Here is a 115343-nt window from a genome sequence, read left to right on the forward strand (position 1 = left end):
GACGCGCTTGAACGCGACTGCCTACCGCGCCAGCAACGCTCGGCGCGCCGTGTCCTGCTGCCAACCCGTGCGTTCGACACACCGATCGCCGGAGCACCCGCCGATACCATCCCAGGGAAATGACGGCCCGCGGCCGCGCAATGGCGCTCGACTGCTACCCGCCGGCGCATGCCATCGGCACCGCGTCACGGCGTGCAGCAAGCCAGGCAACGGCACCCAGCGTGACCGATTTCACCCCCTGCCTGGCCGAAAAAGTCCCCAGCACGGCGCGCGCATCCGCCTACAGTCGAGCACGTCATCCCGGTTCGGACATCGCCACACCATGCAGACGCCTTCGCCGTCCCAGACGTTCCCGCTCGACCGCAGCGATGCGGTCTGCATCATCGGTGCTGGCCCGGGTGGGCTCAGTGCGGCACGTGCGCTCAAGGCGCAGGGGCTGGACTACGACCAGTTCGAACGCCACGGCGACCTGGGCGGGATTTGGGACGTCAGCAACCCCGGCTCGCCGATCTACGACTCCACCCATTTCATTTCCTCGCGCGATCTGTCGGCCTTCATCGGCCATCCCATGCCGCGCCAGTACCCCGACTACCCGTCGCATCGGCAGATCCTGGCCTACCTGCGCAGCTTTGCCGAGACGTTCGGTCTGCGCGAGAAGATCCAGTTCGACACCGCCGTCCTGCGCATCGACAAACAGGCGGACGGGCGCTGGCAGGTGACGTTGGCCGATGGCTCGCAGCGCCTCTACGCCGCGGTGATCTGCGCGTCGGGCGTCAACTGGGACCCCAGCATGCCGCAATTGCCGGGCCACTTCGATGGCGAGATCCGCCACTCGGTGAGTTTCCGGCATGGCGACGAATTTCGTGGCAAGCGCGTGCTGGTGCTGGGGGCCGGCAACTCCGGCGCGGACATCGCCTGCGAGGCGGCCATGCATGCGCAACGCGCCTTTCTGAGCGTGCGCCGCGGATATCACTTCATCCCCAAGCACCTGATGGGGATTCCGGTCGACCAGATCGCCGAAACCGGTCCGCACCTGCCCCTGTGGCTGGCACGCCCGATCTTTTCGGCCCTGCTGCGGCTGGTCAACGGAGACCTGGCCCGGCTGGGGTTGCCCAAGCCGGACCATCGCCTGTTCGAAAGTCACCCGCTGCTCAACGCCCAGCTGCTGCACCATCTCCAGCACGGCAACATCGCCGTCAAACCCGATATCGACCGACTGGACGGCAGGCACGTGGTGTTCAAGGACGGCAGCCGCGAGCAGATCGACCTGCTGCTGTGCGCCACCGGCTACCGCTGGAGCTGCCCGTATGCCAGCGAGTATTTCCTCTGGAACGGCGGACGCCCGCAGATGTACCTGTCGATGTTCAACCGCACGCATCGCAATCTGTTCGGGATCGGCTACCTGGAAACCAATTCCAGCGCGTACAAGCTGTTCGACACCCAGGCCCACATGATCGCGTCCTACCTGACCGCGCAGCGCCGCGATCCTGCCAGCGCACGCCGCTTCGATGCATTGATCGAAAACGATACACCGGACCTGTCCGGCGGCATCCGTTTCGTGGCATCGCAGCGCCACGCCGTCTACATCGAGGCGCATGCATTCAAACGCTATCTGCATCAGCTGCGCAGGCGATTGGGCTGGGGCGAACTGGGCGAACACATGTACGACGCGCTCAAGCTCGACGCCGGTGGCGATCCACGCATGCGCACTACCGCCACCGCACGGCTAGCCGACAGCGAGGTTGCCCATGGCTAAGCCGCAGGATCTGCGCGGCTGGAATGCGGTGATCACCGGCGGCGCCGGCGGGCTGGGACGCGCGACCGCCGCGCGCCTGATCCAGCGCGGCGTGCGCTGCCTGCTGGTGGATATCGATGCCGATGCACTGGCACGTGCGGTGCAGGCGCTGGGGCCGTTGGCGTGCGCGCAGGTGGCCGACCTGACCGATCCGGCCGCGCGCGACCGTCTCGCCGAGCGGCTCGACACGGATTGGGGCCAGTTGCAGCTGTTGGTCAACAATGCCGGCATCGTCGGCACCACGCCGTTCGAGCAGCGCACGCCGGCGTCGATCCGCGGCGAACTGGAGTTGAACCTGATGGCGCCGTTGTTGCTCACGCACCGGTTGCTGCCGCTGCTGCAGCGCAGTGGCGACGGGCGCGTGGTGAACATCGTCTCGCTGGGCGGCATGTTCCCGTTGCCGGAATCGACGGTCTACTCGGCCAGCAAGTTCGGGCTGCGCGGTGCCATGCTCTGCCTGGGACTGGACGGCGCACGCCTGGGTATTCGCGTCTCCATCGTCAACCCGTCGGCCACCGACACCCCGATGCTGATGCGCGAGGCCCTCAACGGCGGCAACAAGTTGCAGTTCATGGATCGGCCGCAACAACCGGACGAAGTCGCATTGCAGGTGTTGCGGTGCCTGGACGCACCGTGCCTGGAGCGCTTCGTGCGCCCCAGCGAATCGTGGACGGTGCGGCTGGCCATGCTGCTGCCCAACCTGCTGACGCGCGCCCTGCCGCTGTTCGCACGCAGCGCCGAGCGTGGGCATCGCAACTATCTTGCGTCGCTGCAGCAGCGCGGCCTGATTCGCCCACGCCAGGACGGATGGGAAGTGGTGCCGCCCGCTCACCGCGAAGACCCGCACACCCTCGCCGCAACGCGAGCAACCACGCAGCGGACCTGAGCCGCTGCCTGGCGCCCGCACGCGCAGCGCATGCGGCGGCAGCGCTGTTGGAGGGCAAACCGGTGCGCCGCTACGGCCAAGTACCGTGTCTGGTCGAACGCTCAGCGCGGATCGCGCGCCTGTCCGGGCGAACGACCGGACCACCGTTGAAAGGCGCGCCGAAACGCCCGTGCATCGGCGTATCCCACCGCTTGCGCCACCTCGGCCACGGTCATCTGCGAATTGCGCAGCAGATCCTGCGCACGTTCGTAGCGGGCGGCATCGCGCAGTGCCCGGTAGCCGACCTGTTGCGCGCCGAGCCGACGCCGTAACGTGCGCTCGCTGCAATTGGCCTGGCGCGCCAGCTCCGGTTGCCGCGGCGCACGCTCGGCATCGCTGCGCAGCCGCAGTGCGATCGATTCGACCAACTCGTTGCGCGACGACGGCCGCTGAATCAGGGTCTCCAATTGTTGCCGCAACAGTCCGCAGGTGGTGCGGTCGTAGCCCGGCAACCGCGCGGCCAGCCACTTTGCCTCCAGCGTCATCCGGTTGCGACCAGCGCCAAACCGCACCGGGCAGCGAAAAAAACGCGTGTAGATCTCCAGCGGGGCCGATCGCGCGAAGGCCAGTTCCACCGCGCGCGGTCGGATGTCCGGCCCCAGCATGCAGCGACTGACATTGAGGGCACCGGCAAAGGCTTCCTCGATGAGGTAAGGCTCGATCTCCAGGTCGAATACATGCGGCACCAGTTCGATGCAGGCTTCGGGGCCTTGCTGTGCGAACAGGTGCTGCATCATCGCCCCGGCTTCGTGCTGATGCCCCAGGCCATAGGCGATCGCTTCGCCGAAGGTTTCGCAGGTGAGCATGGCCAGCCCGGTCAGGCCCCAGGACACCGGCCGTTGCCGCATGCCGGCCGCCAGGCCCATCGCCGGCTCGTCCAGCAGACGGCGTGCGCGCAGGATCAGCGCACGCACCTGCTGGTAGGACAGCAGCAGGTCGCGGTCGTGCAGGTCGCGGTCGGTGAACCCCAACCCCTTGCACAGCCGCTCCGGCGCGTGTCCGCGATCTTCGACCAGGCCCAGCAGCGAGCGCACGGTGTTGGGAACGATGTTGGCCGTGCGGCGGTTATCGGCCGGCGCAGGACGCGCGTTGCCGACCTCGGAGATGGGCTGGCTGCGGGTGACGGCCGCGCGCGCACGCGGCATGCTCAGCAGTGCTCCGCGGAGCGTTCGCGTTCGCCGCGGTGCCAGCGTGCCGTGCAGCCAATAACGCCACCATGCAGCGCGTGCCATGTAGCGGTACAAGCCGGCCGGAGCCGAACGTCTTGCATGCGTTGCGTCCTCGCGACAATGCGGCCTCAACCGCTCGGCCGCACTTTAGCGCAAGCGATGGCGTGCAGGTCCAGCCAACAGCTGCCGGCGCGTCAAGCCATCAATCCCGCAACAGACGCTTGCGCGTGCTGTCGCGCACATCCACGTCGAAGGTGACCTGCAAGGTCATCGCCTCGGCATGCCCAGCGCCCGCATCGAAACTGAACTGAAGCCCGTCACGGCGCGGTAGCTGGCGTGCGTGTTCCTCCAGCGCGTCGCGCGGGATCGCCAGTTGCCAATGATCGGTGGCGCAATTACATGCGGCGTGACCGCCGGTGAGGCTCACGCTGTGTCTCACCAACCGCGCGCCCTGCCCGCTCGGCAACCGGCTGAGATTGTCGACGCTACGCCCGGCCAGCAGGCTGGCCAGCTCGTCCTCGTCGATACGAAAGCGCAGATGTTGGCCTTCAATCTGGATTTTCATGGATCAGCCGGCTCCATTGCTCGGGCGTATTGCAATTGACGAACTCAGCGCGTTCGCTGGCAGTGACAGTCACGCGATGGCACTGCAGTGAATGCTGCAAGGCGCGCAGCGAGCGTGACGATGCAGCGCCCGCCATCAGCACCGTCAACGCCTCGCGCACGCTGGCATCCAGGCGCAGGCACATCGGCAGCATCTGGTCCTCGAAGGCCACACAGCGATGCTGCGACGGCGCAAGCAGCTTGCCCAGCAACGCGGCCGACAACAGCGGCATATCCACCGGCACCACCACCAGCGTGGTCGCGTCGGCCGCGTTCGCGATCACACTTGCCAGCCCGCCGAGCGGGCCCAGATCGGGATGGACGTCGGCAATGCCGGCATATTCGGGCCGGTTGCCGCTGACCACCACGTGCTGCGCACCGGCCTGGCGCAGCAGCGCCTGCATCTGTTCCAGCAACGGACGTCCATGCCAGGGCAGCAAGGCCTTGTCCTGCCCCATGCGCGACGAACGTCCACCGGCCAGCACCACGCCCGTCCACGGCTGCTGCAGCGTCATGCGACAGCCCCGGGATGGGCGGCACCCACCGGCATGTTCATGGCGCGATGGCCGGCGCGGCCGGGTACAGGTGGCCCAGGCCGAAGACCTGGGCATGCGTGCTCGCTGCGGCGCCTTCGTCCTGTGGCTCCAGCACCGCCCAGACGTTGGCCTGCAGCAACGGGGCCACACGAAAGGATTCCTGCTGCGGCAGGATCTGCACCGACAACGCGCCGGCCGCACTGCACAGCAGGCGTGCCCGCAGATGCTGCCGCCAGATCGGCCTGGCCTGCATCGGTGCCTCTAATGCGACGCGCACGCCATGCTCAACCGGCATGCCCAACAAACCGCGCAATGCCGGCTCGACGAAAAAGCGCAGACCGGCCGCGCTGGCCATCGGGTTGCCGGGCAAACCCATATACAGCGCGCCATCGCTAAAGCGCGCAAGCAGCACCGGTTTGCCCGGTCGCACTGCGACCTTATGAAACAGCACTTCGGCAGCGTGGCGTGCCAATGCCTCCGGGATGAAATCGTACCGACCACGCGAAACGGCGCCGGTGCTCAGGATGAGATCGGCACCGGCATGGCGGGCCTGTGCCAGTGACGCATCGAACGCAGCATCGTCGTCGCCTACCTGCCCACGCCACACGACATCGGCGCCGGCGGCACGCAACTGAGCCAGCAGATAACTGCTGGTGCCATCGCGGATCTGGCCCGGCTGCAGGGGTTGTGCAGGGTCGCCGATCAACTCGCGTCCAGTGGCGATCAAGGCCACGCGCGGCCGCCGCACCACCTGCACATGCGCGCAGCCCAGGCCGGCGAGCAGCATCAGATGCGCACCGCGCAGCATGGTGCCGGCGTCGATCACGCGATCGTGCAAGCGCACGTCTTCGCCGCGACGACGGATGTGCTGGCCCGTACGCACCGGCTGACACAGGCGGATGCGGCTGGGGCGCTCGCCGTCGTGCGCGAGGATCTGCACTTGCTCGATCGGCACTACCGCATCGGCACCCGGCGGCACGCCGGCGCCGGTCATGATTTCCCAGGCCGCACCGATCGCAGCCGCACCGGCGTCCTGCCCTGCCGCAACGGTACCGCTCACCACGTACTCGCGGTCTGCCAACGCACCCATCCCCGCGGTCGCCAATGCAAACCCATCCATTGCGCTGTTGTCGAAGGGCGGCAACTCGGCCTGGCTCGACAAGGCGTCGGCAAGCACGCGACCTTCGGCATCGGCGCTTGCCACCCACTCGCTGGCAAGGGGTGCGACGTGCGCGTGGACCAGCGCGAGTGCTTCGGCATAGCTGATCATGTGCAGGACAGTGCCGACCAATGGATGACCCGGCTAGGATACCGGCCCCTGGCGCAGCAGGTACAGGCGTGGCCGTGCGGGGCCGTCGTGTGTCCATCCGCCACATGATGGGCATCACCGTAGACACCACGCTTGAAGCTGCTCGAACGGTATGCAGACAGTGTGCGCTGCAAGGTTGCAGGCCTTCCTTGATCAACTGCACGCATGCAATTCGTCGACGTCGTGGGCTGGCTCGCCAGCATCATCCTGATCGCCACCTTGATCCGGCAGATCTACAAACAATGGCGCTCCGACGCCGCGCAGGGCGTCTCGCGCTGGTTGTTCCTCGGCCAGATCAGTGCTTCGGTGTTGTTCATCCTCTACAGCTATCTGGTTGGCAACGCGGTGTTTATCGTCAGCAATGTGCTGATCCTGCTGACGGCCCTGACCGGCTATGCATTGCAGCGGGTCAAGCGCCGCAGGCTGGAACGCGCAGCGTAGACAGGCTGCGTGGACTCCTGCCGGCCGGTCGAGCTTAGTCAGCCGTTCTTTTCGCCGACTTGTGTGGTCTTGCCGATGCGGCTGTGGCCCTCTTCGCAGCGATCTTCTTGGCCGCTTTTTTCGCGATGACACTGGGCGTCTTCTTGGCGGCCGCCTTGGGCACGGCCGCCTTTTTCGCTACGCCCGGCTTGCGCACCTTCGCAGCCGGCATGGCATCCGCCGCTGCTTCGGCGGGCGCATCCGGTACGCGCACGCTGATCCAGGTGGGTGCATGGTCGCTGGCCTTTTCCAACGCACGTACCCACTTGTCGACGCCGGCATCTTGCAGGCCGGGCGCCAGCGTGCGATTGAGCAGCAGATGATCGATGCGCAACCCACGGTCGCGCGCAAAGTGCTGACGGAAGTAATCCCAGAACGTATAGATCGGCGTGTGGCCATGGATGGCCAGCAGGCTGTCGGTCCAGCCCTGTGCCAGCAGGGTCTGGTAGGCCTCGCGGCTCTCCGGCTGCAGCAGGGCATCCTTGCGCCAGCCCTTGGGGTCGTAGATATCCGCATCGGTGGGCACCACATTGAAGTCGCCGATCAGCGCCACCGGATGCGGCAGGTCCACCAGCGTTTTCGCATGCCGGATCAAGCGTTCGAACCATGCAAGCTTGTAGTCGAACTTCGGCCCGGGCTGCGGATTGCCGTTGGGCAAATACAGGCAGGCCACCACCACGCCATGGATTGCCGCCTCCAGATAGCGGCTTTGCATGTCGCGTGGATCCCAGGGCAACCCGCGACGAATCTCCACTGGCTCGGTCCCCCGCGCGAGCAGCGCCACGCCATTCCAGGACTTTTCGCCCTGCCAGATCACACCGTACCCGGCATCGCGGATTGCCTGCTCCGGAAACGCAGCTTGCGTCGATTTCAATTCCTGCAGGCCCACGATGTCCGGTTGCTCGCGCTGCAGCCATTCCAGCAAGTGCGGCAGACGGCTGGCAATACCGTTGACGTTGAACGTCGCGATCTTACGTAAGGTACCTGACATGGGTGCAAGTGGCCGCTTCCGTGGTGCAACAGCATGACCGCCGCTTGATTAAGCCGATGCTCAAGCGAGGTGAAGCTGCACTGCGTGCCCCGGCCCATGCTCACGCGTGGCACACCACCGGCGCTCTTAGCTTGAAGCACATTCATTGATGGGAATTGCCATGCGACATTCCGCACTGTTGATCGGCCTTGCGCTCTGCGCCAGTTGCTCGCGCAGCCCACCGTCGGTCACCCCGCCCGGCGCACCGGAAACGCCCAAAACCAATGTGCTGGAAGCCGGCGCGAAAGTGCTGCAGCCCAGCGGCCCGGTCGGCAAGCTGGACATCTATCTGGTCGGCTTCCATCCGATGAAGGATGCGCCAGATGAGCAAATGGAGGCGCATCACTATTGCCAGCAGGTCAATGAAGATCTTGCCCAATGCGCGCTCTACGACGGCAACACCGACCGTGCCAACCTCACCGGTATCGAGTACATCATCTCGGAGACGTTATTTGCGCAGTTGCCGGCACACGAGCGCAACTTCTGGCATCCGCATAACGGTGAAATTCTTTCCGGCCAGCTCTCTGCTCCCAACCTGCCGCAGGTCGCAGAGAAGGAACTGATGCGCAGCAAGATCAACAGCTACGGCAAGACTTGGCACACCTGGCATTCGCGCAAGGGCACCGCGCCCGGCGACACCTTGCCGCTGGGCGAGCCGATGCTGGCGTGGTCGTTCAATCGCGATGGTGAGTTGCAGCAACCGTTGATTGCGCAACGCGATCAGGCCGTTTCGGTGTCCACCGCAGAGCGCCGCGCCAACCGTCAAGAGCTTGTGCCGCTGGCAAAGCCGCAAGAAGGCGTGGATGCATTACGTGCCCATTTTCCCAACGCCCAACCCATACCCGGGGTGACCTACGCAAGGGGCAAGCATCCCTGAGCCCACAAGACACCTTGCTGCACCAACGTGCAGCAGGGTCAGGCGTGGCGCGCGTACTTGGCAATGCGTTAGAGCCTGGAAAAACGCGCGATGCAGCTAGCGGTACGCGCGTACCCTGCCCTGTTGCACACGCCAGATGCCAAGCGATTCCCGGCAGCGCCTGCAGCGCAACTCAGTGCGACCAAGGTTCTCCGACGCTAGGGCACAAACCCCGCACGCACGCACCCATCGTGTTTGTGCTTGAACATGTCGTAGCCCCGCACGGCGTCTTCCAGCGGCATCTTGTGGGTCAGCAAAAATCCGGATTTCAAACGTCCCGCCTGCGCCAAGTCCAACAACCTGGGCACGTATCGCTGCCCATGTTGCTGCGCGGTTCGCACCGTCAGACCTTTGTTCATCACGGCACCCAGCGGAAACTTGTCCATCACTCCGTACACGCCCAAGACCGACAGGATGCCGCCCTTGCGGCAGGCGAGGATGGCTTCGCGCAACGCCTGGCCGCGATCGGTGTGCAGGTGCAAAGCCTGCTTGACCCGATCGTAGGTATGGCCGATGCCGGTGCCATGCGCCTCCATTCCGACCGCATCGATACAGGCATCCGGGCCACGCCCACCAGTCATTTCGCGCAGGACATCCACCACGCTGTCGACCGCCGAATAATCGATCACCTCCACACCTAACACATCGCGCGCCATTGCCAGACGCTCCGGCAAGCGGTCGATGCCGATCACGCGTTCTGCGCCCAAAATACGTGCACTTTGCTGGGCCATCAGCCCCACGCCACCGCATCCCCACACCGCCACCGTGTCGCCGGGCTGGATATTGCAAAAGTCTGCACCCATGAAACCAGTGGGCCCCGCGTCCGAGAGAAACAGCGCATCTTCGTCGGAGACCCCATCGGGCACCTCGAAACACCCCACATCCGCATGCGGCACGCGGATGTAGGTTGCGTGCGAACCTGCGTAACCGCCAAAGGCGTGCGTATAGCCGTAAATCCCGGCGGTCGCATGCCCAAGCAAGGGTTCCTGCATTTCCCAGTTGGGGTTGGTGTTGTCGCACAGCGAAAATTCCTTGCGCTCGCAATGCCAGCAACCGCCACAGGAAATAAACGACGGCACCACCACGCGCTGACCCACGCGCACATTCTTCACTGCGTTGCCCACCTCCACCACCGTACCCATGAACTCGTGGCCGATGACATCGCCCTCGCGCATGGTTGGCAGGTAGCCATCGATGAAATGCAGATCAGAGCCGCAGGTGGTGGTGAGCCCGACCTTCAGGATCACATCGCGGGGATTGACCAGCACCGGATCGGGCACGGTTTCCACGCGCAAATCGTTGATGCCATTCCAGCACAGTGCTCGCACAGAAAAGCCCTCCTCAAGAATGCGCGTGCGTCGACGCGCGCGCCGCTGGGGTATGCAACAAGGTCGGCACCTCGCCGGCCTCCAGCCATGCGCGCAATCGCCGTAGTCCCTTGCCGACCAGCACGTACGGCGCGGGATTCACCAGCTTGGTAAACACCTGCGCCAGCAGGCCTTCGACCGCATAGTGCAGGCTTAGCGTCGCTTCGCTGGCTTCGCGCCCACGTGCAGGGCGCACCTGCAATACGATGGTGAGCTGCAGCCCATGTTCGCCCTCGGCCTCGTAACGCACCGACTCGCCCAGCCGCGCATCTGCGCGGCGCAAGGTCACCTCCACATCCTGACGCAGCGGCGCGTGCAGCTTCCATCGGGACGCATGGCCGTCGCCGGAGACCAGCTCGGCAGCACCTTCCAACACGCGTTGCTGCACATTCGCATCGCACCAGGCATCCAGTATCTGATGAGGTTCGGCACGGATGGTCATGCTGCGTACGATGTGCGTACCGTCATCGTCGGTACGTACCGGATCGGTCGGTAATGCAGCCATGGCTCAGCGGGCTCCGGCGTTCTTGTCGTCGGCCTGCAATGCCTTGGCGCTGCTCAGATGATCGGCGACGTGATGGCGCGTGGTCTGCAGGTGTTCGAGCACCGGCGATGTCTTTGCCTGCGGGATCAGCTTGCTGTCGAGCGCCGTTAATGCGTCGGTGTGGTCTTTCACCATCGCAGTGATATAGGCCGTTTCGAATGCATGACCGTCCAGCTTCTGCAGCTTGGCCAACTCCGCCTTGCCCTTCGTCATCTGCAGCTTTGCACCCGCGGCGGACGTGTCCGGTTGCCATTTGGCGATCTTCTGGTTGTTGTCGGTGTGTTCCTTGATCATGCGCGTGGCGTAGTCGCGTGCGCCGCCTTGCACCTGCTTCTGCAATGCCAGATTTGCCGCGTTGATTTCGCTGGTGTTGATGGCACTCAGCATACCGAGCGCCTCGCGCTCGTCCTCGCTGGGTGTCGCTGCACCCGCGGTTTGCTGCCCGGCGGGCATTGCAGACTGTGTCCGGTTCTGTGCTTGCGCAGATATGCTGGCGCCAACGCACAGGGCCAGGACAAGGATGATCGGGCGACGTGTGTTCATGGAAGTCTCCAGCTGGATGATGTAGCTCGATGCTGGGCTTGGCTGCGTGACTCGATCGTCGCGCTAGCGTCGAGAACTGGCGAAGGCTGCGTGCTGCAGCGCAACGCATCGTCACACTGTGTGAAGGTCACGCAGTCGGGGTTTTCCTCCAACTTTGAATTCGCTGACGACCATGCCGCTGCGCGGCAGCGCGGGATACCGCATCATCGGCTATCGAAAACCCTGTTTGGGAACGTAATCGCTCGCCGCCAGCGCCTGGCGCTGCAATCATCAAGGCAATGGTCGGCTTCCCCCGAGACATCGAGGATCGGCTCTACGTGCATTTTGTGCTGCAATCGTCCCACTGGCAGTGCTGTGGCGATGCACGCGCACCGCGAGCCGCTTTGTCCCGCAGCAAGGGCGTAATCACGGGCAAGCTGTCGCTGCAGCGCTTGTCGCTGCAACGTCGATTCACGGCATAGGGTCGAGCCTACCGCATCCCGTCAGCGTCCCGTGTCATGCGCCAGGATCCGCCGGCCCCAGCTGATTGGCGGCCAATATCTCGTCGATACGTTTGACGATCTGCGCTGCCTGCTCCTGCGATTGCGCCGCACCGGTGATCTTCTCGGAACGGGCCCGGAACACATCCCAAAAATCGTCCGGGTGCTGACTGCGCATCTCCGGCAACGCTTCGGCAAGCTGCTTCAATTGTGCATCGATGTCAGGTGTCATCACGGTCTCCTCTGCTGTGCTCACGCTACCGCTGCGCCGGTGAGCCCGATGCCAACGTGGTGCGCAGACCGCGTTATCCCCATCAACGTTATCCGCATCACAAACGGAAGCGAAAACCCAGGGTGTAAGTCCGCTCGGGCGATGCGATCTCGCGCGGGAAATCGCCATGCCGCTGACCGAAATAATTATTGGTCGTGGTGCCGAGCAGATTGGTGGCCTCGGCAAACAAGGTCACATGCCTGTTGAGCTCGTAATTGAAGGCGGCATCCAGCCATTGCTCCCGCCCCTGATTGATTTGCTCGGGCTGATCGCCTGAGCTGTTGAAGCTCACCGCATAGTCGCCACGCCAGTTGTAGGCGACCCGCGCCGAGAACCGCGCGTATTCGTACATCAGGATCGCGTTATAGGAATTTTTGGAGACGTTGGTCAACGGCTGGCTGATCCCTTCCGGCGATTCGGCCTTCGCCGAGATATAGGTGTAGTTGAGCTGGCTGCCGAAGCCGGACCACCCACCCGGCAGAAAGTCGTAGAACTGCGTGTATCCCACCTCCACGCCCTTCAAGCTGCCCTCGCCGGTATTGCGCGGCCGGCTGATCGAATAGACGATGCCACCGATGGATTCATCGGCTGCGTAATTCTGGATATAGCCATCGATCTTGCGATGAAAGCCGGCAACCGACAGCAATGAGCCGGGACGGAAATACCATTCCAGCGACACATCGGCATTGCGCGATTCCACCGGACGCAGCTGCGGGTTGCCGCCATTGCCGCGCGCCGGCAACGATTCGGTGGACTGATACAAGGCCAGCTGCGGATTGAGATCGGCAAATTCCGGGCGCGTGATTGTGGTACTGCCTGCCAGCCGCAGCATCAGGTTGTCATGCAAGGTGAGGTTGGCGCTGTAGTTGGGTAACACCTTGTCGATACGCCGATCGATGCTGACCGGGCTCAGCACGCCATCCACCGACTGGCTGCCCTGCAGTTGCGAATCCAATCGCGTCGCGCGCGCCCCCACACGCCCATCGACAGGAATGGACCCAAGCGAGAACCCGTAATTCACCTGCGCATAGATCGCATAGCTGTCTTCGCGATCGTCGAAGAACAAGGCAGGGTTTTCATCGGGCCGGCCCGGCGGCTGCCCCATCACGGTACGCAACCGGGTGCTTTGCTGCAGCAGGACGTCCTGGTTGGCCGATGCCCAGCGATCGCTGGTGAATGCACGCGCCCCGTCGAGCATGTTGCCGGGCGTTACCGATGCCAGGCCGGACACCTCGCTCAAGTAGATCGGTGCGCCGGTCAGATTGTTGCGCGCGCCGGTATCGCCGGAGTGATTGGTCGCCGTCCGCCGGCTTGCGCGCGCACCCACGTCCACCGATCGCAACGGCCCCAGCTCCAGGTCGAAGGTGGCATCGGCCCGCCATGCCCACTCTTCGCCTCTCTGCGTGTTCCAGCTGTCGTAGTACTGACTCAGTTCCCAATTTCCTGGCGCTGTGACGTCATAAGCGCTGCCATCGGCCTGGGTGATCCAGACATCTGCAGCGCCGCCTGACGAACGCATGTTCAATCGCGGCGCCTGCGTGGTCATGTCCAGGGTGAACGAGCGGTTCCTGGCAGTGCTATGGGTATAGGCGAGCTCGCTGCTCGCACGCATGCGCTCGCCGGCCCAACGCCCGCCCAGCGCAGCTTGGTAGGTATCGGATGCGTTCTTGTGCGCTTGCGTGCTGGAGAGCGTGCGCACCTCGCGCGCCACCAGGCCAGCCAGCACATCACTGCCCGGCCGCAGGCTGACCGCTTCGGTGTTCTCTGGCGTGGCCAGCCCCGGGAATGGCAACCAGTAATTCACTTGGGGCCGGTTGTCGTACCCGATGTACAGCGTGTCGAAATACACCTCGCTGTTCTCGCTTGGCGCCCATTGAAACGAAAAATTCGCCGATTTGCGCTTGCGATCGCCGCGCGCCATCAATCCGCCTGCGCTGTAAGGCACGTAGATCTGCTGGGCCGGATCGAGCGGGTTCGCCTTCCGGTCGTAAGTGCCGTACAACGTGTTGGATTCCTGATACGGGCGGCGTTGATAGGACACGCTTCCCATCCAGCCCATGCGGCCCAACCCGGTGTCGCGGCGCTGGCTGAGGGTGAGGCTGCCATTGGGAACGGTCTTGCCTGATTGGTCGCCCCGCAAGGCGCTGATGCTGCCGGCAATGGTGCTGTCCTGATCGAAATCGAATGGCCGCCGCAGATGCACATCGACCACCCCGGCGATGCCACCTTCCTGAAATTGCGCGCCAGTGGTCTTATACACATCCACGCTGCGCAGCAATTCGGCCGGAACATCGGCCAACTCCATGTCGCGACCCACCGTTGTGAAGACGTTTCGCCCATCCAGGGTGGTGATGACGTTCGGCAAGCCGCGCACCAGCACCTGCCCCACTTCGCCACCGGCGCGCGCCACCTGCACGCCGGTCACGCGTTGCAGGGCCGCAGCCACGCTGTTGTCGGGCAGCTTTCCGATGTCTTCGGCGACAATGGAATCGCTGATTTCCGCGTTCGATTGCTTGATCGCGATGGCGCTTTCCACGCTGCTGCGCACCCCTTTGACCTGCACCGCTTCCAACGTGGATGTGGCCGGCGCCGCGGGATCGGGGTTGGGCGCGGCCTGTTGCGCCGCCGCGTTGCAACTCAGGACCAAACCGATGCACACACCCAGCGGCCGATACGTGATGGCACGCCGCGCGACAGACGCATGCTGCGACGGAACAAGCATGATGGCCTCCTGGGGCAGCAGTGCGATGACGCGCGGCTGGGCGCGCCTGCGCAAGTCAGGCAAACCGGGCCGCACGAGCCGCGAGGTGTTGAACAAGGCCGAATTACAGCGGTGCCGCTCGCAGTGCAGCGTGATCGCGTCCGCCGTCGCGCCGCGATCATGACGCGCCTTTCATCAACGGCGAGGTGCGTGCGTGTCATGGGCAAGACTGCACATCGCAGCTGCTGCGTTTGCGCGACAATGGCAACATGAGCAGCCACGACATCTCTCCCGCCGACGCCCGTGCCCGCGCCCTGCAAGGCGCCCTGCTGGTCGACATCCGGCAACTGCATGAGCGTGCCGGCGGCCAGGCCGAAGGCGCGTTGGCGATCGCACAGAACTCCCTGGAAACCGAGCCTGCAGCCCATCTGCCGGAGCAAACCCGCGCAATCGTGTTGATCTGCCAGAGCGGCAAACGCTCGGCGCACACGGCCGCCATCTTGCGCGCGCACGGCTATGCGCACGTGGCGTCGGTGGTCGGTGGCACCAGCGCATGGGCCAGCGCCGGCCTGCCGTTGGTACGCCCGACGTTGCCGGCGGACGAGCAGGACTTTCTTGAGCGTTATTCACGCCATCTGCGTCTGTCCCAGGTCGGCCTGGAAGGTCAGCGGCGCCTGGCGCGCGCGCGGGTGTTGCTGATCGGCGCAGGCGGACTAGGCTCGCCGGCCGCGTTCTACCTCGCCGCAGCCGGTGTGGGGCATCTGCGCATTGCCGACGACGACGTGGTGGACCGCAGCAACCTGCAACGCCAGATTCTGCACACCGAAGACAGCGTCGGCACTGCAAAGGTCGACTCCGCCGCACAGCGCATTGCCGCGCTCAACCCGCGCGTGGACATCGAGGCGGTGCAAACCCGCGTGACGGCCGACAATGTCGAAGCGCTGCTGCAGGATGTGGATGTGGTGGTGGATGGCGCAGATAATTTTCCTGCGCGGTATTTGCTCAACGATGCGTGCGTCAAATTCGGTAAACCACTGGTTTACGGCGCCGTGCAGCAGTTCGAAGGACAGGTCAGCGTGTTCGATGCCGGCCGCCACCGCGGTCATGCGCCCTGCTACCGCTGCCTGTTTCCCGAACCACCGCCACCGGAATTTGCGCCCAGTTGTGCCGAGGCTGGTGTGCTCGGCGTACTGCCCGGAGTGATCGGACTCTTGCAAGCCACCGAAGCGATCAAGTTGCTGCTCGGCATTGGTGACGGCCTCACTGGCCGCCTGCTCAGTTTCGATGCATTGGCGATGCGCTTTCGCGACATCCGCTTGCCGCCGGACCCGCACTGCCCGGTGTGCGCGCCTGGCGCGGCATTTCGCGGCTATGCGGATTACGCGGCGTTCTGCGGTAGTGCGGTTGGTTGAGCGAGCCCACAGCGGCGTGTGGTGTCGGTCGCTGACTGATTGGCTTGCCACCGATGCAATGCGAGGTATATCGGTACGTCAAGCATTCGGCGACGTTTGCGTGGATGGCTGTCTTGCGCCCCGCACTCACCACTTTCTCACCGGGAGAGCGGCTATCGAGCGACTGGCTCCCAATGTCGAGGCGTTCGCTTTCAGGCCACGCCCAAGACGCTTGAGCAGTTTGACGATCGCCCTACGTGTTGAAACGCCGCGGCGCGCACTTCGCCATGCGCTGCCCATGACGTAAACACTCCAACAGGGCGCGCATCATTCTGCCGGGCACCAACGATCGAGCAAACGCTCACAACGCGTAAGGAATCACCCGCACGATCTCGCCAGCCTCAAAGCGCCGCGCCTGCTCGGGCAGCACGATCAATGCATTGCTGTCGGCCGCGCCACGCAGTAGATGCGAGGCATCGCCGCGGTGCGGCAGCGCGGTCAGCCGCCCATCTTCGCCGCATTCCAATCGCCCACGCAGGAATTCCAGCCGTTCGTGGCGCTTGTCCCATGGGCTTGCCAACGCCGCATGCCAGACCAGGCGCGGCTCGCTGCGTCCCTGCAATCCATCCAGCAACGGCACGCCGTAGGCGATCAGCGTTGCCAGCACAGAGACCGGGTTGCCCGGCAGGCCCAAGACCAGGCAGCGGCCAATCTGCCCCAACACCGCCGGCATGCCCGGGCGCATCCGCACACGCCAGAAATGGATGCGCCCCAATTCGCCGATCAGACGCGGCAGATAATCTTTTTCGCCCGCAGAAACGCCGCCGCAGGTGATGACCACATCGAACGCTGCGGCCGCATCTTCCAGCATGGTGCGAATGCGTTGCGGGTCGTCCGGCAAGGTCGGCCACGCGGTCGGCGCATAGCCCACTGCACGCAGCTGCGCCATCAGCATGTCGCGGTTGCTGTTGTAGATCTGACCCGGGCCGAGCGGCATGCCCGGCTCGATCAGCTCATCGCCGGTGGCCAGCACCGCAATGGTCGGGCGCGGCGCGACCGCAAGCCGCGACACGCCCAGCGCAGCGGCCAGGCCGATACGTGCAGGCGTCAACACCTGCCCGGCCTGGATCACCAGGTCGCCGGCACGCACGTCGCTGCCGGCCAGGCGTACGGCTGCGCCCGATGCAGGCGCGGTCTGAAACCGCACCATGCCATCGCGTTCGTCGGCATCTTCCTTGGGAATCACGGTATCGGCGCCATCGGGCAGTGGCGCGCCCGTGGTGATACGCAGGCATTGCCCGGCGCCCAGTGTGCCGGCCCAGCGCTCGCCGGCAAACTGTTCGCCAACCAGCTGCAGCGACGCATCGCCGCCAGCGACATCGGCGTGCCGCAGCGCAAAGCCATCCATCGCGCTATTGGCAAACGGCGGCAGCGCCAGCGGTGCGATCAGGTCGCCAGCAGAGATCCGCCCATCGGCACGCGAGGTGGCGATGTTTTCATCGGGCGAACGGTTGGTGGCAGCGACACTGCGCAGAATCTGCAGCGCCTGCGCGTACGGAATGCGGGAAGGATAATCGGTCATGCCGCGCAGGATACCAGCGCATCGCCAACGCGAAGGGTGGCCGCGCCACGCGTCGGCCAAAGGAGATGGGCTTTAACGACACGCCGCGCTGCGAGCGACTTCGATTGCACCGGCACGCGCCGCCACCCGCGCCAAAGAACGAAAAGCTGCACGCGGCAGCAACTGCCTCACGTGTCGATCGAGCGATCAGGAGGATGCGCGGAACATTTAGAACCCTGCCTGCAAGCGGCGAACGCGCAGCCTGACCGATCTGCGCGCCTGCCGAACCGCCTGAACATCACACCTCAGGCAGCCTGGGGCCCTTACTTCCCTTTGACATGCCGCATCAGGCGCCGCTTGCGGGCCACCTGGCGATCGGAGAGCGGATTCTTCTTGCCCTCGTACGGGTTGGCGCCCTCGCGAAAGATGAAACGCACCGGCGTACCAACCAGCTTGAAACGCTTGCGGAAGAAGTTTTCCAGATAGCGCTTGTACGACTCCGGCAACACCTTCAGGCGCGTGCCATGCACGATGAAGGTCGGCGGATTCGCGCCGCCCGGGTGCACATAGCGCAGCTTGGAGACATGCCCGCGAATGCTCGGCGGCGGGTTGGTCTCGTAAGCGATTTCCAGTGCCTGGTTCACTTCGCTGGTGCTGAATTCGTGCGTCGCCGATGCGTGCGCACGATGGATGGCCTGGAACAGCTCGCGCATGCCCGAGCCGTGCAATGCAGAGATCCGCACCGCCTCTGCCCAATTGACGAAGCCCAGCTTGCGCGACAGCAGGTCTTCGGCCTGCGCACGCTGGTAATCGCTTTGCCCGTCCCACTTGTTGATCGCCACCACCAGCGCCCGGCCGGCATCCAGGATCGCGCCGAGAATCGTCGCATCCTGGTCGGTCACGCCTTCGGTAGCGTCCAGCATCAGCACCGCCACCTGGCATTGCTCGATCGCCTGCAGCGTCTTGAACGCGCTGAACTTCTCGACCGCCTCTTCCACCTTGCCGCGCCGGCGCAGGCCGGCGGTATCGATCAGGCGGTACTGACGGCCATCGCGCTCCAGGTCCACCGCGATCGAATCGCGCGTGGTGCCCGGCACTTCCGAGGCGATCATGCGTTCTTCGCCCAGCAGGCGATTGACCAGGGTCGATTTGCCGACATTCGGCCGGCCCACGAAGGCGATCCGCACGCGTGCCGGGTCGTTGTCCAGCAGCTCGCCGGCACCTTCCTCGGGCAGCCGCGCACCCACCTCGTCAAGCAATTCGTCGATGCCCTGCCGATGCGCCGCAGACAACGCCACCACGTCGGAGAAGCCGTAGCGCGCGAATTCCGAGCGCACGGTTTCTTCGTCGGTGCCGTCGATCTTGTTGATCACCAGCACGGTCGGCCGCGCCAATTTGCGCAACCAGGCCAGAATCTCGTCATCGAGCGAGGACGCGCCTTCGCGGCCATCGACCACGAACAGCACCAGATCGGCTTCGCCGGCGGCGGCCCGTGCCTGGCGGGCCGTGGCTCCAGCAAGACCTTCCTCGTCGCCGGCGATACCACCGGTATCGACGACGATGAAGGGCTGCTGCTCGTCGAGACGGCAGACCCCGTAGTTACGGTCGCGGGTGACGCCAGGCTGGTCGTGGACCAGCGCGTCACGGGTGCGCGTCAGCGCATTGAAGATGGTGGACTTGCCGACATTGGGCCGTCCAACCAGGGCGACCAGGGGCAGCATCGCAAGGTCCTTATTGTGCCAACCGGAAGGCGGTGAGATCGCCGTCGGTGTTTTGTACCAGCAAGATGCCGTCGACCACCTGCGGCTGCGCCAGCAGCGTATCGCGTCCGGCACGTGCGCGCGCAGCCAGTGCGCCGTCGCTGAGTTTCAGCCAGTGCAGATAGCCCTTGTAGTCGCCAACCACGGCGTAATCGCCCTGGATGGCCACACCGGTCAGCGAACGGCGTGCCAACGCAGCCTGCGACCACATCGCCGCACCGCTGCTCTTGTCCAGCCCCCACACCGATCCAGCATTGTCGGACACCACCACGACGGCCGACGACACACCAACGCCACCGGCGCCGCCGTGATCGCGCGTCCACAGCGGACGGCCGCTCGGGCCTTCCAGCGCGAGGGTTTCGTTCTTGAAGCTGGTCGCGTACAGCGTGGTGCCATCCAGCACCGGCGCACCATCCACATCGGACATACGCTCCAGCTCGGTACGGCCTTCCGGCACGCCGATGGCCTGCTCCCACAACGGGCGACCGTCCTGCAGCGCCAGCGCACTCAAGGTGCCGCTGTCGTTACCGACGAACACCACGCCCGGGCCGGTCACGATCGGCGCATTGCCGCGGACGGACAAGGTCGGGCCTTCTTCGGCATGGAACCAGCGACGCTCGCCGGTTGCCGCATCAAACGCAGTCACGCGACCGTCGTTGCTACGCACCAGCACCAGATTCTGTGCAATGGCCGGCGCAGCAATCACTTCGTTCGGCACCTTGGCCCGCCATTTTTCAGTGCCGTCGGCCTGGTTCAAGGCGATCACATCGCCGGACAGGCTACCGATCACCACCAGGCCCTCGCCCACACCGGGACCACCCGACAGGCGCTGCTTGAACTTGCGGTCGTTACGCTCTTCTTTCTTGGGCTTGTATTCCCACACGCGCTTGCCGGTCTGCAGGTCGAGTGCCTCCACGCCACCGGTGATCGCCGCTGCATACACCTTGCCATCGGCCACGGCCGGGCGCTGACGGACACCGATATGCCCTTCACCCTTGCCCACACCGGCAGACCAGATCTTCTCGACCTTGACCGACGGCTCGAACTTCACCAGCTCGGCAGGTTCCTGCGCCTTCTTGGCAGCAGCGTCCTTCCCGGCGAACCAGCCCTTCACGGTGCTGCAGCCAGCCAGCGACAGACCCATCACGGCAATCAACGCAACGCGCTTATACATATCAACCTGCTTCATCAAATCTGCTCCGCCGGATCGGGCACCTTGCCGCCCACATCCATCAGCTTGGTTTCCAGCAACCGGCGCTGCGGCGAAGCCACATCCACCGTGGTCAGGGCGCGGGTGTACAGCGCACGCGCCTCATCCGGCTTGCCCTGCGCGACCAATGCATCGGCGCGAATCTCCAGGCTGGCGTGGTCCTGCGCGTCGGCCAGCAGCTTGATCGCTTCGTCGGGCTTGCCGCTTTCGGTCAGTACGCGCGCCAGGCGCTGCTGCACGATCTGCTTGAGCTCGCCTTCGGCGGGCACGTCGCGCAAGGTCTTGATCGCTTCGGCATTCTTGCCGGCATCGACCTGGGCCTTGGCCAGCCGCAGCGCCGCCAGCTCGGCATAAATACCGCCCTTGCCGTCGTCCAGTGCCACGATGTCCTTGGCGGCCTTGTCCAGGTCCTTGGCCTGAATCGACTTCACCACCGCCTCGTAGCGGCCATTGGCCTCGACCAATGCGGTATTGGTGCGCGTCTGCCACCACTGCCAGCCCAGGATCAGTGCCAGACCAAGCAGGACACCGCCCACCAGACCTGCGCCATTCTTTCTCAACCAGGAACGAACGCGTTCGCCTTGTTCGTGTTCGTCCAGCAGATCGTCGATCGCCATGCGTACTCTCGCTCCGTCATCCCGGAGGCACGGAACATCAAAAGGGATAAATGAAAAACCGCAGTCCGCTTCACTCGGAAGCAGGTACCACGGAGCCGTCGGAGGATACCGCAAAACGGGCCACGTTAGCGCGCTGGAACGGTTTCACGTCGACGATACTGCCGCCTTGCTGAACCTGTACCGCCGAGGCATTACCGAGCACGATGCGTCCCACCCGACCGGGCGAATACGTGCGTTGTTCACCGGCACGTATCAGGGCTTTTTCCACCGCACTGCCATCCGGTGCCAGAATCTGCACCCAGCTGTCGCCGCTGAAACTCAGCGACAAACTGCCGCCGGCAGCAGCTGCCGCCGCAGGCGCCTTGGCGTCGGCGGTCGCACGCGGCACCGGGGTCATCGACGCGATATACGGCGCCGGCTGCTCGCGCGGCGCGGCGGCCGGCTGCGTTGCCGGAGTACCTGGCGCAGCGGACTTTGCAGCCTCCGGCATGCTGTCCAAGGACACCGTGCTAGGCGCCTTGCCATCCAGATGCGAGCGCGTTGCGTACCAGACCGGCACCGCAAACACGCCGGTGATGACCACGTACATGGCCTTGCGCGCGGTGCTTTCGAGAATGCGCCGCGCACGCGGCGTATGCGTGTGACTGACCAGCTTGACCGGCTCGATCGGCGCAATGGTGGCCTGCTGCAACAGCGGCTCCAGATCGACCTGCAACAAGCGCGCATAGCTGCGCAGCTGCCCGCGTACGAACACCGGCGCGCCCAGCCGCTGCCAGTCCTCCTGCTCCAACGCGTGCACCACATGGGCCGGCATGCGCAGCTTGCCGGCCACCTCGTCCACGCTCAGACCTGCTGCCTCGCGCGCTTCGCGCAAATGCTGTCCGCAGCCCTTTTCCTGCTCGAAAAGGTTCGGATTGGAATCACTGATCACAATGCATTGGCCCCGGGAGTAGCGGTCGCTGCGTCAGGGAATTCCTTGACCAACCGCTGTTGGTAACGGCCGGCAGCTACCTTGTCGCCTAGCCCTTGCTCAATCTGAATGGCGAGTTGTAACACGGAAGCAGTTGCCGGTGCAGCCGCAAGGCGGCGTTCGATAAAAGCGCGAGCTTCGAAAAAGCTCTTTTGGGCCGCCTCAAGGCGCGCCTTCGATTCGAGTGCGTACGCGTTCGCGGGCTCCAATTCTAGCGCTTTGCGCAGATCACGCTCTGCGCGCTCTGCTTGACCCGCCTGTAACGCGCATCCGCCCGCATTGGCGAGCGCAGAAGCAGGTGCATACCCCTGATCTTGCACGGCGCGATCAAACCAGGCTAATGATTCGGCCGCCTGACCATTGGCACACAGCCACGCGCCATAATTGTTTAGAACGTCGCCGCGCTGGGGGGCAAGTTCAGTGGTACGGCGATAGGTTTCACCGGCCGCCGGATTGCCCTGCCCCTGCTGAATGACACCCAGGAACATCAGCGCATCCACCGAATTCGGGGTCTTCTTCAAGACTTCACGCACCTGTCGCTCCGCACCGGCGTAGTCGCCGCTCTGCAGGCGATTGTTCGCCAATCCCAATCGCTGTTCCAGCGCAATACGATTTTGGGTCGCTGCGCTATCGCGAAAGTCGTAACTCGGAGCGACCTGCTCCACGCTCTTGATCTTGCCAGGCTTGGCATTGCGACCACCGCAGCCAACCGCGCTCAGCGCGATCGCCACGGCCGCCATTAACGCGAGTTCACGCTGCCGCATCTCGATCGGCCTGCCCTTCCAATGTGCGGCGGAACTCCGCCTGGCGACGGGTACGGTCCATGACCTGCCCCTTGAGCTGCCCGCATGCGGCATCGATGTCGTCGCCACGGGTGCGGCGAACCATCGTCAGCACCTGCGCATCGAGCAGGATCTTCTGGAACGCGCGAATCTCGGTCTCGCCCGAGCGCTCATAGCGCGTTCCAGGAAATGGATTGAACGGAATCAGATTGACCTTGCCGGCGTCCTTGGACTGCACCGCGTTGTCGAACTGCCGCATCAACCTGGCCAACTGGCGCGCATGCTCCGGCTGGTCGTTGATGCCTTTCATCAAGGTGTATTCGAAGGTCACCGAATCGCGCTTCTTGCTGCCGCGCAGGTAGCGCGCGCACGACTCCATCAGCTCGGCAATCGGGTATTTCTTGTTCAACGGCACCAGGCTCTCGCGCAGCGTGTCGTTCGCGGCATGCAGCGAGACCGCCAGCGACACGTCGCTTTCGGTGGAGAGCCGGTCGATCATCGGCACCAGGCCGGAGGTCGACAGCGTGACCCGCTTGCTGGCCAGGCCGTAGCCAAGATCGTCGCGCATCACACTCATCGCGCGCACGACGTTATCGAAATTCATCAGCGGCTCGCCCATGCCCATCATCACCACATTGGTGAGACGGCGCTGCTGGTGCGGCACATTGCCCAGATGGCGCGCCGCCACCCACACCTGGCTGATGATTTCGGCGGTGGTGAGGTTGCGGTTGAAGCCCTGGGTGGCGGTCGAACAAAAGGTGCAGTTCAAGCCGCAACCGACCTGGGAGGACACGCACAGCGTGCCGCGGCCCTTGTCGGGGATATACACGGTTTCGATGGCGTTCTTGCCGTCGGCGCCCATGGCCAACAGCCATTTGTGGGTGCCGTCGGCCGAAGGCTTGTCGAACACCACGTTCGGGACGAGGACCTCGGCATGCTGGTGCAACTTCGCACGCAGCGCCTTGCCGAGGTCCGTCATCTGGTCGAAATCGGTGACGTAGCGATGGTGGATCCACTTCATCACCTGATGGGCACGGTAACGCGCCTCGCCGAGCGTGTCGGCGAAGAAGCGTTCCAGACCCTCGCGATCGAGGTCGAGCAGGTTCTGCTTGCGCGGCTCCGGGGGACGGACGGAGCCGTCCTGCAGCACGGAAGGGATCACGACCTCATTCACGATTCGACTCACTCGGCCTCAGCGCGAGACCACTTCGGTGGCAGCAAAGAAATACGCGACTTCGTTGGCAGCGTTCTCGACCGAATCCGAGCCGTGAGCGGCATTGGCATCGATCGAATCGGCGAAGTCGGCGCGGATGGTGCCCGGCGCAGCGTCCTTGGGATTGGTCGCGCCCAGCAGGTCACGATGTGCGGCAACGGCGTTCTCGCCTTCCAGCGCCTGGATCATCACCGGGCCGGAGATCATGAACTCGACCAGCGCGTTGAAGAACGGACGCTCGCGGTGAACGGCGTAAAAGCCTTCGGCTTCACGGCGCGACAGCTGCTTGTACTTGGCGGCCACGACCTTCAGGCCAGCCTTTTCGAAGCGGCTGTAGATTTCGCCGATGACGTTCTTGGCAACGGCGTCGGGCTTGATGATGGACAGGGTGCGCTCCAGCGCCATGGGAAGTTCTCCGTTGGGCGGGCCACTGAAGGCCCGAGGTTATCATGAAAAAAACCCGCGACAAAACGCGGGCTTAGGCTTCTTTGCGATGGTCAATTCTATCTCGTCAACGCTACGTTTGCACACCGCCCCCCCTGAATCGTGCTGCGTTGCGACATGACCTGCCCGCAGGCGAGCCCGTAGACTCAAACAATCGTTTGATTGAGTCCTGTCTTCACGCATGCCCAAGCCCGCCCACTTCTCCACCAAGGACCGCATTCTCGGTGCGGCCGAGGAGCTGTTCGCCCAGCACGGGTTCGCCGGCACGTCGCTGCGCCAGCTCACCACGCAGGCCGACGTCAATATCGCCGCGGTCAACTATCACTTCGGCTCCAAGGAAAACCTGGTCAACGAGGTGTTCCGCCGGCGCATGGACGAGATGACCGCCGCGCGCCTGCAGCAGCTGGAAACGGCGAAGAAGTCCCAGCCCGGCGAGCTCACGGCCGTGCTCGCTGCCTTCGTCGAGCCGGCGTTGGCCATGGCGCAGGACCGCCAGAACGGCGGCGCGTTCGTACGCGTGATTGCGCGCGCTTACGCGGAAAAGAACGACAACCTGCGCAAGTTCCTGTCCGACCACTACGGACATGTGCTGCGCGAATTCGGCAAGGCCATCGCCGGCTGCGTGCCGGGCCTGAGCAAGGAAGAGCTGTATTGGCGGCTGGACTTCCTGGCCGGCGCACTGACCTATGCCATGGCCGATTTCGGGCTCATCAAGCGGCCTGTGGGCGTCAGCGAGGCCGACCATCGTGCGCGCGCGGCGCGCGAACTCATCCGTTTCGCGGAACCCGGGTTCCGCGCTCATTCCACACCGTAAACGTTCCACAAGAGGCCTATCGCTATGTCCAACCCGTTGCTAGTCCGTCGTGCCGCCGTGCTCGGTGCCGGCGTCATGGGTGCGCAGATCGCCGCGCACCTCACCAATGCCGGTGTCGACACCGTGTTGTTCGACCTGCCCGCCAAGGAAGGCCCGGCAGACGGCATCGTACTCAAGGCGATCGCCAATCTCGGCAAGCTGAGCCCCGCCCCGCTCGCCAGCAAGGCGCTGGCCGAGGCGATCACGCCGGCCAATTACGAGAGCGGCCTGGAACAACTGCGCGACTGCGATCTGATCATCGAAGCGATCGCCGAGCGCATGGACTGGAAGCAGGACCTGTACAAGAAGATCGCCCCGTTCGTGGCCGATCATGCCGTGCTGGCCTCCAACACCTCCGGCCTGGGCATCAACAAGCTCTCCGACGTGCTGCCCGAACAGTTGCGTCACCGCTTTTGCGGCGTGCATTTCTTCAATCCGCCGCGCTACATGCACCTGGCCGAGCTGATCCCGGCCAAGGGCACCGACAAGGCGGTACTGGAAGGCCTGGAAGCCTTCCTGGTGACCACGCTCGGCAAGGGCGTGGTGTATGCGAAGGACACCCCGAACTTCATCGGCAACCGCATCGGCGTGTTCTCGATCCTGTCCACCATCCACCACACGCAGGAATTCGGCCTGGGCTTCGACGAAGTCGATGCGCTGACCGGCCCGCTGGTGGGTCGCCCGAAGTCGGCCACCTATCGCACCTCCGATGTGGTCGGCCTGGACACCATGGCGCACGTCATCAAGACCATGGGCGACACCCTGCCCGACGACCCGTGGCATCAGTATTTCAAGTCGCCGAAGTGGCTGGACGCATTGATCGGCAAGGGCGCGCTGGGCCAGAAGGTCGGTGCCGGCATCTTCCGCAAGGTCGGCAAGGACATCGTGGTGGTCGACCTGGAGAAGCAGGACTATCGCCCGGCCGATCGTAGCGCCGCGCCAGAGGTGGTCGAGATCCTCAAGATCAAGAACCCGGCCGAAAAGTTCGCCAAGCTGCGCGAAAGCCAGCACCCGCAGGCGCAGTTCCTGTGGGCCAGCTTCCGCGACCTGTTCCACTACAGCGCCTACCACCTGGCCGATATCGCCGAGACCGCACGCGACGTGGATCTGGCGATCCGCTGGGGCTACGGCTGGTCGCTGGGTCCGTTCGAGACCTGGCAGGCCGCTGGCTGGAAGCAGGTGGCGCAGTGGATTGCCGAAGACATCTCCAACGGCAAGAGCATGAGCAGCGCGCCACTACCGAACTGGGTGTTCGACGGTCGCGATGGCGTGCATGGCGCCGAAGGCTCGTACAGCCCGGCGCGCGACGCCAAGCTGCCACGCTCGTCGCTGCCGGTGTACAAGCGCCAGCGCTTCCCCGATCCGTTGCTGGGCGAGCAGTTCTCGCCGGGCGAAACCGTGTTCGAAAATGACGGCGTGCGCATGTGGCACGACGGCGACGACATCGCCGTGGTCAGCTTCAAGACCAAGATGAACACCGTTTCCGACCACGTGCTCAATGGCCTGCAGGAAGTGGTTGGCCGCGCCGAGAAAGACTTCGCCGGTCTGGTGATCTGGCAGCAGAAGGAGCCCTTCTCCGCCGGTGCCGATCTGGCCGGCGCGCTTGGCCTGCTGCAGGCCGGCAAGGTCGATGCGTTCGAAGCATTGGTCGCCAATTTCCAGGCCACCAGCCAGCGCATCAAGTACGCGCAGGTGCCGGTGATCTCGGCCGTGCGTGGCCTGGCGCTGGGCGGCGGCTGCGAATTCCAGATGCATAGCGCCAAGACCGTGGCTTCGCTGGAGAGCTACATCGGCCTGGTCGAAGCCGGCGTCGGCCTGCTGCCGGCCGGTGGTGGCCTGAAGGAAATCGCGGTGCGTGCGTCGATCGCCGCAGGTCCGGGCGGCGACGTGTTCGCCGAGCTGAAGAAGACCTTCGAGACCGTGGCAATGGCCAAGGTTTCCAACTCGGCCGTCAATGCCAAGGAACTGGGCCTGCTGCGTGCCACCGACAAGGTGGTGTTCAACAGCTATGAGAGCCTACACATCGCCAAGGCCGAAGCGCGCGCGCTGGCCGAGGGCGGCTACCGCGCCCCGCTGCCGGCACGCCGCATCCAGGTCGCCGGCGACGTCGGCATCGCCACCTTCAAGATGCTGCTGGTCAACATGCTGGAAGGCCGCTTCATCAGCGAATACGACTACGAAATCGCCAGCCGCATCGCCACGGTGGTCTGCGGTGGCGAAGTGGATCGCGGCGCGCTGGTCGATGAAGAATGGCTGCTCAAGCTGGAGCGCAAGCACTTCGTCGAACTGGCCCAGCAGGAAAAGACCCAGGCGCGGATTGGGCACATGCTCAAGACGGGTAAGCCACTCAGGAACTGAGAATCGGGAGTGGGGAATCGGGAATGGGTAAAAGCCCAACCGACTCCCCGCTTCTCCCAATTATCTGCCGGGTGATGAAGATGGCGAACTCAGGCGAATCCGCGATTCCCGATTCCCCACTCTCCATTCCCGGCTATCGGAGATAGCCAAATGAGCAAGCAGATTCAAGAAGCCTACATCGTTGCCGCCACGCGTACGCCGGTGGGCAAGGCGCCGAAGGGCGTGTTCCGCAATACCCGTCCCGACGACATGCTGGCGCATGTGCTGCGCGCCGTGGTCGCGCAGGCGCCGGGCATCGATACCTCGCGCATCGACGACGCCATCATCGGCTGCGCCATGCCCGAAGGCGAGCAAGGCATGAACGTGGCGCGCATCGGCGTGCTGCTGGCGGGCCTGCCCAATTCGGTGGCCGGTCAGACCATCAACCGCTTCTGTTCGTCCGGTATCCAGGCCATCGCCATGGCCGCCGACCAGATCCGGCTGGGCAATGCCGACCTGATGCTGGCCGGCGGTACCGAGTCGATGTCGATGGTGCCGATGATGGGCAACAAGGTGGCGATGTCGCCAAGCGTGTTCGCCGACGACCATGTGGCCATTGCCTATGGCATGGGCATCACTGCCGAGAAGGTCGCAGAAGAGTGGAAGGTGTCACGCGAAGACCAGGACGCTTTTGCGCTGGCCTCCCATCAAAAGGCGATCGCCGCAATTGCCGCCGGCGAGTTCCGCGACGAAATCAGCCCGTACGAAATCCATTCGCACCAGCCCGATCTGGCAGGCAACGTCATCGCGCTGCGCAAGCGCCTGGTCGACACCGACGAAGGCCCGCGTCCGGATAGCTCGCTCGAGGGCCTGGCCAAGTTGCGCCCGGTGTTCCGCAACGGCCAGTTCGGCGGCAGCGTCACCGCCGGTAATTCTTCGCAGATGAGCGATGGCGCCGGTGCCGTGCTGCTGGCCTCCGAGCAGGCGATCAAGGATTACGGCCTCACACCGCTTGCGCGTTTTGTCAGCTTCTCGGTAGCCGGCGTGCGCCCGGAAGTCATGGGCATTGGACCGATCGCCGCCATTCCCAAGGCGCTCAAGCAGGCCGGGCTGACCAAAGATCAACTCGACTGGATCGAGCTCAACGAAGCCTTCGCCGCACAGGCGTTGGCCGTGATCCGCGACAGCGAACTGGATCCATCCAAGGTCAATCCGCTGGGTGGCGCAATCGCCCTTGGCCACCCGCTGGGCGCCACCGGCGCGATCCGTGCCGCCACGCTGGTGCATGGCCTGCGCCGTCGTCAGCAGAAGTACGGCATGGTCACCATGTGCATCGGTACCGGCATGGGCGCTGCGGGCATCATCGAAGCGCTGTGAAGCGCGTTGGAGCGCCGGGTCGGCCTTCCGGGTCGATCTGGTGTTTCCATCTGTGTCATCCATCCGCGGAGATCAGGTGTTAAGGATCACATCGCCATGCTGTGCCCAAAAGGGCGTGCGCAAGCACGCCCTTTCCTTTCTCGGTCAATGCGGTCTTGCCAAAGTCGCGGCGCTCCAACGCACATCCCCCGCGTGCCCAGTGAAACGCTGAGCGTTGCGTTCTGATGCATCGGTCATGTCGCTGCGGCCTGAAGCCGTCGATCCAGCTGTCGCAATAGGGACGCCGCAGATACCGCTAGCAAACGGCGACGCTCAGCGCGCCACCAACCATTGACCGGTCCGCGCCCCTGCAACGACCAGCGCCAGTCCAGCCAGCAAGGTCACCGCCAGATAGATGCCGATCATCGTCGAGCGGTCGGTGCGCGCAAACACCAGGCACTCCATCATCAGCGACGAAAACGTGGTCAGCCCACCGATCACGCCGACGATCAACAGGGCCCGCAGCGGCCAGCTCGAGGGCCCGCGTGCATCCAGCCAGACCAGCAACACGCCGGCCACAAACGACCCGAGCAGGTTCACCGTCAGCGTTCCCCAAGGGAAGCCGGTACCGAAGCGCTGGATCAACGAGGCACCGATCGCAAAACGCAAGCCCGATCCCAGTGCACCACCGGTCATTGCCAACAACAGCTGTTGCCACCACACCGGTGCGTTCATACGCGCACCCCGCGACCAGAGCGTGTGTTCGAAAAAAAAGTGTGCGACATCGGCGTCATCCTTTGTGAGTCAAAAGCGATGCCGGGGCACAGGCCTGCCGCCCCGGCGGGGTGGGCAGGCATCATCAGCGCGCAGGGTGCGTGCGGTTCGAGGAGGAATGCCATCTCCTGTGCGGCCCATTATGCCGTGGGCTTGCCGGCCTTGTCAGCCCGTGCCAGCGCGCGCGCCTCGCGCAGCCGATCGAGCTTTTCCTTCAGCTTGATCTCCATCCCGCGCGGCACCGGGTTGTAGTACACGCGCTCGCCCATCGCATCCGGGAACCCGGTCTGATCCAGCGCGATGCCGCCCTCGGCATCATGGTCGTACTGGTAATCCTGGCCATAGCCCAGCGTCTTCATCAGCTTGGTCGGCGCGTTGCGCAGATGCAGCGGCACCTCCTGGGTGCCGGTGGCGCGCACTTCGGCCTTGGCCTGGTTGAAGGCAGCGTAGCCGGCATTGGATTTGGCAGTGCTGGCCAGGTACAGCACCAGCTGTGCGAATGCCAACTCGCCTTCCGGGCTGCCGAGGCGCTCGTAGATGTCCCAGGCTTCCAGCGCCATGCTCTGCGCGCGCGGATCGGCCAGACCAATGTCCTCGATCGCCATGCGGGTCAACCGACGCGCCAGATACGCAGGGTCGCACCCGCCATCGAGCATGCGCGTCAGCCAGTACAGCGCTGCATCCGGGTTGGAACTGCGTACGGACTTATGCAACGCCGAAATCTGGTCGTAGAACTGCTCGCCGTTCTTGTCGAAGCGGCGCGTACGGTCGGCCAGCACCTGCAGCAACGTCTGTGGCGTGATCTCGCCACCCTCACCTGCCGCCAGTTCCGCGGCAATTTCCAACAGCGTCAGTGCCCGACGCACATCGCCGTCGGCGGCGCTGGCGATTTCCAGCAGCGACGCTTCGCTGACCTGGATCGTCTCTGCCCCCAAGCCGCGCTCGGCATCGCGCAAGGCACGCTGCAAGGCTTCGACAATATCCTGCGGCGACACGCCTTCCAGCACATGCACGCGGCAGCGCGACAACAGCGCTGAATTCAACTCGAAGGACGGGTTTTCAGTGGTCGCGCCGACGAACAGAATCGTGCCGCGTTCGATATGCGGCAAGAACGCATCCTGCTGGGCCTTGTTGAAGCGATGCACCTCATCGACGAACAACACGGTGCGGCGGCCACCGGCAAAACGCTGCGCCGCCTCTGCCAGCACCTGCCGCACTTCCGGCAAGCCGGAGAGTACGGCCGAGATCGCCTTGAATTCGGCGTCTGCGTAATGTGCGAGCAACAAGGCCAATGTGGTCTTGCCGCATCCCGGCGGGCCCCACAGGATCATGGAGTGCACGCGGCCGGATTCCACCGCGCGCCGCAGGGCGCTGTCGGGAGCCAGCAATCGCTTCTGGCCCACCATCTCGTCAAGCGTGCGCGGCCGCATCCGCTCTGCCAAGGGCCCCATGGCGCTGCGATCGACGTGCAGCAGATCGGGTGTGATCGAGTCGGGACGTTTGGCTTTGCTCACCCCTTCATTCTACCGCCTGCGCCTGATGGACGTTCCACAACGCAGTGTTCGGCCATCGCTGGGACGCCGACGTTCTCTTTCCAAGCGACCACTTCGCGCAGGTGCAACGCATCGACTGCGTAGCGCAATACTGTTACTGAGTAACGAGTGACCGCAATCGCTTGCCGGCATTCCGCATCGGCCACGAGCTGCGCAAGCGCAAGCGGCAGGTTCAGCGCACGGATTCCACCATGCCTCGCATTCCGCTTCGCCCCTCCGTCATCGCCGCTTGCCTTCCAGGGATGGCCGAGACCATCGCGCATCCATCCAAGCCTTCTGCGCGGCGGCAGACGCACAACAAATTGGCGACTCCGGACCCATGCGCGTTCGAGGCGGAACTGATCCAGGCACAGGAAGATCCGCTGGGTTGGTCCGCGACGCTACTTGAGCAAGCAAGACAGCCAAGCGTCGTCGATCCCGGACTGAAGGCCGCTCCCAAACGCAAACACGCCCTCCCGCGCCCCTGCAGGAAGGCCGCAGAACGATTGGGGCTCAGTAGCGGTTCGCCAGAACCACATACGAGCCTGCTACGCTATTCCTCGGTGCAGTACGCGCGGGACACACCAGCTTGCCCATCGGATCGCAACGCCGATGCCGCCCGTGATCTGCGAGCAGCCCCGCTGCTGTCCAATGCCACCCAGCATCTCAATGAGGCACTGATCGCCCGCCTGGAACAATCCAACAACGACCTGGCCGCACGCATCTGCCGGCGTCGCCAGGACGAGCTGAGCTACGCGCATGCACAAACGCTACAGGCTGCACGCGAGCAGTTGGCCCTGAGAGCCCGGCGCGCCGCCAACCTGAGCGACAGCATCAACGCGCTGACGCGCGAACGTGCCGAACTGCTGCAACAGCTGCATGGATGCAATGCACAGACTGATGCAGTGGCGGCCGCGATCCACGATCTCGAGTCGGACATCCTCTCCGCACGCGCCGCATTGAACGCGCTACCGCACGATCAGCCGTCGCGCGCTGTCGCAGCGCACGCGGGCCCATCCTCGGCCGACGCGCAGCAGGGCGTCGATCGCTTACAGCTGCAACGCGCCTGCACTCGGCTCGAGCACGCAGTGCAGCAGGCGCGCGCACGCGGCGATGCGCTGGCCAAAGCGGTCTTTTTCGGCCGCGGCTCGGCACAGGCAGCACAAGCAGAGCAAGCACTTGCGGAAGCTAACGCGGAAATCGATCGATTGCGAAGCGCGTATGCGCAAGCACGCGATGCGTTGCAGTCGGATCAAGCAAGCAACTCTGCCAACAGGCCGGCTTCGCGCACGCTCGGCTCGCACCTTGCTGCAGAGCGAAACCGAGAAGTCGAGGCACTGCGCACACGGCTGGGACGCAACGAGAACATGCTGACCCTGCAACGCACGCATGCCGAGCGCTGTCGGCGGCATGCGCGACGTCTACAGCAGCGCCTCGACCAGGTCGAGGCAAAACTGCAGCAGGCGCGGCATTCGTCGCGGATCAACACCGAGGAGGTGTGGCAGCACGAACAGACGGTCAACGCGCTGGAAGCTGCGAACGGCGACATGCAGCGCGTGGCGGAACATGCAGCCGCGCAGCCGCCGGCCGATGAGGCCCGGCCCGTCGCTGCCGAGATCGTCGCCGACACCATGGACGCACTGCTCGAGGCCCTGCCCGGCTTTCGCGAGGAAACCATCGACCCCGTGAGTCGACAGGTTCTGCGCGCCTGGGCTGACGCTCTGCATGGCCGCAGCGCTGCGTTCGGGAGCGACGCCTTGCAGCCGGTCGACGCCTTGCGCATCGCCCTGCAGGCCTTGGCGATCGCCAGCGAAGGCGATGCTGCCTCAGCGGCCGACGTGCTGCGACGCCTGGGCATGGTGCGGTTGCGTGAGCTGATTCCGCCGCCACAGGTCTCCATCGCTGCCGAGGCGGCCCAGCCAATAGAGACCGTCACCGCCTGCGTCGGCCTGTTGGCCAGCGTTCCGCGTGGCATGCAGGTTCTTTCGCACATGCTGCGCGAAGAAGCCACGCCCCCCTCCAGGGAATGGTTGGAGGCGGCGCAGGTCCACCTGCGTGCCAGCCACCGGCTTGCACTGATGCCGGACGCAGAACAGGCTGAACGCAGCTGGCTGGGCGATGCGCAGATGGGAGCGCGCCATGCCGTGCATGGAGACTCGCCGCTGCAGGGCCTGCAGTCTGCAACCGATGCCCAGCGCAGCGCATTTCACGCATTCCGCAATGGCTACGAAACCACCAGGGCAGGTTCACCCTATGCGCGCGTCAACGCATGCCTGCAGATGTTTGCGCAATGGGCGGTCGCAGGCAGTGGACGGCGCGGCAGGCGCGCCCTCAATCCCTTCAACGCACTTGAGCTGGGAATGAAGGTCGGCGCCTCCGAAGCGCTTCCCACCGCCGTGCGGCGTGCCAACGACGCTTTTCGCGAAGCGGCCGGCCACCTGACCAGCTGGCTCGTCGCGCGCCGCCAGATCCAGCTGGTGGGCGGACGAATGCCGTCGCAGGACGAGCTGGCAATGCAGGCGCTGTTGGAATACGTGCAATGGCTCCCACACGAGCAGAACGCAACCGACCTGACCTTCACCGCCAAGGTGCTGGGCACGATCGAACGGCGTGCCCAGGAGCTTCAGCGCTCGGTGGCTGCCTCCGTGAACGAGACCGACGACCTGCAGCCGGCGGCGTGCCATCCGGCCATCGCATCCGCATGGGGTGCATTACGCGCCGGCCGCATGCGTCTGCCCGAAACGCTGCGTCTGATCCAGCGTGGCCTGCTCGACCACGCCGGACAGCCGAGCGACCTGCCGGTTGGTGCAGCGATCCTGGATGAAGAACTGGCGTCTGACGCGCGCACCCACTTTCATCAGGCCATCGGTCATGCAAGTCGCCTTCTGCACGAGGGCGACACCTCCCGCGTCAGATCGCCACGTGCGCTGTTCGAATGCCTGCGCAACCTGATGGAACGACTGGAATGGCGCGACAAGCTGCGTCTTACCGAGCAACGGGTGATCGGACTCAATACGACGCCGCTGTCGGCCGCACTTGCGATCATCCCCAGCGGCCTGGGACTGAAACTCTCCGCGGGCGGCCAGACCAGTTCCGATCGCTCGGTGGAGATTTACATGGGGCGGACCGGGTTGTCGCTGCAGATCGGGCGGCAGAAGGCGCGGCAGTTCAACGCCAGTACCGGCATTAGCGCGGGCGTGCTGCTGCCGGGCACCGAACGTGCACCGGTGGGTATCACGGGCGCAGCCGAATGGCGCATGAAAAAGGAATCGGGCATCGAGCATGGCGTGCAAATCCGCGTACCGCGACGGGGCAAGGGCCAGGAGCTGGAGCAGCGCGCGCAATTCCTGGCCATGTTCGAACACTTGCTGCAACTGGCCGAGCAATCCGGCGGCGATGCAGGCCAGTTGAGCGAGCGCGACTTCCTGGGGGAGCTGCTGGCGCACCACCCCAGCATCACCGTTGGCTTGATCGGCCATGCCGAACGCAATACTTCGGCCACCGAATCCAGCCTCAGCGTCGCTGCCGGCGTGCGCGTGGGAAACATGGATGGCCAACCGCGTCGCGCCACCCTGGGCGCGTCGCTCGGCGTGAAAGCGCGGCGCGAAACCTCCCGGTCGCAGACGCCGATCGAAGGCTACATGACCATGGTGCTGAAGGATTCGAGCGCGCAATCCAGGGTAGAGATCGCAGGGCGCGCATCGGCCAGTATCGTCGCCCGGCAGTGGACGCACCCAGGCACCGGCAATGCGCCGCCCACACCAGTGGCGCGGCTGTCCATGGCCACGCTTGATCTCGGCTACAGCAGGGAACTGCGCTCGGCCGGCAGCACGACGTTCTCCACCTTGTGGATGTTCAACAACGAAATCGATCCCGTGCGCACCGATCGTGGCTTCGAATTTTTCAACTTCGCCTCATTCGAACGCGAAGTGAAGCGTAACTGGCAGTTATGGACCCACTACGGAATCTCCAAACTGCAGGGCAAGGTCGATGACCAGCGGCTCTATATGGTGGCCGAGCGCCAGTTGCAGGACTTCATCGACCGGGTCCGCCTCCACATGCAAGACAACAAGTTCGCCTCGCTGATCGTGGACTGGGTGTTGCAGGCAGAGGCTGCACCACGCCTGGACGCGCTGCGCGCGCAGGCCCAGCTATTGCGGGTCGCCGGATGCGAAGCGCAAGCGGCGGAAGCCGATCGCGCATTCGATGAGCTCATCAGCCACCCAAGCATTTGGGAACCGACCATCCTGATCCTGCGCGAAAAGGGCAAACGCCAGCGCGAACGTGGCCTCGATTTCTTCATCAAACGCCAGACCAACCAGGCAGCGGAGGCGAGTCGGACGGTTGGTCAGTGGATCCCGTACGAGCCAGTCCCGTAGCGTGGTGGCATCGCTCCTGTGCGGGTGCATCTGTCAGGTCACGACAACTGCGGGTGCATCTGTCAGGTCACGACAACTGCTGCGCGCCCGCAGGCACAGCCGCTCGCTGCGCCATGCGTTCATCCCGAGAGCCCCGCAGACGCTTTACTGCGCGTCGCCCACCACATCCACGCCCTTGGCCGGCGTATAGCGGAAGGTGTCTGCAGAAAACGCCGGGTTGCGCTTCCAGCCGCTAAAGCTGATCGCGGTGCGTTGGCCGACCGCGTCCACCACTTCCATCCTGGCCAGGCCCTCCTTGCCGAACCCCAGCGAGGCGATCTGGAAGCTGGCGTCGGTGTCCACCTTGGGCGTCAGCGACAACCATTGCAGGCCGTCGCGTGGCGCGGCTTCTTCGCTGACATCGTACTTCTTGTCCAGAAGCGCCGGGTCGATCAATGCAACCAGCGGGCTGTTCTGTTCTTCGCTGCCCTGTGCGCGCACGGTGACCTGCTCCAGATCCGGATCCAATACCCAGACCTTCTTGCCGTCGGCCACGATCAGCTGCTTATAGGGCTTGGCGTATTCCCAACGGAACTGACGCGGTGTCGCCAGTGCGACCCGCCCGCTCGAAGTTTCCTTGACCCGGCCGTTCGCGTCGGTCACCCGCTGACTGAACTGCCCATCCAGTCCCTTCAACCCTCGCGTGAAGGTGTCCAGCTCCTGGCGCGCACCGGCAAACGCGGTACTGGCGAACAGAGCAGTGGCAAGGACGGCATAACGGAGCTGGCGATGCATCGCGGTCTTCCAGAAGGACATGCGTAGATTCTGATACTTCATAGATGAATGGGCGAGCGCTATCGCACGGCATGTTCAGATGGCGGCGTGTGCGCGGCAATCCGCCTCATCGTGCCGTCTGCACCCTGGACAGATCGCCATAGACAATCTGCCCGCGAAACCCGCGCCGCACCTGTTGGTAGAGCTCGCGAAACGCACGGTAATCCTGCGGCTGGCACAACGCCTGTGGCCCGCGCACGGCGGCACGCTGCAGGCGATGCACGGCGGTGACCGTCTGCCCCTGCCGTGTCCACTCAACCACGTATTCGCCGGCGGCATTGCGAAAGGTGCTGCTGCGCGGAATGGCGATGATCGGCACCGTCTCGGGAAAGCTCACCACGTAGGTTTCTTCGCGCACGCTGTCGTTGCAGTAGAACGGGGTCAGATTGTTTTCGGCCGAGGTGGTGGTGTAGATGGCGCGCGTTGACTCGGCACCTGGCATATCCGGCAAGGTCATGCCGCCGACCACCGAGAAGTCCACCGCGTCCTTGGCCTGGAAGGTGTAGCGGTAGTTGAACGGTGCATCCAGATCCAGCGGGTCGCCCTGAATCAGCAGATCGCCGGTGCCGTCGAAACCGGACTGGGCAAGGATCGACTCTTCGATCCGGTTGCGATTCTGCGCATTGAGCTGCACGAACATCGCGCGCAAGCCCACTTCGCCGGTCTGCCCGCTGTCGAGCGTGGTGGTGCCCTGCAGATCGCCTTGCGGCGTGAACCGGTATTCGGTGCGGGCGACATAGCGATTGACCTTGCGGTCGTTCGGCGGCGTCTGCGTGACCTTGCCATCGCGCGTATGCACCACCGGCGCGCCGAGATCGCCGGCCGGCAACTGGCCGAAGCGTGCGTAGGGGTTGGTCGAGTCCACGTACAGATCGAATGCGGGAATGTAGGTGATGGCGTGGTTGAAGCGGCCCAGCACCGGGATCTGCGGCAAGGTCGGGCCGCCCTCTGCCCCGATCAGCACCGGGGTGCTGGCAATCCCCTTGGCGGCAAGCAGTGCCTCCAGAATCACGGTGTGGTCTTTGCAATCGCCGTAATGGTTGGCCAGGATGCTCTCGGCGCTGTTGGGTTCCAGCCCGCCATTGCCCAGATACACCGCCACGTAGCGGATATTGCGCGCCACCCACGCATACAGCGCGGCAGCCTGCGCGCGCGGGGCATCGATACCGCGGGTGACCTCATCGGCCAGCGCCTGGATCGCCAGCGTCACCGCCGCAGCGCGCCCGCCTTTGACGTGGTACGCCAGGCCCATCTGCGACCAGCTATCGAAGGTGCTGGCCATCAAGGTGGGGCTGAACTCCCAGGTCGCAGCGCTCCAGTTCTGGTTCTTCATCGGCGCGGTGCGCTGGTAGCGCCACTCCCAGCGTGCCTGGTCGCCGCGCACCACCGGCTTGGTGCTGCCCTGCAGCCCGCGTGCAGAAAGATGCATCGGCAGCCCCTTCGGCGCGACCAACGTAATCACCGCATCGTCGTACTGCGCGAAGACGCTGAAGGTCTCCCACAGGCTGAAGTAACCGGGGAAATACGGCGTGTTCTGTGCCCGCCGCACGCGGTACACAATGCGCGCGCCCGGCGCCAGATTCGGGAACACCACCACTTTCACCTTGCGGTCGGCATACATCGCTGCCGAGGCGCTGGAATAGCTTTCCTGGGTATAGATTTTGTCGGCCGCCACGTCCTGGCGCAGCCCTTCGGCCGTGACGGTATACGCCTGCAGCACATCGAGCGTTTCCATCTTCTCGCTATAACTCAGCCGGACCTGGCTGAACTGCTCCACGGCCGACTTGGTCTTGAGCAGGATCTCGTATTCGTCGGTTTCAACGCTGCTGGCGTCGGCGCGCACCTCGTAGTCGGCGCGGTAGCGCACGAAACTGTAATTGGTGTCGGCCTGCGTGCGGGTTGCAGCACTGGCAGTGGGCGCGGGCCGTTGCTGTGCCTGGGCAAGCAGCGGGAGATAGAGGAGCAGCACGAACACTAACGAGGGACGATGCAACATGGGTCTCGATCACGGCGGGCCGGAGCGGCCCTCACCCACAGGGTAGCCGTTGTGCCGGGCAATGACAGGCACGGGCTTCCAAGAATGCGGCATTGCTGCAGGCGCCCGATCGGAAGCTGCACATAAAACGCGCCACGACATCGCCGGCGCCTACTTCGGCGGCGGCGGTGCCAGCACGGTACGGTCGCCATTGTGCTCGGGCGGGCTGACGACGCCGGCCGCCTCCATCGCTTCGATCAGACGCGCGGCACGGTTGTAGCCGATCTTCAAACGCCGCTGCACGCCGGAAATCGACGCACGCCGGGTCTCGGTGACGATGCGCAAGGCTTCGTCGTACAAGGGATCCGATTCGTCGCCGCCACCGCCGCTGCTTTCCGGCAAGCCGGTGGCACCGACCACGGTGCCATCGCCCATGGTCTGCACTTCGTCCAGCACGCCTTCGACGTAGGACACCGGCCCGCTGGCCTTGAGATGCTCGACCACGCGATGCACTTCCTCGTCGCTGACGAAAGCCCCGTGCACGCGATCCGGCAGCGCGGTGCCCGGCGGCAGGTACAGCATGTCGCCGTTGCCCAGCAGCGCCTCGGCGCCGGACTGGTCCAGGATGGTGCGCGAATCGATCTTGGAGCTGACCTGAAACGCCACGCGGGTGGGGATATTGGCCTTGATCAGGCCGGTGATCACGTCCACCGATGGCCGCTGCGTGGCCAGGATCAAGTGGATGCCGGCCGCACGCGCCTTCTGCGCCAGGCGCGCGATGAGCTCTTCGACCTTCTTGCCGACGATCATCATCATGTCGGCGAATTCGTCGATGAAGATGACGATGAACGGCAGCGTTTCCAGCGGCCGGGGCGCTTCGCCCAGTTCCGGGTTCGGCTTGAACAGCGGGTCCATCATCGGCTGGCCGGCGTCGATGGCGTCCTTGACCTTCTTGTTGAAGCCGGCCAGGTTGCGCACGCCCACCGCGCTCATCAGCTTGTAGCGGCGCTCCATCTCGGCCACGCACCAGCGCAGGCCGTTGGCGGCCTCCTTCATGTCGGTGACCACCGGCGCCAGCAGGTGCGGGATGCCCTGATAGACGCTCAACTCGAGCATCTTCGGGTCGATCATCAGCATCCGCAGTTCCTTGTGCGAGGCCTTGAACAGCAGGCTGAGCACCATCGCATTGACCGCCACCGACTTGCCCGAGCCGGTCGTACCGGCGACCAGCAAGTGCGGCATGCGCGCCAGGTCGGCCACCGTTGGGCGCCCGGCAATATCCTTGCCCAGGGCCAGCGTCAGCGGGCTGGCCGACTTGTCGTATTCCTTGGAGCGCAGCAATTCGGAGAGGAAGATCATTTCCCGGCTGACATTGGGAATTTCCAGGCCGATCACCGACTTGCCCGGAATCACGTCCACCACGCGCACCGATTTCACCGACAACCCGCGCGCGATGTCCTTGTCCAGCGAGCTGATCTGGCTGACCTTGATGCCCGGTGCCGGCTCGATCTCGAAGCGGGTGATCACCGGGCCCGGATAGGCCCCGACCACCTGCGCCTCGATGCGGAAGTCCTTGAGCTTGAACTCGATCTGGCGCGACAGCGTTTCCAGCGTCTCTTCCGAATAGCCCTTGGTCTGCGGCTTGGGGTCGTCCAGCAGCGCCAGCGGCGGCAGGTCCGAGCCGTCGGTGCTGACGCCCTGGAACATCGGAATCTGGGTGTCGCGCTTGGCGCGCTCGCTCTTTTCCACCACCGGCGCCGGCGGCGGCTCGATCTTGACCGGCTCGCGCTTGGCCTGCTTGACCGCATCGACCTTGCGCACTTCCTCGCGTTCTTCGCGCATCACCCGGGTCTGCTGCCACTCGGTGGCCTGATGGGTCTTGCGCTGCATCAGCGGCCCCAGCGCCAGCACCCACTTGCCGATGCGCTCCATCACCGCAAACCACGACAAGCCGGTCGCCAGGGTGATCGACACCAGCAGCAGCACCAACACGAACAAGTTCGCGCCCAAGGCACCGAAGCCGGAACTGAGCGAGCCGGCGACCAACTTGCCCAGGATGCCGCCGGCCTCGGCCACCTCGCCCTGGAACAGGCGCAGGTGCAGGAAGCCGGTCGAGGAAATCAGGAACCCCACCATCCCAACCAGGCGCAGCGCCGGCCCCAGGTCGCTTTGGCTCTGCTCCTCGCGCTCGCCGATCAAGGCGATCCAGGCGACCGCTCCCAACAGCACCGGCAGCAGGAAAGCCACATACCCGAACAGCTGCAGCAGCACGTCGGCCGCCAGGGCGCCGAATCGGCCGCCCATGTTATGGATCGGCGCAACCAGATTGCCGGTGCGCGACCAACCCGGATCGGTCGCCGAGTAAGTGAACAGGCTGGCCAGCAGATACAGCAGCAACGGCGCCACCGCGATCAAGGCCAGATCGCGCCAGAGCTTCTGCCGCCGCGGATTGTCCGCCACCGCCGTCTTACGCGACGACGGTTTGCCCTCTGCGGGCTTGCTGCTGCGTTCGGGAACCTGCTTTGCCACCTGTAGCCAGACCTTAGAAAAATGCTGTTAGTGTTTGATAATAAACGACTGAAGCCACGGTTTCAGCAGTTGCATGCGCCCTGGCCATCCAACCAAGCGCCGCTCAACGAAAAACGCCGCACAAGGCGGCGTCGAGCACGTGGTTGGAGCGGAGCATGCCATCTGCGGTTCAAGCAGTTCCATCGCGCCGCCTTGATTCACCGGGTGGGGACCGCCACTCTATGCCGCCACGGGGGCGTGAATTACTTCGCCTGCCCTACCAATTCCTAGATCGCGAGTATACATGAGCGCCTCTTCTGCCAGCCCCGCCAAGCACTCCCGCCTGTTGATCCTGGGCTCCGGCCCGGCCGGCTGGACCGCCGCGGTCTACGCCGCCCGCGCCAATCTCAAGCCGGTGGTCATCACCGGGCTGCAGCAAGGCGGCCAACTGATGACCACCACCGAGGTGGACAACTGGCCGGGCGACCCCCACGGCCTGATGGGTCCGGACCTGATGAGCCGCATGCAGGCGCATGCCGAGCGCTTCGAGACCGAGGTCATCTTCGACCATATCCACACGGCAGATCTGTCGCAGCGTCCGTTCCGGCTGATCGGCGACGGGGCCGAGTACACCTGCGACGCGCTCATCATCGCCACCGGCGCTACCGCCAAGTACCTGGGCATCCCCACCGAAGAAGCCTTCAAGGGGCGTGGCGTCTCCGCCTGCGCCACCTGCGACGGCTTCTTCTACAAGGACCAGGACGTGGTGGTGGTCGGCGGCGGCAACACCGCGGTCGAAGAGGCGCTGTACCTGTCCAACATTGCCCGCAAGGTCTACCTGGTGCATCGCCGCGATACGCTGCGCGCAGAGAAAATCATGCAGGACAAGCTGTTCGCCAAAGTGGCCGCCGGCAAGATCGAGACCGTCTGGCACCATGCCATCGACGAGGTACTGGGCAACGATGCCGGGGTTACCGGCGTCCGAGTGAAGTCCACCATCGACGGCAGCACCCGCGACATCGATGCGCATGGTTTCTTCGTGGCGATCGGCCATCACCCGAACACGCAGTTGTTCGATGGCCAGTTGGCAATGAACAACGGCTACCTGGAAATCCGCTCCGGCCTGAACGGCGCCGCGACCGAGACCTCGGTGGCCGGCGTGTTCGCCGCCGGCGACGTGGCCGACCAGCATTACCGCCAGGCCATCACCTCGGCCGGCTTCGGCTGCATGGCCGCGCTGGATGCCGAGCGTTATCTCGACAAGAGCGCCTGAGATGGCGCCTGATTGCCGGCCGCGCCACGCGGCCAGCATCGCCAAGGGGCTGCCCGCATGGGCATAACCGCACGCTGGTGTCGCCAGCTGGACGAGTTGCCGGCCGGCGCCTGGGATGCGCTGCACGATGGCACGCATCCCTTTATCAGCTACGCATTTCTGCAAGGCCTTGAACGTGAGGGTTGCCTGCGCCCGGATTGGGGATGGAACCCGCTGCACCTGACCTTGTGGGAGGGTGACACTCTGGTCGCCGCGGCTCCCGGCTACCTCAAGAACAACTCGCACGGCGAGTTCGTCTTCGACCATGCCTGGGCGCATGCGTACGCGCGCTATGGCCAGGACTACTTCCCCAAATGGCTGTGTGGGGTGCCCTACTCGCCCGTCACCGGCCCGCGCCTGCTCGGTGCGCCCACGTGGCGCGGCCACCTGCTGAAGGCGATGCGCGAGCTGGTGGAGCGCAGCGGACTGTCGTCGGCGCATGTGAACTTTTACCCCGCTGGTGAAGACGCCGCCTTCGATGCCGACTGGCTGGAACGCAACGACCTGCAGTACCACTGGCACAACGCCAGCGGCTGGGGCGACTTCGAGACGTTCCTGTCGGCGATGGATCACAAGCACCGCAAGAACATTCGCCAGGAACGCGCCAAGGTGCAGCGCGCCGGCGTGCAACTGCGCGTGGTGCACGGTGATGAGGCCAGCGATGCGGAGCTGGCCGCGATGTACGGCTTTTATCTCAAGACCTTCAACGAGTACGGCAACTCGCCCGCGCTGACGCCGCAGTTCCTGCAGCACTTGGCCACGGCCATGCCGCGCCAACTGGTGATGTTCCTGGCCGACCTCGATGGGCAACCCATCGCCGGTGCACTCTGCCTGCGCGGGAAGGACACCTTGTATGGCCGCTACTGGGGCGGTGAAGCCCTGCCCGGCCTGCATTTCGAGACCTGCTATTACCAGGGCATCGAATATTGCCTGCGCGAAGGCCTGACCCGCTTCGAACCTGGCGCACAAGGCCAGCACAAGATCGCGCGCGGCTTTCTGCCGACGCTGGTGCGCAGCCGCCACTGGATTGCCGATCCGGGCTTTCGCGAGCCGCTGGCGGACTGGTGCGCGCAAGAGCGGGCCGAGGTCGAGCAGCACGCCGCCGCCCTGCTGCGCCATTCGCCGTTCCGCCAAGCGTGATCGCCCTGCGGCGGCTTCTCCACCCATCCCGGGTCGATACATCGCACCGCCGCCGCACAAATCCAGGCACCGCCTGACGTGGCAGGCCGACGTGGCAGGCCTCTGCGCCGTCGCGCGAGACCCGTTCATCAGTCCTCATCGTAGCCCTCGCAGGCCGCGCATTTGCCGTGCCTGGTACCCGATCATTCCGCACTTGCGGACGCTACCGCAGAATATGCTAGCGTTGACTATTGATTCGGGCATGTCGCCCGCACCGGAATCGGCCCATGAAGCAAACGGTGTTGGTCACCGGCGGTAGTGGCTATGTCGCCTGCCGGCTGGTGAAGCAGTTGCTGGAAGCGGGCGACACCGTGCACGCCACCGTGCGCAGCCTGCACGATTCGCCCAAGCTGCGGCCTTTACGGCAGCTGCAGGCGGACCACCCGGACCGATTGCGGTTGTTCGAAGCAGACCTGCTGGTACCCGGCTCCTTCGCCGACGCGATGCAGGGCTGCTCTGTGGTGCATCACGTCGCCTCGCCGTTCCTGATGCCGGAAAAGATCAAGAACGGCCGCACCCAACTGCTGGAACCCGCGCTGCAAGGCGTCAGGAACGTGCTGACCAAGGTGAACGCGACTTCCAGCGTCGAGCGGGTGGTGCTCACGTCCACCATCGGCGCGATCTTCGGCGACTACCGCGACGTGCTGGACATGCCCGGGCAAACGCTGTCAGAAGCCTTCTTCAACACCACCAGCAGCCTCGATCACAATCCCTACCACTACTCCAAGGTGGTCGCCGAGCAGGAGGCGTGGGCCATGTACCGTGCGCAGCAGCGCTGGGACCTGGTCTGCATCAATCCCGGCCTGGTGCTCGGTCCGTCCCCGGCCGCAGGCTCGGATTCGGGCAGCCTGTTCCTGCTCGACGAACTGATGCGCGGCCTGTTCTTCTATGGCGTGCCGGACCTGAGCTTTGCCACGGTGGACGTGCGTGAAGTTGCCAACGCACACATCGCCGCGGCCAAGCGGCCCAGCGCGCACGGCCGCTACATCGTCGCCTCGGCACAGATGATCTCGTTCCTGGAAATCGCGCGGTTCCTGCGCAAGGTCCACCGCCGCCCTTACCTGTTGCCGCGTCTGCAGATTCCCGGTTTGGCGTTGCGGCTACTCGGCCCCTTCTTCGGGCTGAGCCCCAAGTACATTCGCAATCATCTCGGCATCCGCTTCGGCCTGGACAACCGGCGCTCGCGCCAGGAATTGGGCGTGGACTACCGTCCGGTCGAGCAGACCTTGCACGAGCACTACGCCAGCTGGGACCGGCAGCGACGGGCTTGAGCCAGCTGGGTGCTCCGCAGGCGCACCTGTACCATCGCCGGAACCGAACCAGGCACCTGCCCATGCCCTTTGCCGCTCCATTTCCATGCCTGCGTGGCGCGCCGTGGCGATCCGGCCGGTGGCCGGCGTGATGACGCCCTTTCGTCGTCCCACCGTGTTGGGCACTTCCGCCTCGGCCCCATTCCCGCCTGCCGAGGCCGCCCTGACCGATCCCGACGGACTGCTTGCCGTTGGCGGAGATCTGTCGCCCCAGCGCCTGCTCAACGCGTACGCGCACGGCATTTTCCCGTGGTATTCGGAGGGCCAACCGATCCTGTGGTGGAGCCCGGATCCGCGCATGGTCTTTCGCACTGACGGCGTGCGCCTGTCCTCTCGCTTCAAGCGCCAGCTTCGCGCAAGCACCTGGACGGTTCGCGCCGATACCGCCTTCGAACAGGTGATCGACGCCTGTGCTGCGAGTCCGCGCCCTGGCCAGGACGGCACCTGGATCACCGCGGAAATGCAGCAGGCCTATATCGCCTTGCACCGTCTCGGCCACGCGCATTCGATCGAGGTGTTCGACGGCGCGCGCCTGGTTGGCGGGATCTACGGCGTCGCGATCGGCCGGATGTTTTTTGGCGAAAGCATGTTCAGCGGGGAAAGCGGCGGCTCCAAGGTGGCACTAGCCGCCTTGGCCGCCAATCTGCATGGCCGAGGGTGGCCACTGATCGATGCGCAGGTGGAAAATCCGCACCTGCTGAGCCTGGGCGCCGAACGCTTGCCGCGCGCTGACTTTTTGCACCAGGTGCAACGCCAGGTTGCCCTGACGGAACCGCCGGGTAGTTGGTCTGCGCGTTACGGCGAACACGCCGCCAGCGAGCTGTGTGAGACCCGCTTAACATAAAATTTGCACCGCGGGGAGATGGCGCGTAAAATGCCGTCCCTTACGGCCCTGCCGGGCCAGCCGTGACTGCACAGGATTACATGTCGAAAGACGACTCCATTGAATTCGAAGGCAGCGTCAGCGAGACGCTTCCCAACACCACGTTCCGGGTCAAGCTGGAGAACGGGCATGAAATCATCGCCCACATCTCCGGACGTATGCGCAAGAACTACATCCGCATCCTGACCGGCGACCGGGTCAAAGTTGAGATGACTCCCTACGACCTGACCAAGGGTCGTATTACCTACCGCATGAAGTAAGCGGTTCTGGTACCGAGACGCGAGGCGGCCATTGGCCGCTTTTTGTCGTGCCCGCAATTCGAGCGCACAGTGACAGGCACCTACCCGGACGCACTGCCCTGCTCCGCACCGTCGGCTTGGCAAGACTTGCTGGCAGCGTAGAAACGCATCACCCAGCAGCCATCCCCGCCAAGCGTGCCATCGTCAGGGTGCGTGATCGCGATGCGCGCTGAAGACGTAAAAAAGCCGCTCTTTCGAGCGGCTTTTCCTTAACTGCGAAAACAACCTTACGATCAATCCACCGTCGCGGGCAGCAGGCGTTCGGGTTCCGGATGCGCCTCGACCACCAGTTCGCCATCCTTGACGTCGATGCTGACCCGGCCACCGTCGACCAATTTGCCGAACAGCAGTTCGTCGGCGAGCGGGCGCTTGATCTTCTCCTGGATCACCCGCGACATCGGCCGCGCACCCATCAGCGGATCGAAGCCATGCTGGGCCAGCCAGTCGCGCGCGGTCGGGGTGGCCGACAGGGAGACGTGCTTTTCCTGCAACAGCATTTCCAGTTCGATAATGAACTTGTCCACCACCCGCAGGATGTGGTCGAACGCCAGGGGCTGGAACTGCACGATCGCATCCAGACGGTTGCGGAATTCGGGCGTGAAACCGCGACGGATCGACTCCATCGCGTCGGTGGAATGATCCTGCTTGGTAAAACCGATCGACCGACGCGATGCCTGCGTGGCGCCGGCATTGGTCGTCATCACCAAAATCACGTTCTTGAAGTTGGCCTCGCGCCCGTTGGTGTCGGTCAGAATGCCGCGGTCCATGACCTGCAACAGGATGTTGAAGATGTCCGGATGCGCTTTCTCCACTTCGTCCAGCAGCAGCACGCAGTGCGGTGTCTTGACGATCTTTTCGGTCAACAAGCCGCCCTGATCGAAACCGACGTAGCCCGGGGGCGCACCGATGAGACGGCTGATCGAGTGCGCTTCCATGTATTCGGACATGTCGAAACGCACCAGCTCGATCCCCAGCTGCAGCGCGAGCTGCTTGGTGACCTCGGTCTTGCCGACACCGGTGGGGCCGGCGAACAGGAAGTTGCCGATTGGTTTTTCCGGATTGGCCAGACCCGAGCGCGCCAGCTTGATCGAACCGGCCAGCGTCTCGATCGCCGGGTTCTGCCCGAAGATCACCATCTTCAGGTTGCGCTCCAGGTGCTGCAGCACGTCCTTGTCGGTCGCGCTGACCTGCTTGGCCGGAATGCGTGCCATCTTGGCGACGATGGTCTCGATCTCTTCGATATCGATCAGTTCCTTGCGCTTGCCTTCCGGCAGCAGACGCTGACGCGCACCAGCCTCGTCGATCACGTCAATCGCCTTGTCCGGCAGCAAACGGTCGCCGATATGCTTCACCGACAGGTCGACGGCGGCCTGTAGCGCGTCATCGGCGTAGGTCACGCCGTGATGCGCCTCGTACTTGGGCTTGAGGCCCTGCAGGATCTCGAAGGTCTCGCCCACGGTCGGCTCGACGATATCGATCTTCTGGAACCGACGCGCCAGCGCACGGTCCTTCTCGAAAATGCCGCGATATTCCTGGAACGTGGTCGAGCCGATGCAGCGCAGCTCGCCCGACGACAGCGCCGGCTTGATCAGATTGGAGGCATCCATGGTGCCGCCCGACGCCGATCCGGCACCGATGATCGTGTGGATCTCGTCGATGAACAGCACCGCATTCGGCACCTTCTTCAACGCAGCCAGCACGCCCTTGAGACGCTTTTCGAAATCGCCGCGGTACTTGGTGCCGGCCACCAGGGCGCCCAGATCCAGCGAGTAGATCACCGCATCGGCGAGCACTTCCGGCACGTCGTTGTCGACGATGCGCTTGGCCAAGCCCTCGGCGATCGCGGTCTTGCCAACGCCGGCCTCGCCCACGTACAGCGGGTTGTTCTTGCGCCGACGGCACAGGACCTGGATGGTGCGCTCGATCTCATCGCTACGGCCGACCAGCGGGTCGATCTTGCCGTTGCGTGCCTGATCGTTGAGATTGGTGGCGAACTCGGCCAGGGCGTCGCCCTTGGCTTCGCCCTCGCCGCCTTCGCTCTTGGACTCACCATCCGGCGCGGACGGCTGCTCGCCGTCCTCACCCAGCTTGGCGATGCCGTGCGAGAGATAATTGACGATATCGAGGCGGGTGATGTCCTGTTGGTTCAGGAAGTACACCGCATGCGAGTCCTTCTCGCCGAAGATCGCGACCAGCACGTTGGCGCCGGTAACTTCCTTCTTGCCCGAGGACTGTACGTGGTAGACCGCGCGCTGCAACACCCGCTGGAATCCCAGGGTGGGCTGCGTGTCGCGCCCGTCGTCCTCGGCCAGGCGCGAGACCGAGGCCTCGATCGCCTGTTCCAGGTCATTGTGCAGGCGCACCTGGTCTGCCCCACAGGCCTTGAGCACGGCCTGGGCGGAAGGGTTGTCCAGCAGCGAGAGCAGCAGGTGCTCGACGGTCATGAACTCATGACGCGCCTCGCGTGCTCGCTTGTAGCACTGGCCGATGGTTTGCTCTAGGTCTTTGCTGAACATTGGTAACTCCGAACGGCTGTTGCCAACAATATGCGGCTTTTGTTGGGATTTTCCACAACCCTATCGGATAGGCATGTTCAGACAGCGTTAGCACGTGATCGCAGCCACACTGTTGCGCTGCTGGAATGACCTGCCGGGCGCCTCAGGCCTGTTCCATCGTGCACAGCAGCGGGTGCTGGTTCATGCGCGAAAACTCGTTGACCTGGGCCACTTTCGACTCCGCAACCTCTCGGCTGTAGACCCCGCACACGCCGCGTCCGCGGGTGTGGACGTGCAACATGATCTGGGTGGCCTGCTCCAGATTCAGGTTGAAAAACTGCTCCAGGACGGTCACCACGAAGTCCATCGGGGTGTAGTCGTCGTTCAGCAACAGCACCTGGTAGCGCGGCGGTGGCGCCACTTCGGGCTTGCTGGCTTCGACCATCAGGCCGTGGTCGTGTTCGTGTGAGGTATTCCGAGGCATCCGGCCATTATACGGTTCAACCTTGCACGCATTGGACGATTTACGCTGCGCCCCGCACAATTTGTCTCCAATTCCCTGGCTGGCCCTTGATGACCGATCCCATGACCGCGCAGCTGCTGGCGCCGTCGTCGACCGCAGATGCCCCGATGCGCACCGCACACGACGGCGCAGCCGTGCCGCGGTGGCACCGCAATGCCGTCCCCGCCGCGCAAGCAGCGCACAGGTGGTCGACCGCGTTGGAGCAGATTCGATGAGTACGCCAGAGCAACGCTGGCATCCCGATGTGACCGTGGCTACCGTCGTGGTGCGCGATGGACGCTTTTTGCAGGTGGAAGAAGCCATCGGCGGCCGCCTGCTGTTGAACCAGCCTGCCGGGCATCTGGAGCCGAACGAAAGCCTGCTGGATGCGGCCGTGCGCGAAACCCTCGAGGAGACTGGCTGGGACGTGCGCCTGACCCAGTTCATCGGTACCTACCAATGGGTTGCCCCCAACGGACAGTGCTTTTTGCGCTTTGCATTCGTTGCCGATGCGCTAGCCCATCACTCCGAACGCAGCCTCGACACCGGCGTGGTGCGCGCGCTGTGGATGACCCCGGACGAACTGCGCGCCTCCACCGAGCGCCTGCGCAGCCCACTGGTGTGGGAGGTGGTTGCCGACTACCTGGCAGGGCAGCGCTATCCGCTCTCCCCGGTGCGGCACGTCGCATGAGTACGCCACGGATTGTGGTGGGTGTGTCCGGCGGCGTGGATTCGTCGGTGGCGGCGTGGAAGCTGGCGCAGCAAGGCGAGCCGATCGCGGGGCTGTTCATGCAGAACTGGGCCGACGACGGCAGCGGCGATTGCCGCGCCGAAGACGACCGCCGCGATGCCGTGGCGGTGTGCGGCGTGCTGGGCATCCCGTTTCATTTTCGCGATTTCTCCGGCGAATACTGGAGCGGCGTGTTCGCGCATTTCCTGGCCGAATATGCGGCCGGACGCACGCCCAACCCAGACGTGTTGTGCAACCGCGAAGTGAAGTTCAAGCATTTTCTGGATGCAGCACAGGCGCTGGGTGCCGAGCGCATCGCCACCGGCCATTACGCGCAGGTGGCGCATCGCGGCGGGCGGTGGCGGCTGCTGCGTGGCGCCGACCGCGGCAAGGACCAGAGTTATTTCCTGCATCAGCTGGGGCAGGCGCAGTTGGCCGCCACCCTGTTCCCGATCGGCGATCTGGAAAAAAGCACGTTGCGCCGGATTGCCCAGGATGCCGGCTTGCCGACCCATGCCAAGAAGGATTCCACCGGCATCTGCTTCATCGGCGAACGCGATTTCCGCGAGTTTCTGGGCCGCTACCTGCCCGCGCGCGCCGGCGAGATCCGCGACCCGCAGGGGCAGCGCATCGCCGAGCATCCGGGGGTGTTCTATTTCACCCTGGGCCAGCGCGAAGGGCTGAACATCGGCGGCGTGCGCGGGCGGGCGGCGGCGCCGTGGTATGTGGTCGGCAAGGATGTGGCGAACAATGTGCTGTATGTGGACCAGGACCGCGACAGCCCGCTGCTGCAATCGCGCTGGCTGCAGTCCGAACAAGCCCACTGGGTGACCGGGGCGCCGCCGGCACGCCGGTTCACCTGCACTGCGCAGACGCGCTACCGTCAGCCCGACGAGCCCTGCACGGTGGAGGTGCAGGACGATGGCAGCGTGCAGGTGCGCTTCGAACGGCCGCAACGGGCGGTGACGCCGGGGCAGTCGCTGGTGCTGTACGACGGGCAGGAGTGCCTGGGCGGCGCGGTCATCGCCGCCACCGACGCACCGCTGGAACGCCAGTTGGCGGGATCTTCTTTTTCCTCTGAGGTAGTGGCTTGATGAGTGTTTCCATGGATCACCGTGTGCTGGCGCTTGCCGGCGTCGCTCAGGCCCTGCAACAGGTGCGGCGGATCGCCGAGACCGGGCATTCGGAAGCGGCGACGGTGCGTACCGCCATGGACAGCGTGTTCCGGGTGGACGCCGCCTCGCCAGAGGCCGTGTACGGCTCGGCAGCGGCGCTGGCGCCTGGCCTGCGCCTGCTGCACAACTACTTCCGCAACCAAGGCCAGGACGAAGTGCTGCCGCGCCTGGCGCTGGCCGTGCTGCAGCTGGAGCGCCGGTTCGTGCGCGATGCCAGCACCGTCGCCACTGTCGCCAGCGGAATCGACGCGGCAGCGCGCCAGGCCCAGCAGCTGGGCGACAGCAGCCACCCCGATGTATTGAGCTCGCTCGGCGGGCTGTACGCGCAGACCATCAGCCACTTGCGGCCCAAGGTCATGGTCCAGGGCAACCCGCACTACCTGGGCCAGGCCGGCGTGGTTGCGGAGATCCGCGCGCTGTTGCTGGCAGCAGTGCGCTCGGCGGTGCTGTGGCGGCAGATGGGCGGCAGCCTGTGGGATTTTTTGTTCGCCAAGCGCGCGATGATCGAAGCGGTGGACCGCGCGTTGCGCTAAATGGCGCGAAAAAGCCGCCTGCATCTGCGCGCTAGCGGCCGCTGACGCGCGCCAACGGCGGTTGAATGGGCCAGGCGATGTGGCGATCGTCGCTAAAGACAACGGGGGCAGTGCCGATACAGCAACCGTGACTCTGCCGAGAACGCCCATGTATTCACGTCCACTCATCCGTCTAGCCGCTCCTTTGGCTCTGACCTTGCTGTTCCCCTTCGCTGTCGGATTCGACTGGCCCGCTTCGGTGCGCTGGGCGATCCTGGCGACCATGACCCTCAGTTGGTTGGGTTTCGCTGCCTGGGTGACGTATTCCCAGTTCCGGCCTAATCCGGACCAGGCCCGCATCCTGCGCGAGCAGGACCAACTGCTCAACGAACTGCGCACGTTCGTCAGCAACGAAGTCGACGGTTCGCGCTCGGAAGTCGAGCGTGCCCGCGAACTGATCCGCCAGGCCGTGTCCGGCCTGGGTGGCAGCTTCGAAGCGATGAATCGCAAATCGCGTCAGCAAAGCCAGGCACTGGCCCGCATCGTCGACCGCGCCGGTGACGATGGCAGCGCCGGCGTCGACGTCGCCCGCTTCGCCCAGCACGCCAGCTCCCGTATGGAGCAGTTGGTGGAAGCGCTGGAACAGGTGAGCGGCCAAAGCACCAATACCGTCCATCACATCGACGAGATGGCGCAGCATCTGGATGGCATCTTCGCGCTGCTGGAAGACGTCAAGTCGATTGCCGACCAGACCAACCTGCTGGCCTTGAACGCCGCCATCGAAGCAGCGCGTGCCGGTGAAGCCGGTCGCGGCTTCGCCGTGGTTGCCGACGAGGTGCGCAACCTGTCCGAGCGTTCCACCACCTTCAACGAGCAGATCCGCAAGCTGGCACACAGCTCCAAGGAATCGATCGCCAAGGTGCGTGAAACGGTCTCGCAGCTGGCCTCGCGCCACATGGACCGCTCCCGCGAGGCGCGCCATGAATCGGCCGCCATGCTGGAGAACGTCGCCCAGATCAACGCCTCGTTGGGCGATGGCATGCGCGAGATCTCCGAATGCGCACGCTCGATCGATGGCAGCGTGGCCGAAGCGGTGCGTGCCCTGCAGTTCGAGGACATCGCCACGCAGACGCTGAGCGGTATCCACACCCACCTGGATCGCCTGACCGCGATCAACCGCGAAGCGGTGGCGCTGCAGGAACTGCTGCATCGCAATGGCGGCGTGTACGACAGCGACCTGGTCGCCGCGCTGGCCAAGGTGTCCAACCGCCTTCGCGACATGCGCGTGGAGTGGGAGCGCCCGCCGCACAAGCCGGTGGCGCAGCAAGGCATGGGTGCCGGCACGGTCGAGTTGTTCTAAGACCGATGCCGCCACGCAGCTGCTGATTCCGACATTCCCCGGCCTTCCGGGGATTTGTCGTTCCGTTACGACCTGGTGTTCCGCCCATGACGCTTGTTGCCCCGACCATCGATGCCCCTACCGCCGCACTGCAGGCCGCTGCATTGGCAGCCGCACAGGCCGAGCGCATCGCGCAAAGCGATGCGGCCAGGCCTGCATTGCGGCGCGTCCGCATGCCGGCCGCGCTGGAACGGCTGGAACACAGCGCACGCGCGGAGCTGCTGGCCCTGATCAACCCGCGCCGTGCATGCAGCGAAGAAGAACTGCTGTTTGCAACCGTGGCCTGGGATCTCGGTCTGGATGGTGCCGCGGTCAGCGGATCGGCGCGGTAAGCCCAGCGCCGCACAGCGGGGCATGCCTCGGCAGGCGCCCTGCTGTGTTGTTTGAACTGCCCGATCTCAGCTTTCTGAGCCGTCCACTGCTTTCGCTGCTCCCGGGAGCGCTGATGCCGTGCGCACGCGCTCCTTGTCCCCCTGCCCGGCCGAGACGCGCTCACACCGGCGGTGGTTTGTCAGGTCTGGCCAAGGCCTCTACCATCCACCTCTCCTCCTGAGCCCGTCACCAACCCGGGCGATCAGCATGCTGCCTTCTTCGGACTGAGCGCTGGATGTCATGAAAATCCGTTGCCTGGCGTTGTGTGCGGCAGCCTTTTCTAACTCGGCCACTGCGGCAGATGACAAGGTGTATCTCGAATTTCTCTGGGATGCCCGCCCACCTCATTCGATTGCCCGCCAGCAAACCATCCAGTTTTTGACCGATGGTCAGCACACTCACCAGGTGTGTGTCGCGACCAATCTCGCCGAGACCGATGTAGGTGGGTTGGTAGTGAAGGCCTTCGATGCCTCCGGGCAGGAAGTGTCGAGCCACCAGTACCCCGACTACCGTGGCGTCAAGCACTGTTACGATGCCGATCTGGGCCAGGGAGGCAAGCCTGGCCTATGGACATTTCGCGCTAGCACAGGAGACGGGCGCACGGGGGAAGAGACGCTGCAGGTCCATGCCAGGCTGGCAGACTCACCCCTGTCGAATGATCCGGGAACACCGTATGTCGTCGGCCGCCCGAACTATGACGCAGCGATCCCACCGGCCGAGTGGCATGGCCGCCTTATCTGGGAAATGCAGGTCAATCCGCAAGGCACGGTGACCGGGGTCACCGTGGTGACAGCGGAAGGCGTTGGCTTGAAACTTCGCAGCCGTGCGATCGCGGCCGGCTATCTGTCGCTTTTCTTCCCGGATCAACGGCGAGCGCGCACACCGCTGCTCTGGAGGCGCGAGCTGTTGTTCGAACCGGAATGACCGGTAGGATGTCGATTGATCACACTGCATCAGTCGATGCTTACCGGGTGAAACGGCTACGCCGGCAGTCATGCATGCACGTACGGGACAACAGCCCTGGTTCTTCGTCGCGCCATCGAGCCATTCTGGATCCGTTCGGAGGATGCTCCAATCGCTTCCGGGGAGATCCATAACATCCCGCATTGATCCATTAGGCGATGCGTCTGGACCGGACTGTGCCCCTGGCCAGCAACGACCCCATCTAGGTGTCTGCAGCAGAAAGTGCCAATACCCCGTGGGATGAGCAGGCGCGATCCGCGCCGCTTGCGATGCACGTGCTGGACATCACGTAGGGATTTGGCTCAGATCGCCAGCAACAGGCAAGCAGCAAAGCTGTCGCCTGTCCTCGTACCGCAGCGGCACGGAGCCGATCACATCACTGGGTGATCGTGCGCGACACCACATATGCGCAGCCAGCAGGTCAGCGGCTTAGCTGGCAATCACCAGCCGTGCGCCCAACCGCATGCCGGCGTCGGCTTCGCGCAACCACTGCGCCATGTCGCGCGGCGATAGCGGGCGTGAGTAGAAGTAACCTTGGATTTCGTCGCAGCCCTGCTGGCGCAGCAGTGCATCTTCCTGCACGGTTTCCACGCCTTCTGCGACCACCTGCATGCCCAGGGCATGCCCCAGATGGACGATGGCCTGGGTGACTTCGGCCGTGTTGGCGTCGTCGAGCATGCCTTGCACGAAGCTGCGGTCGATCTTCAAACGCTGCACCGGGAACCGGTTGAGGTAATGCAGGTTCGAGAAGCCGGTGCCGAAGTCGTCCACCGCCAGCAGCACGCCGTTCTGTTCGAACAATTCGAAGCAGCGGCGTAGCGAATCGGAGTCGCGAATCAAGGCAGATTCGGTCAGCTCCAGCTCCAGGCGCGAAGGCGACCAGCCATTGTCGCGGCAGATTTCCAGCACGCGCTCGGCAAAGCCGCGTTCGCGCAATTGCACCGCAGACACATTCACCGCAACGCGGCTGAAATGCAGCCCGGCCCGATCCCAGACCACGGCCTGACGACACGCTTCGCCGATGACCCACTCGCCCAGACGCACGATCTCGCCGCATTCTTCGGCAATCGGGATGAATTCGACCGGGCTGCAGGGTCCATGGCCAGGGCGATTCCAGCGCATCAGCGCTTCGATCGCCGGCGATGCATCGTCCACGGTGTTGACCAGCGGCTGGTAGACCAGCGTGAATTCTTCGCGCTCGAGCGCGCCTTGCAGCGCATGCTCCAGCTCCAGGCGGCGCTGCGCGCGCAGCAGCACGTCCTGGCTGTAGTAATGGTAGGTATTGCGCCCGGACTCCTTGGCTGCGTACATCGCCGCGTCGGCGGCACGCAACAGGCTGTCGAAATCCGACAGCCCTTCGCCCTGCAGCGCGATGCCGATGCTGGCGCCGAGCTTGAGGGTGACGTGCTCCTTGCGCAGCGGCTCGCCGAGCGCAGCAATCAATTTGCGCGCCACGTGGCCGGCATCTTCGGGCTCGGACATATCGCGCAGCAGCACGATGAATTCGTCGTCGCTGAAGCGGCCGAACAGGTCGCTATTACGCAGATGTTGATGCAGGCGCGACGAGGCCAGCTTGAGCAGGTTGTCGCCGGTGGCGTGGCCGAACGAATCGTTGATGCTCTTGAAGCCATCCAGATCGATCAGCAGCATTGCCAATGTCTGGCCGCGCTCGCTCGCTTCGCGAATGGCGTTTTCTGCCTGCTCGCGCAACAAGAAGCGGTTTGGCAAACCGGTCAGACGGTCGTAATGGGCAAGCAGCTCGATGCGCTCGTTGGCTTCGCGCTCGCGGGTGATATCGCGGAACAAGGCAACAAACCGCGGCGGCAAGCCCTCACGACGATCCAGTTCGATCAGCACCTGCACCCAGACACGCTGGCCGGAGTTGCGATAGAAACACAGCTCCAGCTGCTCGGGCAGGCCGCCATCGGAGATACGCAGCAGCGCGGCCTCGAAAGCGTCGCGCGAATCCTGCGTATACAGCGACAGCGCCTGCTCCAGGGTGATGTTTTCCTTGCGCAGGCCGTGAATGCGATAGCACTCCTCGGTCCATTGCATGCGCCGGGTGTCGACCTCGATCTCGCAGCCGCCGATCTTGCCCAACGCGGACACGCGATTGAGCAGCTCGGTGCGCCAACGGATCAGCGCGTCGGTCTGGCGTTGTTCGGTGACGTTCTGCAGCTGGCCAAGCACGCGCACCATGCTGCCGTCGCCATCGAACACCGGCTGTGCCCACACGCGCAGATGATGCGGGTTGGCACCGAGCAGGCCGTTGATCTCCATCTCGAAGTGCACCGGCATGCCTTCGTGCTTGATCTTGCGCCAGGCGCTGCGCAGCTGCGCAACCGAAGGCCCAGCCAGCAGGCGCAGGATGTCGCGGATGCCTTGCAGACGAACCTGGGTCATGCCGAGTTGTTGCAGGAAATCCTGCGACACCCACAGCGCATCGTGATGCGAATCCCAGCTCCAGCTTCCCATGCTGGCAATGCGCTGGGCTTCTTCGAGCTGTGCCTGCTGATCGCGCAGCTGCTGCTCGAGCAATTTGTGATGGTGCACGTCGGTATGCGTGCCGACCATGCGCAACGGACGTCCGTCGGCGGTGCGCGATACCACGCGGCCGCGATCCAGGATCCAGCGCCACTGGCCGTCGTGCTGGCGTAGCCGAAATTCGGCCACATAGGTATCGGTACGGCCTTCCAGATGCGCCTGCACCGCCGCGCTGACATGCGCATGGTCTTCCGGATGAATCAGCCCGGACAAGGCAGTGAGATTGTTCGGCAGCGGCTGCTCGGAATAACCGAGCATGCGCGTCCAGCGCTCGGAGCGGTACACCACATCGGCCGGAATATCCCAATCCCACAAGCCATGATCGGCGCTGTCCAGGCCTATCTCCCAGCGACTGGTGCCATCGGCACCCTTGGGCTCGGGAATGCTCAGGGTGAATGCCATGATCTGGCCGTGCTCGTCGCAGACCGCACGCAGCCAGCCCTCCAGCCGCCCGCCGCCGGTGCCTGGCAATACGCAGGGCGCCATGCCCCCGCTTTCGGCCAATTGGGCACGGCTGCTTTCCAACACATCGGCGTATGCGCCGAGGGTTGCCGGCAATCCGAGGGATTGTGCAACGCGGTTGGCCGCCAGAGGCTGGCCATGCGCATCCAACAACACCACCGCCGAGGTCAGCGGGTGCTGCAGCATGCTTGCAATGACGCCTGAGTCCACTCTGGAACACTCCGAAGAATCGACCCCGGCCTTCGGAGTCGCAATGGATAACGGCCGTGCCGGCCAATAGTTGAGGCACCTGTTGCGAGCTGGACCGAACCGGCCCGAGTTGCGGCTAAGATGGCCGCATCGCCAGCACTCAAGGTCGTCCGCGGATCCATGCAACAGCCCGTCGCCGCGCCCGCATTTTCGTCTGCCCCCGTCTCCTGCCTCCGTCTGGCCGAGCGCCTGCAGCAAGGCTTGTGGACACTGACCGGCCTGTACCTGCTGGTTGGCGTGATCTGGCTGCTGCTGGGTAACCGGCTGCTCAACCTGGCCGGCGCCGCCATGCCGGAGCGCTGGTCGGATGCGAGCTTTCTGGTGCTGTCCAGCATCGTCATCCACCTGGTGCTGCGCCGCTTTACCGGCTTGATCGTGGACGAGTACGCCCAGCTGGCGCAGTCCGAGGCGTTGCTGCAAGCCAAGTTCCTGGCATTGCCCAGCCCGGCCTTCATTTACGACCTGGCCACCATGCGCATCCTCGACGCCAATCCGGCGGCGCTGGAATTCTTCGGCTGGGAGCGCGACGAGTTCCTGCAGCAGACGCTGCAGGCGATCTGGCCCAATGCCGATGGCGAGCGGCTGGAAGAGATCATTGCGCAGATCCGTGGCAAGGGCGATGCCACCTGCGTGTTGAACGAAGACCTGATGACGCGCAGCGGCCCGCGGCATGTCGAGGTGCGCAGCAACCAGCTGCATCTGGCCAGCGGCCCTGCCCGCCTGGTCGTCACCGTAGACCGTAGCGAAGAGCGCCGGGCGCAGGATCTGCGCGACGAGGCGCTCGAACGCTTGGAAGAGGCGCAGAGCATCGCGCGGCTGGGCTCCTGGCAACTGGATCGCACCACCGGCCTGGGGCGCTATTCGCCGGCGGTCTACCGCCTTCTGGGGCGCAGCGTGCCGATGCACCGTCGTGAGCATCGGCTGGAAGAATTGCTGACCGCCTCCGACAGCGCGACCCAGGTGCGCATCGAACGCATGATCGAAGACATGTGTACCGGTGGCGAGGTGCAGATCGATGTGCTGCTGCCGCTGACCGGTGGCGATTCGCAACCGCGCACGGTGCATCTGCGCGCCGAAAGCGTGACCAGTCCCAGCGGCGTGCGCCATGTGCACGGCACCTTGCAGGACGTGAGCGAACGCGAGCAATCGCGCCGGCTGCTGCGCGAACGCGAGGAGCAGTTTCGCGAACTGGTGCGCGTGCTGCCCGACGGTGTGCTGATTCTCGCCGACGAGCATGTGATGTACGCCAACGCGGCCGGCTCGGCCCAGTTCGGCTTCCATGGCGAAACCATCCTGGGCGAACCACTGCAGACCCTGGTGGGCGACAACGACCTGCCGGTGGTGCGCGAATACCTGCGCGCAGGCAGCGATCGCAATGAGCCGGTCTCCAGCGCACGCGCCATGCGTCGTCGCGACGGCAGCACCTTCTACGCAGGTCTGTCGGCCGGCGACATCCGCTACGGCGGACGCAGCTGCAAGTTGCTGGTGGTGCGCGATCTGAGCGAACCCGAGCGCATGCGCGATGCCCTGGCCGAGAGCAATGCCGAACTGCAGGCGATGGCCAAACGTCTGTTTTCGTTGCAGGAAGATGAGCGGCGTGCCATCTCGCGCGACCTGCATGACGACATCGGGCAAGCGATCACTGCGATGAAGTTGTCTGCGCACGCAGCCCTGGATGAGCCGGACGCGGACGCGCGCCGCGAGGACTTGCTGGAAGTCGTGTCGCTGGCCGACACCACGGTGACCAAGCTGCGCAATCTGTCGATGCTGTTGCGCCCGCCACAACTCGATGCCCTGGGCCTGGAGGCAGCGCTGCGTTGGCAGGCATCGATGCTGTTCCGCGCCTCGCAGGTTCGGCTGGAGCTCGATATTCAGGCACTCGAGGAACGGCCGGGCAACGAGATCGAACAGGCCTGCTTCCGGATCGCGCAGGAAAGCCTGACCAATGCGTTGCGGCACGCCTGCGCCGGCGAAGTGCACCTGCGTCTGCATTCGATCGATGGCGACAGTTTCCGCCTGGAAGTCAGCGACGACGGCGATGGGTTCGAGCCGGAGGGTCCGCGTGGGCTGGGACTGATCGTGATGCGTGAGCGTGCGCAAACCGTCGGCGGCACGCTCGCGATAGAATCAGCCCCCGGAGCAGGCACGCGCGTGACGTTGCGCCTGCCCTATCACCCGGTCGGCGAGTCCGTCCACGACGATGGTGGACGTTGAGTCATGTGGAGTCCCGCAATCCCGCCCGGACTGGAAATCGTCAAGCCCACCCGGCTTGGCGCGGGCAACCCCGAATTGCTGCACCTGGTGGATGCGGCCGCGTCCGGCGGCCCGCCGCTGATGATCTTCCACGTCGATATCGATCACTTCGCCTCGATCAACGAGAACATGAGTGGCGAGGTCGGCGACCAGGCGCTGACGCTGGCAGCGCGCAGGCTGCAGGAATTTCTCGGCACGCGCGGCAAGCTGTGGCGCCACGGCAGCGATGAAATGGTGGTTGTAGCGGTGCGCCGCGACGACACGCCCCTGCCGGAAGATTTTGCCGAGGAAATCCGCCAGCAACTGGAACTGCCGCTGTCGGTGCTGCCGTATACCTTGTTCATGACCGGCAAGGTCGGCATCAGCCTGTGTCCGGAACATTCCACCTCATTGTCCACGCTACTGGATTACGCCGAAGAAGCCAGCTACCAGGCCGCGCGCGAAGGCGGCAACACGGTGCGGCTGTACACGCGCAACTCGGCCACCAACGCGCATAGCGAAAGCATCATTGCGCGGCAGATCGTCGATGCGATTCCGCACGGCGAATTGCGCCTGCGCTATCAGCCGCTGGTGAGTGCGCGCGACGGCCGCATCGTGGGCATGGAAGCGCTGCTGCGCTGGCAATCGCCCACCCTGGGCATGCTGGTGCCGGAACGCTTCATGCGTACCGCCGAGCGCCTGGGCGTGATCGTGCAGATCGGCGAATGGGTATTGCAGAACGCAGTACGCCAGGCGCGGCTGTGGCGAGACCAGGGTTTCGACGATTTCAGCATTGCAGTGAATGTTTCCACGCTGCAGCTGTTGCGCCCGGGCTTCTTCAACGAAGTCATGGCGATGCTGCAGACCGCCGGTGTGCCGGCGCAGTTCGTCACGCTGGAGATCAACGAAAGCGCGCTGACCAACAACGTCAATTTCGTCCACGAGACGATGGCCAATCTGCGCAACGAAGGCATCAGCCTGAGCCTGGACAACTTCGGCACCGGCGATTCCAGCCTGAGCGCGTTGGTGCGCTACCCGGTGGACCGGCTCAAGATCGACCGCAGCTTCATCAAGAGCGCACCGGCCGGCAGCCGCGAGGCGGCGATTGCGCGTGCCATCATCGCCATGGGCCACCAGCTCGGCATGACGGTGATTGCCAACGGCGTCGAATCGCAGGCGCAGCTGGGCTTTTTGCGCCGCAACGATTGCGACATCTTCCAGGGCTACCTGTTCGGCGAGCCGATGTCGGCCGAGTCGGCCGGCATGGCACTGCGTCGCCGCTACCTGCGCCCGGAATCATTTGCCGAAAGCCGCCCCGACCGCACGCTCTTGCTGCTGGACGACGAAGAAAACGTGCTGCGCTCGCTGGTGCGGCTGTTCCGCCGCGACGGTTACCGGATTCTGGCAGCCGGCAACGTGCGCGACGCCTTCGACCTGCTGGCCACCAACGATGTGCAGGTGATCCTGTCGGACCAGCGCATGAGCGACATGAGCGGCACCGAGTTCCTGGGCCGGGTCAAGATGCTCTACCCGGACACGGTGCGCCTGGTGCTCTCCGGCTACACCGACCTGGCCACCGTCACCGAGGCCATCAACCGCGGCGCGATCTACCGTTTCCTGACCAAGCCCTGGAACGACGACGAGCTGCGCGAGCACATTCGCCAGGCATTCCGCACGCATGATGAGTTGCGTAATGGCCGGGAATAGGGAATCGGGATTGGGGAATCGGTAGAGCAGACCTCTGCGTCTTGTTGCTTCTCAGACACGCAACCAGATCAAGCGAGCGAAAAGCTACCTTACCGATTCCCGATTCCCAGCGCGTCAGCGCGGCTGCCGGATCGGTAGCGTGATCCTGAAACTGGCACCCTGCCCTGGCGTGCTTTCCACGTCGATGCGGCCGTGGTGCTTGTTGATGATGCCGTAGGAAATCGACAGGCCCAGGCCGGTGCCGCTGCCGACCGGCTTGGTGGTGAAGAATGGGTCGAAGATGCGCTGCAACAGATCCGGGGCGATGCCGGCACCGCTGTCCTGGAACTGGATCCAGACGTTTTCTGCTTCGTCGCGACCGGTGGTCACGGTGATCGTGCCGCGCTCGACGATGGCCTGGCCGGCGTTGAGCAGCATGTTCATGTAGACCTGGTTGAGCTCGGATGGCAGGCACTCCACCAGCGGCAACTCGGCGTAGTTGCGCTCCAGCGTGACCTTGTACTTGAGCTCGTTCCAGATGATGTTGATGGTGGATTCCAGACCCGCATGCAGGTCGACCATCTTCCACGACTCGGACCGGTCCGAGTACGAGAAGTCCTTGAGGTCGCGCACGATGCGGGTCACCCGCTCGATGCCTTCGCGCGATTCGGCCATCAATTGCGGCAGATCGCGGCTGATGAAGTCGATGTCGGCGCGGTTGCGGATTTCGTCGATTTCCGGAATCAGCGCCTTGGGATCCGGCGCCTGCAGCGCGCGCTCGTAGGCTTCGATCAGGGTGAACAAGCTGCGTAGATATTCCTGCAGGCTGCCCAGATTGGAGTGCACATAACCGATCGGATTGTTGATTTCGTGCGCCACGCCTGCGGCCAGCTGGCCGATGGAGGCCATCTTTTCCGATTGCAGCAATTTGTCCTGCGCACCGTTCAGGCGCAGATAGGCCTGGCGTAATTCGGCATGGCGCTGTTGCAGCTCGCGCTCGTAATCCTGCTGGCCTTCGATGTTGTGGAACAGCGCCAGAAAATGCCCGGGCCCGGACTCTTCGTTGTAATACAGATGCGCGATGACCACCCGGTCGGCGACCGGCAGGCTACCGGTCCAGCTGCCCTTGCTACGCGCCTGATTGAGTGCGTCCGATGGCAATACCTGCGAAATGCGCTCGCCCAGATTGCGATCGTCGGTGGGGTCTTCCTTGCACAGGCTCTGGCGTGCGATGGCATTGGCCAGAATCAGCTTTCCGTCTGCGCGGAACAGCAGCAGCCCCTCCATCATCTGGTCGCCGAAGGCGCGCAGGATATCCGGGGAAGGCAGTAAGGCTTGATTGAGAAAAAACTTGGCGGTCACGGGAGCAGGCGGCGTAGAGGATGCCTCAATATACGCCGAACCATTGACGCTCCGTATTGTCGTCTTGCATTACCCGGCGATGGGACGCAGAGCCAACGGCACCTGCCTGCTCGCCCAGGCTTGCCGCACCATCTGCAGCCCGGCGTGCTGCAGAACAGCCTGCAACTCAGGCCACTGCCAACGAACGCCCGCCGCGCAACACGCTCGATTGCCCCTTGGCATCGTAGGACGGCGCACTTTCGGTGCGGCCCAGGTGACGCAGCGCCCAGTTCACTTCGCGGCGCCGGCGTGCCAGCAGCGCGCCATTGGCGCGGTTGGCTTCGGCCAGCTCACGCAGCCGCTCTTCTTCGCCTGCAGGCATCGCCGCTTCCAGCGCTTGCAGCGCCGACAGCTTGTCCTGCGTGTGTCGCATCAGCCCATCGATGTCGTTCTCGAGTAATGCCTGGCGTTCGCCGGCCAGCGCATCGCTGAGACGTTGCAGGAACTCGTTCACGTTCATCCTTTCCGTCGGGGATCAACCCGCCAGTTGCTGATTCAGATCCATCATGCGGCTGGCGATGGCGTCCGGGTTGATGGAATAGCTGCCGTTCTGCAATGCATCCTTCACCGCCTGGACGCGACCGGTGTCGATCGCCGAGGACTGCGAAAGCTCGCGCTGCAGGTTCTGCAGGTTGGTGGCTTCGCCGGTCAACTTGACGCTGTCGGTCGGCGGGGTTGCGGCAACCGGAGACGCGCGGTCTTCGCCGGCCGAAGCGATCTTGCTGCTGGTGGCCGTGGTGCGAAGAGTGGCAGCGGTCGGTAGATTGCCTTCGATTTTCTGGGTCATGTCAGGAACTCCTCTACAGGTCGTAGGGGATAACGGCACCCAGAAAAAAAACTTTATAGAAATTTTTTACCTGGAGACCACAACGGTTCCGCTCGCTTCAACGATGCCCTGCACCACCCGGCGCGAGGACGAATTTTCCACCGATACGCGCTCGTTTTCGCCGGCGTCCGACAGGGCGCGACCACTCATGCGCACCTCCAGCCCGCCATTGCGCGAGACCAGCGGCACGGTGTCGCCGCGCCGGACCAGCCGCTGCGTCACCAGATCGTTGGCCGAGAGCAGCGAGCCGGCCGGCAGGACGCGGCGGGCGGTCTTGCCCACCGCAGCGACCGGGTCGGCAAGCACCGCGCCGACGATGCGGGCGGCGTCACGCTTCTCGATACTGATATCGGCCAGCGAGATGGTTTCTCCAGCGCTGATGCCGCGGCGCAAGACCAGCACGTCCTGGTTGCGACGCACCTTCAACGGCACGAACAGGCGCCAGCCGGCCGGCTGCGGGCACGCCACTTCCACCGTATTGGTGCCGGTGGGCTGCGCCTGCAGCGCGATCGGGCAAGCCGGCATGCGCAGGCCCGGATCGAGCGTGGCCTCGGCCTCGGCGTCCGGGCCGACGGTGGCCAGCGCCGCAGCACGAATGGAATCGACGGACTGATAGCTCTGGGCCCAGGCCGGAGCGGCAGCCAACAAGATGACAAGCAGGAGCAGGCGCATGGGACCAGATCCGGAGGAAGACGGGACAGGCGTTGCAAGCGGCGTGCCTGTTTTTTGCCGGGATTGGGGAATCGGGATTGGGGATTCGTAAAAGCGGCCTTGCGGGTGATTCATTTATCCACTGCCGAAGCCCCTTCACCGACCGGATCTCTTCGACAACCATACCGAGCTCTCAAGGATGCAGAAGCAGCAGCGGCAGACAAACTCGCTAATGCACGCTTTAAGCGAATCCCTAATCCCAAATCACCTCATCCCGGCGCTTGAGCGAATCCCCAATCCCCAATCCCAACAGCGCCCCGACCAACCATAAAGCCCTCAAGTTTCCAGAGGGCGCTGTCGATATCTGCCCCATGACCCACGATCTGCTCAACCGCATCGACCAGCGCACGCGACTGGCTGGCCACAACCGACTGGCCCTGCTGCTGTTCCGGCTGGGCGGACGCCAGCTTTTTGGCGTCAACGTCTTCAAGGTGCAGGAAGTGCTGCGCCGGCCGGAACTGTTCCAGGTGCCTGGCTTGCCGACCGAGTTCGCCGGCGTGGCCGACGTGCGCGGGCGCTCGGTGCCGGTGCTGGATCTGGGCCTGGCCATCGGCCACCCGGAACGCGATTCGCATTCGGAAAACGGTCCCGGCTATTTGGTCGTTGCCGAGTTCAACCGCTCGGTCCAGGGTTTTCTGGTCAGCGGAGTGGAACGCATCGTCAATATCGCGGTGGAAGATATCCACCCGCCGCCGGAACTGGGTGCCGAAGCCACTTATTTGACGGCGGTGACGCGTTTCCAGGGCGAGCTGATCCAGGTCATCGACGTGGAGAGCGTGCTGGCCGATATCGCCAAGGTGAGCAAGGACGTGCAGCTGGATCCCTCGCTGCAGCTGGTGGCCTACGACCGCCAGTTCCAGGTACTGGTGGTGGACGATTCGCGCGTGGCGCGGCAGCAGATCCGCAGCGTGCTCGACCAGTTGGGCGTTTCGGCCACCCTGCTGTCCGATGGCCGCCAGGCGCTGGATCACCTGCTACAGGTGGCCGCCTCGGGCGAAAACCCGGCCTACCGCTACGCCATGGTGATCTCCGACATCGAAATGCCGGCAATGGACGGCTATACGCTGACGACGGAAATCCGGCGCACGCCGGGCCTGCAAGGCCTGTATGTGCTGTTGCACACCTCCCTGTCGGGCGTGTTCAACAACGCCATGGTCGAGCAGGTGGGCGCCAACGCCTTCGTGGCCAAGTACAGCGCCCATGAACTGGCCGACTATGTGCTGGCCCGCCTGAAAGTGGTCGCAGAAGCGGCCTGAGCAAGACCAAGCGGCTGCCGGGTCGGAGCCGATGGCAGCCACAAGGTGCTGCCCAGCTGCAAAAGCACTGCAGCGCAGAAAGGTGAGGCAAGCGCGTCCACGCGATTCCGACGTCACATCTGCTGACGCCAGACTGCGCCTCGGGACTGTCGAACCTTCCGGCCTGTGAGTGTGACCGCGCCAATTCCGCGACGGATGGCGTGGCCATCGCGTTTCCGGACAGCAAGCTGCCGTGCGCCGGCAGCGCCGATCCTTCTCCGCGTTCCATAGCCCGTACCACTCGATTGGCACAAACATTGCTTTCTCCCTGGCAACACTTCGCGGGAGAGCACCGTGTCCAGCCCCTTCTCTTCGTTCCTCGGCGTCCATGGCGACGCGTTGACGCTGCGCGAGCAGCGCATGAAGCTCATTGCCAGCAATCTGAGCAACGTGGACACGCCCGGGTACAAGGCCAAGGACCTGAACTTCGAGGCGGCGCTGAAGTCGGCGCAGGGCGAGCAGGATGGCGGTCTGCTGCAGACCACCGACGCCAAGCATTACGAAGTGGGCGGCGGCGCCGGGCTCAACCCCTTCCAGTTCACCCGCGAAGCCGATCAGCCCAGCCTTGACGGCAATACCGTCGATCCCGATGCCGAACGCGCCGCCTACGGCCGCGCCGCGCTGGAATACCGCGCGTCGCTGAGCTTCCTCGAATCCAAGGTGCGCTCGATGCTCACCGCGATCACGGGCCAATAAGTCATGAGCAATCTTCCCATCTTCGATGTGGCCGGCTCGGCGCTGCACGCGCAGTCGGTGCGCCTGAGCACCATTGCCTCCAACCTGGCCAACGCCGATTCGGTCGCAGGCTCGGCCGAGGCGACCTACAAGCCGATCGAGCCGATCTTCCAGGCCCAGCAAAGCCGCCAGGACCCCAGCCTGACCTCGGTGAACGTCAAGGAGATCACCACCACCAATGCGCCGCCGATCCGCCGCTACGAACCCGGCCACCCGCTGGCTGACGCCGACGGCTACGTGTTCTCGCCCGACGTGGATCCGGTCTCGCAGATGGTCAACATGATTTCCGCCTCGCGCAATTACCAGGCAGGCGTGGAAATGCTCAATACCGCCAAGGAACTGGCGCTCGCGACCCTCACCATGGGTCGCTGACCCTTCCTAGCTGACCCTTACCAACGGAATACTCCACATGAGCACGATCGGCAGCGATCTCTACAAAAGCCTTGGCCTGAGTACCAGCAGCACCGTCGCCAAGAAGGAGGAGGCACTCGGCCAGGCCGACTTCCTCAAACTGATGACCGAACAGCTGCAGCATCAAGACCCGCTCAAGCCGATGGAAAACAGCGCGTTTCTCGGGCAATTGGCGCAGTTTTCCACCGTGCAGGGCATTGGCGACCTCAATACCAAGGTCAGCAACTTTTCCGATTCGATGAACAGCGACCAGGTGCTCAAGGGCGCGGCGCTGGTTGGCCACAACGTGCTGGTGCCCTCGGCGCAGGTAGCGATCGATGCCACCGGCTCGGCCAAGGGCGTGGTGGCCGCGACTTCGGCCGGTTTCGTCAATTTCGAAATCACCGACGCCAACGGCACCTTCGTCAAACAGATCAGCGTGCCGGCCAGCGCCGCCGGTGAGGTGTCCTTCGACTGGGATGGCACCGACGCAAACGGCAATCGCATGGCGGCCGGCAAATACGGCGTGACTGCCACCCAGACCGACACCGCCGGCTCCAAAAGCAAGTTGTCTACCTATGTCCAGGCACCGGTGGACAGCGTCACGATCGGCTCGGACGGGTTGTATCTCAACCTGACCGGGCTAGGCACTTCCCCGCTCGCCAACGTGCTCCGCGTCAGCTGAGCCGGCAACCAACACCTAAAGGAACTCATCCATGGGCTTCAATACCTCGTTGTCCGGCATCAACGCAGCCAATGCCGATCTGAACGTCACCTCCAACAACATCGCCAACGTCAACACGACCGGGTTCAAGGAATCGCGCGCCGAATTTGCCGACATGTTCCAGAGCACCAGCTATGGCCTGTCGCGCAATGCGGTCGGTTCGGGCGTGCGCGTCAGCAACGTGGCGCAGCAGTTCTCGCAGGGCAATATCGACCCGACCGGGCGCAGCCTGGACCTGGCGGTCTCCGGCGAAGGCTTCTTCACTGTCTCGTCCAACGGCGCCAAGATGTACACCCGCGCCGGCAATTTCCAGACCGATGCCAACGGCTATGTGGTCAACCCGCAGGGCGCACGCCTGCAGGTGTTCGCGCCCAATCCCAGCGGCAACGGGTTTGACGTAGGCCGCCTGTCGGACCTGCAGTTGCTGACCACCGACAGCCCGCCAAAATCCACCTCCACGGTCAACCTGGCCTTCACCCTGCCCGGCAATGCCACCGCGCCGACGGTGACCCCGTTCAACCCGGCCGACGACAAGACCTATAGCCATTCCACCGGCGGCATCAATGTCTACGATTCGCTGGGCGTCAGCCATGTGCAGACCTCCTACTTCGTCAAGACCGCCAACCCCAACGAGTGGCAGGTCTACAACTACGTGGACGGCGCTGCGGTCGGTGCCCCGACCACCCTGCAGTTCTCCGATACCGGCGCGCTGACCACCCCGGCCAACGGCATCATCGCGATGGACCCGTTCACCCCGAGCACCGGCGCGGGCGTGCTGAACATGCAGCTCAACGTCACTGGCTCCACCCAGTACGGCGAAGCCTTCGCCCTGCGCGATACGCGCCAGGATGGCTACGCCAGCGGCAAGCTCAACGAAATCAGCATCGACACCAGCGGCGTGGTGTTCGCGCGCTATTCCAACGGTGCCGACAAGCCGCTGGGCCAGGTGGCGCTGAGCAGCTTCGTCAACCCGCAGGGCCTGCAGTCGCAGGGCAACAACATGTGGGCCGAGAGCTACACCTCCGGTGCCGCCCGCACCGGCGCGCCGGACACCTCGGACCTGGGCCAGATCGAATCCGGCTCGCTGGAAGCCTCCACGGTGGACCTGACCGAGCAGCTGGTGAACATGATCGTGGCCCAGCGCAACTTCCAGGCCAACTCGCAGATGATCTCGACCCAGGACCAGGTCACCCAGACGATCATCAATATTCGTTAAAAGCCGGGATTGGTGATTCGGGATTAGGGATTCGCAAACGCTGGTATCACGTCCATCGGATGCCAGCCCGCGGCCCCAACCTCACCGCCAGTCACAGCCCGCTTTTACGAATCCCAAATCCCGAATCTCAAATCCCGGTGTCCCATGGATAAAGCCCTCTACGTCGCGATGACCGGTGCCCGCGCCTCACTGCAGGCGCAAAGCACCGTCTCGCATAATCTCGCCAATGTCGATACGGTGGGATTCAAGGCCGCGTTGGCCAACACCGAGGCGTTCAAGATCCAGGGCAATGGCTATCCGTCGCGGATCGATGCGCTGCATGTGGACCAAGGGTTCGATCGTAGCCAGGGCCATCAGAAGGTCACCGGCAACCCGCTGGACGTGTCGCTGCAGCAGGACCGCTGGTTGGCGGTGCAGTCGCCCGACGGCAGCGAGGCCTACACCCGCAACGGCGAATTGGCGCTCACCGCCAATGGCCAGCTGGTCACCGCCAACGGACACGCCGTGCTGGACGAAGGCGGCAACCCGATGACGATCCCGCCGCACCAGGCGATGGAGATCGGCAGCGACGGCAGTATTTCCATCATTCCGCAGGGCGAAGGCCCGCAGACCATGGCCATCGTCGGCAAGATGAAGGTGGTGGATGCGCCCGCCGACCGTTTGACGCGGCGCCCCGACGGGCTGATGCGCAACACCAGCACCGACCCGGCACAGGCGTTTGCGGTGGCCACCGGCAAGACCGTCAACAGCGGCATGCTGGAAGGCAGCAACGTGGACGCGGCCGGCGCGCTGGTGGAAATGATCCAGTTGCAGCGGCAGTTCGAAATGCAGGTCAAGATCATCAAGAACGGCGACGACAACGCGCAATCGGCCAATTCGCTGTTGCGGGTGAGCGGCTAAGCGCCACTGGCGCCCAAGGCCGCACCGTCGGTTGGCTCGCCGCTCTGCCGAGCACCTTGATGGCCGCCGCCCGGGTTCGCTGCAGAGCGGCTGGTTTGTGACTTGGCTGCAGGGTCCTTGCCCGCCCACCATCGCGGGACACGCCGCAAGTACGTCCTTGTAGGCTCTTACGCGGCATCCATGCCGCGTAAGGTCCCGCGACAGTGGGCGGGCAAGGACCTGTCGAGATGGTCGGTGCGCATGGTGCACACGTGCCTGACGTGGGCTGCTGGGATCACGGCCCATCCAGTCATCTTCTCCATGCAGGCCTCAGGCCTGGCAATGGACAAGTTTTAAGGGAGGAACCGACAAACTCTCTGGTGCGGTGTCCTCGCCGCTTGCGGGACCGTTGGCGGCATGGATGCCGCCATCGAGCCCCCAGGGATGGGTTCACGGCGTGTCCCGCGAGCGGTGAGGGCACCGCACACTCGACCGACTCAGAGTTTGCCCTGATCCAGGACCACGCTAACAAGAAGCGGCTAACAAACTCCACCGCTCTCCGCCAAGCGAGCAAGACGCTACAACCGGCAACCTGCAACAGACCTCCAAGCGGATCTATCACGCAGCCCCACCGCTGCCGCTAGCTGCCGCCCCTGCCCCACGCAGCTCGCCCCCCCCACTCCACGTGACCCACTGCACACCCGGCAGAAATCCGACGCGGGTTTGGCACGGCACGTGCATATACCCACCCGTACCCGGAACACATCCCCGGGTCTAACGAGGAATCGGGTCATGAATCAGGCTTTGTGGGTCGCCAAAACCGGGCTGGATGCGCAGCAGACGCGCATGTCGGTCATTTCCAACAACCTGGCCAATACCAATACCACCGGCTTCAAGCGCGACCGTGCCGCGTTCGAAGACCTGTTGTACCAACAGGTGCGTGCGCCCGGCGGCTCGACCTCCGCGCAGACGCAGCTGCCGACCGGCCTGCAACTGGGTACCGGCGTGCGCGTGGTGTCCACCTTCAAGGGGTTCGACCAGGGCAGCCAGCAGCAGACCGGCCGCGCGCTGGACGTGATGGTCAACGGTCGCGGTTTCTTCGAAGTGCAGATGCCTGATGGCACCTCGGCCTACACCCGCGACGGCACCTTCCAGATCAACGCCCAGGGCGAACTGGTCACCAACAGCGGCTACCCGCTGCAGCCGGGCATCCAGGTGCCGGAAGGCGCGCAGTCGCTGACCATCGGCAACGACGGCACCATCAGCGTGACGCTGGCCGGCCAGGCCGCCGCGCAGGAAATCGGCGCATTGACGCTGACCGACTTCATCAATCCCTCGGGCCTGCAGGCCAAGGGCGAAAACCTGTTCGTCGAAACCACCGCTTCGGGCCCCGCACAAAACGGCACGCCTGGCCTCAACGGCCTGGGCACCACCGTGCAGGGCGCGCTGGAAGGCAGCAACGTCAATACGGTGGAAGAGCTGGTGAGCATGATCGAGACGCAGCGCGCCTACGAAATGAATGCCAAGGCCATCTCCACCACCGACTCGATGCTCGGTTACTTGAACAACAACGTCTGATCGGCTCGCCGCTCCTCGCCCTCTCAGGAATCAACGCCATGTCACGCCTGCCTTCTCTCTCCCGCCTGTGCCTCGCCATTGCCTGCAGCGCGCTGCTGGGTGGCTGCGTGGCCGCCGGCGATGTACGTCCGTTCGCCGAACTGGCGCCGATCGTGCCGGTGGTGGCACCGGTGGCGCAGCCGACGGCCGGTGCGATCTACGCCGCCGGCCCCAGCCTGAACCTGTATGGCGATCGCCGTGCCCGCGATGTCGGCGATCTGCTGACGGTGAACCTGGTCGAAAGCACTACCGCCTCGTCCACCGCCAACACCAGCATCAGCAAGAAGGACGCCACTACCATGGGCGCGCCGACGCTGCTGGGCGCACCGCTCACCGTGGGTGGCTTGAATGTGCTGGAAAACAGCACCAGCGGCGACCGCAGCTTTGCCGGCAAGGGCAACACCGCACAGAGCAACCGCATGCAGGGCAGCGTCACCGTCACCGTGATGCAACGCCTGCCCAACGGCAACCTGGTGATCCAGGGGCAGAAGAACCTGCGCCTGACCCAGGGCGACGAACTGGTGCAGGTGCAAGGCATCGTGCGCGCCGCCGACATCGCCCCGGACAACACCGTGCCCTCCAGCAAGGTGGCCGACGCCCGCATCGCTTACGGCGGCCGCGGCGCGATCGCGCAGTCCAATGCAATGGGCTGGCTGAGCCGCTTCTTCAATTCCCGTCTGTCGCCCTACTGAGCCTGCGACCATGAACCTGTCTTCCCTGCCCTTCCGTCTGCTGGCTGCCGCCGTCGCGCTGTGCGCGCTTGCCGCGCCGGCCAGCGCCGAGCGCATCAAGGATCTTGCCCAGGTCGGCGGCGTGCGCGGCAACGCGCTGGTCGGCTACGGCCTGGTGGTTGGCCTGGACGGCAGCGGCGACCGTACCAGCCAGGCACCCTTCACCGTGCAGAGCCTGAAGAACCTGCTCGGCGAGCTGGGCGTCAATGTTCCGGCGAACGTCAACCCGCAGCTGAAAAACGTCGCGGCCGTGGCCATCCATGCCGAATTGCCGCCGTTCGCCAAGCCCGGCCAGCCCATCGACATCACCGTTTCCTCGATCGCCAACGCAGTGTCGCTGCGCGGCGGCTCGCTGCTGATGGCACCGCTGAAGGGCGCCGATGGCCAGGTCTATGCGATGGCGCAGGGCAACCTGGTCGTTGGCGGCTTCGGTGCGCAAGGCAAGGACGGCTCGCGCGTTTCGGTCAATGTGCCCAGCGTCGGGCGCATTCCCAACGGCGCCACCGTCGAACGTGCATTGCCGGACGTGTTCGCCGGTACCGGCGAGATCACCCTCAACCTGCACCAGAACGACTTCACCACCGTCTCGCGCATGGTCGCGGCGATCGACAGCAGCTTCGGCGCCGGCACCGCGCGTGCGGTCGACGGCGTGACCGTGGCGGTGCGCTCGCCGACCGACCCGGGTGCGCGGATCGGCCTGTTGTCGCGGCTGGAAAACGTCGAGCTCTCCCCGGGCGATGCACCGGCCAAGGTGGTGGTCAATGCGCGTACCGGCACCGTGGTCATCGGCCAGCTGGTGCGGGTGATGCCGGCCGCCATCGCGCATGGCTCGCTCACCGTCACCATCAGCGAAAACACCAACGTCAGCCAGCCGGGCGCCTTCAGTGGCGGCCGCACTGCGGTGACCCAGCAATCGACGATCACGGCCACCTCCGAAGGCAGCCGCATGTTCAAGTTCGAAGGCGGCACCACGCTCGATCAGATCGTACGCGCAGTCAACGAAGTGGGCGCCGCGCCCGGCGACCTGGTGGCCATCCTGGAAGCGCTCAAGCAAGCCGGTGCGCTGACGGCGGAGCTAGAGGTGATCTGACATGCGTATCGCAGCCTCGCCCATTGATCTCAACCCGAGCACCAAGGCCGATCCGGCAAAGATCGACAAGGTCTCCCGTCAGCTCGAAGGTCAGTTCGCGCAGATGCTGGTCAAGAGCATGCGCGATGCGAGCTCCGGCGACCCGATGTTTCCGGGCCAAAACCAGATGTTCCGCGAAATGTACGACCAGCAGATGGCCAAGGCGTTGACCGACGGCAAGGGGCTGGGACTGTCGGCGATGATCTCCAAGCAGCTCAGTGGCGACACGGGCGGCCCGGCCTTGAACACCTCGTTGAACACTGCCGAAGCGGCCAAGGCGTACGCCCTGGTTGCCGGCAAGCGCGACGCCTCGTTGCCGCTGCCCGCCCGCGACGGCGCGGCCACCGGCATCACGACCAGCAGCGTGGCGAAGGCGGCCCTGGGCGCAGGCAACTTGAGCGGCATCGGCATGAGCCAGGTGCTGGATCTGATTGCCGGGCGTACCGGCGCTGGCGAAGCCGGCAGCGACGATGCTGCAGCACTGAGCTGGCCGTCGGCCAACGATCGCTGGGCCGATGTGGCCGCCAGCGATGCAGCCGATGCCAATGCCGCGGTCAATGCGAGTGCCGCCAGCAGCGCCGCTGCCAGCCTGGGCGAGCGCACCCCGGAAGGCTTTGTCGCCAAGATCTGGACGCATGCGCAAAAGGCTGCGCGCGAACTGGGTGTGGACCCGCGCGCGCTGGTGGCCCAGGCCGCATTGGAAACCGGTTGGGGCCGTCGCGGCATCGGCAACGGTGGCGACTCCAACAACCTGTTCGGCATCAAGGCCACCGGCTGGAGCGGCGACAAGGTCACCACCGGCACCCACGAATACGTCAACGGCGTCAAAACCACCGAAACCGCCGATTTCCGCGCCTATGGCTCGGCCGAGGAGAGTTTTGCCGACTACGTGCGGCTGCTGAAGAACAACAGCCGTTACCAGCCCGCGCTGCAGGCCGGCACCGATATCAAGGGTTTTGCACGCGGCTTGCAACAAGCCGGATACGCCACCGATCCGGGCTATGCGGCCAAGATCGCGGCGATCGCCAACGGCCCGACCATCGACCGTGCGGTGGCCGCCATCGGCAATGCGGCGGCCGATCTGTCCAACCGCTATGCCAGTACCGCCGAGCCGGCCGGGCTCGGCACCATCCGTCGCTGAGGTAAACGCTCATGTCCATCATGTCCACCGGGACCAGCGCGCTCATCGCCTTCCAACGGGCGTTGTCGACCGTTAGCCATAACGTCGCCAACATCAATACCGAAGGCTATAGCCGCCAACGTGTGGAATTTGCAACGCGCACGCCCACCGACATGGGCTACGCGTTCGTGGGCAATGGCGCCAAGATCACCGATGTGGGCCGGGTCGCCGACCAGCTGGCCATCTCGCGCCTGCTCGACAGCGGCGGCGAACTCTCGCGCCTGCAGCAGCTGTCCTCGCTGTCCAACCGCGTCGACGCGCTGTACTCCAACACCGCCACCAACGTGGCCGGGCTGTGGTCGAATTTCTTCGATTCCACCAGCGCGGTGTCGTCCAACGCCTCCTCCACCGCCGAGCGCCAGAGCATGCTCGACAGCGGTAATTCGCTGGCGACGCGCTTCAAGCAGCTCAACGGGCAGATGGACAGCCTGAGCAACGAAGTCAACAGCGGATTGACCTCCTCGGTGGACGAAGTCAACCGCTTGACGCAGCAGATCGCCAAGCTCAACGGCACCATCGGCAGCAGTGCCCAGGCGGCAGCGCCGGACATGCTGGATCAGCGCGACGCGCTGGTGAGCAAGCTGGTCGGTTTTACCGGCGGCACGGCGGTGATCCAGGACGGCGGCTTCATGAATGTTTTCACCGCCGGCGGTCAGCCGCTGGTGGTCGGTACCACCTCTTCCAAACTCGTCACCGTTGCCGACCCGTATCAGCCGACCAAGCTGCAGGTGGCGATGCAGACCCAAGGCCAGAACGTCAGCCTCAGCGCCAGTTCGCTGGGCGGCCAGATCGGCGGTCTGCTGGAATTTCGCAGCAGCGTGCTCGAGCCGACCCAGGCCGAACTCGGCCGCTTGGCCGTGGGCATGGCCAGCACCTTCAATGCCGGCCACAGCCAGGGGATGGACTTGTATGGCGCGATGGGCGGGAACTTCTTCAATATCGGTTCGCCTACCGTTGCCGCCAATCCGAGCAATACCGGCAGCGCATCGCTGAGCGCCAGTTTCAGCAACGTGAGCGCCGTTGACGGCCAGAACGTCACGCTCAGCTTCGACGGCACCACCTGGAAAGCCATCAACGCCAGTACCGGCTCTGCCGTGCCGATGACCGGTACCGGCACCGCCGCCGACCCGCTGGTGCTCAATGGCGTCAGCATGGTGGTGGGCGGCACGCCGGCCAGCGGCGACAAGTTCCTGCTGCAGCCCACCGCCGGGCTGGCCGGCAGCCTGTCGGTGGCCATTACCGATCCCTCGCGGATTGCCGCCGCCACCCCGGTCAAGGCCACCGCCACGGTCGCCAACCTGGGCACCGGCAAGATCAGCGACGTCAAGGTCACCAATGCGCAGAATCCCGCGCTGCTGACCCCCTCGTCGATCGAGTTCATCGACGCCAACCAGTACACCATCAATGGCGCCGGCCCGTTCGCCTACACCGCCGGCCAGACCATCAGCGCCAACGGCTGGAGCTTCGCGCTGGACGGCGCGCCCAAGGCCGGCGACACCTTCGGCGTCGGCCCAATGGGCGCAGGCTCCAGCGACAACGGCAATGCCAAATTGCTGGCCAACATCGACGATGCCAAGGCGCTCAGCGGTGGCACGGTCACCCTCAATGGCGCGCTCTCCGGCCTGACCACCTCGGTGGGTTCGGCCGCGCGTGCGGCCAGCTATTCGGCCGATGCGCAGAAGGTCATCAACGACCAGGCGCAGGCCAGCCGCGACTCGATTTCCGGCGTCAACCTCGATGAGGAAGCCGCCAACATGCTGAAGCTGCAACAGGCCTACCAGGCCGCCGCACAGATGATCTCTACCGCCGACACCGTCTTCCAAGCCATCCTGGGTGCCGTACGCTGATGACCGACCGTATCTCCACCAGCATGATGTACAGCCAGTCGGTCGCCTCGATGGGCGCCAAGCAGTCGCGGCTGAACCAGCTCGAATCGCAGCTCTCCAGTGGGCAGCGCCTGGTCACCGCCAAGGACGACCCGGTGGCTGCGGGCACGGCGGTCGGCCTGGACCGTGCCCTGGCGGCGATCACGCGCTTCGGCGAAAACGCCAACAACGTGCAGAACCGGCTCGGGCTGCAGGAAAACGCGCTGTCGCAAGCCGGCGACAAAATGGCGCGCGTCACCGAATTGGCGGTGCAGGCCAGCAATTCTTCGCTCAGCCCCGATGACCGCAAGGCGATCGCCTCGGAACTGACAGCGCTGCGCGAGAGCATGGTGAGCCTGGCCAACAGCACCGACGGCACCGGACGCTACCTGTTCGGCGGCACCGCCGATGGCAGTGCGCCTTTCATCAAGAGCAATGGCAGCGTCACCTACAACGGCGACCAGACCCAGAAGCAGGTCGAAGTGGCGCCGGACACCTTCGTCAGCGACACCCTGCCCGGCAGCGAAATCTTCATGCGCATCCGCACCGGCGACGGCACCGTGGATGCGCACGCCAACGCCGCCAACACGGGGACCGGCTTGCTGCTGGATTTCAGCCGCGATGCGAGCACCGGCAGCTGGAACGGTGGAAGTTACAGCGTGCAGTTCACCGCCGCCGACACCTATGAAGTGCGCGACAGCACCAATACGGTGGTCGGCACCGGCACCTACAAGGAGGGCGAAGACATCAACGCCGCCGGCGTGCGCATGCGCATCAGCGGCGCCCCGGCGGTGGGCGACAGTTTCCAGATTGGCGCCTCCGGCACCAAGGATGTGTTCTCCACCATCGACGACCTGGTCGGCGCGCTCAACTCCGATACGCTGACCGCGCCGCAGAAGGCTGCGATGATCAACACGCTGCAGTCGTCCATGCGCGACATCACCCAGGCATCTTCGAAGATGATCGATGCGCGCGCCTCCGGCGGCGCGCAGTTGTCGGCCATCGACAATGCCAACTCATTGCTTGAATCCAACGAAGTCACGCTCAAGACCAGCCTGTCGTCGATCCGCGACCTGGATTACGCCTCGGCGATTGGGCAGTACCAACTCGAGAAGGCCTCGTTGCAGGCCGCTCAAACGATTTTTCAGCAGATGCAGTCCTCGTCGTTGTTCAACATCATCCGCTGATTTTGCCGCAGAAAACCTGGGTTTTCTTCGCTCCTGCGCGTGAGCGCTTGCGCAGGCGGACGGAGTTTATTTTTCGAAGAGTTATACCAACGCTAAAGATTGGCGGGGTGCTGCCGAATAAACCAAACCCCTTGATACACAACGCTTACGTATTTCGTCCCGACGCAGAAAGACAGTAAAAAATACTGAATTTCGCTAAAGGTTCCCGACGCAACGCCGTTATTCATCTCAGCAGCGGCAACGGCCAACTTGATGGCCCCCCTGCGGAGGCTCCAGGCAAGTCCCCCTTGCCGGAAAAATCGCTTAGGAGAAATCAAAATGGCACAGGTAATCAACACCAACGTAATGTCGCTGAACGCTCAGCGGAACCTCAACACCAGCAGCGCCAGCATGTCGACGAGCATCCAGCGTCTGTCGTCTGGTCTGCGCATCAACAGCGCCAAGGACGACGCCGCAGGTCTGGCGATCTCCGAGCGTTTCACCACGCAGATCCGCGGCCTGGACGTTGCCTCGCGTAACGCCAACGACGGTATCTCGCTGGCCCAGACCGCCGAAGGCGCGATGGTGGAAATCGGCAGCAACCTGCAGCGTATCCGCGAGCTGTCGGTGCAGTCGTCCAACGCCACCAACTCGTCCACCGACCGTGACGCGCTGAACTCGGAAGTCAAGCAGCTGACCGCGGAAATCGACCGCGTTGCCAACCAGACCAACTTCAACGGCACCAAGCTGCTGGACGGCTCGTTCTCCGGCGCGCTGTTCCAGGTCGGCGCCGACGCCGGCCAGACCATCGGCATCAACAGCATCGTCGACGCCAACGTCGATTCGCTGGGCAAGGCCAACTTCGCTGCCGCCGTCTCCGGCGCCGGCGTCACCGGCACCGCCACCGCTTCTGGTTCGGTCAGCGGCATCAGCCTGTCGTTCAAGGACGCCAGCGGCTCGGCCAAGAGCGTCACCATTGCCGACGTCAAGATCGGCGCCGGCGACACCGCTGCCGACGTCAACAAGAAGGTCGCCTCGGCGATCAACGACAAGCTCGACCAGACCGGCATGTACGCCTCGATCAAGAGCGACGGTTCGCTGCAGATCGAATCGCTGAAGGCTGGCCAGGACTTCACCTCGCTGTCGGCTGGCACCTCCAGCGCCGCTGGCATCACCGTCGGCGCCGGCATCACCACCGCTTCGGCCGCTTCCGGCTCCACCGCTTCGACCCTGAGCAGCCTGGATATCTCCACGTTCTCCGGCTCGCAGAAGGCCCTGGAAATCGTCGACAAGGCGCTGACCGCGGTCAACTCCTCGCGCGCCGACATGGGTGCGGTGCAGAACCGCTTCACCTCCACCATCGCCAACCTGAGCGCAACCTCGGAAAACCTGTCGGCCTCGCGTAGCCGTATCCGCGACACCGACTACGCCAAGGAAACCGCCGAACTGACCCGCACGCAGATCCTGCAGCAGGCCGGTACCGCGATGCTGGCGCAGGCCAAGTCAGTTCCGCAGAACGTGCTGAGCCTGCTGCAGTAACTGGCAGTGACCTGCCGCCGCAACGCGGCAGTGCTCCGCAGCACGTCCAAAGCCCCTCTTCGGAGGGGCTTTTTTTGTGGCCGCGGCCCGTCCACGCCCGCCATGGACGGTTTGTTGACGCGCGCCGCCGGCCACCACGGGCATGGAACTTGCATCGATAGTCGTCGTGCGCGTGACCCCTCGCCGCCGCTAAAGTCCTCGCGGATGCGGCCGATACCCGTCACGTAATCCCATGCGTCCGTCTGTTTCGGGCGCCCAGACGAGGAATGCAACATGGCATCGGTGATCAGCACTTCTGGCTCCGGATTGGACATCCCTACCGTGGTGTCCACCCTGGTGTCCCGGCAGAAAGACCCCGAGCAAGCACGCATCAACAAGGCCGGCACCGCCGCAACCACGCAGTTGTCGGCGATCAGCCAGATCAAGAGCAGCATGACCACGCTCAAGTCTGCGCTGGACAAGGTGATCAGCAGCGCCGACACCAACGCCTACAAGGCCACGGTGCCGACCGATGCCGGCTTCACCGCCACCACCACCAGCTCGGCGGCGCCGGGCAACTATTCGGTGGAAGTGGTCTCGCTGGCGACCTCGCAGAAATTGGCCTCCGGTGCATTCGCTGCCGATGCCACCGTGGGTAGCGGCACGCTGACGATCGGCTATGGCGATCAGAGCGTCACCGTGGACATCAGCGGCACCGACAAGCTCACCGACATCGCTGCAGCCATCAACAAGGCCGCCGGCGGCAAGGGCGTGACTGCCAGCGTGGTCACCGCCAACGATGGCCAGCACCTGGTCTTCAATGCGGTCGACTCCGGTACCAAGGGCGCACTGACCATCAGCGCCAGCGACCCCAGCCTGAGCAGCCTGACCTACGGCCCCGGCGTCACCGGCGGGCTGAACCAGACCGTCGCCGCCGCCGACGCGCTGGTACGCGTGGACGGTTTCGAGCGCACGTCCAGCTCCAACACCGTCAGCGACATCGTGCCCGGCGTGGTGCTCACCCTGACCAAGGCCGCTGAAGGCACCAAGTTCAATCTGGGCGTGGCCGCCGACACCAGCGGCCTCAAGGGCAACCTCACCGCGTTCGCCGCGGCCTACAACACCGCCAACACGCTGCTGGCCAAGAGCAGCAGTTATGACGCCACCACCAAGACCGCCTCGGCGCTGACCGGCGATTCGCTGGTGCGCAATCTGCAGCAGCAGCTGCGCGGCCAGGTCAGCGGCAACGTCAACGAACTCAAGGCCCTGGGCCTGACCATCGACAAGGATGGCGTGATGAGTTTCGACGGCGCCAAGTTCGACACCGCCATCGCCTCGGACGGTGGCGCCGCGGCCGAGGTGTTCGGCAAGGACAGCAAGTTCAGCGGCACGCTGAGCAAAGTGCTGGACAGCAACGTCAATGTCACCAACGGCACGCTGACCCTGCGCTCGGACAGCTTGAACAAGACCATCAAGGGCTATGAGTCGGAGCTGGACGATCTCGATGCGCGCATGGAAAAACTCAGCGACCGCTACACCGCCCAATTCACCGCAATGGAAACCATGATCAGCCAGCTGCAGAGCAGCACCAGCTCGCTCAGCAGCCTGCTGACAAGCTGATTTCCGTGATGACGATCCTCAAGTCCTGTCAGGGTATTGCCGATACAAGTAAGGCCTATCGTGATTTCGGCCTTGCCTTCCGGCAGGAGCGTCGTCGCAGGAGCGCAGCGCTCCGGGACCAGCGAAGGTCAGCCCATTGAGGAGTCATCCATGTACGGTTCCAATCGTCAGTATGCCGAGCAATATCGCAAGGTCGGCGTGTCCACCAGCGTGACCGAAGCCGATCCGCACAAGCTGGTCTCGCTGCTGTTTGCCGGTGCTTGCCAGCGTATTCGTCTGGCCCAGGCCTGCCTGGCGCAGGGCGATCAGGCGCGCAAGGGCAAGGCCATCGGCGAGGCTTGCGCGATCGTCGGTCACTTGAACGGCTCGCTCGATCACGAAGCCGGTGGCGAGATCGCTGGTAACCTCTCGGCCCTGTACGACTACGTGATGCAGCGGCTGACCGCGGCCAACCTGCACAACGACGAGACCGCGTTGACCGAAGCGCTGGGGTTGCTCAGCGAAATCGACTCGGCGTGGAACTCCATCCCCCTCGAACAACGCGGCCTTTCCGCCGTTTCGTGAGTCCTGCCATGCATAGCGTGCAAAGCCTTCAAGCAGAAATCGCCGACCTCCGCCTGGCCATGGCGCAAGAGGAGTTCGAGGCGATGCCGCAGATGCTGGACAACCACGACCTGCACCTGCGCGAATACGCGCAGCAGGTGGACATCCAGCAGGACCGCGACGCGCTGCAGGCCTTGCTCACCATGCATCAGGACTTGATGCGGATGATGCGCGAGCGGCAGCGCAAGCTGCTGGAACTGATCCGCGCACAGCGCACCTCATCGTCGGCCAGCCGCGCCTACGCGCGGGTCGGACGGATCTGATGAGCGCGCTCGGCACACTCGCGCCATCGGCCGATGCCGAGCTGTTTGCCGACACGCTCAGTTGCCAATTGCAGTTGCCGGCCGGCTTCCGCGCCGGGAGCGATGCGGGCGCGCACAGCGCCGCTGAAACCCTGTTGCGCAGTCTTGGCCAGGTCGAAGACCTGCGTAGCGAAGAAACCAGCGAAGACCGCGGCGAACTGCCGCTGCTGGTGCAGCGCATGGACGCCAAGCTGGATTTGATGCTGGCGCTGATCGGCCGCCTGGTGCGCCAGGGCGACAGCGGCCTGAGCCAGGGAATGGTGCACTGGTCGGTGCGCGGGATCCGCCTGAGTTGCGCAACCAGTCACCCGCCCGGCACAACCGGCGCCGTTTGCCTGCAGCCGTCCGACTGGCTTCCTGAACTTGTACAGCTTTCTGCCACCGTGCTGGCGAACGCGAGCGATGGCCACGATGTCTGGCTGTGGCTGCGGTTTGCCCCGCTCGCGCCCGGCCTGCAGGACGCGCTGGAACGCCACCTGTTTCGCTTGCACCGCCGTCAGATCGCCGACGCCCGCCGCCAGCGTTGATCCGATAGTTGGCGCCGGGCGCCGGGTCAGCTAAGGTGCCCTTTACTGAAAAAGGTCTCTTCTGCGCCGTGCGAGTCATCATCGTCGACGATCACACCCTTGTCCGTGCCGGCCTGTCCAGGCTGCTGCAAACCTTCGCCGGCATCGATGTCGTGGGCGAAGCCAGCAATGCGCAACAAGCCCTGGACATGACGTCCCTGCACCGGCCCGACCTGGTGCTGATGGACCTGTCTTTGCCCGGCCGCAGCGGCCTGGATGCCATGACCGACGTGCTGCGCGCCGCGCCGCGCACGCACGTGGTGATGATGTCGATGCACGACGACCCGGTGCATGTGCGCGATGCGCTTGATCGCGGCGCGGTCGGCTTCGTGGTCAAGGACGCCGCGCCGCTGGAACTGGAATTGGCGTTGCGCGCCGCCGCCGCCGGCCAGGTGTTCCTGAGCCCGCAGATCTCGTCCAAGATGATTGCGCCGATGCTGGGCCGCGAAAAGCCGGTCGGCATTGCCGCGCTGTCGCCGCGTCAGCGCGAGATCCTGCGCGAAATCGGCCGCGGCCAGAGCAACAAGGAAATCGCCGCCGATTTGGGCATCAGCGTCAAGACCGTGGAAACCCACCGCGCCCGCATGATGGAATCGCTCGGATGCCGTCGCGCCAACGATCTGGTGCTGCTGGCCGCCAAACATCACAACGAGTTGGTCTGACGCGCTATCCGGGCACGCGTGGGCCAGCGACGCTGAAAACAGTGACGGGATTCCGGCGGGCACGCTTGAGCCCGCCTGCAACGTCAGGAAGTTCCTGACAAACTGTCGGGAAAATCATGAGTCACCTCACCTGACTCCCTGATTAGAAACCCGTCGCGTTGTCCTGCAAGATGCATTCCATCGCTGCTGCGTGCAGCGCCCATCGGAAGCGCTTCCATGAAGACGACCATTTCCGCCCAGCTTGGCCAGCAACTGCACCTCACCCCGCAGTTGCTGCAGTCGATCCGTCTGTTGCAATTGGACGGCATGCAATTAGAACTGGAAATCCGTCGTGCCCTGGAAACCAATCCGTTGCTGGAGTTGGAAGAGCTGGCCGATAACGGGGATCAGGCCGCCACCGACAACGATGGCGCCAGCGATATCGCCGCGTTCGACGAACTGCCGGAAAGCACGATGTGGGACGTGCAGGGCGGCAGTTGGAACGATGGGGACGACGATCGCATGCAGCGCGTGGCCGCCGGCGAGTCGACCGACCCGCATGTGCGCATCCTGCGCGAGCTGGCGCTGGACCTGGACGAGGCTGCATTGGGGGCCGCTGCGTTCTGGCTGGAGCAGACCGACGACGCCGGTTATCTGACCGAAGCGCTGTCGACGCTGCAACAGCTGGGCGCCACCCGTCTGGGCATGACCGTGCAGGCGGTGGAAGCGATCCGGCAGCGGTTGCTGCACGGCGACCCGGCCGGTCTGGCCGCCTGCGACCTGCGCGAGTGTCTGCAGGCCCAGTTGAGCGCCCTGCCCGGCCGCGTCCCGGCACGCCACCTGGCTGCGCGCATCCTCGACGGCGATCTGGAGCTGCTGGCCGCGCACGACTACACGGTGCTGGCACGCGCACACGATGCCGAAGTGGACGATGCCCGCGAAGCGGTGCGGCTGATCCTGTCGCTGCAACCTCGCCCCGGCGACGACCTGCTGCAGGAAAGCAATGCCAGCGTGATCCCGGATGTGCTCGCCTGGCATGCCGACGACAGCTGGCGCGTCGCACTCAACCCGGCCACCACCCATCGCGTCAGCATCAATCCGGTGCACGAACGCGCGCTGGCCGACGCCGGCGAGGCCGCGCAGCCGTTGCGCGACATGCTGCAGGAAGCGCGCTGGCTGACCCGCGGGCTGTCGATGCGCTATGAGACCCTGCTGCGCGCCACGCGTGCCATCGTCGAACGCCAGGCCGCCTTCCTGGCGCGTGGCGAAGAAGCGATGGCACCGCTGACGCTGAAGGAAATCGCCGACGAGATCGGCATGCACGAATCGACCATTTCGCGCATCACCACCGGCAAATACATCCAGACTCCACGCGGCACCTTCGAGCTCAAGCACTTCTTCGCCGTGCGGCTGGAAGGCGCCAGCGTCTCCGGCCAGGCCGTCAAGGCGATGGTGCGCCGCTTGATCGAAAGCGAGCCGGCCGGCCGGCCGCTGGCCGACGAGGCGATTGCCGGATTGCTGTCGCGGCAAGGCGTTAACATTGCGCGCCGCACCGTGGCCAAGTACCGCGAACAACTTGATATCGCACCGGCACGCGAGCGCCGCCGCACCACTAAACCGCTGCTTGCCCGGGCAGGATAAGGACTACTATGAGCAAACTCACCGTGCTGCTGGTCGACGACCACGAGGGCTTCATCAACGCTGCGATGCGTCATTTTCGCAAGGTCGATTGGCTCAATATCGTGGGCAGTGCCGCCAATGGGCTGGAAGCGATCGAGCGCTCTGAGTCGCTGCGCCCCAATGTCGTGCTGATGGACCTGGCCATGCCGGAGATGGGCGGGCTGCAGGCCACGCGTCTGATCAAGACGCAGGACGATCCGCCGTATATTGTCATCGCGAGCCACTTCGATGATGCCGAGCATCGTGAACACGCTCTTCGCGCGGGTGCTGACAATTTTGTCAGCAAGCTGTCCTATATCCAGGAAGTCATGCCAATCCTGGAGGGCCTGACGGAAGGAGCCAGGAATGAGTGAGTCCCGCATTCTGTTGATCGACAGTGACGCCGTGCGCGCCGAGCGCACCGTGTCGCTGCTCGAGTTCATGGACTTCAATCCCCGCTGGGTCACCGACGGCGCCGACATCAATCCTGGCCGTCACCGCCACGATGAGTGGATGGCGGTGATGGTGGGCTCGGCGCAGGACGCCGCACAGGCCGACAAATTCTTCGACTGGCTGGCCGATGCCAAGCTGCCGCCACCGGTACTGCTGATGGAGGGCAGCCCGAGCGCGTTTGCGCAATCCCACGGCCTGCACGAAGCCAATGTGTGGGCGTTGGACACTCCCCTGCGGCATGCGCAGCTGGAAGCGTTGCTGCGCCGTGCCAGCCTCAAGCGGCTGGACGCCGAGCACCAGGCCGGTGTGCAGCAGGACTCCGGCCCGACCGGCAACAGCGAGGCAGTGACCCGCCTGCGCCGGCTGATCGACCAGGTGGCCGCGTTCGACACCACCGTGCTGGTGCTGGGCGAATCCGGCACCGGCAAGGAAGTGGTGGCGCGCGCCATCCACCAGCATTCGCCGCGGCGCGACGGGCCGTTCGTCGCGATCAATTGCGGCGCGATCCCGCCGGATCTGCTGGAAAGCGAACTGTTCGGGCACGAAAAAGGCGCCTTCACCGGCGCGCTGACCACCCGCAAGGGTCGCTTCGAGATGGCCGAGGGCGGCACGCTGCTGCTGGACGAGATTGGCGACATGAGCCTGCCGATGCAGGTCAAGCTGCTGCGCGTGCTGCAGGAGCGCAGCTTCGAGCGCGTTGGCGGCGGGCAGACCATCCGCTGCAACGTGCGCGTGATCGCCGCGACCCACCGCAATCTGGAATCGCGCATCAGCGATGGCCAGTTCCGCGAGGACCTGTTCTATCGCCTGAATGTGTTTCCGATCGAAATGCCGGCACTGCGCGAGCGCGTGGACGATCTGGCCATGCTGGTACAGACCATTGCGGGCCAGCTGGCACGCACCGGTCGCGGCGAAGTGCGCTTTGCCGACGAGGCCCTGCAGGCGCTGCGCAGTTACGATTGGCCGGGCAATGTGCGCGAACTGACCAATCTGGTCGAGCGCCTGGCGGTGCTGCATCCCGGCGGGCTGGTGCGGGTGCAGGATCTGCCGGCGCGTTATCGCGGCGATTTCGCCTCGTCCATTCCGGTCGAGTTGCCGCCGGAGCCGGCGTTGGTGGCCGCACCGGTCGAAGTCAGCGCCCTGCCGAGCAATGTGGTGACGCTGCAACCGAAGACCGCCGATGCCGAACCGGCCGCCACGTCCAGCCTGCCGGACGATGGCATCGATTTGCGCGGGCATATGGCCAATATCGAGTTGGCGTTGATCAACGAAGCATTGGAACGCACGCAGGGCGTGGTGGCGCATGCCGCTCAGCTGCTGGGCCTGCGCCGCACCACGTTGGTGGAGAAGCTGCGCAAGTACGGCATCGATCGCGAGCAGACCGAGCTGGCCAACTGAGCCAGCACACGCTCGGGTTCCGCTCGCTGGCATAGCGCTTGCTTCAGCAGGATCACTCCGTTCGCAGCTGCCGGCTGCGGCGGAATCCCGACATCCACCCGCACCAGCGAGGCATTGATGCCCATTCCCGTCACCAGTCCGCTGCTGCCGCCGCTGGAAGAGTTCCTGCCCTATCTGGAACGGATCTGGACCAGCCGCATCGTCAGCAACGGTGGCGAGATGCACCGGGCGTTGGAGCAGGCGTTGTGCGATTACCTGGGCGTTCCGCACCTTGCACTGCTGACCAATGGCACCACAGCGTTGATCACCGCCCTGCAGGCGCTGCGCATCACCGGCGAAGTGATCACTACGCCCTACTCGTTCGTGGCTACCGCGCATTCGCTGCTGTGGAAAAGCATCACCCCGGTGTTCGTGGACATCGATCCGGTGACGCTCAACATGGACCCTTCGAAGATCGAAGCGGCCATCACCCCGCAGACCACCGCGATCATGCCGGTGCACTGCTATGGCACCGCCTGCGATACCAGCGCAATCACCCGCATCGCCGATATCTACAACCTCAAGGTGATCTACGACGCGGCGCATGCCTTCGGGGTGCGCGATGACGGCGGCTCGATCCTGCGCCACGGCGACCTGAGCGTATTGAGCTTCCATGCGACCAAGGTCTTCAACACCTTCGAGGGCGGCGCGATTGTCTGTCCCGACGAAAGGACCTATCAGCGCATCGGGCATCTGAAGAACTTCGGCTTCGTCGACGAGACAACCGTGGTGGCACCGGGCATCAACGGCAAGATGAATGAGATCAGCGCAGCCTTCGGACTGCTGCAGCTCAAGCACATCGATCACGCCATCGCCCAGCGCAGCGCCATCGATGCGCAGTATCGGCAGCGCCTGAGCGATGTTCGCGGCGTGCGCTGCGTGGCACGGCCCGATCACGCCAGCGCCAACTACGCGTACTTTCCGATCCTGGTGCAGGACGACTACCCGCTGTCGCGCGATGCGCTGTACCAAGTGATGCGCGAGCACGGCATCCTGGTGCGGCGGTACTTCTATCCGTTGATCAGCGATTTCCCGATGTATCGCGCCCTGCCCTCCTCGGCGCCGGCATGGCTGCCGGTCGCGCGCTCGGTGGCCGCACAGGTATTGTGCCTGCCAATCTTTCCTGGCCTGACCCGCGACCAGGTCGATACCATTGCCGATCTGATCGCCGGCGCACAGGCAACATGATCGCAACACGCTGCAGCTGCAGCTGCATTCCAGACTCCCATCTCTTCAACAGGCAACCAGGCGAGCTCGCATGACCCAGGCAACATTTATCGAGAACTTCCTCTCCGCCACCGACTTCCAGGAACCGGTGGAGGTCACCATGGACACCGCACTGGCCGACTTGCCTGAGTGGGATTCGCTCTCCGCGTTGGGGGTAATCGTCATGTTCGACGTGGATTACGGAAAGGTCATTACCGGCGAAGATCTCAAGAACTGCGCCACCTTGAACGATCTTCACAAACTGCTGGGGTAAAGCCATGGGACTGTCCACTCTTAGCAATGTCCGTTTTGCGGGCATGGCGAGTTGCGTGCCCAAGCGGATCATTTCCAACCTGACCGATTGCCCGCCGAAGATGCGCTCAGAACGCGAGCGTCTGGTGCGTAACATCGGCATCGAGTTTCGTCGCATTTGCCCAAGCTGGCAGACATTTTCCGATTTGGCGCTCATCTCTGCGGAAAAGCTGCTTGCAGAGCTGCAATGGGATAAGGAAGAAATCGATGCACTGATTGTCGTGACGCAATCACCCGACTACCCCATCCCGGCCACGGCCATCATCATGCAGCACCGGCTGCAATTGCCACAGACCGCTATCGCCTTTGATGTCAATCTCGGCTGTTCCGGCTATCCCTTTGGCCTACACCTGGTGGGAAGCATGATTGCAGCGGGCACCATCAAAAAGGCGCTTCTGCTGGTCGGCGACCGCTCGGCCACGCTTCTGGACCCATTGTTCTCCGACGCGGGCACCGCCACGGCGCTGGAGTTCGACAAGAATGCACCACCCATGCATTTCGATTTGAACAGCGACGGTAGCGGCTACCGAGCCATCATGTTGCCCATAGGCGGACATCGTGAGCCTTACGGCCCCCAACATATCTCTCCTACACGTGACGAGAACGGTGTGCTGCATTGGCCGGGTGAACTCATTCTGGATGGCCCTGCCGTATTGAGTTTCTCGACCCAGCGAGTACCTCCAGCGGTGGAAAGATTGCTTGAGTATTCTGGTGTTGATAAGGACAGCGTTGATTTTTTCGTTTTCCATCAGGCCAACAAGATGATCAACGAAACCATCCGCAAGAAGTTGGCACTGCCGACGGAGAAAGTTCCGTCAACCTTGCGAGACTTCGGCAATACCAGTGGCGCCTCCCTGCCCGTCACCATGACCGTCCGCCTGAACGATACGCTGATCAATGCCAGGCACCGACTGTTGCTTGCCGGCTTCGGTATCGGCTTGTCGTGGGGCACGGCGATCGTGGACGTCGAAAACGCGGCTTTTCCGGCACTGATCGAAGCATGAACGCCGAGCGTGATCCGTTTTCCCTAGAAGGCAAGCGCGTCCTGGTGACTGGTGCTTCATCGGGTATTGGTCGTCAAATTGCAATCACTTGCTCCCAGATGGGAGCGAGCGTTGTCATCACCGGACGCAACACCGAGCGCTTGCAAGCCACATTCGACCAACTGGACGGCCAAGGCCACACGCAAGTGGTGGCGGACTTGGCGGTACAGGAGGGTATTGACCACGTGGTGGCTGCGAGCGGTGTCATCAACGGCCTGGCGCACGCAGCTGGCATGTCCAAGCTGACCCCCTTTCGAATGATCGGTCAAGCGCACCTTGACGAGACATTTGCAAGCAACACCTACGCACCCATGCTACTGACGCGAGGCCTATTGGCGAAGAAGCAGATCGCGCCGGGCGGATCCCTGCTATTCATTGCCTCAATTGCCTCGCATATCGGCCCACTGGCAAGCAGCGCATACGCTGCCAGCAAAAGCGCCCTGCTGGGCATGATGCGCTCGCTTGGCATGGAAGTAGCAAAGCAAGGTATGCGCGCCAACTGCATTGCACCGGGTTATGTACGCACTCCCTTGTTGGATGGGTTGCAGGGAAGCGGCGGCAATATGGACAGCCTGTTTGAATTGACGCCACTTGGCATGGGCGAGCCGGAAGACGTGGCTTATGCAGCAGTGTTCTATCTTTCCGATGCCAGCCGCTGGATCACGCGCAACCACTTCATTCTTGATGGCGGTTTTTCTGTACCGATGGACATCTACGCATGACCAACGCGGCGCAACGCGCTTTTTCACTGGATGGCAAGACCATTTTGGTCACAGGCGCTTCATCAGGCATCGGCAGGCAAATCGCTGTTTCCTGCGCGCGGCGTGGGGCGCGCCTGGTCATCACCGGGCGGGATGCAGAACGCCTGCAGGAAACCTACAACTTGTTGAATGGCCAAGGCCACCTTCAAGTGCTGGCCGACCTGACCGAAGCCGAAGGCCGTGAACGACTAGTACAGGGCATTTCCAGCCTAGATGGCTTGGTCCACTGCGCTGGCAGGCAGCGCTTGAGCCCTATCAGGCAGTTGACCGAGAAGCTCATGACCGATGTCTATGCGGTCAATTTCCTGGCCCCTGTCATGCTCACCCAGCGGCTGTTGCAGGCCAACGCTCTTGCGCCTCAAAGTTCCATCGTCTTCATGCTTTCCACTGCGGCCCATATCGGCACACCCGGGGTAGGACCGTATTCGGCCATGAAGTCAGCCCTGCTCGGCATCATTCGCTGCCTGTCCATGGAGCAGGCCAAACGCAAGATCCGGGTCAATGGCATGTCTCCCTCTGCAGTCATAACGCCCATTTGGGACGCAACCCATCTGGAAGCACAGCGAAAACGCCACCCGCTCGGTTTGGGCACCTCAGAGGACGTAGCGAACGCTGCGATCTATCTCTTGTCCGATGCCAGCCGCTGGGTAACCGGGACCAGTTTGGTAATGGACGGTGGGTCTGTCCTATGACCTATTCCGTGCTCATCGTCGGGGCGGGCGGCTGGGGCCGGGAGGTTCTTGAGCAGATGCAAGGTGATATTGCACATCGCAAGGAATGGGAAGTCACCGGATTCCTGGACAGCCGCGAGCATATTCTCGATGGCTTCGATACCGGGGTACCCATCGTCGGTGACCCTTTGACATACGTGCCGCGTGGCAACGAGGCTTTTGTCTGCGCGCAAGGCGACCCATTGGAACGGCATAAATACATTCAACCGCTGCTTGCAAAGGGGGCCGCGTTCATCCCAATCTGCACCGAGGCGCACCTCAGTCGTCGCGTGCGTCTGGGCACAGGTTGCTTTCTCGGCAACCAGGTACACGTTGGCCCCGATGTGTGGATCGGGGATTTTGCCAATCTGCTCACTTGGTCGGTGATTGGACACGATGTCCGCATTGGCAATTATGCTCATGTGGGCGCACAGGTTTTCATGGGAGGCGGTGTGCAGATAGGCGACTTCGCAGTCGTGCACCCACGTGCCACCCTAGTACCTGGCGTCAAGGTAGGTGAGCACGCTGTCGTCGGCACCGGTGCGGTCGTGCTGAAGGATGTGCCGGCAGGCGCCACGGTGTTTGGCAATCCGGCCAAGATCGTATTCCACAAGAACATCAAGATGGACTGATCCATGCGCTCCAGGATGCACCCCAAGTATTACTTGTCGCAGGAAATCTTTGACTGCGAACAGCGCAAGATCTTCCGCAGGGTCTGGTTGTTCGCAGGACTCAAAACGCTGCTGAAGGATCACAATTGCTTTATCACACGCAAGATCGCGGGTGTTCCTCTGGTGATCCAGAACTTCCGCGGGCAAATCCGTGCGTTCGAGAACGTCTGCCTCCACCGTAGTGCACTGATTCAAACCGCTGCTCTCGGTTGCCGGCCTTTGGTGTGCCCCTACCACGCCTGGAGTTACGACGAACAAGGCCGGGTAAAGAACATCCCGGACTGCGATGCGATCTACCACCTGGACAATAGTGAAAAGGCCAACTTGAAGCTGCGCGAATTCTCACTGCGCGCCATCGGCAACCTGTTGTTCGTCAACCTCGATCCAGACCCCATGCCAATCGAGGAGCAGTTTTCGGCAGACTTCATCGCCTTGCTGGAAAGTAGTTCCAACGCCTATGACACTGAGGTCATGGTGACCACATGGCATGGCCGGTACAACTGGAAGCTGGCCTACGAGAATCTGCGGGACGCCAACCACCCGCGCTTTGTCCACCCCAAGACCCTGGCCAAAAGCGTCAACTTCACTCCCCAGGTAAACGAGGAACAAGCCAAGGAGTCCATGGAGGCCTTGCAGGACACGTCGCCCGTAGCGCTGAGGCGCGAGATGCGCCGCTTCAGTTTCGGCGGCCCGGAAGCCACCATCCCCAACCTTAAGCATTTCGGCTGGCACGCTAAAGTGGAACGCTGGGGCAAGCAGGACGCCTACTTTAACTGGCTTGCCTTCCCGAATTTGCATATCGCCAGCGCCAACGGGGGCTATTCCTTCACTCTGGAACACCACATCCCCGTCGCACCGGACCGGACCGACCTGGAAATCTATTGGTTTAGCGCACGCAAGAAACAGCCTTACCGTTCTTCCAGCCAAGTGCTGCTTGCGCAGATGCACGGCAGCAAGGTGGTAGTGGGAGAAGACGTGGACATCATGGAGCGGGTGCAGGCGGCACTGCATACAGACGCCCCGCTACCCACCCAGGGAGCCTATGAATCCATGAATCGCCTGGTTGAGCGCTGGTACACGGCGCTGATGGAGACCGAACATGAGATCTAGGTGGATCATCGGCGGCAGCGAATACCTCGATCTGGCCTTTCATGCCTGGAAGCACGCGCGTCACGACGAGACGGTCATCAGGATCGATGTACCACAAGACTCGGAACACGAATTCGATCTAGAAGTGCTGGATGGACTGAATCCGACCGACGGGGCCATGTTCGTGGCTTTCGACGACCGCTTCGGCAACTTCAAGCGCATGGAACTGATGCAGGCAGCGATGGAGCGTGGCTTCAAGCTCGAACCCTTCATCCACCCGAGCGCAGCCATCGGCTCTGACACGGCCATTGGTCTCAATGCATTCGTGGGTGCCAATGCTGTCGTTGGGCACGGGTGCAGGATCGACTACAACACCGTCATCCACGCCGGCACGCACCTGGGACCCGCATGCCGCGTTAAATCGTCATGCTGGATAGAGCATGGTGTGCAAATCGGCGCGGGCGTCGAGATCGGCAGCAATAGCATCCTGCGAACCGGCGCCATCGTGAGTGGGGGCGTCAAGGTGGGGCGAAGCTGCGAACTTGGCTGGTCACGTGTCTACTGCGAGGACGTGCCGGCCAAGACCTATTTCCACGCCCGCTACGACACTCCAATCCATGTTTATGAAGCCTAAGCCGGGGACCAATCATGCAAACCGCTATCCAATTCAAACTAAATATCGACCCGCAGGCATCGGAAGAGACGTTTCAGGTCGCCGCCGAAGGCCTGACTGGTGATCCGATGTTCGGTATTCCCGAGGACGTTCGCCACCTCATTGCCAAATTTGGCGACGAAGTCAAGGTGATCGTTTTAGGAACCGGGGGGTTCGGCGCGCACTTGCTGAACCTGAAGCAGGACCGGCACTGCAATGTGATCGCCTCGGTGGACGACTTCCGCTATCACTCCGGTGCGCTGTATTACGGCACTCCGATCATCTCGACGGACAGGTTCATCGAACTGACCAAGTCTGGCGACATCATCGCCCTCAACACCTGCCGATATGACGGACCCAAGCGATTTTTTGACCAGGTCTGCAGGCAGCACGGGATTGCTCATATCAACTTTGAACAGGCCGTTCGCGCTTTCGGTCTACAGGGGCGTGTAGATTTCCGGGTGGACGATTGGGGACGGGAGATCGTGCGCAACATTCCCAGGTTTCAGCGCCTGGCAGAACGCTTTTCCGATGCCTATTCGGCACAAACCCTGTTCTCTGTCCTCAACTTCCACTTGACGTGTGACCCCGAGTACTACCACGAAATCGAACGCCCCTACACCACGTTGTACTTCCGCTCCGGCCTGCTGCAATTCGGTAGCGGAGAAAAGATGGTTGATTGCGGCGCCTCGATTGGCGAGTCGCTCGCAGGCCTGATTGGCGCCACCAAAGGCCAATTCTCGCGTTCTTGGATGATTGAACCCGATCGGATCAACGTCGGCACACTCAAGAACGTACTGCGCCGCTACGAAGGCACAGCTCTGGCGTCCAGAATCAGTCTGCATGACTGCGGCGTAGGCGAGACAACAGGCAGGGTCCCATTCAATCATGAGGGTGGCCACGGCGGCTTCGTCAAGCCTTCGAGTGAGGATTGCGAACCGGCAGACATGATCGACGTATGTTGCATCGACGATGTCATCGACGATGCACCCACCTTCATCAAAATGGACATCGAGGGGTCGGAGCTTTCGGCACTGAAAGGTGCGCAGAATGCGATTGTTCAGTGCAAGCCCAAGATGGCGATCTCCGCCTATCACAGAGCTACCGACCTGCTAGATCTAAGCGATTTTGCCCTATCTCTGAACCCGGATTACAGGATCGGCCTGCGCCATCACACGCCGGATCGCTGGGATACCTGCCTTTATTTTTATTAACGCTCTGCCTTAAAAATGAGCGGATCGATGACTGACCCAAGCAAGATTTTCCTTTTCAACTCAGCTCTTCCTGAATCCCTGGAAATTTCGGATTTCCTGAAAGGCATGGGGCCGTCCCAAGACAATGTCAGAGGCCAGAATATAGGAAACGGCTATATCGCCTACGGTTTTTTGAAAGCGCTGTTCGGGCGCCCGGTGAAAGTTGACCACATCTCTAACGCGCTTGAGGCAAAGCTCTCCGATCAACTTGCAGAAGAGATCAACCAAAAATATTCGCATCTTGTCTGGACGATGAAGGACGACATCCGGGAGGACTTCTCGGGCCTCCCTATTGAGAGAATCACGCACTTTCTTGAAAAAATCACGATCCCGATCGTGCCGGTGAGCCTTTGCGCGAACTCATTCAACGGCTACGACCCGAACCTGGCCGAGCGCCTCAGCCCCAATCAAAAGCGAAATTTCTCCCTTCTCTCTGAAAAGTCCAAGCTAATTGGTGTTCGCGGAAATTATTCCGCCGAGATCCTGAATAGCCTTGGCATAAAGAACGTCAGAGTGATTGGCTGCCCGAGCTATTTCGAGAACGGACCCACCCGGGCTCTGCAAAAAAAGCCGTGGGATGCGGACAAGGTCATCACTACGGCCACATTCTTCAATTCCGGGCTGCCGAGGACATCCCATCTGCTGCAGGATGAATTGTATTTCATCAACTTGCTCTATCTTGAAAAAGCGCTGCCATCGACCCGCAACATCACAGCGCAACCTTTCAATCTCGACGAAATACCCACGTCCTTCCAACTATTGGCCAAGGCCATGGCTGGACGGCTGGAATTTTTCTCTGATTACAGCCGATGGGCCACGTTCTTCAAAAGCAACGACCATTGCCTCACGATTGGAACCCGACTTCACTCCGGAATTCTCTCGATTAATAGCGGCGTCCCCGCCATTGTGACCAACCCGGATTCCAGGGCCAGGGAAACTTGCGAATACCTCCGCATCCCTTATGACCCTACCATTCACAGCCGAAGCAACATCCGTGAAGTTTTCGAGAACCTCGACCTCTCTGAAATGAACAACGCTTACCCGGTTTTGTACAAGGAATTTCTTGATTTTCTCGACGCAGTCGGCCTTGTTCCTTGCACTGTGCCTCATGAAAAACCCTGTTTTGAATTTCCGGATCTAAAGAAAAGCACTAGCCCCTCGGTTGCAGCTGAGCTACATGAAGCCTACACCGAACTCGTAGAGAATCTGGACCGCGAAGTCGTTGTTCGGAGAGAGCATGGCGGAGAGATGTCTCGGCGCTTGGTAGATAAATTCCAACTCCTTAGACGGCGCTATCCAGGGCTGACGCGCAAGGAGTATTTGGATTATCTCAGCAGGTTTTCGGGTGAAGCAAAGTGACACCGAATCTTGTCAGCATCGTCGTGCCGACCTACAAGTCGCGCTACTTTGCGCAGGCGCTGGAGAGCGCGCTGGCGCAGACCTATCCGGCGTTGGAGCTGGTGATTTGCGACGACAATGCCGATGGCGCAATCGAAGCGCTGCTGGCGCCGAGGTTGGCGGATGCGCCCTTCCCCATTCGCTACCACCGCAACACGCCACGGCTTGGCGAGCTGGTCAGCACGATCAAGGGGATTGGCCTGGCACAGGGCGAGTACGTCAAGTTCCTGCACGACGACGATGTGCTGGCGCCCGATTGCATTGCGCAGCTGGTGGAAGCGATCGAGCGTAATCCGGGCACGGCGATGGCATCCTCACGCCGGCAACGCATCGACGATGATGGCGCGGCGTTGCCGGACATCCTGGCCACCAGCTTTCCGTTCGACGAAGACGTGCTGATCGACGGGCCGGAACTGGTGTCGTTCCTGGCCGACCACACCATCAATTTCATCGGTGAGCCGAGTTGCGTACTTGCGCGGCGCGCCGATCTGTTGGCGTTGGGCAACGGGTTGATGGCGTTGAACGGCAAGGCCATCGATTGGGTGGGCGATCTGGCGATCTACGTCAAGCTGCTGCGCCACGGCAACCTGGCGTTCCTGGCCAGCCCGCTGACGCAGTTCCGCGTTTCCAGCGCGCAGTTCAGCCAGGGCGGCCGCGATCAGGTCGGGGTCGGCGACCAGGGACACGACGACCTGCGCCAGGGCATCCGCCAGCTCGGCTGGCGACGCGAGACTGGCGACAATCGACAGGTGCGCGTGGCCCCGCTCAGCCCGCACAAGGCGCGCGTGTTCAAGCCGGTGGATCTGGTCAATGCGTTGATGCAAAGCGCCGGCATGGCCGAGCGCGTGTCGCCGACGACTTGGTTGGGCGTGCGCCATCCGAGCATGGTGCAACGTGCATTGATCCAGGCGCGCCTGCATGCGCATGCCGGCGGGCCGCGCATCGCGGTGCTGCTGATCGACCGTCACGGCGATGCCGCAGCGGTCGCTGCAACGCGCGACAGCCTGGACGCGGTCGCTTGCTATCAACAGCATCGAACCTGGGTCATCAGCAGCTCGCCGCAGCAGGTTGCCGCGCACGGCGAGCGTGGGGTGCTGATCGAGGCGCACGGCCTGGCAGGGACGCTCAACCGGGTGATCGCCGCACAGGATGCGACCGATTGGGTGTTGCTGGTCGATGCCGGCAGCCTGTTCACTGCCAGCGGCTTGATGATGCTGGCGCTGGAAATGCTCGCGTTACCCGACGACTGCCAGGCCGTCTACGCAGATGAAGTGATGGCGCTGGACAATGGCCAGTTGGGGCTGGCGCTGCGGCCGGCGCTGTATCTGGACATGCTGTTGAGCGCACCGGCGACGCTTTCGCGGCACTGGGCGTTCCGGCACCGCACGCTGTTGGCCGATGGCGGCTTCCCCACCGGGCCCAGCGCGGCATTCGAGCTGGATTACCAACTCGGCCTGATCGAGCGTTACGGGTTGGCCTGCATCCGTCATATTGCAGAACCCATCCTGATCGCATCGGCCACGCCGCAGCACGACGACGAAGACGAACGCCAGGCGATTGCGCGCCATCTTGCCGCACGCGGTTACGTGGACGCCGTAGTGCACAGTGCCGGTCCCGGCCGGCACGCGCTGGACTACCGCCATGCGCAACAACCGCTGGTGAGCATTCTGGTACCGGTCGATGGCCGTCTGCCGCAGGTGCAGCGCTGCCTGGAAAGCATTCTTGCCAATACCAGCTACCCGCATTACGAGGTGTTGCTGCTGGATCGCGGCACCACCGAGCCGGATCTGCATGGCTGGCTGAGCGGCATCGAGAATCTGGGCATGCAGCAGATCCGCGTGCTGCGCTTTGCCGCCGAACCGCCGCGTGAGGCGGTGTGCAATGCCGCGGTCCAGCACGCGCATGGAGAGGTGTTGTTGTGGCTGGCAGCAGGCGCGGCGGTGATGAAAGCCGATTGGCTGGAGCAATTGCTCAACCACGCACTGCGCCCGGAGGTCGGTGCGGTTGCGGGCAAGCTGCTGCGCGGCGACGGAACCGTGCATCACGCCGGACTGCTGCTCGGCCTGGGGGCACCTGCAGCGCGTGCGTTTGAAGGTGCAGCATTCGATGAATCGGGCTATCTGCAGCGCCTGCAATTGGACCAGAACTACAGCGCGTTGAGTGGCGAATGCCTGATGCTGCCGCGCCAGCTGTTTGTGGACGCCGGTGGTTTCGACCTGGAGCCGGCGCTGGCGCAGTGGAGCGATGTCGACCTGTGCCTGCGCCTGCAGCAGGCCGGCTACCTCAATGTCTTTGCCGCACGTGCGCAGCTGCTGATCGACCCGCTGGACGCGCCCGCCGCCACGGCGCTGGACGAAGAGGCAATGTATGCGCGTTGGCTGCCGCTGATGGCCAACGACCCGGCCTACAACCCGGGATTTTCGCTGGACCCGGGCGCCGGCTTCCAGCTGGCCGACCCGCGCGCCAGTTGGCGGCCGCTGCAGTCGTGGCGACCGCTGCCGAGCGTGATGGCGCTGCCGGCCGATATCGAAGGCTGCGGGCATTACCGGGTGATCCAGCCACTGCGCGCCTTGCGCGAGGCCGGGATGGCCGAAGGGGTGTTGTTCAACGGCTATCTGGAGATCAGCGAGCTTGCGCGCCAGGATCCCGACGTGGTGATCCTGCAACGCCAGGTCGGCGAAGCGCGGCTAGAGGCGATGCGGCGGATGAAGGCGTTGTCGCGCGCATTCAAGGTGTACGAGCTGGACGATTACCTGCCCAATTTGCCGCTGAAGAATGCGCACCGCGAGCACATGCCCAAGGACATTCTGAAGACGGTGAGGCGCGGGCTCGGCATGGTGGACCGCTTCGTGGTCTCCACCCCTGCCCTGGCCGAGGCGTTTGCTGGGCTGCACAGCGATATCCGCGTGGCCGAAAACCGCCTGCCGCCGCATTGGTGGGAACATCTGCCTGCGCGGGCCGAACGCCAGGGTGGCAAGCCGCGGATCGGCTGGGCTGGCGGCGCCAGCCATACCGGCGACCTGGAGCTGATTGCCGACGTGGTGAAGGAGCTCGCCGGCGAAGTGGAATGGGTGTTCATGGGGATGTACCCGTTTGCGCTGCGCCAGCATATTCACCAGTTCCAGCCTGGTGTGCCGATCGATGAGTACCCCGCCGCGCTGGCGGCGCTGGACCTGGATCTGGCACTGGCGCCGGTGGAGCAGAACCTGTTCAACGAATGCAAGAGCAATCTGCGGCTCCTGGAGTACGGCGCCTGCGGTTACCCGGTCATCGCCAGCGACGTGCGCTGCTACCAGGGCAGCCTGCCGGTGACGCTGGTGAAGAACCGCTACCGCGACTGGATCGGCGCCATCCGCGAGCACTTGGCCGACCTGGACGCAGCACGCGCCAGGGGTGCGGCCTTGCGCGAGGTGGTGCGGCGCGACTGGATGCTCAGCGGCAGCAATCTGGACACCTGGCGGGCCGCCTGGTTGCCGGACTAATGCGGATGCGCTGCTTCAGCTGACCACCCACCGGGTTGCCCTCATCCGGCGCTGCGCGCCACCTTCTCCCGCAGGCGGGAGAAGGCAGCCTGGGTACTTTTATCTGGCGGTCGCACTGCAACTGGCGGCCTTCTGTTCCCTTCTCCCGCTTGCGGGGCCAGGTACCCGAACGGCGGATGGGGGGCGCGCGACACTCCAGCGCCCGCGGTGGCCATGCCTGCAGCGCGTGGCACCGAGGGTAGTGCGCTCATCCGGCGCTGCGCGCCACCTTCTCCCGCAGGCGGGAGAAGGAACACCTGGCTGCAGGAGAAAACAAGCCAATCGCTGCGACGCGGCCGCGACAGGAACGCCCCCGCGCCGGAATCCCGGCGCGGTTTCGGCACGCCGCTTGCATTGGTGTGGGTGCCTCCCTGGCTGACCGCACCCATGAGCGATTCCGTCACCTCCATCCTCTCGCAGATCCGCAGCTACCAGACGCAGATGGGCCAAGGCCCGATGGGCGCGGTGGGCGATGCGGCGCGTGGCAACCAGATCCAGGGCCTGGCCGGCGCACAGGGAACACCGGCCACCCAGGCACCGAGCTTCAGCGAGACCTTGCGCGGCGCCATCGGCGGCGTCAACGAGGCCCAGCAGAAGGCCGGCGCGCTGTCCAAAGCATTCGAAATGGGCGACCCCAATGCCGATCTGGCACGGGTCATGGTCGCCTCCCAGCAGTCCCAGGTGGCCTTCCGCGCCACCGTGGAAGTCCGCAACCGTCTCGTCCAGGCTTATCAGGACGTCATGAACATGCCGCTGTAAAGGTTGACGACACATGGCACTCGCGATCAGCAAAGAAAACATGAACCAGAACGCCGAAAAGGCGGGGCAATGGTTCGACCGTGTCCGCAGCCTGCAGATCACCCGCAAGCTGACCATGATGGCGATGATCGCCCTGGCGGTCGCGGCCGGTCTGGCGGTGTTCTTCTGGTCGCAGAAGCCTGGCTATCAGTCGCTGTACACCGGCCTGGATGAGAAGGGCAATGCCGAAGCGGCCGACCTGCTGCGCACCGCGCAGATTCCCTACAAGATCGACCAGGCCACCGGCGCCATTTCGGTGCCGCAGGACCGTCTGTACGACGCCCGCCTCAAACTGGCCGGCTCCGGCCTGACCGGCAAGGAAACCGGCGGCGGTTTCGAACTGATGGAAAAGGACCCGGGCTTCGGCGTCAGCCAGTTCGTGGAAAACGCCCGCTACCAGCACGCGCTGGAAACCGAACTCTCGCGCACCATCGGCACCCTGCGCCCGGTCCGCGAGGCCCGTGTGCACCTGGCCATTCCCAAGCCCAGCGCCTTCACCCGCCAGCGCGATGTAGCCAGCGCCTCGGTGGTGCTGGAATTGCGCGGCGGCCAGGGCCTGGAGCGCAACCAGGTCGATGCCATCGTCAATCTGGTGGCGTCCAGCATCCCGGACATGACCCCCGAACGCGTGACCGTGGTCGACCAGAGCGGCCGCATGCTCTCCATTGCCGACCCGAACAGCGACGCGGCCCAGCACGCCGCCCAGTTCGAACAGGTGCGCCGCCAGGAAAGCTCCTACAACCAGCGCATCCGCGAGCTGCTGGAGCCGATGACCGGCCCGGGCCGGGTCAATCCGGAAACCAGCGTGGACATGGACTTCTCCGTGGTCGAAGAAGCCCGCGAGCTCTACAACGGCGAGCCGGCCAAGCTGCGCAGCGAGCAGGTCAGCGACACCAGCACCAGCGCCACCGGCCCGCAGGGCCCTCCGGGCGCCACCAGCAATAGCCCCGGCCAGCCGCCGGCACCGGCCGTGGCCGGCGCGCCGGGCACCCCGGCGGCCGCCAATGGCCAGGCCGCGGCCCCGGCCACGCCGACCGAAAGTTCCAAGAGCGCCACGCGTAACTACGAATTGGACCGAACCTTGCAACACACCCGCCAGCCGGCCGGTCGCATCAAGCGCGTCTCGGTGGCGGTGCTGCTGGACAACGTCCCGCGCCCCGGCGCCAAGGGCAAGATGGTCGAACAGCCGCTCACCGCTGCCGAGCTCACCCGTATCGAAGGCCTGGTCAAGCAGGCAGTGGGGTTCGACGCGGCACGCGGCGACACGGTGTCGGTGATGAATGCCCCGTTCGTGCGCGAAGCGGTGGCGGGCGAGGAAGGCCCGAAGTGGTGGGAAGACCCGCGCGTGCAGAACGGTCTGCGCCTGCTGGTCGGTGCGGTGGTGGTGCTGGCGCTGTTGTTCGGTGTGGTGCGCCCCACCCTGCGTCAGCTCACCGGCGTGACCGCGGTCAAGGACAAGCAAGGCAAGGCTGGCAAGGATGGCACTCCACAGAGCGCCGACGTGCGGATGGTCGACGAAGACGACGACTTGATGCCCCGCCTGGAAGAAGACACCGCGCAGATCGGTCAGGACAAGAAGACCCCGATCGCTCTGCCAGACGCCTACGAAGAGCGCATGCGCCTGGCGCGCGAGGCCGTCAAAGCCGATTCAAAACGTGTCGCACAAGTCGTGAAGGGATGGGTCGCCAGTGAAGCCTGATACACAACCGATGACTGGAGTGCAGCGCGCCGCGGTGCTGTTGCTGTCGCTGGGTGAGAGCGACGCGGCCGAAGTGCTCAAGCACATGGACCCCAAGGAGGTGCAGAAGATCGGCATCGCCATGGCCACCATGACCGGCATCTCGCGCGACCAGGTCGAGAAGGTGATGGACGAGTTCAACGGCGAACTGGCCGGCAAGACCTCGCTGGGCGTGGGCGCCGACGACTACATCCGCAACGTGCTGATCCAGGCGCTGGGCGCCGACAAGGCCGGCGGGCTGATCGACCGCATCCTGCTGGGCCGCAACACCACCGGCCTGGACACCTTGAAGTGGATGGACCCGCGCGCGGTCGCCGACCTGGTGCGCAACGAGCACCCGCAGATCATCGCCATCGTCATGGCGCACCTGGACAGCGACCAGGCCGCCGAGGCGCTGAAGCTGCTGCCCGAGCGCACCCGCGCCGACGTGCTGCTGCGCATCGCCACCCTGGACGGCATTCCGCCGAATGCGCTGAGCGAGCTCAACGACATTATGGAGCGTCAATTCGCCGGCAACCAGAACCTGAAGTCGTCCAACGTGGGCGGCATCAAGGTGGCGGCCAACATCCTCAACTTCCTGGACACCGGCGCTGACCAGGGCGTGCTGGGCGAGATCGGCAAGATCGACGCCGACCTGGCCGGCAAGATCCAGGACCTGATGTTCGTGTTCGACAACCTGGTGGACCTGGACGACCGCGGCCTGCAGACGCTGCTGCGCGAAGTCTCCGGCGAGCGCCTGGGGCTGGCCTTGCGCGGCGCCGACGTCAAGGTGCGCGAAAAGATCACCCGCAACATGTCCCAGCGCGCGGCCGAAATCCTGCTCGAGGACATGGAAGCGCGCGGCCCGGTGCGCCTTGCAGACGTGGAAGCGGCGCAGAAGGAAATCCTCACCATCGTCCGCCGCCTGGCTGACGAAGGCGCCATCAGCCTGGGCGGCGCCGGTGCGGAGGCCATGGTATGAACGAGGTGGTCACCCGCTGGCTGGCCCCGGACCTGCAGCTTGTCCCGGCCCTGCCGGAACCGGACTACGAAGAACCGGCCATGCTCGAGCCGGTGCTGCGCCCGCCGACCCTGGAAGAGATCCAGGCCATCGAAGATGCCGCCCAGCACGAAGGGTTCGCGCGTGGGCATGCCGAAGGCTTCGCCCAGGGCCAGTCGGAAGTGCGCCGCCTCACCGCGCAGATCGACGGCATCCTGGACAACTTCACCCGCCCGCTGGCGCGGCTGGAAAACGAAGTGGTCGGCGCGCTCGGCGAGTTGGCCGTGCGCATTGCCGGCCAGCTGGTCGGCCGTGCCTACCAGGCCGACCCGCAACTGCTGGCCGACCTGGTCGGCGAGGCGGTCGATGCGGTTGGCGGCGCCGGCCGCGAGGTCGAAGTGCGCCTGCACCCGGACGACATCACCGCGCTGCTGCCGCATCTGGCGCCCAGCAGCACCACCCGCGTGGCCCCGGACATGAGCCTGAGCCGCGGCGATCTGCGTGTGCACGCCGAAAGCGTGCGCATCGACGGCACCCTGGACGCGCGCCTGCGGGCTGCGCTGGAGACGGTCATGCGCAAATCCGGAGCGGGCCTGTGAGCGCCCTGTTCGGTGCCACCCCGGCCGATTGGCTGGATGCACGCAATCTGCGCCTGGCCACGCGCCTGGGCACCCTTGGCCTGGAGCCCACCGCCGGTCGCACCCTGATCCGCGAAGGCATCCTGCGCCGCGCGGTCGGCCTGACCCTGGAAGCGACCGGCTGCGAAGCGCCGATGGGCGCGACCTGCAAGGTCGAGGTCGATGGCGGCTGGGTCGACGCCGAAGTGGTCGGCTTCGCCGGCGAACGCACTTACCTGATGCCCAGCGCCGAACTGCATGGCCTGCTGCCCAATGCCCGGGTGGTGCCCTCGCGGCGCCGCGGCGGCGTGGAAGTGGGCGAAGGCCTGCTCGGCCGCGTCATCGACAGCGACGGCACCCCGCTGGACGGCAAGGGCCCGATCCGCGCCGAAGGCAGCATCGGCATGGCCGGCGTGTCGATCAACCCGCTGGCGCGCGAGCCCATCACCACCTCGCTGGACGTCGGCGTGCGCGCCATCAACGCCATGCTGCCGATCGGCCGTGGCCAGCGCGTAGGCCTGTTCGCCGGCTCCGGCGTCGGTAAATCGACGCTGCTCGGCATGATGACCCGCTTCACCTCGGCCGACGTGATCGTGGTCGGGCTGATCGGCGAACGTGGCCGCGAAGTGCGCGATTTCGTCGAAACCACCCTGGGCGAAGAAGGCCTGCGCCGCGCCGTGGTCGTGGCCGCACCGGCCGACCGCCCGCCGTTGGCGCGCCTGCATGGCGCCTACCGCGCCACCGCCATCGCCGAATGGTTCCGCGACCAGGGCTTGAACGTGCTGCTGCTGATGGATTCGCTGACCCGCTTCGCCCAGGCGCAGCGCGAGATCGGCCTGTCGGTGGGCGAGCCGCCGACCACCCGCGGTTACCCGCCGTCGGTGTTCGCCAAATTGCCGGCGCTGGTGGAACGTGCCGGCAACGGCGCCAAGGGGCGCGGTTCGATCACCGCCTTCTACACCGTGCTGACCGAAGGCGACGATCCGCAGGACCCGATCGCCGATGCTGCCCGCGCCATCCTGGACGGCCACATCCTGCTCTCGCGTCGGGTGGCCGACAGCGGCCTGTATCCGGCCATCGACCTGGAATCCTCGGTCAGCCGCGTGGTGCAGGACATCGCCGACGACACCTGGCGCCTGCGCATCCGCAAGCTCAAGCGGCTGCTCTCGGCCTACACCGCCAACCGCGACCTGATCGCCATCGGCGCCTACCAGCGTGGCAGCGACCCGGCCACCGACGAAGCGCTGGCGCGCTGGCCGGAAATCGTCGAATTCCTCGGCCAGGACGTGCACAAGGCCTCGCTCCTGAGCGACAGCCTGTCCGCCCTGCAACAACTGGTCGAACCCGAGAACTAATCCATGATGCAGTCCAAACGGATCGACCCACTGCTGCGCCGCGCGCAGGAACAGGAAGACAAGGTCGCCCGCGATCTGGCCGAGCGCCAGCGCGTCCTGGAAACCCACCAGTCGCGCCTGGAAGAATTGCGCCGCTACGCCGAGGAATACGCCAACAGCCAGATGGCCGGCACCAGCGCGGTGGCGCTGAGCAACCGCCGCGCCTTCCTGGACCGCCTGGACAGCGCCGTGCTGCAACAGGCACAGACCGTGCAAAGCAACATCGCCAAGGTGGAAGCCGAGCGCACCCGCCTGCTGCTGGCCAGCCGCGAGAAGCAGGTGCTGGAGCAATTGGCCGCCAGCTACCGTGCCCAGGAAAACAAAGTGATCGAACGCCGCGACCAGCGTGAGATGGACGACCTCGGCGCGCGTCGTTCGCGCCTGGCCCGCAGCCAAGACACCCACGGAGAATCCGCATGAACCCCTTGTCCGCCTTCGCCGCCGGCCTTGGTGCGCTTGCCGGCACCGGCAAGAAATCCAGCTACAGCGACCCGTCGTCCGAACCGGACGCGGGCCAGGACCAGTTTGCGCGCATGCTCAATCCGGCCAACACGCCGAACCAGGCCCCGCCGCAGGCACCCGAGCGCGTGCCTGCCAAGCAGGCCGCGCCCAAGCCCAGCCAGCCCGACAAGAACCGCGGCGACGAGGACACCCACGACGATGCGGCCGGCGATGCCACCGCCCGGCCGCGGGCGCAGGACGGCGATGCCAAGCAGGCCAAGCCAGGTGCCGCCAAGGACGCGGCAGCCACCGACAAGAGTACAGCCGCCACTGCCAGCAAGACCGGCAAACCGGCCAAGGCCGCCGCGACCGGCGAAGACGCGCCCGCAGAAGCGGCCACCGCGACCGATGCCGGCTGGCCGCCGGCTGGCCTGGGTGGCTTCGGCATGGGCCTGCTGGCGCAGGCGTTGCCGGGTGGCGACGTGCTGGCGGCCGCAGCCGCCGCACTGACGGCCAGCATGGCCGGCGCCAACGGCGCTGCGGCGACCGCCACCGCCCTGCCCACCGATGCAGCCGCAGCCGCCGCCACTGCAAACGCCGGCGCCGCCCTGCCCGCATTGGGAGCGCTGGTGCCGGCCGCTGCTGCAGGCGCCAAGCCGACCTCGACCACCGCCGTAAGCGGCGATGCGCAGACGGCCGCGTTGATGAGCATGGCCGCCAAGGCGCTGGAGCCGGCCGCCGACGACAGCGCCGCTGCCGCAGCGCCGGACGCCCCGGCGTTCGTGTTGCCGACCACCACCACGCCGGCACTCACCCGCCTGCAGGACGCCGCACCGATCTTCAGCGCCTCGCCCACGCCTACCCCGGACCTGGGCAGCGACACTTTCGACGATGCCATCGGCGCGCGCATGAGCTGGCTGGCAGACCAGAAAATCGGCCATGCCCATATCAAGGTGACTCCGAACGAGATGGGTCCGGTCGAGGTGCGCCTGCATCTGGAGGGCGACAAGGTCAATGCCAGCTTCACCGCCGCCAACGCCGACACCCGCCAGGCGCTGGAACAGAGCCTGCCGCGGCTGCGCGAAATGCTCGGCCAGAATGGCTTCCAGCTTGGCCAGGCCGACGTCGGCCAGCAACAGCAGCAGTCGGCGGGCAATCGCAATGGCGGCAACGACAGCGGCAACGGCCTGACCCTGGACGACGCCCCGCCCGTCGGAATTCCGTCGGTGGTGTTACGCCAGCGTGGATTGCTGGACGCCTACGCCTGAGACGACGTGCCGGGCACACCCCGGCACCGCTGATCCTCGCCCCCAGCCGGAGGCCGATGACGCCCTTCCACCCCCCGCGGCGCAAGGCCTGCGGGGGTTTTCTGGTTTCCACGCAGCCTGCGCCAGGAAACCGACGCGGTTTTGGCATGCCAGTTGCATCGACAGGGTGAGCATTCCCCTGGAGCAGACTGTGGCAGCGGCCGAAAAAACCAAGAAGACCGACGACAAAGACGACAAGGGCGAGAAGAAGAAGGGCGGCAAGAAGCCCATCCTGCTCATCGCCATCGGCGTGGTGGTGCTGGCAGCCGCTGGCGGCGGCGCCTGGTTCTTCCTGGGCCACAAGGGCGAGGAAAAAGGCGGCAAGCACGACGCCCCCAAGGTGGCCGAAGTGCCCAAGCCGGCGCAGTACTTCCCGATGGACCCGGCGATCGTGGTCAACCTGGCCGACCCCGGCGATGGCCCGCAGTACCTGCAGGTCGAAGTGCAGCTGGTCACCCGCGACCCCGAAGAGCTCAAGCTCATCACCGAGAACGCGCCGGCCATTCGCGCGCACCTGCTGATGCTGCTGTCGCAGGTCAAGGCCACCGACGTGGCCGACCTGGCCGGCAAGCAGAAGCTGCAGAAGTCCGCCCTGGCCGAAGCGCAGAAGGTCATGACCAGCGAGACCGGCAAGAAGTGCGTCGAAGAATTGCTGTTCACCAGTTTCGTGACCCAGTAAGGCCTGCCAGATGAGCGTCAGTGATCTGCTTTCCCAAGACGAGATCGATGCCCTGCTGCATGGCGTGGATTCGGGCGCGGTCAACACCGAGCCGGAGCCGCTGCCCGGCGAGGCGCGCCAATACGATCTGTCCAGCCAGGACCGCATCATCCGTGGGCGCATGCCGACCCTGGAGATGGTCAACGAGCGCTTCGCGCGGTTGTGGCGGATCGGCCTGTTCAACCTGATCCGGCGCTCGGCCGACCTGTCGGTGCGCGGCATCGACCTGGTCAAGTTCAACGAGTACATGCACTCGCTGTATGTGCCGACCAACCTCAACCTGATCCGGTTCAAGCCGCTGCGTGGTACCGGGCTGATCGTGTTCGAACCCACCCTGGTGTTCACCGTGGTGGACAACTTCTTCGGTGGCGACGGCCGCTTCCACACCCGCATCGAAGGCCGCGAATTCACCGCCACCGAGATGCGCGTGATCCAGCTGATGCTCAAGCAGACCTTCGCCGACCTGAAGGAAGCCTGGGCGCCGGTGATGGACGTGGACTTCGAGTACATCAACTCCGAGATCAACCCGCACTTCGCCAACATCGTCACCCCGCGCGAGTACGTGGTGGTGTGCCGGTTCCATGTGGAGCTGGAAGGCGGCGGCGGCGAGATCCACATCACCCTGCCGTATTCGATGCTGGAGCCGATCCGCGAACTGCTCGATGCCGGCATCCAGAGCGACCGCAACGACCGCGACGACTCCTGGAACGTGATGCTGCGCGAGCAGCTGGACACCGCCGAGGTCACGCTCTCCAGCGTGCTGGCCAGCAAGCGCATGAGCCTGCGCCAGCTCACCGGGTTGAAGGTCGGCGACATCCTGCCGATCGACCTGCCCGCCCAGGTGCCGCTGTGCGTGGAAGACATCCCGTTATTCACCGGCGAATTCGGCGTTTCCAATGGCAACAACGCCGTCAAGATCACCGCCGTACGCCCGCCCGGCGTGCAAGCCCCACGCGCCGTTCCCTCCCAGGACCCCAGCAAATGATCAACTCCGACATCCTCGACGCCTCGCCTGCCACCTTCGACAGCCTGCAGGCCGAGCAGGACCAGAACGCCGCCGACCTCAACCTGGACGTGATCCTGGACGTACCGGTGACCCTGTCGCTGGAAGTGGGCCGCGCACGCATCCCGATCCGCAACCTGCTGCAGCTCAACCAGGGCTCGGTGGTGGAACTGGAACGCGGCGCCGGCGAACCGCTCGATGTCTACGTCAACGGCACCCTGATCGCGCACGGCGAAGTGGTCGTCATCAACGACCGCTTCGGCATTCGCCTGACCGACGTGGTCAGCCCCAGCGAACGGATCCGGAGGCTGCGGTGATCGGCCTGCTGGCCACTGCCGCGCCGGTCGCGGCCAAGGCGAGCGGGGTCGGCGCGCAGGCACCGTCCTCGCCCGGTCTGTTTGGCGCAGTCTTTGCATTGCTGTTGGTGCTCGCGCTGATCGTCGGCCTGGGCTGGTTGCTCAAGCGCATGCCCGGCAGCGGATTCCGCAGCACCGAGGGCCTGCGTGTGGTGACCAGCCTGGCAGTCGGTGCCAAGGAACGTGTGGTGGTGGTGGAGGTGAACGGCCAGCAGTTGTTGCTCGGCGTCACCGCCGGCGGCATCAGCACCCTGCACACCTTGCCCGAACCGCTGCCGCCCACGCCCGCACCCACCCTGCCCGCTTTCAAGCAACTTCCCAATTTCGCCCAGCTGCTCGCCCAGAAGCTGCGCAAGGACCCGTGACATGTTGAGCCGTTGGAATCGTTGGGGGCGCAGTGTGCGCCTGGTGCTGATCCTGCTGGTGATGAGTTGCCCGCTGCTGGCCGCGGCCAGCCCGGCCGCGCTGCCGGCAATGGCGCAGGCCGCGGCACCGGCGGCGACCCCTGCCGCGGTACCGGCCGGTTCCAACCAGTTGCCGTCGCTGCCGAACGTGAGCGTGGGCCGCATCGGCGACCAGCCCGTGAGCCTGCCGCTGCAGACCTTGCTGCTGATGACGGCGATCACCCTGCTGCCGTCGATGCTGCTGGTGCTGACCGCCTTCACCCGCATCACCATCGTGCTGGGCCTGCTGCGCCAGGCGTTGGGCACCGGCCAGACCCCGTCCAACCAGGTACTGCTGGGCCTGGCGATGTTCCTGACCGCGCTGGTGATGATGCCGGTGTGGCAGAAGATGTGGGGCGCCGGACTGCAGCCGTATCTCAATAACCAGATCGATTTTTCCACTGCCTGGACGCTCACCACGCAGCCGCTGCGCGCCTTCATGCTGGCGCAGATCCGCGAGACCGATCTGATGACCTTCGCCGGCATGGCCGGCGACGGCAAGTACGCCGGCCCGGACGCGGTACCGTTCCCGGTGCTGGTGGCCTCGTTCGTGACCAGCGAGCTGAAGACCGCTTTCGAAATCGGCTTTCTGATCTTCATTCCGTTCGTGATCATCGACCTGGTGGTGGCCAGCGTGCTGATGTCGATGGGCATGATGATGCTGTCGCCGATGCTGATCTCCGCGCCGTTCAAGATCCTGCTGTTCATCCTGGTGGATGGGTGGGTGCTGGTGGTGGGGACGCTGGCTGCGAGCTTTAATGCGTCGTAGGTGTGGACGCGCGGTGCGCGCGGTAGCGCTTGTCAGTTGACTGATTTTTGCGCATTGCGGGGTTGTATTGCTCAACCATCAGCTCCGCTTGCCGCTTTTTGCTTTCCGCTTTTTGCCTTTGTGCTTCGCTTTGGCTTCTAGCTTCTCCGGGGCCCCATACCGCAGCGGCAAGGCCGGCAGATACAACCCGCAGGGCGGCGCGCATGGATGCGCGTCGTTTTTGTAAGGGACATGGATGTCCCTTACAAAAATTTCTGCCGGACTTGCGCACCCGCAGCGCCGTAGGCGCGGAGGGCGCGAGGACGGGGTGTGCTTTCTTTTGGTTACTTTTCTTTGCACAAGCAAAGAAAAGTGACTCGCGCTCGCAGGGCGTGAAAGCATTTGATCTGTATCCGGATCAAATGGACGAACAAGAGCTACAAGCAAGTGCAAGGCTTTCGTCCCCCTTCGGGGGGCGAGTTACTTTCTTTGCTTGTGCAAAGAAGAGCTTTACAGCAGCCGAAGGCTGATCAAGTAACCAAAGAAACACACCCCGTCCTCGCGCCTTCCGCGCTGCGCGCTCCAGGTCCGCAATCCAGGTAGAAATTTTTGTAAGGGACATCCATGTCCCTTACAAAAACGTCGCGCATCCATGCGCGCCGCCCTTCGGGTTGTATCTACCCGGCTTGCCGCTGCGGTATGGGGCCCGTAAAGCCGACAGCAAGGCAACAGCAAACCGAAGCCAGAGCACAGCGACAGCGACAGCGAGTGCAACACGAGGCAACTCAGATCCCCGTTCGCCAACCAATCCCGAACCACGAATCCCGAATCCCCGCCCCTTTGGCACCCCACTTGCATCAGCACCTCCCATGAGCCCTGAAATCGCCCTGACTGAATTGCGTGGTGGCCTGGTCACCGTCCTGTGGATCGCCGGGCCGATGTTGCTGGCCGTGCTGGTGGTCGGCGTGGTGATTGGCGTGGTGCAGGCCGCCACCCAGTTGAACGAGCCGACCATCGCCTTCGTGGCCAAGGCGGTCGCGCTGACGGCCACGCTGTTTGCCACCGGCAGCATGCTGCTGGGGCATCTGGTGGAGTTCACCATTGCGCTGTTCCAGCGCATTCCACACCTGATCGGCTAGCGGGCCAGACCGGATGGATTCTGCAACCCAGATGGTGATCGATGGCCAGCGCGCGTTCGCGATGGTCGGGGCGATCATGTGGACCATGCTGCGCACCGGTGCGTTGCTCACCGCCATGCCGTTGATCGGTACGCGGGCGGTGCCCGGACGGGTGCGGGTGATGCTGGCCGGGACGCTGGCGATGGTGCTGGCGCCGATCCTGCCGCCGGTGCCGGAGTGGGACGGCTTTACCGCCCAGGCAGTGCTGAGCATTGCGCGCGAGCTGGCGGTCGGGGCCAGCATGGGCTTCATGCTGAAGCTTATTTTCGAAGCCGGCGCATTGGCCGGCGAACTGGTGTCGCAGTCCACCGGCCTGTCGTTCGCGCAGATGTCCGACCCGATGCGCGGCGTGACGTCGGGGGTGATCGCGCAGTGGTTCTATCTCGGCTTCGGGCTGCTGTTCTTCGCGGCCAACGGGCATCTGGCGGTGATCGCATTGCTGGTGGACAGCTACAAGGCGTTGCCGATCGGGACCGCGTTGCCCGATGCCGGCGCATTCGCCGAAGTGGCGCCCACCCTGTTCCTGCAGATCCTGCGCGGCGGGTTGACCCTGGCCTTGCCGATGATGGTGGCGATGCTGGCGGTCAACCTGGCCTTCGGCGCGCTGGCCAAGGCGGCGCCGGCATTGAATCCCATGCAACTGGGCCTGCCGCTGACGGTGTTGCTGGGGCTGTTCCTGCTGTCGAGTTTCGCCAGCGAGTTCGCCCCGCCAGTGCAACGCATGTTCGATACCGCCTTCGATGCCGCCAGAGAGCTGACGGCCTGACCCACACTAGACAATGGCCGACCACTGCAAGCACAGCAGGCCGCCAACTTGCCGGCGCCGCCGCCACTGCGACGGGGCCGCCCCGCCTGCACCCTTCCAAACCGTGACACGCCTCAAGTTTCTGGCCGCGCAGCCGTTAAAGCCCCTACACGATTGACGCTGCGTATCGTCGTCCAACACTTACCCATCCCACGGGAATCGATGCTTACTGTGCCTGCGCTGTTGGCCCCGATGCGATTGCAAGGCGCTCGCCTGCGTGCAAGGGCATGGCTGTTGCTGGCGGCGGTGCTGATCTGCGGCACAAGTTGGGCGCAAACCTACAGCTTCCGCGATTACGCCCAGGCCGATGGCCTGCAGGGCATGACCGTCAACAGCCTGCTCGAAGATCGCCAGGGCGTGGTCTGGGTCGGCACCGAGCTGGCGCTGCACCGTTTCGAACGCGAACACTTCACCCCGGTCGGCAAGGAGAGCGGGCTGGATGCGCGCTATATCCGCGCGCTCGGGCTGGATGCGGCCGGACGTCTGTGGGTGTCCAGCGCCAATGGCCTGTTCGTGCGCGAGGGCAACGACTTCGTGCAGGTGCTGCGCGAGGGCAAGCCGATCCGTGCCGACAGCGGCAATGTCGTTGCCGCCTACGCCGATGGCGTGGTGGTGGTCAGCGAAAACAGCCTGCTGCGGGTGTCGCCCAATGCCGCAGGCGGCTGGTCGGTTAACCCCCTGCCCCTGCAGCTGGACGATGGACGCCTCTTGCCGGCCGGCAGGGCCTTGCTGGCCGATGGAACCGCGTTATGGGCCAGTTGCGGCCAGCACGTCTGCCGGATCGATGCCGGCGGCAGGATCACCCTGCTGTCCGAGGACGATGGCGTGCCCGAACGGCAATGGCGCGCGATCTTTCGCGATCACCTGGGCACCTTGTGGTTGCGTGGGGGCGGCCTGGTGCTCTCACGCGCTGCCGGCGAGCGCGTGTTCCGCAATCGTCCGGCGCCGGCGGGCACCCGATTCAACACCCTCTCCGGTGCCACGACGCTGTCGGAAGACGCGCAGGGCCGCCTGCTGACGCGTTCGGACCGCGGCCTGGTGCGCTGGGAAGGCGACCACTGGCGCTACTTCGGCCAAAGCCAGGGGCTGCAGATCAGCCCCATGGTTGGCCCGTTGATGATGCAGAGCACCGGCCACCTGTGGATCGGCACGCGCGGCCTGGGTGTGCAGCGCTGGCTGGGCTACGGCACCGTCGAACACTGGGACGAAAGCCAGGGGCTGGCCGAAGCGCCGACCTGGGTGAGCCAGCGACTGCCCAGCGGTGAGCTGTTGGTCGGTGGCGATGCCGGTTCCAATATGCTCGATCCGCGTAGCGGGCGCATGCAGCCGTGGACGCTGGAGAACGGCCAACCCCTGCTGCAATCCATTTCCATTGCACTGTCGCCGGACGATGGTGCGGCCTGGGTGGCGCGCTCGTCCGGAGCCGTGGCGCGGCGCGACCCGCGCAGCGGCAAGACCACCGATGTGCTGCAGCTCGACCTGCCGATCAACAGGCTGATGTTCGATACGGCCGGCACCTTGTGGATCACCACCCCGCGTGGGCTGTACCGCGTACAGCGCGGCACCCCGCTGCGGGCCGAGCGCGAAACGGCCCTGCCGGCAGCCTTCGTGGGCGATATCGACCTGGATCCGCAGGGGCGGCTGTGGGCCAGCACGCGCGAAGGCCTGTTCCTGCAGGCAAAAGACGGCAAGTGGCAGCGCGTGCAGGTACGCGGCGACCTGCCCAGCCAGGATTTCTTCCTGCTCGATTTCAGCGCCGATGGCGAGGTGTGGCTGTCGCTGCGCGATACCGGGCTGTGGCATGGCCGGCTGCAGGCCGACGGCGTGCTGACGCTTGCCGCCGTGGACGACCCGCTGGTGGCGCGGGTGATGCCCTTCATCCTGCGCCACGACAGCAAGGGCCGGCTGTGGCTGGGCAGCAGCCAGGGCCTGGATGTGTACCAGAACGGTCGTTGGTCGCGGGCCACGCGCACGGAAGGGCTGTTGTGGGACGACATGTCGGCCAATGCATTTTTCGAAGACACCGATGGCAGCGTCTGGCTCGGCAGCAGCCGTGGCCTGACCCACCTGCTGGATCCGATGCGCCTGTTCGCCGCACCGCCGCTGCGGGTGGACATCCTGCATGTGCGCCGCGGCAGCCAACTGCTGCTGCCGCAATCCCGGGTGGAGTGGTCGCAGGTGCCGCTGGATGTGGAGCTCAGCACCCCGGGGGCGGAAGGCGGCCCGGACCGCATCAGCTTCCGGTACCGGGTCGAAGGCCATCAGGCCAGTTGGACCAGTACCTCGCTCAGCCACCTGACCTACCCGCTGCTGCCGCCAGGCAGTTACACGCTGGAAGTGCAGGCAATGGATGCCTACCAGCGCAGCAGCAGCCCGATCACCCGCTTCGGGTTCGAGCTGGTGCCACCGTGGTGGCGGGGCGTTCCGGCGATTGTCGGGTACGTGCTGCTGAGCATCGCGGCGGTGATCGCGCTGCTGCGTTGGCGCACCGCCAAACTGCTGCGACGCAAGCGCGAACTGGAGCAACTGGTGGCCAAGCGCACCGCCGAGCTGGAACAGGACAAGCGCGATCTGGAAGCGGCGCGCGCCGAACTCTCGCTCAAGGCCACCCACGACGAACTCACCGGCCTGCTCAACCGCGCCGGCATCCTGGCCGCGTTGCGCGAGATGCTGCTGCACGCCGAACACACCGGGCGTCCGCTGGCGGTGGTGTTGATCGACCTGGACCACTTCAAACTGGTCAACGACCAGCATGGCCATCTGGCCGGCGACGCCGTCCTGGCCGGGGTTGGCCGCCGCATGGACACGCTGATGCGCGGCGACGACCGCATCGGCCGTTATGGCGGCGAAGAATTGCTGGCGCTGCTGCCAGGCCTGAACCTGGATGCCACCCATCGGCTGGACGCCCTGCACCACGGCATCTGCGGCGACTACCCCATCGATGGCGGCTGGCTGCATGTCACCTGTTCGGTTGGCGTGGCCTGGTTCCAGCGTGGCGAAACGCTCGAGCAACTGCTGGCTCGCGCCGACGCAGCGCTGTACAGGGCCAAGCGCAGTGGCCGCAATCGCATCGATTACGATCACGTGCCGCTGGATACGTTCGATCAGGTGTGACGGCAGCGCAGCTGAGCTTGCCGCCCGTTGCACCCGTTCGACCCGCATGCCGGAAACGCACAAGCGCCGACAATCGATTGCAACGCCTGGTCAAGCGCAAGCCTGCGCCCGCCCAGTACCGCGCCGTGCAAAGCCCGGCAGGGACGACAGGTGAATCGCGCTTGCGCACCCGTGTGACCTGCGTCCTACAACACGCCAGCAACCAGCCGCGTATGCCAGTTCCTCACGCCGTCGTGCTCGCTGAAGCATTAAAGGATTACGCGTTGGCAGCCGCTAGTGATTCCAATGCGGCCTGCAACGGGGGGGCTGCCAAGGCAAGCCTGAGACACCGCGCGAGGGGCGCGGACCGCATTGCCGATGCGTGGGAGACTGCAACGTCCGTGGGGTTTGAGCACCGCCAATGGAGGTCGTCGCACCGGCGTGCACCGTTTGCCGTCGTGGTGCTGTTGGCATTGCTGTCGTTGGCCGACCTGGCCGGTGCGCAAAGCGCCAGCATCCGCCGCTATGCCCACGACCAGGGCCTGCTCGGGCTTGCCGGTACCTGCCTGCTGCAGACCCGCGCCACCTTGCTGTGGGTGTGCACCGAGAGCGGGCTGTATCGCTACAACGGGCGCATCTTCCAACAGGTGCCGCTGGATGGCCTGCGCAACGAGCCCACCACCTCGATCGCCGAAACCGCCGATGGGCGGTTGTGGGTGGCCGGCTTCCAGGCCCTGTTCGTCGGCGACGAGCACGGCTTCCGCAAACTGCAGCCCGATGAAGCCGAGCACCTGGGGGACCAGATGCAGCTCGCCAGCCTGCCCTGGGGCACGGTGCTGGCCAATGGCGGCACGCTGGAAATCCTGCAGGGCCGCGCCAACGATCGCTGGCACAGCGAACCGTTGCTGGACACCGCAACCCGCGTACGCGTTCCCGAGTTGTCCAAGTCGCTGAGCCTGTCGGTGGACGGCGACACGCTGTGGGTGGGCTGCGCACGC

Annotated in this window: 102 protein-coding genes, 1 pseudogene and 1 riboswitch (1 of these 104 only partly in view); of the genes and pseudogenes, 73 read left to right on the forward strand and 30 right to left on the reverse strand. The window is 64.4% G+C overall.

Annotation, left to right across the window (positions count from 1 at the left end; genetic code table 11):
* Positions 1 to 322 precede the first annotated feature (322 nt).
* Both J7396_RS20015 and J7396_RS20020 read left to right on the forward strand, forming a co-directional pair.
* The gene (locus J7396_RS20015) at positions 323 to 1756 is read left to right on the forward strand and encodes an NAD(P)-binding domain-containing protein (RefSeq protein ID WP_008575390.1); all 1434 of its coding nucleotides are present in this window, start codon (positions 323 to 325) and stop codon (positions 1754 to 1756) included.
* Entirely contained in the window at positions 1749 to 2681 is a 933-nt protein-coding gene (locus J7396_RS20020; protein WP_029819400.1) for an SDR family oxidoreductase, read from the forward strand. The genes J7396_RS20015 and J7396_RS20020 overlap by 8 nt, the downstream gene beginning before the upstream one ends.
* Positions 2682 to 2782: 101 nt before the next feature.
* Here J7396_RS20020 and J7396_RS20025 read toward each other — a convergent pair whose 3' ends face one another.
* The 4 genes from J7396_RS20025 to J7396_RS20040 form a co-directional block, all read right to left on the reverse strand.
* Positions 2783 to 3865 (reverse strand): AraC family transcriptional regulator, encoded by a 1083-nt coding sequence (locus J7396_RS20025; protein ID WP_029819399.1) that lies wholly within the window; start codon positions 3863 to 3865, stop codon positions 2783 to 2785.
* A gap of 226 nt (positions 3866 to 4091) precedes the next feature.
* Positions 4092 to 4454, reverse strand: a complete 363-nt coding sequence (locus J7396_RS20030) for a hypothetical protein (RefSeq protein ID WP_008575384.1) — start codon at positions 4452 to 4454, stop codon at positions 4092 to 4094.
* On the reverse strand, positions 4438 to 5007 hold the full coding sequence (locus J7396_RS20035; protein ID WP_031422624.1) for a molybdenum cofactor guanylyltransferase: 570 nt from the start codon (positions 5005 to 5007) through the stop codon (positions 4438 to 4440). Before J7396_RS20035 ends, J7396_RS20030 begins: the two co-directional genes overlap by 17 nt.
* 37 nt (positions 5008 to 5044) lie before the next feature.
* The gene (locus tag J7396_RS20040) at positions 5045 to 6319 is read right to left on the reverse strand and encodes a molybdopterin molybdotransferase MoeA (protein ID WP_209261995.1); all 1275 of its coding nucleotides are present in this window, start codon (positions 6317 to 6319) and stop codon (positions 5045 to 5047) included.
* A 183-nt stretch (positions 6320 to 6502) separates the two neighbouring features.
* On the opposite strand from J7396_RS20040, the gene J7396_RS20045 reads away from it, so the two are divergent.
* Positions 6503 to 6778 carry a PQ-loop domain-containing transporter gene (locus J7396_RS20045; protein ID WP_031422621.1) on the forward strand — a complete coding sequence of 92 codons (276 nt, stop codon included), beginning with the start codon at positions 6503 to 6505 and terminating at the stop codon, positions 6776 to 6778.
* Between the two features lie 34 nt (positions 6779 to 6812).
* Here the strand turns inward: J7396_RS20045 and xth are convergent, their stop codons facing one another.
* Positions 6813 to 7808: an exodeoxyribonuclease III gene (gene xth, locus J7396_RS20050; RefSeq protein WP_122272784.1), complete on the reverse strand. Its 996-nt coding sequence runs from the start codon at positions 7806 to 7808 to the stop codon at positions 6813 to 6815.
* A 145-nt stretch (positions 7809 to 7953) separates the two neighbouring features.
* Here xth and J7396_RS20055 point away from each other — a divergent pair, with 145 nt between their 5' ends.
* Entirely contained in the window at positions 7954 to 8724 is a 771-nt protein-coding gene (locus J7396_RS20055; protein WP_209261996.1) for an OBAP family protein, read from the forward strand.
* Positions 8725 to 8921: 197 nt separating this feature from the next.
* Here J7396_RS20055 and J7396_RS20060 read toward each other — a convergent pair whose 3' ends face one another.
* The 5 genes from J7396_RS20060 to J7396_RS20080 form a co-directional block, all read right to left on the reverse strand.
* Positions 8922 to 10091 carry a zinc-dependent alcohol dehydrogenase gene (locus J7396_RS20060; protein WP_011347320.1) on the reverse strand — a complete coding sequence of 390 codons (1170 nt, stop codon included), beginning with the start codon at positions 10089 to 10091 and terminating at the stop codon, positions 8922 to 8924.
* 13 nt (positions 10092 to 10104) lie between these two features.
* On the reverse strand, positions 10105 to 10635 hold the full coding sequence (locus J7396_RS20065) for a hypothetical protein (protein ID WP_209261997.1): 531 nt from the start codon (positions 10633 to 10635) through the stop codon (positions 10105 to 10107).
* Positions 10636 to 10638: 3 nt separating this feature from the next.
* Complete coding sequence (locus J7396_RS20070) at positions 10639 to 11217, reverse strand: DUF4142 domain-containing protein (protein ID WP_029819392.1); 579 nt, start codon at positions 11215 to 11217, stop codon at positions 10639 to 10641.
* A 495-nt stretch (positions 11218 to 11712) separates the two neighbouring features.
* Positions 11713 to 11928 (reverse strand): hypothetical protein, encoded by a 216-nt coding sequence (locus J7396_RS20075; protein WP_008575367.1) that lies wholly within the window; start codon positions 11926 to 11928, stop codon positions 11713 to 11715.
* Positions 11929 to 12025: 97 nt separating this feature from the next.
* The gene (locus J7396_RS20080; protein ID WP_209261998.1) at positions 12026 to 14689 is read right to left on the reverse strand and encodes a TonB-dependent receptor; all 2664 of its coding nucleotides are present in this window, start codon (positions 14687 to 14689) and stop codon (positions 12026 to 12028) included.
* On the opposite strand from J7396_RS20080, the gene J7396_RS20085 reads away from it, so the two are divergent.
* Positions 14688 to 14852 carry a hypothetical protein gene (locus J7396_RS20085; protein ID WP_161988242.1) on the forward strand — a complete coding sequence of 55 codons (165 nt, stop codon included), beginning with the start codon at positions 14688 to 14690 and terminating at the stop codon, positions 14850 to 14852. The genes J7396_RS20080 and J7396_RS20085 overlap by 2 nt on opposite strands.
* 22 nt (positions 14853 to 14874) lie before the next feature.
* Positions 14875 to 16080 (forward strand): molybdopterin-synthase adenylyltransferase MoeB, encoded by a 1206-nt coding sequence (moeB, locus tag J7396_RS20090; protein WP_209261999.1) that lies wholly within the window; start codon positions 14875 to 14877, stop codon positions 16078 to 16080.
* 340 nt (positions 16081 to 16420) lie between these two features.
* Here moeB and glp read toward each other — a convergent pair whose 3' ends face one another.
* The 8 genes from glp to ndk form a co-directional block, all read right to left on the reverse strand.
* Positions 16421 to 17641, reverse strand: coding sequence for a gephyrin-like molybdotransferase Glp (gene glp / locus J7396_RS20095; RefSeq protein WP_209262000.1), 1221 nt, complete (start codon positions 17639 to 17641; stop codon positions 16421 to 16423).
* Positions 17642 to 17943: 302 nt separating this feature from the next.
* Positions 17944 to 19341: a ribosome biogenesis GTPase Der gene (der, locus tag J7396_RS20100; protein ID WP_003482878.1), complete on the reverse strand. Its 1398-nt coding sequence runs from the start codon at positions 19339 to 19341 to the stop codon at positions 17944 to 17946.
* A 10-nt stretch (positions 19342 to 19351) separates the two neighbouring features.
* Positions 19352 to 20569, reverse strand: a complete 1218-nt coding sequence (gene bamB / locus J7396_RS20105) for an outer membrane protein assembly factor BamB (RefSeq protein ID WP_008575359.1) — start codon at positions 20567 to 20569, stop codon at positions 19352 to 19354.
* Entirely contained in the window at positions 20569 to 21207 is a 639-nt protein-coding gene (locus J7396_RS20110; RefSeq protein WP_008575358.1) for a tetratricopeptide repeat protein, read from the reverse strand. Before J7396_RS20110 ends, bamB begins: the two co-directional genes overlap by 1 nt.
* A gap of 70 nt (positions 21208 to 21277) precedes the next feature.
* Positions 21278 to 22138, reverse strand: coding sequence for a RodZ domain-containing protein (locus J7396_RS20115; RefSeq protein ID WP_209262001.1), 861 nt, complete (start codon positions 22136 to 22138; stop codon positions 21278 to 21280).
* Positions 22135 to 22917, reverse strand: coding sequence for a tetratricopeptide repeat protein (locus tag J7396_RS20120; RefSeq protein ID WP_057681705.1), 783 nt, complete (start codon positions 22915 to 22917; stop codon positions 22135 to 22137). The genes J7396_RS20115 and J7396_RS20120 overlap by 4 nt, the downstream gene beginning before the upstream one ends.
* A gap of 10 nt (positions 22918 to 22927) precedes the next feature.
* The gene (gene rlmN, locus J7396_RS20125) at positions 22928 to 24121 is read right to left on the reverse strand and encodes a 23S rRNA (adenine(2503)-C(2))-methyltransferase RlmN (protein ID WP_343237469.1); all 1194 of its coding nucleotides are present in this window, start codon (positions 24119 to 24121) and stop codon (positions 22928 to 22930) included.
* 30 nt (positions 24122 to 24151) lie between these two features.
* Positions 24152 to 24577, reverse strand: a complete 426-nt coding sequence (gene ndk, locus J7396_RS20130; protein WP_002812972.1) for a nucleoside-diphosphate kinase — start codon at positions 24575 to 24577, stop codon at positions 24152 to 24154.
* A 220-nt stretch (positions 24578 to 24797) separates the two neighbouring features.
* Between ndk and J7396_RS20135 the strand changes: the two genes are divergently transcribed.
* From J7396_RS20135 to J7396_RS20145, 3 genes are all read left to right on the forward strand, one after another.
* Positions 24798 to 25430, forward strand: a complete 633-nt coding sequence (locus J7396_RS20135; protein ID WP_014090147.1) for a TetR/AcrR family transcriptional regulator — start codon at positions 24798 to 24800, stop codon at positions 25428 to 25430.
* A gap of 24 nt (positions 25431 to 25454) precedes the next feature.
* Positions 25455 to 27827, forward strand: a complete 2373-nt coding sequence (locus J7396_RS20140) for a 3-hydroxyacyl-CoA dehydrogenase/enoyl-CoA hydratase family protein (RefSeq protein WP_209262002.1) — start codon at positions 25455 to 25457, stop codon at positions 27825 to 27827.
* 150 nt (positions 27828 to 27977) lie between these two features.
* A complete protein-coding gene (locus J7396_RS20145; protein WP_003482893.1) occupies positions 27978 to 29183 on the forward strand; it encodes an acetyl-CoA C-acyltransferase in 1206 nt (401 codons plus the stop codon).
* Positions 29184 to 29495: 312 nt separating this feature from the next.
* Here the strand turns inward: J7396_RS20145 and crcB are convergent, their stop codons facing one another.
* Both crcB and J7396_RS20155 read right to left on the reverse strand, forming a co-directional pair.
* Entirely contained in the window at positions 29496 to 29897 is a 402-nt protein-coding gene (gene crcB, locus J7396_RS20150; RefSeq protein ID WP_008575332.1) for a fluoride efflux transporter CrcB, read from the reverse strand.
* A gap of 108 nt (positions 29898 to 30005) precedes the next feature.
* A riboswitch (Fluoride riboswitch) is annotated at positions 30006 to 30074 on the reverse strand.
* 2 nt (positions 30075 to 30076) lie between these two features.
* Entirely contained in the window at positions 30077 to 31450 is a 1374-nt protein-coding gene (locus J7396_RS20155; protein WP_071118019.1) for a replication-associated recombination protein A, read from the reverse strand.
* A gap of 161 nt (positions 31451 to 31611) precedes the next feature.
* Here J7396_RS20155 and xopZ point away from each other — a divergent pair, with 161 nt between their 5' ends.
* The gene (gene xopZ / locus J7396_RS20160) at positions 31612 to 35847 is read left to right on the forward strand and encodes a XopZ family type III secretion system effector (protein WP_209262003.1); all 4236 of its coding nucleotides are present in this window, start codon (positions 31612 to 31614) and stop codon (positions 35845 to 35847) included.
* 144 nt (positions 35848 to 35991) lie between these two features.
* Here xopZ and lolA read toward each other — a convergent pair whose 3' ends face one another.
* From lolA to J7396_RS20175, 3 genes are all read right to left on the reverse strand, one after another.
* Positions 35992 to 36663, reverse strand: a complete 672-nt coding sequence (lolA, locus tag J7396_RS20165; protein WP_029819379.1) for an outer membrane lipoprotein chaperone LolA — start codon at positions 36661 to 36663, stop codon at positions 35992 to 35994.
* Positions 36664 to 36727: 64 nt separating this feature from the next.
* On the reverse strand, positions 36728 to 38656 hold the full coding sequence (locus J7396_RS20170) for a DUF3857 and transglutaminase domain-containing protein (RefSeq protein ID WP_209262004.1): 1929 nt from the start codon (positions 38654 to 38656) through the stop codon (positions 36728 to 36730).
* Between the two features lie 150 nt (positions 38657 to 38806).
* A complete protein-coding gene (locus tag J7396_RS20175) occupies positions 38807 to 41164 on the reverse strand; it encodes a DNA translocase FtsK (RefSeq protein ID WP_008575323.1) in 2358 nt (785 codons plus the stop codon).
* Positions 41165 to 41447: 283 nt separating this feature from the next.
* Here J7396_RS20175 and trxB point away from each other — a divergent pair, with 283 nt between their 5' ends.
* The 5 genes from trxB to infA all read left to right on the forward strand — a co-directional run bounded on the left by trxB (position 41448) and on the right by infA (position 46087).
* Positions 41448 to 42416, forward strand: coding sequence for a thioredoxin-disulfide reductase (trxB, locus tag J7396_RS20180; protein ID WP_014090139.1), 969 nt, complete (start codon positions 41448 to 41450; stop codon positions 42414 to 42416).
* A gap of 57 nt (positions 42417 to 42473) precedes the next feature.
* Entirely contained in the window at positions 42474 to 43595 is a 1122-nt protein-coding gene (locus tag J7396_RS20185) for a GNAT family N-acetyltransferase (RefSeq protein ID WP_209262005.1), read from the forward strand.
* 266 nt (positions 43596 to 43861) lie between these two features.
* Positions 43862 to 44905 (forward strand): NAD-dependent epimerase/dehydratase family protein, encoded by a 1044-nt coding sequence (locus J7396_RS20190; protein WP_209262006.1) that lies wholly within the window; start codon positions 43862 to 43864, stop codon positions 44903 to 44905.
* 130 nt (positions 44906 to 45035) lie between these two features.
* Positions 45036 to 45788 carry a leucyl/phenylalanyl-tRNA--protein transferase gene (aat, locus tag J7396_RS20195; RefSeq protein WP_065628589.1) on the forward strand — a complete coding sequence of 251 codons (753 nt, stop codon included), beginning with the start codon at positions 45036 to 45038 and terminating at the stop codon, positions 45786 to 45788.
* An 80-nt stretch (positions 45789 to 45868) separates the two neighbouring features.
* Positions 45869 to 46087 (forward strand): translation initiation factor IF-1, encoded by a 219-nt coding sequence (infA, locus tag J7396_RS20200; protein ID WP_002813418.1) that lies wholly within the window; start codon positions 45869 to 45871, stop codon positions 46085 to 46087.
* 272 nt (positions 46088 to 46359) lie between these two features.
* Here the strand turns inward: infA and clpA are convergent, their stop codons facing one another.
* Entirely contained in the window at positions 46360 to 48642 is a 2283-nt protein-coding gene (clpA, locus tag J7396_RS20205) for an ATP-dependent Clp protease ATP-binding subunit ClpA (RefSeq protein ID WP_008575777.1), read from the reverse strand.
* A 142-nt stretch (positions 48643 to 48784) separates the two neighbouring features.
* Positions 48785 to 49105 (reverse strand): ATP-dependent Clp protease adapter ClpS, encoded by a 321-nt coding sequence (clpS, locus tag J7396_RS20210; protein ID WP_005914463.1) that lies wholly within the window; start codon positions 49103 to 49105, stop codon positions 48785 to 48787.
* A gap of 250 nt (positions 49106 to 49355) precedes the next feature.
* On the opposite strand from clpS, the gene J7396_RS20215 reads away from it, so the two are divergent.
* The 6 genes from J7396_RS20215 (at position 49356) to J7396_RS20240 (ending at position 54235) form a co-directional block, all read left to right on the forward strand.
* Complete coding sequence (locus tag J7396_RS20215; protein WP_209262007.1) at positions 49356 to 49814, forward strand: NUDIX hydrolase; 459 nt, start codon at positions 49356 to 49358, stop codon at positions 49812 to 49814.
* A complete protein-coding gene (gene mnmA / locus J7396_RS20220; protein ID WP_209262008.1) occupies positions 49811 to 50947 on the forward strand; it encodes a tRNA 2-thiouridine(34) synthase MnmA in 1137 nt (378 codons plus the stop codon). The genes J7396_RS20215 and mnmA overlap by 4 nt, the downstream gene beginning before the upstream one ends.
* The gene (gene hflD, locus J7396_RS20225; RefSeq protein WP_029819372.1) at positions 50947 to 51561 is read left to right on the forward strand and encodes a high frequency lysogenization protein HflD; all 615 of its coding nucleotides are present in this window, start codon (positions 50947 to 50949) and stop codon (positions 51559 to 51561) included. Before mnmA ends, hflD begins: the two co-directional genes overlap by 1 nt.
* Before the next feature lie 61 nt (positions 51562 to 51622).
* Positions 51623 to 52900: a methyl-accepting chemotaxis protein gene (locus J7396_RS20230; RefSeq protein ID WP_014090132.1), complete on the forward strand. Its 1278-nt coding sequence runs from the start codon at positions 51623 to 51625 to the stop codon at positions 52898 to 52900.
* An 86-nt stretch (positions 52901 to 52986) separates the two neighbouring features.
* Positions 52987 to 53271, forward strand: a complete 285-nt coding sequence (locus J7396_RS20235; RefSeq protein ID WP_011347295.1) for a hypothetical protein — start codon at positions 52987 to 52989, stop codon at positions 53269 to 53271.
* A gap of 280 nt (positions 53272 to 53551) precedes the next feature.
* Positions 53552 to 54235: a hypothetical protein gene (locus tag J7396_RS20240; protein ID WP_008575787.1), complete on the forward strand. Its 684-nt coding sequence runs from the start codon at positions 53552 to 53554 to the stop codon at positions 54233 to 54235.
* Between the two features lie 468 nt (positions 54236 to 54703).
* Here J7396_RS20240 and J7396_RS20245 read toward each other — a convergent pair whose 3' ends face one another.
* Positions 54704 to 57490, reverse strand: a complete 2787-nt coding sequence (locus J7396_RS20245; protein WP_209262009.1) for an EAL domain-containing protein — start codon at positions 57488 to 57490, stop codon at positions 54704 to 54706.
* A gap of 120 nt (positions 57491 to 57610) precedes the next feature.
* Between J7396_RS20245 and J7396_RS20250 the strand changes: the two genes are divergently transcribed.
* Both J7396_RS20250 and J7396_RS20255 read left to right on the forward strand, forming a co-directional pair.
* Positions 57611 to 59743: a PAS domain S-box protein gene (locus tag J7396_RS20250; RefSeq protein WP_029819371.1), complete on the forward strand. Its 2133-nt coding sequence runs from the start codon at positions 57611 to 57613 to the stop codon at positions 59741 to 59743.
* 3 nt (positions 59744 to 59746) lie between these two features.
* Positions 59747 to 61468 carry an EAL domain-containing protein gene (locus J7396_RS20255; RefSeq protein WP_209262010.1) on the forward strand — a complete coding sequence of 574 codons (1722 nt, stop codon included), beginning with the start codon at positions 59747 to 59749 and terminating at the stop codon, positions 61466 to 61468.
* Positions 61469 to 61582: 114 nt separating this feature from the next.
* On the opposite strand, the gene J7396_RS20260 is transcribed toward J7396_RS20255, so the two are convergent.
* The 4 genes from J7396_RS20260 to flgA all read right to left on the reverse strand — a co-directional run bounded on the left by J7396_RS20260 (position 61583) and on the right by flgA (position 64346).
* A complete protein-coding gene (locus tag J7396_RS20260; protein ID WP_008575791.1) occupies positions 61583 to 62809 on the reverse strand; it encodes an ATP-binding protein in 1227 nt (408 codons plus the stop codon).
* Between the two features lie 166 nt (positions 62810 to 62975).
* A complete protein-coding gene (locus J7396_RS20265; RefSeq protein ID WP_003482942.1) occupies positions 62976 to 63308 on the reverse strand; it encodes a flagella protein in 333 nt (110 codons plus the stop codon).
* A 15-nt stretch (positions 63309 to 63323) separates the two neighbouring features.
* Positions 63324 to 63635: a flagellar biosynthesis anti-sigma factor FlgM gene (flgM, locus tag J7396_RS20270; RefSeq protein WP_003482943.1), complete on the reverse strand. Its 312-nt coding sequence runs from the start codon at positions 63633 to 63635 to the stop codon at positions 63324 to 63326.
* A gap of 66 nt (positions 63636 to 63701) precedes the next feature.
* Positions 63702 to 64346, reverse strand: a complete 645-nt coding sequence (flgA, locus tag J7396_RS20275) for a flagellar basal body P-ring formation chaperone FlgA (protein WP_008575794.1) — start codon at positions 64344 to 64346, stop codon at positions 63702 to 63704.
* A 350-nt stretch (positions 64347 to 64696) separates the two neighbouring features.
* Here flgA and J7396_RS20280 point away from each other — a divergent pair, with 350 nt between their 5' ends.
* From J7396_RS20280 to J7396_RS20520, 50 genes and pseudogenes are all read left to right on the forward strand, one after another.
* Entirely contained in the window at positions 64697 to 65641 is a 945-nt protein-coding gene (locus tag J7396_RS20280; protein ID WP_209262011.1) for a chemotaxis protein, read from the forward strand.
* 333 nt (positions 65642 to 65974) lie between these two features.
* A complete protein-coding gene (gene flgB / locus J7396_RS20285) occupies positions 65975 to 66376 on the forward strand; it encodes a flagellar basal body rod protein FlgB (RefSeq protein WP_003482950.1) in 402 nt (133 codons plus the stop codon).
* Between the two features lie 3 nt (positions 66377 to 66379).
* Positions 66380 to 66787 carry a flagellar basal body rod protein FlgC gene (gene flgC / locus J7396_RS20290; protein ID WP_005914451.1) on the forward strand — a complete coding sequence of 136 codons (408 nt, stop codon included), beginning with the start codon at positions 66380 to 66382 and terminating at the stop codon, positions 66785 to 66787.
* A gap of 37 nt (positions 66788 to 66824) precedes the next feature.
* Positions 66825 to 67490, forward strand: a complete 666-nt coding sequence (locus tag J7396_RS20295; protein WP_005914450.1) for a flagellar hook capping FlgD N-terminal domain-containing protein — start codon at positions 66825 to 66827, stop codon at positions 67488 to 67490.
* Positions 67491 to 67521: 31 nt separating this feature from the next.
* Positions 67522 to 68745, forward strand: a complete 1224-nt coding sequence (gene flgE / locus J7396_RS20300; protein WP_003482957.1) for a flagellar hook protein FlgE — start codon at positions 67522 to 67524, stop codon at positions 68743 to 68745.
* Between the two features lie 144 nt (positions 68746 to 68889).
* Positions 68890 to 69645: a flagellar basal-body rod protein FlgF gene (flgF, locus tag J7396_RS20305; protein WP_209262012.1), complete on the forward strand. Its 756-nt coding sequence runs from the start codon at positions 68890 to 68892 to the stop codon at positions 69643 to 69645.
* Between the two features lie 176 nt (positions 69646 to 69821).
* Positions 69822 to 70099, forward strand: a pseudogene (locus J7396_RS22810) (hypothetical protein).
* Positions 70100 to 70416: 317 nt separating this feature from the next.
* Entirely contained in the window at positions 70417 to 71202 is a 786-nt protein-coding gene (flgG, locus tag J7396_RS20310; RefSeq protein WP_003482961.1) for a flagellar basal-body rod protein FlgG, read from the forward strand.
* Positions 71203 to 71240: 38 nt separating this feature from the next.
* Positions 71241 to 71933, forward strand: coding sequence for a flagellar basal body L-ring protein FlgH (gene flgH, locus J7396_RS20315; RefSeq protein WP_005914445.1), 693 nt, complete (start codon positions 71241 to 71243; stop codon positions 71931 to 71933).
* 10 nt (positions 71934 to 71943) lie between these two features.
* Positions 71944 to 73062 (forward strand): flagellar basal body P-ring protein FlgI, encoded by a 1119-nt coding sequence (locus tag J7396_RS20320; protein ID WP_017154650.1) that lies wholly within the window; start codon positions 71944 to 71946, stop codon positions 73060 to 73062.
* A 1-nt stretch (position 73063) separates the two neighbouring features.
* Positions 73064 to 74242, forward strand: a complete 1179-nt coding sequence (locus tag J7396_RS20325; RefSeq protein WP_089141534.1) for a flagellar assembly peptidoglycan hydrolase FlgJ — start codon at positions 73064 to 73066, stop codon at positions 74240 to 74242.
* Between the two features lie 11 nt (positions 74243 to 74253).
* Positions 74254 to 76128: a flagellar hook-associated protein FlgK gene (gene flgK / locus J7396_RS20330; RefSeq protein ID WP_014090125.1), complete on the forward strand. Its 1875-nt coding sequence runs from the start codon at positions 74254 to 74256 to the stop codon at positions 76126 to 76128.
* Positions 76128 to 77333, forward strand: coding sequence for a flagellar hook-associated protein FlgL (flgL, locus tag J7396_RS20335; RefSeq protein WP_003482970.1), 1206 nt, complete (start codon positions 76128 to 76130; stop codon positions 77331 to 77333). Before flgK ends, flgL begins: the two co-directional genes overlap by 1 nt.
* Positions 77334 to 77651: 318 nt before the next feature.
* Positions 77652 to 78851: a flagellin gene (locus tag J7396_RS20340; protein WP_016848727.1), complete on the forward strand. Its 1200-nt coding sequence runs from the start codon at positions 77652 to 77654 to the stop codon at positions 78849 to 78851.
* A gap of 273 nt (positions 78852 to 79124) precedes the next feature.
* Positions 79125 to 80450 carry a flagellar filament capping protein FliD gene (fliD, locus tag J7396_RS20345; RefSeq protein ID WP_031422562.1) on the forward strand — a complete coding sequence of 442 codons (1326 nt, stop codon included), beginning with the start codon at positions 79125 to 79127 and terminating at the stop codon, positions 80448 to 80450.
* A gap of 150 nt (positions 80451 to 80600) precedes the next feature.
* Positions 80601 to 81014 carry a flagellar export chaperone FliS gene (fliS, locus tag J7396_RS20350; protein WP_014090121.1) on the forward strand — a complete coding sequence of 138 codons (414 nt, stop codon included), beginning with the start codon at positions 80601 to 80603 and terminating at the stop codon, positions 81012 to 81014.
* An 8-nt stretch (positions 81015 to 81022) separates the two neighbouring features.
* Complete coding sequence (locus J7396_RS20355; protein WP_008575949.1) at positions 81023 to 81316, forward strand: hypothetical protein; 294 nt, start codon at positions 81023 to 81025, stop codon at positions 81314 to 81316.
* A complete protein-coding gene (locus tag J7396_RS20360; RefSeq protein WP_209262013.1) occupies positions 81316 to 81882 on the forward strand; it encodes a PilZ domain-containing protein in 567 nt (188 codons plus the stop codon). Before J7396_RS20355 ends, J7396_RS20360 begins: the two co-directional genes overlap by 1 nt.
* A 68-nt stretch (positions 81883 to 81950) precedes the next feature.
* Positions 81951 to 82583, forward strand: a complete 633-nt coding sequence (locus tag J7396_RS20365) for a response regulator transcription factor (protein ID WP_003482986.1) — start codon at positions 81951 to 81953, stop codon at positions 82581 to 82583.
* 216 nt (positions 82584 to 82799) lie between these two features.
* Entirely contained in the window at positions 82800 to 84203 is a 1404-nt protein-coding gene (gene rpoN / locus J7396_RS20370; protein WP_029819365.1) for an RNA polymerase factor sigma-54, read from the forward strand.
* An 8-nt stretch (positions 84204 to 84211) separates the two neighbouring features.
* Complete coding sequence (locus J7396_RS20375) at positions 84212 to 84595, forward strand: response regulator transcription factor (protein WP_003482992.1); 384 nt, start codon at positions 84212 to 84214, stop codon at positions 84593 to 84595.
* Complete coding sequence (locus J7396_RS20380) at positions 84588 to 86072, forward strand: sigma-54 dependent transcriptional regulator (RefSeq protein ID WP_029819364.1); 1485 nt, start codon at positions 84588 to 84590, stop codon at positions 86070 to 86072. Before J7396_RS20375 ends, J7396_RS20380 begins: the two co-directional genes overlap by 8 nt.
* Positions 86073 to 86189: 117 nt before the next feature.
* A complete protein-coding gene (locus J7396_RS20385; RefSeq protein WP_008575944.1) occupies positions 86190 to 87299 on the forward strand; it encodes a DegT/DnrJ/EryC1/StrS family aminotransferase in 1110 nt (369 codons plus the stop codon).
* A gap of 70 nt (positions 87300 to 87369) precedes the next feature.
* Positions 87370 to 87591: an acyl carrier protein gene (locus J7396_RS20390; protein ID WP_008575943.1), complete on the forward strand. Its 222-nt coding sequence runs from the start codon at positions 87370 to 87372 to the stop codon at positions 87589 to 87591.
* Between the two features lie 4 nt (positions 87592 to 87595).
* Positions 87596 to 88633: a ketoacyl-ACP synthase III gene (locus J7396_RS20395; RefSeq protein WP_033479029.1), complete on the forward strand. Its 1038-nt coding sequence runs from the start codon at positions 87596 to 87598 to the stop codon at positions 88631 to 88633.
* Positions 88630 to 89394, forward strand: coding sequence for an SDR family oxidoreductase (locus J7396_RS20400; protein WP_033479028.1), 765 nt, complete (start codon positions 88630 to 88632; stop codon positions 89392 to 89394). The genes J7396_RS20395 and J7396_RS20400 overlap by 4 nt, the downstream gene beginning before the upstream one ends.
* Positions 89391 to 90125 carry an SDR family oxidoreductase gene (locus J7396_RS20405; protein ID WP_008575940.1) on the forward strand — a complete coding sequence of 245 codons (735 nt, stop codon included), beginning with the start codon at positions 89391 to 89393 and terminating at the stop codon, positions 90123 to 90125. The genes J7396_RS20400 and J7396_RS20405 overlap by 4 nt, the downstream gene beginning before the upstream one ends.
* On the forward strand, positions 90122 to 90775 hold the full coding sequence (locus tag J7396_RS20410; RefSeq protein ID WP_008575938.1) for a NeuD/PglB/VioB family sugar acetyltransferase: 654 nt from the start codon (positions 90122 to 90124) through the stop codon (positions 90773 to 90775). Before J7396_RS20405 ends, J7396_RS20410 begins: the two co-directional genes overlap by 4 nt.
* Positions 90776 to 90778: 3 nt before the next feature.
* Complete coding sequence (locus tag J7396_RS20415; RefSeq protein WP_057681720.1) at positions 90779 to 91924, forward strand: Rieske 2Fe-2S domain-containing protein; 1146 nt, start codon at positions 90779 to 90781, stop codon at positions 91922 to 91924.
* Positions 91914 to 92537, forward strand: a complete 624-nt coding sequence (locus J7396_RS20420; protein ID WP_209262014.1) for a UDP-3-O-(3-hydroxymyristoyl)glucosamine N-acyltransferase — start codon at positions 91914 to 91916, stop codon at positions 92535 to 92537. The genes J7396_RS20415 and J7396_RS20420 overlap by 11 nt, the downstream gene beginning before the upstream one ends.
* A 14-nt stretch (positions 92538 to 92551) precedes the next feature.
* Positions 92552 to 93769 (forward strand): FkbM family methyltransferase, encoded by a 1218-nt coding sequence (locus tag J7396_RS20425; RefSeq protein WP_008575933.1) that lies wholly within the window; start codon positions 92552 to 92554, stop codon positions 93767 to 93769.
* Between the two features lie 27 nt (positions 93770 to 93796).
* Positions 93797 to 95167 (forward strand): polysaccharide pyruvyl transferase family protein, encoded by a 1371-nt coding sequence (locus J7396_RS20430; protein WP_071117949.1) that lies wholly within the window; start codon positions 93797 to 93799, stop codon positions 95165 to 95167.
* Positions 95164 to 98688, forward strand: a complete 3525-nt coding sequence (locus J7396_RS20435; protein ID WP_343237470.1) for a glycosyltransferase — start codon at positions 95164 to 95166, stop codon at positions 98686 to 98688. Before J7396_RS20430 ends, J7396_RS20435 begins: the two co-directional genes overlap by 4 nt.
* A 426-nt stretch (positions 98689 to 99114) precedes the next feature.
* Positions 99115 to 99486 carry a flagellar hook-basal body complex protein FliE gene (gene fliE / locus J7396_RS20440; protein WP_008574166.1) on the forward strand — a complete coding sequence of 124 codons (372 nt, stop codon included), beginning with the start codon at positions 99115 to 99117 and terminating at the stop codon, positions 99484 to 99486.
* A gap of 13 nt (positions 99487 to 99499) precedes the next feature.
* Positions 99500 to 101224, forward strand: coding sequence for a flagellar basal-body MS-ring/collar protein FliF (gene fliF, locus J7396_RS20445; protein ID WP_011347269.1), 1725 nt, complete (start codon positions 99500 to 99502; stop codon positions 101222 to 101224).
* A gap of 10 nt (positions 101225 to 101234) precedes the next feature.
* The gene (gene fliG / locus J7396_RS20450) at positions 101235 to 102224 is read left to right on the forward strand and encodes a flagellar motor switch protein FliG (RefSeq protein WP_005918162.1); all 990 of its coding nucleotides are present in this window, start codon (positions 101235 to 101237) and stop codon (positions 102222 to 102224) included.
* A complete protein-coding gene (locus J7396_RS20455; RefSeq protein WP_011347268.1) occupies positions 102221 to 102841 on the forward strand; it encodes a FliH/SctL family protein in 621 nt (206 codons plus the stop codon). The genes fliG and J7396_RS20455 overlap by 4 nt, the downstream gene beginning before the upstream one ends.
* Entirely contained in the window at positions 102838 to 104214 is a 1377-nt protein-coding gene (locus J7396_RS20460) for a FliI/YscN family ATPase (protein ID WP_005918170.1), read from the forward strand. Before J7396_RS20455 ends, J7396_RS20460 begins: the two co-directional genes overlap by 4 nt.
* A 3-nt stretch (positions 104215 to 104217) precedes the next feature.
* Positions 104218 to 104673, forward strand: coding sequence for a flagellar export protein FliJ (gene fliJ, locus J7396_RS20465; protein ID WP_005918178.1), 456 nt, complete (start codon positions 104218 to 104220; stop codon positions 104671 to 104673).
* Complete coding sequence (locus J7396_RS20470) at positions 104670 to 105962, forward strand: flagellar hook-length control protein FliK (RefSeq protein ID WP_209262015.1); 1293 nt, start codon at positions 104670 to 104672, stop codon at positions 105960 to 105962. The genes fliJ and J7396_RS20470 overlap by 4 nt, the downstream gene beginning before the upstream one ends.
* 166 nt (positions 105963 to 106128) lie before the next feature.
* Positions 106129 to 106680: a flagellar basal body-associated FliL family protein gene (locus tag J7396_RS20475; RefSeq protein WP_008577202.1), complete on the forward strand. Its 552-nt coding sequence runs from the start codon at positions 106129 to 106131 to the stop codon at positions 106678 to 106680.
* A 10-nt stretch (positions 106681 to 106690) separates the two neighbouring features.
* Entirely contained in the window at positions 106691 to 107704 is a 1014-nt protein-coding gene (gene fliM, locus J7396_RS20480; protein ID WP_008577203.1) for a flagellar motor switch protein FliM, read from the forward strand.
* Positions 107701 to 108039 (forward strand): flagellar motor switch protein FliN, encoded by a 339-nt coding sequence (gene fliN / locus J7396_RS20485; RefSeq protein ID WP_007969679.1) that lies wholly within the window; start codon positions 107701 to 107703, stop codon positions 108037 to 108039. Before fliM ends, fliN begins: the two co-directional genes overlap by 4 nt.
* A complete protein-coding gene (fliO, locus tag J7396_RS20490) occupies positions 108036 to 108443 on the forward strand; it encodes a flagellar biosynthetic protein FliO (RefSeq protein WP_136733213.1) in 408 nt (135 codons plus the stop codon). The genes fliN and fliO overlap by 4 nt, the downstream gene beginning before the upstream one ends.
* 1 nt (position 108444) lies before the next feature.
* On the forward strand, positions 108445 to 109290 hold the full coding sequence (gene fliP / locus J7396_RS20495; protein WP_005921349.1) for a flagellar type III secretion system pore protein FliP: 846 nt from the start codon (positions 108445 to 108447) through the stop codon (positions 109288 to 109290).
* A gap of 203 nt (positions 109291 to 109493) precedes the next feature.
* The gene (locus tag J7396_RS20500) at positions 109494 to 109799 is read left to right on the forward strand and encodes a hypothetical protein (RefSeq protein ID WP_209262016.1); all 306 of its coding nucleotides are present in this window, start codon (positions 109494 to 109496) and stop codon (positions 109797 to 109799) included.
* Between the two features lie 339 nt (positions 109800 to 110138).
* Complete coding sequence (locus J7396_RS20505; RefSeq protein ID WP_005917968.1) at positions 110139 to 110408, forward strand: flagellar biosynthetic protein FliQ; 270 nt, start codon at positions 110139 to 110141, stop codon at positions 110406 to 110408.
* Positions 110409 to 110421: 13 nt separating this feature from the next.
* Positions 110422 to 111213, forward strand: coding sequence for a flagellar biosynthetic protein FliR (fliR, locus tag J7396_RS20510; RefSeq protein ID WP_008572484.1), 792 nt, complete (start codon positions 110422 to 110424; stop codon positions 111211 to 111213).
* Positions 111214 to 111444: 231 nt separating this feature from the next.
* Positions 111445 to 114366, forward strand: a complete 2922-nt coding sequence (locus J7396_RS20515) for a diguanylate cyclase (protein ID WP_209262026.1) — start codon at positions 111445 to 111447, stop codon at positions 114364 to 114366.
* Between the two features lie 380 nt (positions 114367 to 114746).
* Positions 114747 to 115343 carry the 5' portion of a ligand-binding sensor domain-containing diguanylate cyclase gene (locus J7396_RS20520; protein WP_083348087.1) on the forward strand. It continues 2325 nt past the right edge of the window, so only the first 597 of its 2922 coding nucleotides appear in the window; its start codon is at positions 114747 to 114749; the stop codon falls past the right edge of the window.

Origin of the sequence: Xanthomonas sp. A1809 (genome assembly GCF_017746015.1) — a bacterium.
GTDB classification, from domain to species: Bacteria; Pseudomonadota; Gammaproteobacteria; order Xanthomonadales; family Xanthomonadaceae; genus Xanthomonas; species Xanthomonas euvesicatoria.

Bases quoted from the DNA above. Each gene is read 5' to 3' on its own strand.
- J7396_RS20030 (WP_008575384.1), bottom strand. From the start codon at position 4,454: ATGAAAATCCAGATTGAAGGCCAACATCTGCGCTTTCGTATCGACGAG.
- J7396_RS20325 (WP_089141534.1), top strand. From the start codon at position 73,064: ATGCGTATCGCAGCCTCGCCCATTGATCTCAACCCGAGCACCAAGGCC.
- rpoN (WP_029819365.1), top strand. From the start codon at position 82,800: ATGAAGACGACCATTTCCGCCCAGCTTGGCCAGCAACTGCACCTCACC.
- J7396_RS20420 (WP_209262014.1), top strand. From the start codon at position 91,914: ATGAGATCTAGGTGGATCATCGGCGGCAGCGAATACCTCGATCTGGCC.
- J7396_RS20500 (WP_209262016.1), top strand. From the start codon at position 109,494: ATGGATGCGCGTCGTTTTTGTAAGGGACATGGATGTCCCTTACAAAAA.
- clpS (WP_005914463.1), bottom strand. From the start codon at position 49,105: ATGCCTCGGAATACCTCACACGAACACGACCACGGCCTGATGGTCGAA.
- fliG (WP_005918162.1), top strand. From the start codon at position 101,235: ATGACTGGAGTGCAGCGCGCCGCGGTGCTGTTGCTGTCGCTGGGTGAG.
- J7396_RS20190 (WP_209262006.1), top strand. From the start codon at position 43,862: ATGAAGCAAACGGTGTTGGTCACCGGCGGTAGTGGCTATGTCGCCTGC.
- fliP (WP_005921349.1), top strand. From the start codon at position 108,445: ATGTTGAGCCGTTGGAATCGTTGGGGGCGCAGTGTGCGCCTGGTGCTG.
- crcB (WP_008575332.1), bottom strand. From the start codon at position 29,897: ATGAACGCACCGGTGTGGTGGCAACAGCTGTTGTTGGCAATGACCGGT.
- mnmA (WP_209262008.1), top strand. From the start codon at position 49,811: ATGAGTACGCCACGGATTGTGGTGGGTGTGTCCGGCGGCGTGGATTCG.
- bamB (WP_008575359.1), bottom strand. From the start codon at position 20,569: ATGAAGCAGGTTGATATGTATAAGCGCGTTGCGTTGATTGCCGTGATG.
- xth (WP_122272784.1), bottom strand. From the start codon at position 7,808: ATGTCAGGTACCTTACGTAAGATCGCGACGTTCAACGTCAACGGTATT.
- J7396_RS20425 (WP_008575933.1), top strand. From the start codon at position 92,552: ATGCAAACCGCTATCCAATTCAAACTAAATATCGACCCGCAGGCATCG.
- J7396_RS20240 (WP_008575787.1), top strand. From the start codon at position 53,552: ATGAAAATCCGTTGCCTGGCGTTGTGTGCGGCAGCCTTTTCTAACTCG.
- infA (WP_002813418.1), top strand. From the start codon at position 45,869: ATGTCGAAAGACGACTCCATTGAATTCGAAGGCAGCGTCAGCGAGACG.
- J7396_RS20470 (WP_209262015.1), top strand. From the start codon at position 104,670: ATGAACCCCTTGTCCGCCTTCGCCGCCGGCCTTGGTGCGCTTGCCGGC.
- flgG (WP_003482961.1), top strand. From the start codon at position 70,417: ATGAATCAGGCTTTGTGGGTCGCCAAAACCGGGCTGGATGCGCAGCAG.
- J7396_RS20355 (WP_008575949.1), top strand. From the start codon at position 81,023: ATGCATAGCGTGCAAAGCCTTCAAGCAGAAATCGCCGACCTCCGCCTG.
- glp (WP_209262000.1), bottom strand. From the start codon at position 17,641: ATGACCGATTATCCTTCCCGCATTCCGTACGCGCAGGCGCTGCAGATT.
- J7396_RS20135 (WP_014090147.1), top strand. From the start codon at position 24,798: ATGCCCAAGCCCGCCCACTTCTCCACCAAGGACCGCATTCTCGGTGCG.
- J7396_RS20455 (WP_011347268.1), top strand. From the start codon at position 102,221: ATGAACGAGGTGGTCACCCGCTGGCTGGCCCCGGACCTGCAGCTTGTC.
- J7396_RS20360 (WP_209262013.1), top strand. From the start codon at position 81,316: ATGAGCGCGCTCGGCACACTCGCGCCATCGGCCGATGCCGAGCTGTTT.
- J7396_RS20110 (WP_008575358.1), bottom strand. From the start codon at position 21,207: ATGGCGATCGACGATCTGCTGGACGAACACGAACAAGGCGAACGCGTT.
- flgH (WP_005914445.1), top strand. From the start codon at position 71,241: ATGTCACGCCTGCCTTCTCTCTCCCGCCTGTGCCTCGCCATTGCCTGC.
- J7396_RS20170 (WP_209262004.1), bottom strand. From the start codon at position 38,656: ATGTTGCATCGTCCCTCGTTAGTGTTCGTGCTGCTCCTCTATCTCCCG.
- J7396_RS20415 (WP_057681720.1), top strand. From the start codon at position 90,779: ATGCGCTCCAGGATGCACCCCAAGTATTACTTGTCGCAGGAAATCTTT.
- fliD (WP_031422562.1), top strand. From the start codon at position 79,125: ATGGCATCGGTGATCAGCACTTCTGGCTCCGGATTGGACATCCCTACC.
- fliF (WP_011347269.1), top strand. From the start codon at position 99,500: ATGGCACTCGCGATCAGCAAAGAAAACATGAACCAGAACGCCGAAAAG.
- J7396_RS20015 (WP_008575390.1), top strand. From the start codon at position 323: ATGCAGACGCCTTCGCCGTCCCAGACGTTCCCGCTCGACCGCAGCGAT.
- J7396_RS20185 (WP_209262005.1), top strand. From the start codon at position 42,474: ATGGGCATAACCGCACGCTGGTGTCGCCAGCTGGACGAGTTGCCGGCC.
- J7396_RS20385 (WP_008575944.1), top strand. From the start codon at position 86,190: ATGCCCATTCCCGTCACCAGTCCGCTGCTGCCGCCGCTGGAAGAGTTC.
- J7396_RS20515 (WP_209262026.1), top strand. From the start codon at position 111,445: ATGCGATTGCAAGGCGCTCGCCTGCGTGCAAGGGCATGGCTGTTGCTG.
- aat (WP_065628589.1), top strand. From the start codon at position 45,036: ATGACGCCCTTTCGTCGTCCCACCGTGTTGGGCACTTCCGCCTCGGCC.
- flgA (WP_008575794.1), bottom strand. From the start codon at position 64,346: ATGCGCCTGCTCCTGCTTGTCATCTTGTTGGCTGCCGCTCCGGCCTGG.
- J7396_RS20280 (WP_209262011.1), top strand. From the start codon at position 64,697: ATGACCCACGATCTGCTCAACCGCATCGACCAGCGCACGCGACTGGCT.
- flgE (WP_003482957.1), top strand. From the start codon at position 67,522: ATGGGCTTCAATACCTCGTTGTCCGGCATCAACGCAGCCAATGCCGAT.
- flgL (WP_003482970.1), top strand. From the start codon at position 76,128: ATGACCGACCGTATCTCCACCAGCATGATGTACAGCCAGTCGGTCGCC.
- hflD (WP_029819372.1), top strand. From the start codon at position 50,947: ATGAGTGTTTCCATGGATCACCGTGTGCTGGCGCTTGCCGGCGTCGCT.
- J7396_RS20025 (WP_029819399.1), bottom strand. From the start codon at position 3,865: ATGCCGCGTGCGCGCGCGGCCGTCACCCGCAGCCAGCCCATCTCCGAG.
- J7396_RS20375 (WP_003482992.1), top strand. From the start codon at position 84,212: ATGAGCAAACTCACCGTGCTGCTGGTCGACGACCACGAGGGCTTCATC.
- J7396_RS20295 (WP_005914450.1), top strand. From the start codon at position 66,825: ATGAGCACGATCGGCAGCGATCTCTACAAAAGCCTTGGCCTGAGTACC.
- fliE (WP_008574166.1), top strand. From the start codon at position 99,115: ATGAGCGATTCCGTCACCTCCATCCTCTCGCAGATCCGCAGCTACCAG.
- J7396_RS20250 (WP_029819371.1), top strand. From the start codon at position 57,611: ATGGCCGCATCGCCAGCACTCAAGGTCGTCCGCGGATCCATGCAACAG.
- J7396_RS20400 (WP_033479028.1), top strand. From the start codon at position 88,630: ATGAACGCCGAGCGTGATCCGTTTTCCCTAGAAGGCAAGCGCGTCCTG.
- J7396_RS20080 (WP_209261998.1), bottom strand. From the start codon at position 14,689: ATGCTTGTTCCGTCGCAGCATGCGTCTGTCGCGCGGCGTGCCATCACG.
- J7396_RS20045 (WP_031422621.1), top strand. From the start codon at position 6,503: ATGCAATTCGTCGACGTCGTGGGCTGGCTCGCCAGCATCATCCTGATC.
- J7396_RS20035 (WP_031422624.1), bottom strand. From the start codon at position 5,007: ATGACGCTGCAGCAGCCGTGGACGGGCGTGGTGCTGGCCGGTGGACGT.
- fliR (WP_008572484.1), top strand. From the start codon at position 110,422: ATGGATTCTGCAACCCAGATGGTGATCGATGGCCAGCGCGCGTTCGCG.
- fliM (WP_008577203.1), top strand. From the start codon at position 106,691: ATGAGCGTCAGTGATCTGCTTTCCCAAGACGAGATCGATGCCCTGCTG.
- J7396_RS20340 (WP_016848727.1), top strand. From the start codon at position 77,652: ATGGCACAGGTAATCAACACCAACGTAATGTCGCTGAACGCTCAGCGG.
- J7396_RS20320 (WP_017154650.1), top strand. From the start codon at position 71,944: ATGAACCTGTCTTCCCTGCCCTTCCGTCTGCTGGCTGCCGCCGTCGCG.
- fliJ (WP_005918178.1), top strand. From the start codon at position 104,218: ATGATGCAGTCCAAACGGATCGACCCACTGCTGCGCCGCGCGCAGGAA.
- J7396_RS20120 (WP_057681705.1), bottom strand. From the start codon at position 22,917: ATGGCGGCCGTGGCGATCGCGCTGAGCGCGGTTGGCTGCGGTGGTCGC.
- J7396_RS20140 (WP_209262002.1), top strand. From the start codon at position 25,455: ATGTCCAACCCGTTGCTAGTCCGTCGTGCCGCCGTGCTCGGTGCCGGC.
- J7396_RS20075 (WP_008575367.1), bottom strand. From the start codon at position 11,928: ATGACACCTGACATCGATGCACAATTGAAGCAGCTTGCCGAAGCGTTG.
- J7396_RS20410 (WP_008575938.1), top strand. From the start codon at position 90,122: ATGACCTATTCCGTGCTCATCGTCGGGGCGGGCGGCTGGGGCCGGGAG.
- J7396_RS20070 (WP_029819392.1), bottom strand. From the start codon at position 11,217: ATGAACACACGTCGCCCGATCATCCTTGTCCTGGCCCTGTGCGTTGGC.
- J7396_RS20395 (WP_033479029.1), top strand. From the start codon at position 87,596: ATGGGACTGTCCACTCTTAGCAATGTCCGTTTTGCGGGCATGGCGAGT.
- J7396_RS20255 (WP_209262010.1), top strand. From the start codon at position 59,747: ATGTGGAGTCCCGCAATCCCGCCCGGACTGGAAATCGTCAAGCCCACC.
- flgF (WP_209262012.1), top strand. From the start codon at position 68,890: ATGGATAAAGCCCTCTACGTCGCGATGACCGGTGCCCGCGCCTCACTG.
- clpA (WP_008575777.1), bottom strand. From the start codon at position 48,642: ATGTTCAGCAAAGACCTAGAGCAAACCATCGGCCAGTGCTACAAGCGA.
- J7396_RS20235 (WP_011347295.1), top strand. From the start codon at position 52,987: ATGACGCTTGTTGCCCCGACCATCGATGCCCCTACCGCCGCACTGCAG.
- flgM (WP_003482943.1), bottom strand. From the start codon at position 63,635: ATGACCCAGAAAATCGAAGGCAATCTACCGACCGCTGCCACTCTTCGC.
- trxB (WP_014090139.1), top strand. From the start codon at position 41,448: ATGAGCGCCTCTTCTGCCAGCCCCGCCAAGCACTCCCGCCTGTTGATC.
- fliN (WP_007969679.1), top strand. From the start codon at position 107,701: ATGATCAACTCCGACATCCTCGACGCCTCGCCTGCCACCTTCGACAGC.
- J7396_RS20085 (WP_161988242.1), top strand. From the start codon at position 14,688: ATGATGGCCTCCTGGGGCAGCAGTGCGATGACGCGCGGCTGGGCGCGC.
- J7396_RS20215 (WP_209262007.1), top strand. From the start codon at position 49,356: ATGAGTACGCCAGAGCAACGCTGGCATCCCGATGTGACCGTGGCTACC.
- J7396_RS20405 (WP_008575940.1), top strand. From the start codon at position 89,391: ATGACCAACGCGGCGCAACGCGCTTTTTCACTGGATGGCAAGACCATT.
- der (WP_003482878.1), bottom strand. From the start codon at position 19,341: ATGCTGCCCCTGGTCGCCCTGGTTGGACGGCCCAATGTCGGCAAGTCC.
- ndk (WP_002812972.1), bottom strand. From the start codon at position 24,577: ATGGCGCTGGAGCGCACCCTGTCCATCATCAAGCCCGACGCCGTTGCC.
- fliS (WP_014090121.1), top strand. From the start codon at position 80,601: ATGTACGGTTCCAATCGTCAGTATGCCGAGCAATATCGCAAGGTCGGC.
- J7396_RS20145 (WP_003482893.1), top strand. From the start codon at position 27,978: ATGAGCAAGCAGATTCAAGAAGCCTACATCGTTGCCGCCACGCGTACG.
- flgC (WP_005914451.1), top strand. From the start codon at position 66,380: ATGAGCAATCTTCCCATCTTCGATGTGGCCGGCTCGGCGCTGCACGCG.
- J7396_RS20390 (WP_008575943.1), top strand. From the start codon at position 87,370: ATGACCCAGGCAACATTTATCGAGAACTTCCTCTCCGCCACCGACTTC.
- J7396_RS20505 (WP_005917968.1), top strand. From the start codon at position 110,139: ATGAGCCCTGAAATCGCCCTGACTGAATTGCGTGGTGGCCTGGTCACC.
- flgK (WP_014090125.1), top strand. From the start codon at position 74,254: ATGTCCATCATGTCCACCGGGACCAGCGCGCTCATCGCCTTCCAACGG.
- J7396_RS20065 (WP_209261997.1), bottom strand. From the start codon at position 10,635: ATGGCTGCATTACCGACCGATCCGGTACGTACCGACGATGACGGTACG.
- J7396_RS20380 (WP_029819364.1), top strand. From the start codon at position 84,588: ATGAGTGAGTCCCGCATTCTGTTGATCGACAGTGACGCCGTGCGCGCC.
- J7396_RS20265 (WP_003482942.1), bottom strand. From the start codon at position 63,308: ATGAACGTGAACGAGTTCCTGCAACGTCTCAGCGATGCGCTGGCCGGC.
- J7396_RS20020 (WP_029819400.1), top strand. From the start codon at position 1,749: ATGGCTAAGCCGCAGGATCTGCGCGGCTGGAATGCGGTGATCACCGGC.
- lolA (WP_029819379.1), bottom strand. From the start codon at position 36,663: ATGAAGTATCAGAATCTACGCATGTCCTTCTGGAAGACCGCGATGCAT.
- J7396_RS20430 (WP_071117949.1), top strand. From the start codon at position 93,797: ATGACTGACCCAAGCAAGATTTTCCTTTTCAACTCAGCTCTTCCTGAA.